Consider the following 115,343-nt stretch of genomic DNA (forward strand, 5'->3'; position numbering starts at 1 on the left):
CCGCGGCCAAGGCCGAACTGGAGACCATGGACGTCATGACCGGCATGAAGGACAGTCCCGTGGCGAACGTCGGCGAGGTCTGTGACGTCCTCCAGTCCGCCGGCCCCGGGGAGACCATCCCGCTCGAAGGCGTCTACACCTTCGACGACCCGAACCAGAGCATCAAGTTCGGCGACGGCTGGAGCACCAACCTCGTGCTCAGCAAGAACAGCGGCGGGAGCGGGAGCGGATAGCGCCGCTCCCCACTACCCGGCGACGAAGGTGCGGGCCGCCTTGTCGTGCCAGCACTGCCGCCACGGCCGGTCGAACAGGCACCACAGGACGTTCAGCACCCCGAGCACCAGCAGCCCGAGCACGCTGTAGACCAGCCAGCGGCGCAGCGCGGCACCGAACGCGGGCGGCTCGTGCGCCTCGATGTCCCGCACCTCGATCCCGCACAGCTTCTTCCCGAGCGTGCGCCCCCACCGGGACGTGGGCAGCGCCTCGTAGAGCGCGCCCAGCACCAGGAGCGCGGCGAGGACGATGCCGAGCTGCACGGAGGTCGTCGAGTCGATCAGCCACACCTGGACGGTGACGCCGGACTGCTTGGCCGCCTCGATCTTCTCGTTGATGTGGTCGACGGCGCCGGTGACGAACGGATACGCCACGGCCCCGACCACCGCCCCGAGCACCACGGTGTCGATGAGCCGCGCCGCCAGCCGCTTCCCGAGCCCCGCCGGCCGAGCGGCGGCCTGCGCCCGCGCGGCCGCCATGAACACGTCCTCGACGGGAGGCTTCCAGGGGGTGACGGGCTGGGGGTCCTGGGGCTGAGGCTGGAGTTGGGGCTGGGGCTGAGGCTGAGGCTGAGGCTGGGGGGACGACTGGGCCGGGAAGGGCTGGGCCTGGGGCTGCGGGGCCTGTACGGCCTGCGTCGGCTGCGGGGTCGGCTGCGCCGCCTGGTGCGGGGTCTGCTGGGCCTGGGGAGCCTGCTGGGCTTGGGGAGCCTGCTGGGCTTGGGGAGCCTGCTGGGCTTGGGGAGCCTGCTGGGCCCAGGAGGGCGTCACGGGCATCCCGCCGAGCCGCGCGGGGGCGGCCAGGGCGTCCTGAGAGGCGCCGACGGCGGGGCCGCTCGCGGGAGCCGCGGCACCCGGCGTCGACCGGCCCGGCACGGGCGCCGGTTCGTCGGCCTGGCCACCGGCGGCGGGCCAGACGGGAGCAGCACCCGCGCCCGGCCCCGTACCGGCGGACCCGCCGGCCTCCGGCCGGTCGGCCCGGTCGGCCCGGTCAGGCGACTCGGGCGTCGCCACGGAGGCGTCCGCCGCCGGCCAGGAGGACGCCGGGCCGGCCTGGCGACGGTCGGCCTGGCGCGGGTCGGCCGGGAGGGGTTCGGCCTGACGCGACTCCGCCTGACGCGGGTCGGCCTGACGCGACTCCGCCTGACGCGGGTCGGCCGGTGTGGTGCCCGTCTGGGGCCACGCGGGGGCGGCGGCGGCGCGCGGGTCGGCCGGGGGCTGCTGCGCCGGGAGGACGGCGTCGCTCCGGCCCCAGGAGACCCGCTGGTCGCGCTCGCCGCCGAAGCCGGTCTGGACGGAGGTCGTCGCGTGCCACGCCGAGGCGGGTTCCTGGGCGGCGGACGGCTCGGGGTCGGCGTCGAGGAAGACCGGGCCGGTCTCCTCGACCGCCGGGACCGACGGGAGCGAGGGCGCGGGCGCCGGGCTCGGGGCCAGCTGGGGCGCGAGCGAGACCGGCGGGGCCGGGAGGGCCTCGCCCTCCCCGGGCGCCGGGCGGCTCGTGCCGGGCACCCACGAACCGCCGTTCCAGTACCGGATGTACCCGGGGATCGACGGATCCGGGTAGTAGCCCGCCTGCGGTACCTCTCCGCCGCCTCCAGGAGGAGTAGCCACTGCCCCGACTCCGTTCAGTCACAACGTCTTTGGTCCGCGCGGCCGCGCCCCGACCGCGCCGCGCCCAAGGAGGACAGTAACGAAGAACGCACCCGAGGGGAGAAGGAGCCCGCCAGAAAGGCCGCCTTCGGGGGACGTAACCCCGATTTCGTCACTCAGGGTGATTCTCGGGCCCGCGCCGGACCGGCCCCGCCACGGGCCGGAGCGGGTCCGGCGAGCGCCCCGGCGCGGGTCCGGAAAAAAATCTTCGGAAACTTCCGCGAAGTCGCGTAATGGATCGGCGGGACCCCCCTCTCTCCCTGTGAAGGCCCACCCTCGGGCCCCCGCGGAGAGAGGCAGAACGCCATGCAGAACACCGAGAAGAACAACGTCGTCGAGCGCGAACTCGAGCTGAAGCTGGTCCTGTCCCCCGAGCGTTCGCTCCCCGTCCCGGCCCGCCTCGCCTACCGCGTCGACGACCCGTACGCCGTGCACATCACCTTCCACATCGGCTCGGAGCACCCGGTGAACTGGACCTTCGCCCGCGAGCTCCTCGTCGAGGGCGTCTTCCGGGCCTGCGGCCACGGCGACGTGCGCATCTGGCCGACCAAGGTCGACGGGCGCAACGTGATCCTGATGGCGCTCTCCTCCCCCGACGGCGACGCCCTCCTGGAGGCGCCCTCCGCGCAGGTGTCCGCCTGGCTGGAGCGGACCCTGCGCGCGGTGCCGCCGGGCACCGAGACCGAGCAGCTCGGCATCGACGACGGCCTCGCCGAGCTGCTCGCCACCACCGTGCTCGCCGACGACCTCTGGCTGCGCGACCCGTGGCCGTCGGACGAGTCCGCGGACGGCGACCTGTGACCCCGGTCGAGCGTCGGTCAGAAGAGCTTGCCGGGGTTCAGCAGGCCCAGCGGGTCGAAGGTCCGCTTGATGCCGCGCTGCAACTCCACCCCCACCGGCCCCAACTCCCTCGCCAGCCACTCCTTCTTCAGCACGCCCACTCCGTGCTCGCCGGTGATCGTGCCGCCCAGGCCGAGCCCGAGCGCCATGATCTCGTCGAAGGACTCCCGGGCCCGCCGCGACTCGTCCTCGTCGGCGTGGTCGAAGCAGACGACGGGATGGGTGTTGCCGTCGCCCGCGTGCGCGCAGACCCCGATGGTCAGCCCGTACTTCTCGGCGATCGCGGCCGTGCCGGCCAGCATCGCCGCCAGCTTCGTGCGCGGCACGCACACATCGTCGATCATGGTCGCGCTCTTGATCGTCTCCAGCGCGGTGAGCGACAGCCGGCGCGCCTGGAGCAGCAGTTCGGACTCGGCGGCGTCCTCGGCGGGCACGACCTCGGTGGCCCCGGCCGCCCGGCAGAGCTCCGCGACGGCGGCCAGGTCGGCTCCGGGATCGGGCGTGTCGAAGGCGCACAGCAGCAGGGCTTCGGTGGTGTCGGGCAGCCCCATGTGGGCCAGCCTGTTGACGGCCCGGACGGTGGTGCCGTCCATGAGTTCCAGCAACGACGGCGTGTGGCCGCGCTCCATGATCGCGCAGACGGCCTCGCAGGCGGCGGCCGCGGAGGGGAACTCGGCGGCGAGCGCGAGCTGGGCGGGCGGCTGCGGCCGGAGCGCCAGCACCGCCCCGACGACGACGCCCAGGCTGCCCTCGGAGCCGACGAAGAGCCGGGTCAGGTCATATCCGGCGACGCCCTTGGCGGTGCGCCGACCGGTCCGCAGCAGCCGCCCGTCGGCGAGCACGACGTCCAGACCGAGCACGTACTCGGCGGTGACCCCGTACTTCACGCAGCACAGGCCGCCGGAGGCGGTGCCGATGTTCCCGCCGATGGTGCACGTCTCCCAGCTGGAGGGGTCCGGCGGGTAGGAGAGGCCCTGCTCGGCGACGGCCCGGGAGAGCACGGCGTTGATCACGCCCGGTTCGACGACGGCGATCCGGTCGACCGTGTCGATCTCCAGGATGCGGTCCATCTTGACCAGGGAGAGCACGATGCAGCCGTCCGAGGCGTTGGCGCCGCCGGACAGGCCGGTACGGGCGCCCTGCGGGACGACCGGGACGCGCAGCGCGGTCGCCGTGCGCATGACGTGCTGGACCTGCTCGACGGTGCGGGGCAGCACGACCACCGCGGGGCTGCCGGCCTCGCAGAAGCCGGCCATGTCGTGGGCGTACGAGGCGGTGACGTCCGGGTCGGTGAGCAGCGCCTCGGCGGGGAGTCCGGCGCGCAGCTCCCGGTGGAGCCGCGCCTGAAGATCGTCCTGCTGAAGATCGTCCATGGGTCCAGCGTGGCACCCGGGGCCATCGGTGTGAACCCGCCGGGGCAGGCGCTCGTGTGCTCTTCGTACAGCGGCCCGCGGGCGCACAGTGAGCGCCATGAAGAGCGAGAACGTGTCGAGGACGGTGCTGGCCTGCGGGGTGGGCGCGGTGCTCGCCGCGACGGCGCTGCTGTACGTACCGGAACTGATCGGCCGCACGCCGGCGCCCCCGCCCGGTCCCGCCGAGCGGGCGGTGAGCGCGGCGCACGCCGGAGCGCGGGCGGCGCTGCCCGATCTGGTCGCGCTGATCGGCGACCGGGAACGGTGGCTGCGGACCCATCCCGCTGACGACGCGTCATGGGCGGTGCTCGGCACTGCCTATACGGAGCGCGGGCTGCGGCGCGCGGACCCGGCGGACTTCCCCCGCGCCGAGGACGCCCTGAAGCGCTCCCTCGCCGTCCTGCCCGCCGGGCGCGGGAACCTGGACGCGGAGCTGGGCATGGCGGCGCTGGCGAACGCACGCGGCGACTTCGGTACGGCCAAGCGCTGGGGCGAGCAGGCCCGCAAGGCGAACCCGAAGCGCTGGTCGGCGTATCCGGTGCTGATCGACGCGTACGAGGGCCTCGGCGACTACAAGGCGGCCCAGAAGGCGACGGAGACCCTCGCCGAGCTGCACACGGGCCCGGCGGTCAGCGCCCGCTCGGCGCACCTGTACCGCAACCGCGGCTGGCGCGAGGACGCGGGCGCGGCGGCCCTGGACTCGGTGGCGCTCGCGGAGTCGGGCGCGGACAAGGCGGCGGCCCTGGCGCGGCTGGGCGACCTGGCGTGGGAGCGGGGCGAGCCGGCGGAGGCCCTGGGCTCGTACGACACGGCGCTGAGCCTCGTACGGGACGACGCCCCGTCGCTGGCGGGCCGCGCGCGGAGTCTCGCGGCACTCGGCCGCACCGACGAGGCCGTGCACACCTGGCAGGCCGCCCTGGCCCGGCAGCCGCTGCCCGAGTTCCTCCTGGAGGCGGGCGAGCTGTACGAGTCGCTGGGCCGGGACGGGGACGCGCGGACCCTGTACGGGCGCCTGCGGACCCAGCGCCTGCCGGGCGCCGAGGTGGCGCTCGGTCTGCTCGCGGCGGACCACGGCGACCCCGCGGAGGCCGTGCTCCTCCTGCGCGCGCAGTGGGCGCGGGGCCACCGCTCGGTGCGGGTGGCGGATGCGCTCGGCTGGGCGCTGTACCGGTCGGGCGAGCCCAAGGAGGCCCTGGAGTACGCGAAGCGGGCCACCGACGAGGGCCTGCGCAGCGCGCTGTTCGCGTACCACCGGGGCGAGATCGAGCGCGTCCTGGAGGAGGGCGGCCCGGCCCGCCGCCACCTGGCGGAGGCGCTGCGGATCAACCCGTACTTCTCCCCGCTGCTCGCCCCGCGCGCGAAGGAGGCCGTGAAGGCCCTGGGCGACCTCCCGGACGAGCTCCCCAAGGACGTGCGGCAGGAGGAGCCGAAGAAGCCGACGGAGGCCAGGAAGGCCTGAGCGGGGCCCTCGTCCCGGGCGGCCCCCCGTACCGCCCGGGACGTGGGGAAGGGCCCGGCCCCGGGTCTTCACCCGGGACGGGCCCCTCGTGTGGGGGCGGCAGCCGCTAGAGGTTGCCGCGCTTGTCCTGCTCGCGCTCGATCGCCTCGAACAGGGCCTTGAAGTTGCCCTTGCCGAAGCCCATGGAGCCGTGCCGCTCGATCATCTCGAAGAAGACGGTCGGGCGGTCCTGGACCGGCTTGGTGAAGATCTGCAGCAGGTAGCCGTCCTCGTCGCGGTCGGCGAGGATCTTCAGCTCGCGCAGCTCGTCGATCGGGACGCGGGTGTCGCCGACCCACTCGCCGAGCGTGTCGTAGTACGCGTCCGGGACGGACAGGAACTCGACGCCCGCGGCCCGCATCGCGCGCACGGTGGCGACGATGTCGTTCGTGGCGAGCGCGATGTGCTGGACGCCGGGGCCGCCGTAGAACTCCAGGTACTCGTCGATCTGCGACTTCTTCTTCGCGATCGCCGGCTCGTTGATCGGGAACTTCACCTTCTTGGTGCCGTCCGCGACCACCTTCGACATCAGCGCCGAGTACTCGGTCGCGATGTCGTCGCCCACGAACTCCTTCATGTTCGTGAAGCCCATGACCTTGTTGTAGAAGGCCACCCACTCGTTCATCTTGCCGAGCTCGACGTTGCCGACGCAGTGGTCGACGGCCTGGAAGGTGCGCTTGGCCGCCGGCTCGACGATCGGCTGCGCGGCGGTGTAGCCGGGCAGGTAGGGGCCGTCGTAGCCGGAGCGCTCGACGAGGGTGTGGCGGGTCTTGCCGTAGGTGGCGATGGCGGCGAGGACGACGGTGCCGTGCTCGTCCTTGAGCTCGTGCGGCTCGACGAGCCCGGTGGCGCCCTGCTCGACGGCGTGGGCGTAGGCGGCGCGCGCGTCCGGCACCTCGATCGCCAGGTCGATCACGCCGTCGCCGTGCGCGGCGACGTGCTCGTCGAGGAAGCGGCCCCAGTCACTGGTGGCCTTGATGACGGAGGTGAACACGAAACGGGCGGAGCCGTTGGTGAGGACGTAACTGGCGGTCTCGCGGCTGCCGTTCTCCGGTCCGGAGTAGGCGACCAGCTTCATGCCGAAGGCCGTCGAGTAGTAGTGCGCGGCCTGCTTGGCGTTGCCGACGGCGAAGACGACCGCGTCCATTCCCTTCACCGGGAAGGGGTCGGCCTCACGCGCGGTGGTCGGGGTGTGATCGAGGGTCTCAGTCATGACAGCAGCGTCCCGCCGTCCCGCAAGCTGCGCAATAGTTTCTTGTTCGACTGGTCAATCTGCCCAGCGATGGGCCACCATCGGCGTGCGACTTGTACATCATGACCATCAGGAGGACACCATGGCGATCGATCATCTGGACGGGCGTCTGATCGTGCTCCTCGCCGAGGAACCCCGGATCGGGGTCCTGGAGGCCTCGCGGCGTCTCGGCGTGGCCCGCGGCACGGTCCAGGCACGGCTCGACCGGCTCCAGTCGAACGGGGTCGTCCGCGGCTTCGGCCCCCAGGTCGACCCGGCGGCCCTCGGCTACCCGGTCACGGCCTTCGCGACCCTGGAGATCAAGCAGGGCCAGGGCGCGGACGTACGGGAGCACCTGGCGACCGTCCCGGAGGTCCTGGAGCTGCACACGACCACCGGCCACGGGGACATGCTGTGCCGGCTGGTGGCCCGCTCCAACGCGGACCTCCAGCGGGTGATCGACCGGGTCGTCGGCTTCGACGGCATCGTCCGCGCGTCCACGGCGATCGTCATGGAGAACCCGGTCCCGCTGCGCATCATCCCGCTGGTGGAGCAGGCCGCGAAGGACGACGCCGGGCGGTGACCCCGGGGCGCCGAGGGCCGGGGAGGGCCCGGGGGCGCACCCCGGGAGGAGTTGCAAAGAACTCTCTGCAAAAAACCGTTGCAGAGATCCCTTTGCAACTCTACTGTGGAGTCATGCCCGAGAAGCCCGAGCCGGAGCACGCCCCCGAGGCGCCCGCCCCCGACGAGAAGCCCGCCAGCAGGGTGCTCGACCCGCGCTCCCTGCGCGGACTCGCCCACCCGCTGCGCATCCAGCTGCTGCGCGCCCTGCGCCACCACGGCCCCGCCACCGCCTCCCAGCTCGCCGAGCGGCTCGGGGAGTCCAGCGGCGCCACCAGCTACCACCTGCGCCAGCTCGCCGCCCACGGCTTCGTCGAGGACGACCCGGAGCTCGGCAAGGGTCGCGAGCGCTGGTGGAAGGCGGCCGCCCAGGGCACGACCCTCGACGAGGCGCTGTACGAGAACCCGGACCCGGAGGTCCAGGGTGCCGTCGAGGTCTACCTCCACGAGATAGCGACCATCCACACCCAGGAGCTCAGCACCTACCTGGGCACCCGGCACCAGTGGGCCGAGGCGTGGCTCGGCGCCTCCGACATGAGCGACTTCACGCTCCACCTGCCCCCGGAGCGGCTGCGCGAGCTCGACGCGCGGCTGCACGCCCTCATCAACGAGTACCGGGACACCGAGGACCGCGAGGCCCCCGGCAGCCAGCGCGTCCGGATGCACCTCCACGCCTTCCCCCAGCACGGCGAGAACTGACAAGCCCACCCCCTGACGGGACCACCGGAAAGGCCACGCCATGCACTCCGACATCCACCTCGTCCTGCACACCCTGAACGCCGCCGAGCATCACGAGGCCGCCACCGGCACCGCCCCGGCCCGCCCGGCCGGCCCGACCGCCTCCATCGCCTCCGTACGCGAACAACTCGGATGGAAGCTGGTCGAGTTCGGCCTGAAGCTGGCCGTCCCGCACCCGCGCACCGCCTGCGCCACCGCCTGACGGCCGCGCGCGGCCACCATCCACCATCCGGGGGGAACCACCGTGCGATCGCGCACACCACTGGCCACCGTCCTGGCGGCCAACGCCATCTCCATCAGCGGCAATTCACTCACCCTCATCGGCGTCCCCTGGTTCGCCCTGGAGACCACCGGAAGCCCCGGCAAGGCCGGTGTGGTCGCGTTCTTCGCCGCCGTCCCCGTCGTCCTCTCCGCGATCTGCGGCGGCCCCGTGATCGACCGGATCGGACGCCGCCGGGTCTCCATCGCCTCGGACCTCGTCTGCGCCCTCGCGCTCGCCGCGATCCCGCTGCTCAACCGGGCCGGAGTGCTGGAGTTCTGGATGCTGTGCGCCCTGATGGGCGTCACCGGCCTCTTCCACGCGCCCGGCGAGACCGCCCGCCACGTCCTCATCCCCGACCTCGCGCGCCACGCCGGCACCCCGCTGCCCCGGGCGGCCAGCCTCTACGACGCCGTCTCCCGCGGCGCCCGCATGACCGGCGCCGCCCTCGCCGGCCTGCTCGTCGCCCTCATCGGCGCGGACACCGTCCTGTACGTGGACGCCGCCACCTTCGGCCTCTCGGCCCTGCTCGTCGTCGTCGGGCTCCGCGGCATACCCTCCGCCGAACCGCTCCGCGACGCGCCCCCGCTCTCCCTCGCCACCTACCGCTCCGACCTGCGCGCGGGCTACTCGTTCCTGCTGCGCACCCCGCTGCTGCTCGGCATCAACCTGATGGTGATGGTCACCAACGGCCTAGGCCAGAGCTGGAACGCGGTCCTGCTCCCCGTGCACGCCCGCGAGGAGCTCGGCGGCTCGGCCGCCATCGGCCTGCTCGTCGCCGTCTTCGGCGGCTGCGCCCTGCTCGGCGCGCTGCTGTACGGGACGGTGGGCCACCGCTTCCCGCGCCGCCCGGTCCTCGCCGTCGGCTTCCTGCTCGCCGGAGCCCCCTCGTACCTGGTCGCGGCCCTCACGGACACCACCCCGCCGCTGCTCGTGACGATGGCGCTCGGCGGACTCGGCGCCGGGGTGCTCAACCCGATCCTCTCCACGGTCTTCTACGAGACCGTCCCGGAGGACCTGCGCTCCCGCGTCGGCGGCGCGAGCACGGCCGGCGTGCTGCTCACCACCCCGCTCGGCGGCCTCGCGGCCGGCTACCTGATCGAGCGGACCGGCATCACCACGGCCCTGCTCACCTTCGGCACGCTCTACTTCCTGGCCACGCTCGCGCCGCTGGTCCTCCCGTCCTGGCGGGCGATGGACCGCCCGTCCGGGCCGGCGGAGGTCAGCAGCTCGGAACCTTCGACTCCTGCCCCTGCTCCAGGGCCCGCAGGGACGACACCGCGTCGCTGAGCGCGGTCACCGGCACCAGGCGCAGCCCCTTCGGGAGCTCGGCCTTCGCCTGGGAGCACTCGTCCTTGGGCACGAGGAAGACGGTGGCCCCGTCCCGTGCGGCGGCCTGCGTCTTCAGCGAGACCCCGCCGACCGCGCCGACCATGCCGTCGGGCGTGATCGTGCCCGTACCGGCGACGGTCCGGCCGCCGGTGAGGTCGCCGCCGTCGCCGTTCCCGTCGATCTTGTCGACGATGCCGAGGGAGAACAACAGCCCCGCGCTGGGCCCGCCGACGTCGGCGAGGTGCAGATCGACCTTGACCTTCTTCGGGTCCAGCTTCAGGTAGCCGAGGGCGGCGAGGGAGGCCGCGTCCTGCGACTCCTTCATCTGCCCGAGGTTGCGCTCCTCGATCTCCTTGTCGGACTTGCCCGACGGGTAGACCGACTCCCGCGGCAGCACGGCCCGGTCCGTGCGGAACCAGGCGTCGGCGACCTCCGCGAGGTCGATGTCCTCCGAGGGGCCGGTCGCCAGGATCGTCGTCATCCTCAGCTCCCCGTCGGTCGCCCGGACCGGGACGCCGCTGACGGTGATCACCTCGCGGCCCTTGTCCTTGCCGAGGACGTCGGCGGTCGTTCCGGGCTGCGCGATGGAGAACGGCAGCGGCGCGAGCCCGGCGACGGCGAAGAGCGCGACGACGGGGACGGCACAGAGCGCGAGCGCACGACGACGCGAGAGACTGGAGAACACGCACCCAATCTACTGGGCCCGGTCACGGGCGGGCGCGGACCCGCGCCTCCGGCCCGTCACCACGGCGGTCGCGGGCCCTAGCGCAGCGCGTCGGCGACCTCCCGGGCCGCGTCCACGACGCGCGGTCCGACCCGCTCCGGCACGGCGTCCGAGAGCATGACGACGCCGACACTGCCTTCGATCCCGGTGACCCCGACGAGCGGCGCGGCGGCCCCGCTGGCCCCGGCCTCCAGCTCGCCGTGGGTGAGGGTGAAGCCCGGCTCGATGAGCTCGCCCAGCCGGGCGGCGAGGATGGCGCGCCCGGCCGCCCCGCGGTCCAGCGCGTGGCGGAAGCCGGCCCGGTAGGCGACGTGGTAGTCGGTCCAGGTCGGTTCGACGACGGCGACGGCGAGCGCTTCGGCCCCGTCGACGAGCGTCAGGTGGGCCGTCGCGCCGATGTCCTCCGCGAGCGAGCGCAGCGCGGGCAGCGCGGCCTCCCGCACCAGCGGATGCACCTGGCGGCCGAGTCGCAGCACGCCGAGCCCCACCCGGGCGCGGCCACCCAGGTCGCGGCGGACGAGGGCGTGCTGTTCGAGCGTGGCGAGCAGACGGTAGACGACGGTCCGGTTGACGCCGAGTCGGTTGGACAACTCGGTGACGGTCAGGCCGTGGTCGGTGTCGGCGAGCAGTTTGAGGACTCTGAGTCCCCGGTCGAGCGTCTGGGAGGTCTCCGCGGTCACGACGCCCTCTCCTTCGGAGTGAGTGACAGCGGACTCGTACGAGAGCTGCGGCACCGGTCCCACGGCGACGCACGTCAGAGGCCGCCGGCAGGACGGGGCACACCGGCTGCGCCCCGCGGCGGCGCTGCCACGGGGCGTTTGCTTGAGCCGGGACAGTAGCGACCTGCTCCGCTCAGCGGAAGACCTCGTCCAGAATCCGGGCGCGTGCGACCGGATACGGGCGGTTCGGGACCTAAGTCGGCCGAACTGGGGACTTTGGGGGACAAGGCCGCCCAGGTGACGCCCGTAGCGTGGAGGTGCGCGAGGCCCGACCGTGGGGGCCGGTCCTCGGCGCACCGTCCCGTTTCCCCCGGGACGCCCGAGAGGCCCGTACACAGCCTGTGTACGGGCCTCTCGGCACCTCGACGGCACCCGGCAGGAGCCTCACCGCATCCGGGTGGCCCACTCCTGCACCTTCTTGATCCGCTCGCGGATCTGCCCGGCGGTGGCCTCGGCGCTCGGCGGGCCGCCGCACACCCGGCGCAGCTCGGTGTGGATGACACCGTGCGGCTTGCCGCTCTGGTGAACGTACGCGCCGACCATCGTGTTGAGCTGTTTCCTCAGCTCAAGGAGCTCCTTGTGGGAAACCACGGGCCGCCGCTCGGCGGGCAGCTCCAGCAGGTCGGCCTCGGTGTCCGGCTTCTTGCGGCTGTGCGCGATCTGCCGGGCCTGCCGCTTCTGCAGGAGCAGCTGCACCTGGTCCGGCTCCAGCAGCCCGGGGATGCCGAGGTAGTCCTGCTCCTCCTCGCTGCCCGGGTGGGCCTGCATGCCGAACTCGGCCGCGTTGTAGAGCACCCGGTCGAAGACGGCGTCGGACTCGAGCGCCTCGAAGGGCAGCATGTCCTGCTCGCCGGTGTCCTCGTCCTGCTGCTTCTCCGCCTCGGCGAGCTCCTTCTCGGACTCGGCGTACGGGTCCTCCTCGCCCTCCTTCTTGGGCCGGTCGAGGACGTGGTCGCGCTCGACCTCCATCTCGGTGGCGAAGCCGAGGAGGCTGGGGATGGTGGGAAGGAACACGGACGCCGTCTCGCCGCGCCTGCGGGATCGCACGAAACGCCCGACGGCCTGCGCGAAGAACAGCGGCGTCGAGATGGTCGTCGCGTACACGCCGACGGCGAGCCGCGGCACGTCGACGCCCTCGGACACCATCCGGACGGCGACCATCCACCGGGAGGTGTTCTCGCTGTACTCGTCGATGCGGCCGGAGGCGCCGGCGTCGTCCGAGAGCACCACGGTCGCCTTGGTCCCGGTGATCTCCCGGATCAGTTTGGCGTAGGAACGCGCCGAGTCCTGATCGCTCGCGATGACGAGCCCACCGGCGTCCGGAATGGACTTCCGGACCTCGGTGAGCCGCTGGTCGGCGGCGCGCAGCACGTTGGGCATCCAGTCGCCGCGCGGGTCGAGGGCGGTGCGCCAGGCCTGGGAGACGGCGTCCTTGGTCATCGGCTCGCCGAGCCGGGCGGCGACCTCGTCACCGGCCTTGGTGCGCCAGCGCATGTTGCCGCTGTAGCTGAGGAAGATGACCGGCCGCACGACCCCGTCGCCGAGGGCGTTCCCGTAGCCGTAGGTGTAGTCGGCCGAGGACCGCCGGATCCCGTCGTTCCCCTCCTCGTACGTGACGAAGGGGATCGGGTTGGTGTCGGACCGGAAGGGCGTACCGGTCAGGGCGAGCCGCCGGGTGGCGGGCTCGAAGGCCTCCAGGCAGGCCTCGCCCCAGGACTTGGAGTCTCCGGCGTGGTGGATCTCGTCGAGGATGACGAGGGTCTTGCGCTGCTCGCAGCGGTTGCGGTGCAGCATGGGCCGCACACCGACACCGGCGTAGGTGATGGCGACCCCGTCGTACTCCTTGCTGAGCGGCCCGGCGCTGTAGTCCGGGTCCAGCTTGATCCCTATCCGCGCGGCGGCGGCGGCCCACTGCTTCTTCAGGTGCTCGGTGGGCGCGACGACGGTGATCTGCTGCACCACGTGGTGGTGCAGCAGCCAGGACGCGAGGGTCAGGGCGAAGGTGGTCTTGCCGGCGCCCGGCGTGGCGACCGCGAGGAAGTCACGGGGCTGATCCTGGAGGTACTTCTCCATCGCGCCCTGCTGCCAGGCTCGCAGCTTGCCTGCGGTGCCCCAGGGGGCCCGGCCGGGGAAGGCGGGAGAAAGGTGATGGGAGGAGGAGGCGGTAGTAGTCACGGTCTCCGGTTCGACGCTCGTCCAGATATGACAACCGGGCCACCTTACCGGTGCGACCCCCGCGACCCACCCCGATCGGCCCCGTGGCGACCCCCCTTGAGACAGTCCTCACAACCCCCGCAACCCCTCCGCGATCACGCCGACATGGGCCGTCCGACCGCCGCGGACGTCGATGACCAGGGCATACTCCCGATCAAGATCGACATCTCCGGAACCCGCACCCGGCGACGGCGGCGAGGGGGCCGCTCCACCCGCTGACGGCGGGGATGGGACCGCTCCACCCGCCGACGACGGGGAGGGGGCCGCCCCACCCGCCGACGACAGGGAGGAGGCCACCCCACCCGCCGACGACAGGGAGGAGGCCACCCCACCCGCCGACGACAGGGAGGAGGCCGCCCCACCCGCCGACGACAGGGAGGAGGCCGCCCCACCCGCCGACGGCAGGACGGGGGCCGCCACCGGAGCGGGAGCGCGGGGGGGGGGGGCCGGACGCGGCGGGCGGTCTACCCCCGCGCGCCGGAGGCCCCCCGCACCCCCAGCCGCGTGGCGACCCACGCCCCCACCGCCGCCACGACGGCCATGGGCAGGAAGACCACGACGAAGGCCACGGGGTGGGACCCGTCACCCGCACCGGCGGCCGCATGCCCCACCGCCCCGCCGCCGAGCGCGGCGAACGCCGCCCCGCCGGCCGCGAGCAGCAGCACGTTCGAGAGCCCGTCGGAGATCTGCAGGGCGGCGGAGTTCGCGCCCGCCTCCTCCGGGGCCGACAGCTTGAGCAGCAGCACGCTGGTCAGGGCGATGACGATGCCCATGCCGAAGCACCCGAAGGCCCAGGCCACCGCGACCACCCACGCCGGCACGGCCTCGATCAGGACGCTCGGCGCCGCGGCGATGGCGAGCGCCACCAGCACCATGCCGGCGACCATGAGCCGCTCGCGGTACGGCTCCGTCCAGGGCCGCGACTGGACGTAGGAGCCGAGCGCCCAGGTCAGCCCGCCGACGGCGAGCGAGAGCCCGGCGAGCGTCGGGCTCAGCCCCCGCTCGGTGACCAGCATCAGCGGCACGAAGGACTCGGCCGCGATGAACGCACCCGCGGCGATCCCGCGCAGCAGCACCACCGAGGGCAGCCCGCGGGCCGCCCGGTACGTTCCGTGCGGCAGCAGCCCGCGCACGGCGGGCACGAGCAGCGCGGCGCCGGCGACGGCCGGGACGAGGGAGAGCCAGCGCAGCTCCTGCCCGGCGTACTGGAGCAGCGCCGCACCGACGGAGATCCCGAGGGCGAGCCGGATCCGCCGCCGGTCGTACGGCGGGAGCGGGGCGTGCGGGTCGGCGGGCCCGGAGGCCGTCCGGCGTATCGCGGGAAGCGCGAGGGCGAGCGGGAAGACGACGAGAGCGGGTATCCCCACGAACACCCACCGCCACCCCAGGTGCTCGGTGATCGTCCCGGAGGCGAGCGGCCCGACGACGGACGGCACGACCCACCCGGCGGCGAAGGCGGCCATGATCGCGGGCCGGAGGTGCTCCGCGTAGGCCCGGCTGATCACCACGTACAGGGCGACGATCACGAGCCCGCCGCCGAGCCCCTGGACGGCCCGCCCGAGGATGAACAGCCACATCGTCCCGGCCGTGCCGGAGAGCAGCAGCCCCGCGGCGAAGGCGCTCATGCCGGCGGTGAGCGGCGCGAGCGGCCCGCTGCGGTCGGACCACTGCCCGGAGAAGACCATGGCGAAGAGGCTGGTGGTGAAGTACGCGGAGAAGGCGAAGGCGTACAGCGAGACCCCGCCGAGCTCGCGCGCGGCGACCGGCATCGCGGTGCCGACGGCGGTGGCCTCGAAGGCGATGAGCAGGACCACGGACACGATGCCGATGCTGAGCGCCCGGTGCTCGCGGCCGAGCACGCCTCCGCCGCCGGTGGAAGGCTCTGCTGCGGCGGCGGGAGGCGCGGCGGTGTCGCTGGGTTCGAGGACGCTCATCCCCCCAGAGTAAGGGCCATCGCCCCAGGTGACCCCTGTCGCGAGTCGGTTACGGAGTGGTCCCTTCGCCCTAGGTCCGTGAACGCCCTGTGGCCCCCGTATGGCAGTCGTGTTGCACCACCACCGGAACCGTTGAGCCCGCCCGTTCCCCCGCCTAACGTCTTACTCGTCGCCACCACGACCGTGTGCCCGAGTGGTTGAGGGGCTCGCCTGCAAAGCGAGTTACGTCGGTTCGATTCCGATCACGGTCTCCGAGGAAGGGGCGCCCCGCGGAAGGGGCGCCCCTTCTCCCCGTTCCGGCCCGCCCCGCTCCCCCGAGTAGGCTCTCCCTCGCTCAGGGGAATTCAGGGGGGATTCGCAAGTGGAACGGCCGTACCGCCTCGTCACGCGTCTGGACCCGTCCCAGGACCGCCCGGCCCCGCACCCTTCCCCGCCCCCGGTCCCGTGCCGCCGCTTCATCGCCCGCGGCACGACGAGCGACCGTACGGTGCTCCTCACGGCCCCGCTCCCCGGCGCCGACCCGGTGCTCTTCCGGGCGGAGGCGGAGGCCGCGCAGCGCCTCGCGCCGCCGTGGACGTTCCCGGTGACGGAGACCGACGGAGCCGCACACGGCGCGGACGCGTGGTTCACGACCCCGTACGTCCCCGCGCTCCCGCTCCCCGTGGCGCTGGCCGTGCACGGCGGCCCGTTGCCGGAGGAAACGGTACGGGTGATCGGCGCGGCCCTCGCGGAGACGCTGACCGCTCTGCACGCGCAGGGGGTGGCACACGCGGGCGTGGCCCCGGCGTCGGTGCTGCTGACGGCGGACGGCCCGCGGCTCACGTGCTTCGGCGCGGCCCGCGCCACGGACCGGGTGGACCGGGCGGCACAGGCCCCCGAGCAGGCGACGGGCGGGCTGCCGCGCCCACCGGGCGACGTGTACGGGCTGGGCGCGGTCCTCGCGTACGCCGCGACCGGCCACACCGTCCCCGAGCGCTCGGAACTCCCGTCCGCGCTGGGCGCGACGATCACCGCCTGCCTCACCCGCGACCCGGCGCACCGCCCGTCCGCCGCGGCCCTGCTGCCCGCCCTGTCCCCACCCACCCCGCACGGGACGGTGCTCGGCTCGGCCACGACGCTCCTCACCCCGGACTGGCTCCCGCCCCGCGTGGTGGCGGCACTGGCCCACCAGTCCGCGGCACTGCTGGCCGCCGACCTGGCGGTGACGGCCGAGACGGCCGAGACGGCCGAGGCGCCGGGCCCCGGCGGCGGAAGCGCGACCGGTAACGACCACGGGCACGGCAGCGGAACCGGGCACGGGCATGACGGGCTCGGGCAAGGACGCGGGCACGACGGGCAAGGGCGCGGGCATGACGGGCAAGGGCGCGGGCATGACCGGCTCGGGCAAGCCCACGGGCACGGGATCGGAATCGGAAACTGACCATGCTCTCCCCCCTGACCCACGACGACCCGTCCACCGTCGCCGCGTACCGCCTGCTGGCCCGCCTGGGCTCCGGCGGCATGGGCACGGTGTACCTGGCGCGGACGCCGGGCGGCCGGACGGTCGCGCTGAAGACGGTGCACGCGCGCCTGGCGGCCGACCCCGCGTTCCGTACCCGTTTCCGACTGGAGGCGGACGCGGCCCGCATCATCGGGGACCGCCACGGCGCGGCCGTCGTCGACGCGGATCCGCTCGCCGAGACGCCGTGGCTGGCCACGGAGTACGTCCTGGGCCCGCCGCTGGACGACGCGGTCGCCCTGGCCGGCCCGCTGCCGGAACCGACCGTCCGCGCCGTGGGCGCCGCTCTCGCGGGGGCGCTGCGGCAGCTGCACTCGTCGGACGTGGTGCACCGTGATCTGAAGCCGTCGAACATCCTGGTCACCGCGCACGGCCCGAAGGTGATCGACTTCGGCATCGCCCGCGCGGCCGGCGACGCCCGGCTCACCTCCACGGGCGCGGCGGCCGGCACCCCGGCGTACATGTCGCCGGAGCAGGCCTCGGGCGAGGAACACACCCCGGCGGGCGACGTGTTCGCGCTCGCGGGCGTGCTGGTCTTCGCGGCGACGGGCCAGGCACCGTTCGGCTCGGGCGCCCCGGCCGACCTCCTCTACCGCGTCCGCTACGCCGACCCGGACCTGTCGGCCGTGCCGCCGTCGCTGGGCCCCCTGCTGGCCGCCTGCCTGGCGAAGGACCCGTCGGCCCGCCCGGCGCCGGCCACCCTGATCGCGGAACTCCACGACGGCCGGGGCCAGTTCGCGGACCACCTGCCGCCCCCGCTGCTCGCCGCGATCGCCCGCCGCGCGACGGACGTCTGGCACCCGCACCCGCCCCGCCTCCCGGCACCGGCGGAGGACCCGTACACGACGGCGGTGGCGGCCCCGCCGCGCCGCCTCTCCCGCCGCGGTCTCCTCGCCCTGGGCGGCGGCGCGGCCCTCGCCGCGGCGGGCGCGGGCGCGGGCCTCTGGGCCTGGCGCGGAAGGGAACCCCAGCCGAAGAGCGGACCGCGGACGCCGCCCGCCGGCGGCACCGGGGCGGCCCCGTCGTCGCTGTGGAACGCGGAGATGGCGACGCCGGAGAAGGACGAGCGCACGTTCCCGATGGTCCTGGGCGACCAGGTCGCCCTGGTCGCCGGGATGGGGGTGGTGTTCAGCGACGTCGCGACCGGCAGGACCGCCGGCGTGTGCAGCGCCGACACCACGCCGTGGACGGCGGTCGCCGACGAGGCGGGCGTGGTCCACGCCGTGCAGCGGAAGTTGGAGACCGAGCACTTCGACCTGGTCGTGCGGACGGTGGACAGGAAGAAGTACGCGCTGCGCCCGTCCGGCATCACGGTCAAGGGCCTCAACGCCAACATGGACGCGACCCAGTTGCTGTGCGCGGCGGGCGGCGTCCTGTACCTGGCGGGCGCGACGGGCGTCCCGGACGCGCTGCGCTCGCACCACCTGGTGGCCGTGAACACCCGGACGGGACGGGAGATGTGGCGCACGCCCCTGGGCGACAAGGCCGCGGGCCCCGGCTCCGGCGTCGACAGCACGGACCGCCGTTACGTGATGGCGTCGGCGGTCGCCGGAGACCGCCTCATCACGTTCGAGAGCTACAACGAGTTCGACGACACGACCCGGGTCGTCGCCCGCGACACCCGCACGGGCGCCGTGCGCTGGCGCAAGGACATCGACGTGCCGCGGGACACGGTCTCCCTCAACCAGCCGTGCCTGGACGGAACCCACCTCTACACGGGCGGTACGAACCTCTCGGCGCTGCGGCTGAGCGACGGCGGCACGGCCTGGGAGCAGCGGGTCTCGGCGCAGGACCCGTTCTCCGCGCCCGTACTGGGGGACGGCGCGGTCTACGCGGTGGTGGAGGGCGGCGCGTACGCCGTCGACACGGCCACGGGCACGGGCACGGGCACGAAGCTGTGGCAGGAGAGGGCCGACACCGACAACCCGGCCCTGCCCGACAAGGACCAGTCCCTCGCACTGGGCGACCGGTACCTCTACTACCGGTCCGAGCGGGGCCTGGCGGCGGTGGACCTGAAGACGCGGCGCAGGGCCTGGGTGTACGGGACGGACGCGGACCATGTGGTGGCGCACCGGAAGACGGGCCGGATGTTCGCGGTGGGCGACCGCTTCATGATCGCCCTGCCGCTGAAGTGACACCCACCGCCCCGCACGCCCACCCCTGAAGCCTTCCACGGCCCCGACACCCCCCCCTTCTCTCTCCCCTCAAGCCCCTTCTCTCTCCCCTCAAGCCCCTTCTCTCCCCTCTCCCCTCTCCCCTCTCCCCTCTCCCGGACAGGACGTGACCCCCCGATGAACCCCCTAGGCTTCGGCGACCCGCTGCGTCTCGGCCCGTACCGGCTGCTCGGTGTGCTGGGCGAGGGCGGCATGGGCAAGGTGTACCTCGCGGCGGGAGCCGACGGCCGCCCGGCCGCGGTGAAGGTGCTGCGCCCCGAGCTCGCGCACGACCAGCACCTGGCCCAGCGTTTCGTACGCGAGGCGCACACGGCGCAGGCGGTCAGGAGCGGTGGGGTGGCGCGGGTGCTCGACGCGCAGATGGACGGCGGACGGCCGTGGATCGCGACGGAGTTCCTGGCCGGGCCGACGCTGGACGAGGCGGTGGCGCGGTACGGCCCGTTCGACGAGCCGACGGTACGGGCGCTGGCGGCGGCGCTGGGCGAGACGCTGCGGGACATCCACGCCGCCGGGCTGATCCACCGCGACATCAAGCCGCCGAACATCGTGCTCACGTCGGACGGCCCCCGGGTCATCGACTTCGGCATCGCCCGCCCCGAGCACGGCCTCACGCTGACGACGACCGGCCAGATCCCGGTCACGCCCGGCTACGGAGCGCCGGAGCAGGTCCTCGGGCGGCGGGTGACCGGGGCGGCGGACGTGTTCTCGCTGGGCGCGGTGCTCGTGTACGCGGCGACGGGGCGGCGGGCGTACGACGGGGCGCATGTGGCGGCCGTGCAGTACGCGGTGGTGCACGAGCAGCCGGACCTGGGCGCCCTGCCGCCCGCGCTGCACCAGTTGATCGCCCCGTGCCTGGCCCGCGAACCCGAGCTGCGGCCGACGCCGGAGCAGGTGGCGCAGGCCTTCGTACCGGACCGGCGCAAGGTCCGCGACGTGTGGCGGCGGGGTGCGCTGCACGAGGAGGTGAAGCGCAGGGAGACCGAGGTCCGGCGCCAGTCCAAGGCGGCCGCCGCGACCGTGGTGGCGGGCACGACGCCCGCCCCGAGCAGGCGCCGCGTGCTGGCGGCCTGGGGCGGGGGCGGCGCCGTGCTGCTGGCCGGCGGCGGAGGCACGGCGTGGTGGCTGGGCAGGCGCGGGGAGGACGCCCTGCCGCCCGAGGGCGACGCTCCGGAGGCCCCGCTCCTGGACCAGGCGAACGCGGGCATCCGCCCCACGCCCCTGTGGGGTCCGGTCGACCTGGCGGCGACGGGCCCGCTCGCCCCGCCGGTGGCCCTGCGCGACGTGGTGGTCTTCCCCGACCGGAACGGCGGCCTGACGGCGCTGAAGGTGGTGGACGGCGCGACGAAGTGGACGCTCCCGGACATCTCGAAGACCGCCCGCCAACTCCCCCTGACGCTGACCGACTTCGCAGCGGTCAACACCTCAGGCCACCTGGTGGTCCACAACGCCTCGACCAGCAGACAGCTCTGGTCGCTCCCGGCGGCGGAGGCGGCCCTCCTGCTGGCCGCCACTCCCGACACCGTCTACGTCCTCACCACCAAGGGCGCGCTGCGGGCCGTGGACGTCGCCGGCCGCACGATCCGCTGGACGATCGCGTCCACGGAACGCGTCACGAACACCACGGGCCCCTGGGCCGCCGCCGACACCGACCACCTGGTCCTCTCCGGCACGGACGGCAGCGTCACGGCCTACGCCAAGGCGACCGGCCGCCGCGCCTGGCAGATCCGCGGCCAGTCCTCGGGCAGCCTGCGGCCCGCCGTCGACGACGGCACGGTCTACCTGGGCGGCCGCACCCTGACCGCCGTCACCCTGGCCACCGGCGAGCGCCTCTGGTCCATCGACGCGAGCAGCCCCCGGCTCACCTGGGGCCCGCCGGCGGTCGACGCCAACGGCGTCACGGCCACCCAGGGCAGGGCCGTCCGCCGCTACGCCAAGGACGGCAGCAGCCCCGACTTCTGGTACGCCGACCTGAACGGCGACTTCCCCGACCCGCAGCCCCCCGTCGTCCAGGGCGACTGCGTCTGGACCGTCGAAAGCGCCAACGGCGACTCCGGCGTCTCGGGCATCTCCATCCCGGAGGGCAAGCGCGTCTGGACCTACGAACGCGACAACACGGGCCCCTGGGCGATGACGGCCAAGGCCAACCGCGTCTTCCTGATCAGCAAGGGCAAGGTGGCGGCGTTGCCGACGTTCTGAACGGCTGCCCCGACGCCGCGCTGCTCGGCGCCGCCGTCCTCGCCCCGTCTCCCTCGGTCACGAGCTCAACGAGTCCGGCACTTCCAAGGGGTTCTGGCAGCCGAGGAGCGTGCGGGTGTACCGGAGCAACGCAGAGGCAACGCGTCCCGTCAGGTCGGGGTCCCGACTTCCCAGCCCCTGTTCCGTCACAGAGACTTCCAAGGGGAGTTGCCGCTCCTGCCCGGGCGCGGTCCCCGCGAGCCTGCAGGGAGCCACGACAGCAAGGCCAGCCTCCTGTTTCAGCGGCTGTACGTACACACCGTCCGCCGCCTTGCGCCAGCCCTTCGCGGAACTCCCGACGGTGACGGAGTCCATGGTGAGCGTCGACCACATGACACGTCCGGTCATCCAGCCTCGGGAATCGACCCCCGTGCCACCCAGCGTGCACAGTCTGGAGCTGTCGCGCCGGAGGTCGTCGCTCCCGGCCGTCCAGGCGCGGGCCTGTTCGGTCAGACGGTCCTTCAGCCGACCGGGCGCGCCGCTCACCACCTGAACGTCGTCCTCGGCCAGGATCGATTCCACGGCGTCCACGTTGCCGTCACCGAACACCTGCCGACAGACGTTGAGATCCGACGACGACTCCCGCCCGGCCTGCGCGCCTTCGCCCGTGCAGGCCGCCGTGACGAGCACGAGGGCGCAGGTCGCGAAAACGCCGCTCCGTCCCCACGACGAGCCCATCATTGTCCTCATGCGACCTTCGGCCTTCCTCCGGCCGCGTTGACACCGGCGTTGTAGGAGTATTCGGCTTCCCTGAACATGTCGCGCTTCTCTTCCACGCTCATCCCGACGGACTCCGCATAGTTGAGCAGCGGGACTACTGCGCTCCTCTTTCCGGCCTGTCGAGTCCCCTCGATGTCCGTCAACGCCTCGTCGTCGTTGTTGTACTCGTTGTCCTTGAGGTACTGGAGGGTGTCCGTGGCGTAGGCGGTGTCGATCGACGAGCCCGCGGCCTCCATCACCAGAGGCACCGCCGTGACGACAACGAGCCCTGCGGCCGGCCCGAGCACGACTGCGGAGCCGACGCCCACGACAGCCGCCACTCCGGAGCTCACACCCGTCTTGCGCCACTCCGCCTGCTGTTCAAGCTCCAGGTTGCGCTGATCCTCGTCGTCCTTGAAGTCCTGAGCGATCTGATGGATGCGCGATTCGTCGAGGATCCCATGCATCTTCGTGGCGTTATGTGCGAACTCGAGACCGTCGGCCTTGTCCCCGCCCATCGTCTTCAGCCCACTGGCTTCGAAGACCTGTTGTGCTGCGGACATGCTCTTGTAGGCACCCTCGTCCCCCGCTACCGCGGTCATGAATCGGAGGCTCGCGACCTGACCGAAGTCCGTGTGTTCCTTGCCGTCGCTGCTGAACTTGAACAGCTCGTCCCGGCGCGTATTCTCGCCACTGTCGCCGAATCCATACGTGGAGTAGTTGAGATCGTCGATGTAAGCGGCTCCCATGTTGCCGAGGCTGTCCATCAAGGATTCATGCCGCTTCCTCAGCTCCGAATCCGTCCCGTAGTCGTTGATCACCTCCTGCATGATCCTGGCGGATTCCGCGTCCCTGCGCAGCACCGGGTTGGGGTCGTCCCAAGCGTGGCCGGTAGTCGCGGCCTCCAGGGCGTGACCGAGTGCGTCCGGCATGTTCGCGGCCGTCTTCTGCGCCTCGTCGGGATCATGGCCGTCGAAATCGGGGAAGAACTCGTAGTCCGCTGCCTGGAAGAAGTCCAGATAGCCGGTGAACTGATCTCCGTCCTTCTTCGGGTCCAGGTCGACCCTCCCCCCGATCGTGCCGTCCGGGTTGTAAGAGGTGGGGTCGGCCGTGAAGAACTGCTTCGCAGCGTCGGGGCTGTGCCCGAGTGCCTCCAGCATCGACACCATGGGGTCGTAGCCGGATCCGTTCACCCCGGAGGGGTTGAACGGATCCTTCAGCCACCCTCCGATGTTCCGGTTCCCCGCGAACGTGTAGGGATCTTTGGCATGCAACTGAGTGACGTGCTCGGCGATCGGGACCAGAAACTTCGGGTCGTAGTTTCCGTAACGCATGATGCCGCCGAGCAGCTGGTAACCGAATGCCGGGTTGTTGTCGTACTTGGCCAGCGGAATCCGCTCGGTTCCCAGCTTCCGCATCTCGGCCGACCAGTTCTCGGTCCACCTGTCGCCGCCCTGCGTGGCCGTCGCGAGGTTGAGGCCCAGGTTCTTCTGCAGGTTCTGGACGTCCTCAAGACGCTGCTTGTCCACCTTCGAGTAGTCATAGGTGTCAGTGGAGAGCTGGCCGAAGAACTCGAGTGCGCCTTTGGACCCGAGCCCGTCGTAGAAGCTCCTGGAGAATTCCTTGGACCTGCTGTTGTCACTCAGCAGCTCGTTCATCTGCTCGAGCTCGGCGTGCGAGAGCTCCCGGCCCTTCTTCGCCAGGTCCACCGCGCGCTGCGCTTCCTCGGCATCCAGACTGCCGTACTTCGGCGCGCTGAAATTGTGCTTGTCGCCGGTGATATTGGCCCTGAGCGCGTTCGCGCAGGCGATGTCGGCGTCGTCGCAGGTCTCGAGGATCGCGTCGATGCGGCGCTGCCAAGCGTCGACGGCGGCATGTTCCTTGCGGACCAGTTCCTGGAAGTCGGGGTCGTGCCGGACACCCGGGTCCTTGGTCGACGACAGCGGTTCCCTGGCCTCGACCTTGCCGTCCGAGGTGACTCTGAAGCCCTTGGCCGGCGCCTCCGTCTCGGCGATCTTCGCAAGGTCGTCCTTGGCCTTCTTGAAGGCCCGGTAGCCGTCCAGAAGGATCTTGTGGATCCCGTCCGCCGCCTTCGCCGCGTCCTCGAACTCCTTCGCCGTCTTGTCCACGAACGGCTTCGTGACCTCGGCGTTCACGCCTCGCCAGTACTCGTCCCGGGCCTTGGCGGACATCGTCGTTCGGGCGTCCTCGGCCAGCTTGTCCAGCTTGCCCTTCGCCTCGGACCAACCGTCCGCCGCCGCCTTCAGCTTCTCCAGCGGTGCGTGGAAGACGTTGTCATAGGTCAGCACGGCTACTCCCCGCCTACTTCAGATACTCGTTGATCTTGGACGCGGCGAGGGCCGCCCTGATGTCCTCTTCTTCCTTCGCGTGCGAGGCCGCGCTGTAGTCGAGGTGGTTCGAGATGTTCGCGCAGGCGTCGAGCAGGGTGCCAAGCTGTGAGGACCAGGTCTCGTGTACCTCTGCCATGGCGGCACCGGTCCGGAAGCCGTTGGTCTTCAGACCGGTCGCGGCCTCGGTGGTCTGCGTCCGGGCATGGTTGCCGTCCTTGACCAGCCGCCCGTGCAAGGCGTACGCGGCGCTGCCGATGGCGCCCAGCTTGTCCTGGTCGACTCCCAGGTCGGCGTTGCCGCCGCCCTGCCCGCCGGGCGCTTGGTCGAGCCGCATGCCGACCGGAAGCCCTGCGGCGCTCCGGGCCGTGGCCCATTCCTGATCGAACGACATGGTCTCCCCCGTGCCGAAGAATCCCTGGGTGTCGGCGGCCGCGCGGGCACCACGAACCACCCGACCCCGCCGAACGCGAGGCTCAGACAGTAGGGGAACTCCGCCACGTCGGATCGGCAGCCGAAACCGATCTCCGCCACCCGCCGCGCTCGCCCTCGGCCACCGGCACGCCCCTGGCGGCGCCCCGACGTGCCGACGAGCAGCACGACCTGCCGGAAGTCCCGACTCCGGCCGGCCGTGACAAAGGCGCGAACTCGCCCCTCAGCCGGTTGATTTGCGGTTGCTTCGCGTTGACCACGTCGCTCCCGGCCGCCAACTCGCACATACCTGCGGCTGCAGGCGTCGCCAAGCTACCGGACACCGACCGCGCCTACGCGACTGCAATTCACAGTCTGTCAGCTTCCGAACGGCGGTTGGTGCTGCTGATGCTGCGGCTGTGCCTGCGGATACGCGTCGCCCTGCGGGGCTCCGTACGGCGCGTACGGCGGTGCGGCGGGAGCCGTCGGCGGCATGGGCGGCACGGCGTCGCGTCGACGGGAGCGGAGGACGACGGCCGTCACCGCTCCGCCGACCAGGACCGCCGCCCCGACGCCGAGCGCGACCCACAGGCCGGTGTTGCCGCCGCCCTCGGAGGGGGAGGCGGCGGGCGGCGGGGTGTTGTCGGCCTGCGACGGGGCGGGAGTGGCGGACGCACTCGCGGAGGCCGAGGGCGGCGTGGTGGCCTCCGCTGCGGCGAGGTCCGGCAGGGGGTAGACGTCGGCGGGGCCGGGGTCTCCGGGGGTGGTCAGCGCGCGGAGGGGGCGGATGGTGCCGTAACCGAGGTAGTCGGTGCGCTCCTTGCCGCTCTTCGGCTTGCCCGCGGTGTTGAGCATGACGCGCAGGACCTGGTTGTTGGTCCAGTCGGGGTGCTTGGACCAGATCAGAGCGGCGGAGGCGGAAGCGAGGGCGGTGGCGCCACTGGTACCGCTGCCGGAGCAGAGCTGTGTGCCCTTGGAACAGGCGTTCACCAGATTCTCCGCCGGGGCGGCCAGATCGACCTGAGGGCCGGTCTGGGACTCGGTCCACCAAGCGGCCTTCTTGTCGAGACCGCCTACGCCGACCACGCCGGGCGTCGCCGCGGGGTATTCGGCCTTGTTGTCCGAGCCGGCGCTGTTGCCGACGGCCGCGAAGATCAGCTTGTTCTTGGAGAGCGCGTAGCGAACGGCTTGTTCCAGTTCGGGTCCGATGCGGTCCGTGCCGGAGCCGACGGAGATGTTGATGACCTTGGCCTCGGAGTCTGCGGCGAACCGGATGGCCTTCGCCATCCCCACCGAGAACGAGTCCACGCGGTCCTTCTCGTACAACCGCTCCTGGTTGTAGACGAGCCTGATCGGAAGGATCTTGGCCTCGGGCGCGAGGCCGAAGGACCCTTCGACGCTGCCGCGTGCTCCGGTTGCGGCGATCAGGCTCGCCATGCCGGTGCCGTGGTTGTCGACGTCGTTGTTCTCGTCGCCCGAGAGACGGGAGTAGTCCTTGCCGGGAAGGACCTGTCCGCGGAGGTCGGCGATGGAGTCGTCGACGCCGGAATCGATGACGGCGACGACGACGCCCGCGCCCTTGCTGGCCTTCCAGATCTTGTCCGCACCCATGGCCTTCAGATGCCACTGCTGGTCTCGTACGGACTCGGCGTGGGCCGGCGTCGCACCGATGCCCAGCAGTGTCAGGGCCATCACGGCCGCCGTCAGGGAGCCGGACCGCATGGCCCGTCCACTGCTGGTTCGCATCTGTTTCTCCGTGCCCTTCTGCCTACGGGATCAGTCGACGACCGGGGGGACGATCGGGCGCTTGCCCTGCTGCCAGGTCTCCTCGTCCTCGACGAGGTAGTCGGGACGCTCGCCACCACGCTCCTCGGGACGGTCGTCGCCCGAACGGGCGCCGGCACCGTGCATCCCGGCACCGCGTCCCGCGGCCGGTCCGGCCCCGGAGCCCGCCTGACCACCGCGCACGAGCCCGGTGCCGCCGGGGGTGAACGGGCGGGAGCCGGCCTGGCCGCTCTTCTGGGCCCGGCCGCCGACCACTCCGCCCTGCTCCATGGCCAGTCGGCGACCGGCCGCCGTACCACCAGCGCCGCCACCACCGCCGGCGTGCGGGCTCATGGCGCCACCCGCTCCGCCACGGCCGTAGGCCTGCTCGTTGCCGATCACCGTGCTGCGCGGGATGCCCGTCGTGGGCCGGCCGCCGTTCGTCGGCGTCACGGGCCGTCCGCCGACGATGCCGGTCTCTCGCGGAAGGCGCGCCGAAGCCGTCCCGCCGGGGCCGAACGGGCCCGGTCGCAGACCGGACACGCCGCCCTTCACCGTGCCGCTGCCGGTCGGCAGCTGCCCGGGACCGCCACCGGGGCCGGTGATGAACGGAGGCGGGGTCGTCTGGGTGCCACCGGGGTAGGTCGGCGTCTCGGGCTTCACCATGCCCGGCCCGGGCGGTGTGTTGGGGGTGGGCCGGGTGTCGGGCGGAGTCGTCACGGAGTCGATCCCCAGGTCTACGGGCACCTCGGGCACGACATGCGTGGGCGTGGGACGGACGGTACCGCCGACGTCGGTGGTCCCCCCGTCCGTGGTGTGCACGACACCGCGTTCGGTGGCACTGTCCGTACGTCCACTGACCTGCCGGTTCTGGGAGGTCCCGGTCGTGGAGGAGGTGCTGGTGCGGGACGAACGGCCCGGCACCTGGATGTGGGTCTCCGGCGCCCTCCACTTGTCGCCCAGGTACCCCGCCGGCGGTGGGAACTCCGGTCGCGTCGCGGCGTTCACCCGCTGGCCGGTGAACGTGTACGTCTGCCCCAGCGAGCGCAGCTTCATCAGCGCCTCGATGCGGGCCTTCTCCCGTGCACTCGACGCCGCGTTCATGTCGTCGGTGGCCGTCTTGACCTCGGTCTTGCCGGCGCCCGGGTCGTGACGGGCCGCGTTCAGGACGCGCTGGGCGGTCGCGTAGTCCGTCTTCGCCGACGCGCTCGTCTTGGCGAGCTGGTCGACGCCGCTCTTGGCCTGAGCCATGGCCTGGGCGGACTCCGCCAGGCACTCGCCCGCCAGCTGGGTGTAGTTGGCGAGGTAGAACGTGGCGCTCGCCGTGGCGGCGGTCCACTCGACGAACGAATCCGCCGCCATGCCCTTCCAGCTGAGACCGCCGGTGGCGCGGGCGCGCAGGTACTCGGCGATCTTGGTGATCTCGTCCGCCGCGCTCTTGAGCTTGCCCGAGAGGGCCTCGGCGCGGGCGTGCTGGATGGGAGTCAGCATCGCCAGCAGCTGTTCGTTCGACATGCCTTCCAGCGACGTCGACTTCGCTTCAGGCGTTTTGGGCCCCTTACCCATGCGACTCTTCCCCCGTTTCCGTCCAGTGGTTCACTGATAGTCGCCCTGCGCGTCGCCGCCACCCGCGGGCGCGTCGGTCCGCGGAGAGGCGCCGCTCGCGGTGTGCTGGGCGTTCTTCTTCTCGCCGGTGTCCTGCAGGTCCGTGATCTGCGTGTTGAGCGCCCGCATCCGCCTGCGGATGTCGTCGTCGATGTTCTCGTACCCGCTCTTGGAGAGGTCGATCGCGATCTTCATGCTCTCCATCTGGAGCCCCAGCACCTTGGAGAACTTGAGCAGTTCGGCCCGGACGACGTCGAAGCTGGAGAAGAGGAAGCCCGCCTCGTGGAACCCCGGGCCCGCCAGGGCGGCCTCTTCCAGCCAGTCCTCGCCGATCTTGCCCGGGCCGGCGTTCGATCCCTCGAAGCCCGTGAGCAGCGCGTCCACGCGGTCCTTCAGGTGCGCCAGCTCGTTCACCTCGACGGCCAGGCTGGCCGCCGCCCCGGCCACCGCGCCGACGCCGCCCATCAGGGGCATCAGGGAGAGTGCCGTGTTCACGGCTCCCCCGCTGTCCGTCGCCTCCGCCATAGCGCCTCCCCGTTCGACAAGTCAGGAGTTCATGGTAGTCAAGACGACGGACAGCGCGCACCTCCGGGTTGCACAAGCAACGCAGCTCACATGGTTACGAATTGGGTACGACGACCGCCGCCTGCGGCCTGATCGGCAAGCGGTTGACGGGGCGTCCGGTAGCTGCGCGGACCGCTGAGGCCACTGCTGCCGGGGAGGTGACGACCGGGACGGCGCTGGCGGGTTTGGCGCCGAAGGGGGCCAGGACGTCGCGTTCCTCGACGAGTTTCACGATGCGAATGTCGGGGGCGTCGAGCGAGGTCGGGAGGGCGTAGCCGGTCAGGTCGGGGTGGCGGACCAGGCCGCGGGAGGTGCGGAGGTTCTCGGTGAGGGCCGCGCCGACGCCCTGGGTGATGCCGGCCTCGATGCGGGTGGCCAGCTGGGCGGGGTTGAGGATGCGGCCGACGTCCTGGGCGACGGCCATCTCGACCACCCGGATCGTGCCGATCTCCACGTCGACGTCCACGACCGCGCGGATCGCGCAGAAGGCGAGGCCGACGAAGGCGTCGCCCTGGCCGGAGTCGTCGAGGGGTTCGGTGGGATGGGGGCGGCACTGGGCGGTGGCCCAGAGTTCCTTGCCCTCCATGGCCTCGGTGACCGTGGTGGACAGCACGCCGTCGTACGAGGTGATCTTGCCGTCGGTGATCTGGAGCAGCTCGGTCGACATGCCGAACTTGTGGGCCAGCGGCTGCAGGAGCTGGGTGCGGACCATCTTCGCCGCGCGCTCCACCGCGCCGCCCGACACCCAGGTGTGGCGGCCGTGCGTGGCCGGGCCGGCCGGGGGCTGGTCGGTGTCGACGGGGGCCACGTGGACCTCGTCGATGCCCAGGGTCTCCTGGACGATCTGGCGCGCGAGGGTCGTGAAGCCGGAGCCCGTGTCCACGGCCGCGCAGATGACGGTGGCCACCCCGCCCTGGACCCGGACGGTGGCCGTCGAGACCTCGTCCGTGCCCTCCGCGCCCAGCATGTGCACCATGCCGAGCGCGTAGCCGACGCCCCGCCGCACCGCGCCGGGCTCCCCCGCGCCGTCCGGGCCGCCGGGCAGCAGCCAGTCCTCCTCCGGGGAGTCCACGGGGAGTTCGGGGAGCGGGAAGTCGCGTACCGCGGAGAGGAGTTCGGCCACCGGGGCCGGGCACGTCACCGTCTGGCCGGTGGGCAGGATGTCGCCCGTGGCCAGCACGTTGCGCATGCGGATCTCCGCGCCGTCGACGCCGACGCGCGCCGCCAGCTTGTCCATCTGCGCCTCGTACGCCGCGCACACCTGCATCGCGCCCTCGCCCCGCACGTGGCCCGACGGCGGGTTGTTCGTGCGCACCGCCCAGCCCTCGACGAAGGCGTGCGGCACCACGTACGGGCCACAGGCGAACGACACGGCCGCCGCCAGCGACTCGGACGACGAGTCCGCGTAGGCGCCCGCGTCCAGCAGGATCTGCGCCTCCACCTTCACCAGCCGGCCCTCCGCGTCCGCGTGGTGGCGGTAGCGCAGCAGGGTGGGGTGGCGGTGGGCGTGGCCGAGGAAGGACTCCTCGCGGGTGGCGGTGAGCTTGACCGGGCAGCCGGTGCGCAGCGCGAGCAGGCCCAGCGGGATCTGGAAGCCGGGGTCCTCGCGGTCGCCGGTGGCGCCCGGGACGCCCGTCACGACCAGCTTGACCTGCTCCGGCGGCAGCCCGAAGCAGGCCGCGGCCAGGTCGCGGTCGGTGTGCGGGTCGGTCGAGGCGGTGTACAGCTCGACGCCCCCGTCGGGACGCGGCACCGCGAGCGCCGCCTCGGCGCCGATGGGCGCGGTGTCCTGCCGGCCGATCCGGTACAGGCCCTCGACGACGACGTCGCCGGTCGCCTCCTGGTCGCCGAAGCTGAGCGGGATGTGCCGGATCAGGTTGCCGTCCGGGTGCAGCGGCGGCGCCGCGAAGGCCTTCTCCGGGTCCGTGATCGGCTCCAGGACCTCGTACTCGACCGCGATGGCCGCGGCCGCGAGCCGGGCCGTGTCCGGGTGGTCGGCGGCCACCGCGGCGATCGCCTCGCCGTGGTGCCGGACGAGTTCGGCGGCGAACACCGGCCGGTCGGCCACCGTGCGGCCGTACGTGACCGCGCCCGGCACGTCGGCGTGGGTCACCACCGCCCGTACCCCGGGCATCTCGGCCGCGGCCGTCGTGTCGATCGACACGATCCGGGCGTGCGGGTGCGGCGAGCGCAGGATCGCCGCCCACAGCAGACCCTCGGCCCACAGGTCGGCGGCGTACGGGAAGGTGCCCTCGGTCTTCGCCCGCGCGTCGGCCTGCGGGAGCGAGACGCCGATGCCGAGCCCGAGGCCGGCCGGCTCCGTGATCGTTTCGCTGCTCACGCCGTGCCTCCGTCGAACGGGTGGGGAATCTGGTGCGGGATGCGGGCCTCCTCGCCCGCCTCCGTCTCGGCCGCCGCCTCGCGGCCGCTGACGACCTCCCGTACGGCGTCGAGCACACCGCGGTAGCCCGAGCAGCGGCACAGGTTGCCGCAGAGCGCCTGCCGGGTCTCCAGCTCGTTCGGGGCGTGGTTGCCTTCGAGCAGGTCGTGCACGGTCATGGCCATGCCCGGGATGCAGAAGCCGCACTGCACCCCGCACTTCGCCAGCGCCCGCTGCACGTCGGACGGCTCCCCGTCCACGGCCAGGCCCTCGACCGTCCGCACCTCGCACCCCGCGGCCGTGGCCGCCGGCACCAGGCAGGACGCGACCAGGCGGCCGTCCACCTGCACGTTGCACGCACCGCACTCGCCCTGCGAGCAGCCGTCCTTCGCCCCGGCGAGGCCGAGGCGCTCGCGCAGCACGTACAGCAGCGACTCGCCGATCCACGAGTCCGTGACCGGGCGGTCGGCGCCGTTGACGCGGAGCGCGTACGAGGTGGTGGGGTGCTCGTCGCTGTCGGTCGACATGTCGACGGGCGGCAGCGGGTCGGCGGGGAGGGCGGACGCGAGGGGGTCCGGAAGCCGGTCCGTGGGCTGTCCCGGAGCCTGCTCCAGGGTCTGTCCCGGGGTCTGTTCCAGGGGCTGTCCCTGGGGCTGTCCCGGGGTCTGTTCCAGGGGCTGTCCCTGGGGCTGTTCCAGGGCCGGTTCCGGCGCCTGCTCCCGTACGTGCTCCGATACGGGATCCGACACCGGCTCCGGCTGGGCGGGGGCCTCGGCCGGTACCTCGACCGGAGCCTCGGCGGCCACCCGCTCGTGCTCCCGCTCCGGCTCGGCGGCCGGTTCCTCCACCGCCCACGGCGCGGGCGCGCCGCCGGGCAGCGTGGCCGGTGCGCCGGTCGCGTACTGCGCGAGCCGTGACGCCGTGTACTCGCCCGAGTCGTCCAGGACGTCCGAACCGTCCTCGATCGTCGGGATCGTCCACGACGCCGTCTGCTCCTGCGGGAAGTCCTGGAACTCCTGGAACTCCTGGAACTCCTGGAACTCCTGCACCTCCCGGAAGTCCTGTGCGGCCGGCGGGACGTACGGGGTCTGCGGGGCCTGCGGGAACTCCGAGATCTGAGGGGCCTGGGGGGCCTGAGGGGCCTGGGGGGCCTGAGGAACCTGCCGCTCCTCCTGCGCGGGCTCCTGCGGGGCCTGCACCATCCACGTCCCCGTGGCCGCCGGGTCCGTCGCCGCCAACGGCACCAGCGGGGTGATCATTGGCGGCACGTAGCCGTGGCCCGGCGCCTCCAGCGGGACGCCCTCCAGCATGAACTCGGGCGGCAGCTGCACGAAGGCCGTGGCGTCGCCGTCGTACCCCTCGCTCTGCGGGATCGGCTGCCAGCCGCCCGTACCGCGGTTCTCCGGTGTCTCGTCGCTCACGACAGCGCCCTCCCCAGTGCCCGTCGGGCCAGCGCGGCGACGGTGCGCCGCAGGTGCAGTACGGCCGGGGGCAACTGCTCGTCGCCCTGCGGGTCCGGGATGCACGCGGCGGCCACGTAGTCGCCGAACGCCGCCAGTGCCTCGGGGGCCAGTCCCCGGTCCCCGTCCCAGTCCACCAGCGAGGCGATCCACTGCTCGGCCTCCAGCGGGCGCAGCGGCATCGGCGCGACGGCCCCGACCGCGCAGCGCACCCCGCGGCGCGCCGGGTCGAGGACGACGGCGACCGAGGCGGCGGCCCGGGCCGGGCCGGTGCGACCGGTGGCCTTCAGGAAGACCTGGGGGGCGTGCAGCAGCGGTACGCGCACGAAGGCGACCAGCTCGCCGGGGGCCAGCAGGTCCCGGCCGGCCAGCAGGTGGCTGACGGGCAGCTCGCGGCTGCCGAGCGGGCCGACGACGACCAGCTCGGCCTCCAGGGCGGCCAGCACCGGCAGCGAGTCGCCGGTGGGCGCCGCGGTCACGATGTTGCCGCCGAGCGTGCCGGCGTTGCGGATCTGGGGCGGGCCGGCGACGCGCGAGGCGGCGGCCAGGGCGGGGATGAGGGCCGCGAAGTCGGGGCGGCCCATCCGGGCGTGGGTGAGACCGGCGCCGAGCAGGGCGTGCCCGTCCTGGTACTGCCAGCCGCGGATCTCGTTGATCCGGCTGAGGCCGACCAGGCCCGCGGGGCGCAGCTGGCCGCGGTTGACGGCGGCCATCAGATCGGTGCCGCCGGCCACGGGGACGGCGGCCGGCATGGCCGTGAGCGCCGCCACGGCCTCGTCCAGCGAGGCGGGCAGCGTCACGGACCGCGCCGCCCGTGATGCCGTCTGTGGTGCGTGCGTGGTCAACCCGCTGCCCCTTCCCGGTGTCCCGGTGATCCCCGACCGTCCCCGGCTGTCACGCCTGTGTGGCCGTACCGTACGTGCTCACAGCCTGGACGTGGCAACTCTGGCACATCTTCCGAGCCGTACGTCGCGAGGGTCCGCGAAGGGCGGTTCCGTCCAGGACGTGCGGGGATCCTCCCGAGCGACGGTAACTTCCCTTTTGCCGCTCTTGGGTGACGTCGGGGCGATAGGTGCCTCACACGTTCGGGGGTGCCCCCTCGACGGGTCGGCCCTGGACGCCGGGGCGGCGCTGCCAGGGGTGCGGTCCGGCGGGCGGGCGGTAGTCCACGCCGAGGGCGTCGAGACGCCGGTAGTGGGCGCTCATCCGGCGTTCGAAGTCGGCGTGATCGCGCGCGTCGGGGGCGGGCAGCCGGGACCAGGCGACCTCGGCGAACGCGGCGAGGCGCGGGTAGGTCTGGTAGTCGACGCGGGCCCGGTTCTCCATCACCTCGGTCCACACGTTGGCCTGGGTTCCCAGGATGTGGGCGGCTGCCTCGGGCGCGAGGCCGGGCGGGACGGGCTCGAAGCGGTAGACGTCCGCCAGGGTCCGTACGTATCCGATGGGCATCGGCTCGTCCTCCCCCGACGCCTGACGGTGGTCCAGGTACACCTGCTGTTCGGGGCACATCACCACGTCGTGGCCGGCCTCGGCGGCGGTGATGCCGCCCGCGTAGCCGCGCCAGGACGAGACGGCCGCGCCGGGCGCGAGGCCGCCCTCCAGGATCTCGTCCCAGCCGATGAGGCGGCGGCCGCGCTCGGCGAGCCAGCGGTCGAAGTGGCGGACGAACCAGGACTGGAGGCCGTCCTCGTCGCCGACGCCGAGCTCCTTGACGCGGGCCTGGGCGGTGGCCGAGGCCTTCCACTGGTCCTTGGGGCACTCGTCGCCGCCGATGTGCACGAACGGCGAGACGTCGGCCGGGAAGAGGTCGAGCAGCTCCTCGAAGACGCCCTCGTAGAAGCGCAGGACGTCGTCAGTGGGGGCGAGTACGTTCGGACTGACTCCCCAGGTGTCCCAGACGGAGAGGGCGGTGGTGTCGATGACGTCGGTGTTGCCCAGTTCCGGGTACGCGGCGATGGCGGCCTGCGAGTGGCCGGGTACGTCGATCTCGGGGACGACCGAGATATGCCGGGCGGCGGCGTAGGCGACGATCTCGCGGATGTCGTCCTGGGTGTAGAAGCCGCCGTGCGGGGTCTCGTTCCAGAGCGGCGACGCCCGGTGCCCCCACTTGCTCCGCGCCCGCCAGGAGCCGGTCCCGGTGAGGCGCGGGTGCCGCTTGATCTCGATCCGCCAGCCCTGGTCGTCGGTGAGGTGGAGGTGGAGGACGTTCAGCTTGTGGGCGGCCATCAGGTCCAGCTGCCGCAGCACGTCGTCCTTGGGCATGAAGTGGCGGGCGACGTCGAGCATCAGGCCTCGCCAGGAGAAGCGCGGGCCGTCGGCGATGTCGGTGCCGGGCACGGTCCAGCGCCGGGTGCGGTCGAGCGGCGCCCTGCGGTGCGCGTCGGGGCCGAGGAGCTGACGGAGCGTCTGGAGCCCCCAGAACACCCCGGCGGCCGACCCGCCGCGCACGACGACGCCGGCCGCGTCCACCGACAGGCGGTAGCCCTCGGGGCCCAGGTCTCCGACGGCGTCGGGGTCGATCCGGAGGCGGACGGTCCCCCCGTCGCCCGGCGCGGTGGGCGCGGGGGGAACGGTCGGCGCGCCCGGCGCGGGGGGCGCAGTCGGCGCGCCCGGCGCGAGATCCAGGCCGGTCGCCGCCCCGACCGTGGCGCGCAGCCACCGGGCGGCGCCCTCGGTCCCGGGTCCCGCGTCGACGACGGTCGCCGGACCCAGGACGAAGCCGCCGTCGGCACCGTCACCGGATCCGGCTCCGGCCCCGGCGCCCGCCGGGCCCAGCACCGTCACCGGCGCGGGAACGAGCTCGTGGTCGCGTTCGCGGACGGGCCCACGGCCGCGCCCGAAGCCCTCGTCCGTCAGGTTCTCGTCGGTCATCACGTCAGTCCCTAGTCCTTCACCGCCCCGCCCAGTCCCGAGACCAGGCGGCGCTGTACGAGTACGAAGAAGACGAGCACCGGGAGGGTCATCACGGTCGACCCGGCCATGATCCCTCCCCAGTCGTTCTCGTCGGGCTTGAAGAAGACGAGCAGCGCCATCGGGAGGGTCGACTGCGAGGTGTCGCTGATGAGGAAGGACTTCGCGAAGAGGAAGTCGTTCCAGGTCGAGATGAACGAGAAGACGCTCGTGGCGACGAGCCCGGGGAAGACCAGTGGGAAGAGGATCTGCCACAGGAAGCGGGTCCGGCTCGCGCCGTCGATCATCGCCTGCTCCTCCAGGGCCTCGGGCACGGCCTTGACGAAGCCGCGGAGCATCCAGATCGCGAACGGCAGCGAGAAGGCGATGTGCGGCAGGATCAGCGAACCCAGGGTGTTGAGCTGCCCGAAGTCCCGCATGAGGAAGAACAGCGGGATCGTCAGCGCCTCGATCGGGACCATCTGCGCGACCAGGAACATGATCAGCAGGGTGGTGCGGAAGCGGAACCGGAACCGGGTGACGGCGGTCGCCGCGAGGAAGGCGATGACGGCGGAGGCGAGCACGACCGTGCCCGCGACGATCAGCGAGTTGAGGAAGTAGCGCCCGAACTCCTGCTGTTCGAAGACGCGCCGGAAGGAGTCCAGGGACGGGGAGAGCGTCCACGGCCGGGGTTCGGTGGACTGGATCTCGCCCGCCGGCTTGAAGGCGGACAGGACCATCCAGTACAGCGGGAAGGCCACGGCGGCGGCGACCAGCAGGGCCGCGGCCTCCGCGGCGAGCCGCGCGGGCCGGCGGACGCGGAATCCGACACGGCCACCCGCACCGGCACCGGCACGGACGCCGGGACGCAAACGGATACGGAACCCGGAGGCCGAGGCCCCGGAGCCACGGGAGGCCGAGGACCCGGAGGCCGAGGACCCGGAGCCACGGGAGGTCGAGGACCCGGAGGCGCGAAGCCCGGAAGTGCTCACAGTTCTTCCCCCTGTCGGCGCAGCAGGCGCAGGTAGGCCAGGGTCACGGTCAGCAGGATGAGCAGCATGACCACGCCGATGGCGGAGCCCAGGCTGTACTGGGAGGAGGCGAAGGCCTTCTGGTAGGCGTACACGTTGAGGACGAGGTTCTGCCCGGCGATGCCGCCGCCGCCCGTCATCACGTAGATCTGGGTGAAGACCTTGAAGTCCCAGATGATCGACTGGATCGTGACGACGACGAGGATGGGCCGCAGCATCGGCGCCGTGACGGAGCGCCAGATGCGCCACTGCGAGGCGCCGTCGAGGGCGGCGGCCTCCAGGACCTCGGACGGGATGGCCTTGATGCCGGCGTAGACGGTGACCATCACGAAGGGGAACGAGCACCAGACGACCTCGAACAGGACGAGGGCGAAGGCGCTGTACCGCCCGTAGGTCCAGGAGAAGTCGCCGAGCCCGAGGACCCGGTTGACCGGCCCGTAGTCGGGGTCGAAGAGGAAGACCCAGACGGTGGAGCCGGTGACGGCGGGGGTGGCCCAGGCGCCGAGCGCGGCCAGCATGAGGGCGAGCCGGGGCAGGGCGCGGATCCGGGTGAGCAGGACGGCGAGGGCGCAGCCGACGGCGAGGGTGGCGACGACGCAGGCGGCGGCGAACAGGACGGTGGCGAGCAGGACCTGCCAGAACTGGGGGTCGGAGAAGAGCGCGCCGTAGTTGCCGAGGCCCTGGAAGGTGGTGGGTTCGCCGCCGCTGACCTGGGCCTGGGTGTACTCCAGGAAGGAGATCAGGCCGAGCTGGTAGATCGGGTAGACGAGCAGCCCGCCGAGGACGACGAGTGCGGGGAGCAGGTAGAGCCAGGGGGTCCAAGCGGAGCCGCCGCGGCGGCGGGGGGTCCGCCGGGGCGGGCGCGGGGCGCGGGGGCCGGGAAGCCGTGCGCCGGCGCGGTCGGGCGCGGGGGCGGCTTTCTCGGTGCGGGGTGCGGTGGTCATGGTGCGGTCCCGGCCTCAGCCCGCCGCCGCGAAGGCCGCGTCCATCTTCTTCGCGGCGTCTTCGGAGGCCCCGTTGACGTCCTTACGCCCGCTGACGACCTCCTGGAACATGGTGGGGAGCACGAGGGAGGCGTCGATCTGGCCCCAGCCCGCCGAGGCGGGGACGAACTTGGCGCCCGCGCCGAGGGAGTCGATGAAGGGCTTCACGAAGGGCTCCCTGGCCGCCGCCTGCTGCCGGACGTCGGTGTAGGTGGGCAGGAATCCCATGGCGTCGAAGAGGCGGCCCTGGGTCTCCTTGCCGGTGAGCGACTTCATGAGGTCGACGGCGAGGGTGCGGTGGGAGGTGCTCTTGAGGACGCCGATGTTGTTGCCGCCGGCGAAGGCGGGGGCGATGGAGCCGGGGGTGGTGCCGGGCAGCGGGACGACGGCGTACTTGCCCTTGACGGTGCCGGCCTCGACGGCGGCGTGGCTGAAGTCGCCGCCGATGGCCATGGCGGCCTTGCCGGAGGCGAAGGCGGTGACGGTGGCGTTGCCTCCCATCTGGGCGCACTTGGCGGCGGGGCAGTTGTCGTCGCCGAAGAGCGAGGCGTAGGAGGCGATGCCCTTGCGGGCGGCCTCGCTGTCGACGGCGGACTCGTACGGGTCGCCCGAAGCGCCTGTTCCGGTGGCGAGTTCACCGCCGTTGGCCCAGATGAAGGGCATGGCGCCGTAGGTGTAGGCGCCGCCGACGGCCATGCCGTAGAGCTCGGGCCTGGCCTTGCGGATCTTCTTGGCGGTGGCGATGAGTTCGGCCTGGGTCTTGGGGGCGCTCAGGCCGAGTCCGGCGAAGACGTCGGTCCGGTAGTAGAGGGCGCGGACGCCGACGAAGAGCGGGGCACCGTAGACCTTGCCGCCGACGGTGACGGAGGTCCTGGCGGTGGGGTCGGTGTCCTTGGCCTCGTCCCAGGCGTCGAACTCGGCGGTGATGTCGGCGAGTCCGCCGTCCTTGACGTATCCGGCGGTGTCGGTGTTGCCGTACTCGATGAGGTCGGGTGCGGACTTGGGGTCGTTGAAGGCGGCCTTGACGCGCTGGGCGCGGGTCTCGACGGGGATGTACTCGACCTCGACCTCGACGCCCCCGTGGCGCTTCTCGAAGGCGGCGACGGCCTGGTCGACGACCTGTTCCTTGGGCTTGTTGGCGACTTCCTGGAAGAGCCAGACGCGCAGGGTGCCGCTCTTGTCGTCGGTACCTGCCGCGCCGCCCGAGGTCTGCGGGGCGCAGGCGGCCAGGGCCAGGAGAGCGATGGGTACGGCGATTCGGGCAGGAGTCTTCACGGCGGTCCCCTCCACACAGCCGTTGCACCATATGCAACGGACGTTTCGCACTGCACAACAGGCGTGAGGTTATGGGCGGACCAACACCGCGACAAGAGGTCTCCACCACTCTGTGACCGGCCGAAGCACCCTGCGCAACGCGAACGGCCCCCGGCGCGCGCACCGAAGTGCGCGCGCCGGGGGCCGTCCCCGACTGCCGGCGGTCCGGACTACTTGTCCTTGCCGCCCTTGTCCTTGTCCCCGCCGGAGCCCATGGACTCGTAGATCTCCTTGCACATCGGGCAGACCGGGTACTTCTTGGGGTCGCGCCCCGGTACCCAGACCTTGCCGCACAGTGCCACCACGGGAGTGCCGTCGAGGGCACTCGCCATGATCTTGTCCTTCTGGACGTAGTGCGCGTAGCGCTCGTGGTCGCCGTCACCGTGGGACACCTGCGGCGTCGGCTCCACGAGGGTTCCCGTACCTGCCCCGCGCTCGGGCTCGAGAGTGCTCATGGGACCCAAGGGTACTGAAAGATGGACCCCTCGGCGGAGCACCCCCGGGCGGTCCCGGCCCAGGCCCGGCGGGACCCGCGCGCACCGTCAGTTCAGCGACGGATCGTCCGGATAGGTGGCCACCATGGCGAGCTCACCGCGCTGGCGGCGCAGGACCTGGCGCCAGAGGGTCTCGGGGCGCGGCGAGGAGACGTCGCCGGGTTCGGACTCCACCACGTACCAGGCGCCGTCGCCGAGCTCGGACTCCAGCTGGCCGGGGCCCCAGCCCGCGTAACCGGCGAAGATCCGCAGGGCGCCGATGGCCGGGCCGAGCAGCTCGGGCGGGGTCTCCAGGTCGACCAGGCCGATCGCCCCGTACACGCGCCGCCAGCCGAGCGGACCCTCGTCGCCGGGGATCACCGCGATGCCGAGGGCCGCGTCGAGGGAGACCGGGCCACCCTGGAAGACGACGCCCGGCTCGCCGGCCAGCTCGGCCCAGGGCGCGAGGATGTCGCCGACCGTTATGGGGGTCGGCCGGTTGAGGACCACGCCGAGGGAACCCTCGTCGTCGTGGTCGAGCAGCAGGACCACCGCGCGGTCGAAGTTCGGGTCCGCCAGCGCGGGGGTGGCCACGAGCAGCCGTCCTGTGAGCGAGGACACCTCGGTCATGCGACACATGATCCCGCATCTTCGGCGTTCCGGGGGGTTGTCCGGGGCGATCCGGGGCAGGCGTGCGGCACCGCAGGTCAACCGGGCGCGCGGGAGGCCCGACCGGTCCGGCTCCGGACCAAGCGGACGGTGACGCTCCGCAAGATCACGGAGACGGAGGGTGTTGTGCCGAATTCATTACATTCGCGGGGCCCCCTCAGCCACACACCTGGGGTCCCATGGCCCCTTACCCTTTTCTCTGGCCACCCGACCGACGACCCGGAACGCGAGATTCATGACCGGCACAGACAGCCATGACGTACTGCTTGTCCATGGTGGCACCCCGCTCGAGGGCGAGATCCGCGTCCGCGGCGCGAAGAACCTCGTGCCCAAGGCGATGGTCGCCGCCCTGCTCGGCAGCGAGCCGAGCCGACTGCGCAACGTGCCCGACATCCGTGACGTCCGCGTGGTCCGCGGACTGCTCCAGCTGCACGGCGTGACGGTCCGCCCCGGCGAGGAGCCGGGTGAGCTGATCATGGACCCGACGCACGTGGAGTCGGCCAACGTGGCCGACATCGACGCGCACGCCGGCTCCTCGCGGATCCCGATCCTCTTCTGCGGCCCGCTGCTGCACCGCCTCGGCCACGCCTTCATCCCGGGCCTGGGCGGCTGCGACATCGGCGGCCGGCCGATCGACTTCCACTTCGAGGTGCTCCGCAAGTTCGGCGCGACCATCGAGAAGCGGGCGGACGGCCAGTACCTGGAGGCCCCGCAGCGGCTGCGCGGCACCAAGATCGAGCTGCCGTACCCGTCGGTCGGCGCGACCGAGCAGGTGCTGCTGACCGCGGTCCTCGCCGAGGGTGTCACCGAGCTGTCCAACGCGGCCGTGGAGCCGGAGATCGAGGACCTCATCTGCGTGCTGCAGAAGATGGGCGCGATCATCGCGATGGACACCGACCGGACCATCCGGATCACCGGTGTCGACAAGCTGGGCGGCTACAACCACAAGGCGCTCTCGGACCGTCTGGAGGCCGCCTCCTGGGCGTCCGCCGCACTGGCCACCGAGGGCAACATCTACGTGCGCGGCGCGCAGCAGCGCTCGATGATGACCTTCCTCAACACGTACCGGAAGGTCGGCGGCGCCTTCGAGATCGACGACGAGGGCATCCGCTTCTGGCACCCGGGCGGCTCGCTCAACGCGATCGCCCTGGAGACCGACGTCCACCCCGGTTTCCAGACCGACTGGCAGCAGCCGCTGGTCGTCGCCCTGACGCAGGCCTCGGGCCTGTCCATCGTCCACGAGACGGTGTACGAGTCGCGGCTCGGCTTCACCTCGGCGCTGAACCAGATGGGCGCTCACATCCAGCTGTACCGCGAGTGCCTGGGCGGCTCGGACTGCCGCTTCGGCCAGCGCAACTTCCTGCACTCGGCGGTCGTCAGCGGCCCGACCAAGCTGCAGGGCGCCGACCTGGTCATCCCCGACCTGCGCGGCGGCTTCTCGTACCTGATCGCGGCCCTCGCGGCCCAGGGCACCTCGCGGGTGCACGGCATCGACCTGATCAACCGCGGCTACGAGAACTTCATGGAGAAGCTGGTCGAGCTCGGCGCCAAGGTCGAGCTCCCGGGCAGCGCGCTCGTCTAGGCCGTTGCGGGCGCCCGTAAGCGCCTGCAACGCCTCCTGAAGGGCAAACGAGAGGGCGGCCACCCCCTGACAGGGTGGCCGCCCTTTTCGCTGCCTCAGGCCGCTTCAGCGGCCTGGGACCAAGCTGCCCGGAGGCCGCTTGCCTTACTTGCCCTTGGCGGCTTCCTTGAGCTTCGAGCCCGCGGAGACCTTCACGCTGTAGCCGGCCGGGATGTTGATCGGGTCGCCGGTCTGCGGGTTACGAGCGGTGCGAGCGGCACGGTGGGTGCGCTCGAAGGTCAGGAAGCCGGGGATGGTGACCTTCTCGTCACCCTTGGCGACGACCTCGCCGACGGTCTCGGCGAGCGCGGCCAGAACGGCGTCGGCGTCCTTGCGGGTCACCTCGGCACGGTCGGCCAGGGCGGCCACCAGCTCACTGCGGTTCATGTTGTTACTCCCGTGTCTTTCTTGCCTGTGAGGCGTGAGATCGAAGCCGATGCTGCCAGGGCCCTCGGACAGTCCCCGGACCCGGGTCTGCTGACAGACCCTCGCGCCCAAACACGCATCCTGCCCCCACCAGCGGCGGGAACGCCAATCCGGCACCCCTCCGGCACCCTCATGGGTCACACGAAAAACGCCGGAGTTCCCTGGTGGTGACGTAGCGTCGACTCCGCGCGGACCGTGCGGAGCCGAACTACCACCCTAAAGGCGGGTTTGGGGAGCGGCGACCGCGACACGCAGCCACCGCTCCCGAGGGGCTCAGGCGCCCGCGCCCGCCGCCTTCGCCGCGTTGCGCACCGCGCCGGCCACCGCGCCCGCGACCTTGTCGTTGAAGACCGACGGGATGATGTAGTTCGGGTTCAGCTCGTCCTCGGTGACGACGTCCGCGAGGGCGCTGGCCGCGGCCAGCATCATCTCGGTGTTGACCGTCCGGGACTGGGCGTCCAGGAGGCCGCGGAAGACGCCCGGGAAGACCAGCACGTTGTTGATCTGGTTCGGGAAGTCCGAGCGGCCGGTGGCCACGACGGCGGCCGTCTGACGGGCGATCGCCGGGTCCACCTCGGGGTCCGGGTTCGCGAGCGCGAACACGATCGCGCCTTCCGCCATGGCGGCCACGTCGGCCGCGCCGAGCACGTTGGGGGCCGAGACGCCGATGAAGACGTCCGCGCCGACGACCGCCTCCTTGAGGGTGCCGGTGACGCCCTCCGGGTTGGTGTTGTCGGCGATCCAGCGCAGCGGCGAGTCGGGCTCGGCGTCCACCAGGTCCTCGCGGCCCGCGTGCACGACGCCGTGGATGTCGGCGACGACCGCGTGCTTCACGCCGGCCGCGATGAGCAGCTTCAGGATGGCCGTACCGGCCGCGCCCGCACCGGACATGACGACCCGTACGTCACCGATGCCCTTGCCCACCACGCGCAGGGCGTTGGTCAGCGAGGCGAGCACGACGATCGCGGTGCCGTGCTGGTCGTCGTGGAAGACCGGGATGTCCAGGGCCTCGCGCAGCCGGGCCTCGATCTCGAAGCAGCGCGGCGCGGAGATGTCCTCCAGGTTGATGCCCGCGAAGCCGGGGGCGATCGCCTTGACGACCTCGACGATGGCGTCCGGGTCCTGGGTGTCCAGGCAGATCGGCCACGCGTCGATGCCCGCGAAGCGCTTGAAGAGGGCCGCCTTGCCCTCCATGACGGGCAGGGCGGCCTTGGGGCCGATGTTGCCGAGGCCGAGGACGGCGGAGCCGTCCGTCACGACTGCGACGGAGTTGCGCTTGATGGTGAGGCGGCGGGCGTCCTCGGGGTTCTCGGCGATCGCCATGCACACGCGGGCCACGCCCGGGGTGTAGATCATCGAGAGGTCGTCACGGTTGCGGATGGGGTGCTTGGACGCCATCTCGATCTTGCCGCCGAGGTGCATCAGGAACGTACGGTCGGAGACCTTGCCGAGCACGACGCCCTCGATGCCGCGCAGCTGCTGGACGATCTCGTCCGCGTGCGCGGTGGAGGTCGCGGCGATGGTGACGTCGATCCGCAGCTTCTCGTGGCCGGATGCGGTCACGTCCAGGCCGGTGACGGAACCGCCGTGGGTCTCGACGGCCGTGGTGAGCTGGGAGACCGCGGTGCCGCTCGCGGGCACCTCGAGCCGGACCGTCATCGAGTACGAGACGCTGGGCGCCGTTGCCATGTCCGTGTTCCTCTGCTTTCACTGGCTTCGTTGCTACGCCGCACCGGCTGGTTCGCCCGGCGACGCCCTCCGATCGTCGCACCTACCTGCGGGTAGCAGGTAATACGGTCGTTTCGTTTTCGGAAAGTAGTTTCCACCATACGAGAGACGCATCGGAAACAGAAGAGACCCGGGGAAACGGAAGAGGTCCCCGTCACCCGAAGGTGACGAGGACCTCTGCACGTAAGCGGCACCGACCCGCCATGCTCGCCTCGCGGCAAGTGGTCCCTCTGAGGGACGAAGGTTGGGCCCGGGGGCTTGGATCGAGCCGGTGCCACGACAAGGCTAACAAACCACCCTGGCAAGTGATTCCTGCGGCACGAGTTGACCGGAAATGAGCCCCCGGGCGGCCCTGGGGGCTCCCGGGCCTCAGTCCCGCAGCAGGTCCGGCACTCCGTCCTCGTCCGGCAGGTCACGGTCGCCCGAGACCACCGTGAGCGCCTGCGTGGAGCGGGTGAGCGCCACGTAGAGCACCCGCAGGCCCGCCGGCGACTCGTCCGCGATCTCCGCGGGCGAGACCACCACCGTGGCGTCGTACTCCAGCCCCTTCGCCTCCAGCGAGCCGAGCGCCACCACCCGGTCGCCGAGCCCGGCGAGCCAGCGGGCGGCCTCCGCACGCCGGTTCATCGCGACGACCACGCCGACCGTCCCGTCCACCTGTGCGAGGAGCCGTTCGGCCTCCGACCGCACGGTTTCGGCCAGAGCGCCCTTCTCGGGGCCCTCCGCGACCGGAACGAAGCGGGGCTCGATGCCCGTGGAGCGCACCGCGCGCGGGGACTCCTTGCCGGGCATGGCGAGCGCGAGCACCTTCGCGGCGAGCTCGGCGATCTCCGCGGGGTTGCGGTAGTTCACGGTGAGCTCGAAGCGGCGCCGCGGCCGGGTGCCGAGGGCCTCGTCGCGGGCCGCGGCCGCCTCGTCCGGGTCGGACCAGGAGGACTGGGCCGGGTCGCCGACGACCGTCCAGGTCGCGTGGCGGCCGCGCCGGCCGACCATCCGCCACTGCATGGGCGTGAGGTCCTGGGCCTCGTCGACGATGACGTGCGCGTACTCGGTCCGCTCGGTCGCGAGGCGCTCGGCCCGCTCCCACTGGGTCTCCTCGCGTACGGGCATCAACTCCTCCAGACCGGTGAGCTGGTCCAGCGGGTCGTACTCCCGCTTCTTGCGCGGCCGGGCGGGCGCCCCGAGGAGCGTGGACAGCTCGTCGAGCAGGGCCACGTCGTGCACCGAGCGGCCCGGGCGGCGCAGCGAGCGGGCGAGGCGGCGCACCTCCCCCGGGTTGAGCACCCGGCGGGCCCAGCGGCCGAGCCGCTTCTCGTCGCCCATGGCGTCGAGGACCCCGCGCGGGGTGAGCTCGGGCCACCAGGCGTCGAGGAAGGCGAGGAACGAGTCCTCCGTCGACACGTCCTCGTCGAAGGAGGAGCGCAGCTCGGCGGCGAGCTCGGGGTCGCTGTGCCGGCCGGCCGCGCCGGACCTGGTGTACAGGGCGTCGAGCAGCAGCCGGCGGGCGCGGGGGCGCAGCAGGTTGACGGGGGCGGTGCCGCCGAGGACGTTGTGGCGGATGCGCCGGAGGTCCTCGGGGCCCAGCTCCAGGCGCCGGCCGAACGCGACGACCCGCAGCAGGGTGGGCGTGCCGGTCACGGCGCGGGAGCCGGTGTCGTCCTCGTCGTCGTCCGGGTCGCCCAGGGCGAGCTGCGCCTTGGGCGCCGGGTTCTCCAGGGCGCCGCGGGCGGCCTTGCGCAGCACGGCGAGCATCCGGGAGGAGCCCTTGATCCGGGCGACGGCGGGCTCGTCGTAGGCGTCGGCCTCGGCGCCGTCGACCAGGCTGCCGAGGGCGCGGATCGCGACCTGCCCCTCCTCGCCCAGTGAGGGCAGCACGCCCTCGGTGTACGAGACGAGCAGCGGGGTCGGCGAGACGATGAGGATGCCGCCCGAGTAGCGGCGCCGGTCCTGGTAGAGCAGGTAGGCGGCGCGGTGCAGGGCGACGGCGGTCTTGCCGGTGCCGGGGCCGCCCTCGACGTACGTCACGGAGGCGGCGGGGGCACGGATGACCAGGTCCTGTTCGGCCTGGATGGAGGCGACGATGTCCCGCATGGTGTGGCTGCGGGCCTGCCCGAGGGCGGCCATGAGCGCGCCGTCGCCGATGACGGGGAGCTCGTGTCCGTCGAGGGTGGCGGTCAGCTCGGGGCGCATGAGGTCGTCCTCGACGCCGAGGACCTGGCGGCCCTTGGAGCGGATGACCCGGCGGCGCACCACCCGGCCCGGGTCGACCGGGGTCGAGCGGTAGAACGGGGCGGCGGCGGGCGCCCGCCAGTCGATCACGAGCGGGGCGTAGTCGGCGTCGAGGACGCCGATCCGGCCGATGTGGAGGGTCTCGCCGATGTCGGCGACCTGCCGGCCGTCCTCGGTCCGTACGGCGTCCTCGGCGGGTTCGACGGAGGTGTAGGCGCCGTCGGGCCCCTTCTTCCCGTCCTTGCCGAAGAGGAGATCGATCCGGCCGAAGAGGAAGTCCTCGAACTCGTTGTTCAGCCGGTTGAGGTGGATGCCGGCCCGGAACACCTGGGCGTCGCGCTCGGCGAGGGCGCCGGGCGTACCGACCTGGCCCCGCTGGGCGGCGTCGTTCATCAGGAACTCGGCCTCGTGGATCTTCTCCTCGAGGCGGCGGTAGACCTGATCCAGATGTTCCTGTTCGACACCGATCTCACGGTCTCTGACCGTGTCGACGGCTTCCTGCGCGGCCACCGGGGCCCCCTTCTGACGTGCACTGGGCAGCCGTCGAGCGTACGCCACCAGGAGGCCATGTGTCAGGCCTGACGTCCCGGGTGCCCGGCCGCGTGCCCGACGGTCCCGAAGGGGGCCGGCCCGGGCGTACGGGGGAGCCGCCCGGGCCGGCCGGAACCGGCGCGGCGCGGGGGAAGCACCGTCCGGTCGTCCGAAGGCGTCCTCGCAGGTCAGCGCGGACGCCCCCACAGCATCAATGTTCAACTGTTTATTATCTACGGACCGTTTTTCCTAGGAAATGAAGCACTGACCCATTCAGGGGGCGCGCGTGAACAGGACCGGGCTCCGGGCCCTCCTCCGCGAGCGCCGCGAGCTGATCGCGCCCGAGGCCCACGGCCTCTCCCGGCCCACCGGCCGGGGCCGGCGTGCCCGCGGCCTCTCCCAGCAGCAGGTCGACGAGCTGACCTGCCGCGCGGTCGACACGTACAACCGGCTGGAGACCGGTCGCTACCTCCACCCGCCGGCCGACTACCTGCGCCAGGTCGCCCGGCTCTTCGGCCTCAACGAGCAGGAGTGGGTCTCGCTCTGCCGGTACGCGGGCATCGGCGACCCGCCCGGCCCGCTGCACCCGTCCTCCGGCCTGGAGGTCCCCGGCGTGTGGCAGGAGGCCGTGGACGGCATCGGGCACATGGCGTACATCACCGACGCCTCCTGGAACCTGCTCGCCCACAACCGGCACTTCGCCGAGATGTACCCGGACGGCCGGGCCCCCGCCAACACGATGCGCTGGATGCTCCTGGACACGTCGGCCCGCGACACCACCCTGGTCGACTGGCGGACCGTGTGGGCACCGCTGATCCTGCCCCAGCTGCGGGCCGCGCTCGCCGTCCGCCCCGAGGACGGGACGCTCCGCGGGATCGAGGCCGAGGTCCGCGCCGATCCCGACCTCGGCCCGCTGTGGGAGGCGGGCGGGGCCCACATCCACCCGGACGGCGACGAACGCCCCCTGCGCCACGCCCTGCTGGGCACCGGCCACGTCACCATCTGCGCCGCCCAGCCGCTCACGGCCCCGGGCTCCCGGCTGATCATCATGCTGTTCCGACCGGGCCGCCAGAAGGCCCACGAGCGGACGCCGATGCTCAGGGCTGCTCCGTAGGGGCCGCGCGGGGTCCTGCGAGAGAGTCGTCCCGCGAGGAGGTCGTCCTGCAAGGGAGTCGCCCTGCGGGCGGTCCCGCGAGCGGGGGCCCGCGAGGCAGCCGCGCACCGTCCGTACGCGAGGGGCCCTGCGACGGGGGCCCGCGGGTTCCCCCGGACGAAGGACCCCGCTACGCCTCGTACTTCGTGTCCGCCACCGGATCGAGCGCCAGCCGGTACCCGCGCTTCACCACCGTCTGGATCAGCTTCGGCGCGCCGAGGGCCGTCCGCAGCCGGGCCATGGCCGTCTCGACGGCGTGCTCGTCGCGCCCCGCCCCGGGCAGCGCCCGCAGCAGCTCCGCCCGGCCGACGACCCAGCCGGGGCGGCGGGCGAGCAGGCCGAGCAGCGCCATCCCGGCCGGCGGCACCGGCCGCAGCGCGCCGTCGACGAGGACCGCGTGCCCCCGGATCTCGATCAGGCGCCCGGCCACCGGCAGCGCCCGGGCCCGGGCCGGCAGCTCCCGGCAGAGCAGGCCGACCAGCGGGCCGAGCCGGAAGCGTTCGGGCTGGTGCGTGTCGATGTCGAGCGCCTGGAGCGGGAGCGCCGTCACCGGCCCCACGCAGACCGCGAGCACGTCGTGCCGCAGCGCCGCGACCAGCTCGTCGAGCGCTCCCCGCTCCTCCGCCCGACGCAGCAGCGAGGCGGCGGCGGGGGCGCTGGTGAAGGTCACCGCGTCCAGGCCGCGGGCGACGACGGCGTCCAGGAGCCGGTCGAGCGGCCCGGTGTCCTCGGGCGGCATCCACCGGTAGACGGGCACGACGACGACCTCCGCCCCGCCCTCCTCCAGCGCCTCCACGAACCCGGGCAGCGGCTCCCCGTGCAGTTGGAGCGCGATCCGGCGCCCCTCGACGCCCTCGTCGAGCAGCCGGTCGAGGACCTCGGCCATCGACTCGGAGGACGGCGACCAGGACTCGGTGAGACCCGCCGCGCGGACCGCGCCCTTCACCTTGGGGCCGCGGGCCAGGAGTTCGACCCCGCCCAGCACGTCGAGGAGCCGGTCGCCGAAGCCCCAGCCGTCGGCCGCCTCGACCCAGCCGCGGAAGCCGATCGCCGTGGTGGCGACGACGACGTCCGGGGCGTGGTCGATGAGGTCCTTGGTGGCGGCGAGGAGTTCGGCGTCGTCGGCGAGCGGCACGATCCGCAGCGCGGGCCCGTGGACGACGGCCGCCCCACGGCGGCGCAGCAGCGCGATCAGCTCGTCCGCGCGCCGTGCCGCCGTGACCCCGACGGTGAACCCGGCGAGGGGCCCCTGGTCCTGCGTGCCGCGCTCTTGCTCGTCCATGTCGCCCGAGACTGCCGGGGTCGCGTGTCGGTCTCGGTTCGCGCGTATTTCCTGGTCGTTACGGCCGTGCGGGACCACTGTGACTCACACCTCGGCGTATCCGAGCCGGGCCGGGGGCTCCGCCGCGACGCCCTCCGCGGTGTCGGGCACCGGAGCCGTCCCGGACGGCCGGCGGAGGTATACCGCCCAGGTCACCACCATGCACGCAGCGTAGAAGGCGAGGAAGGCCACGAAGGCGCCGGTGCCGCTGCCGACCGTCAGGAAGGACTGCCGGAAGGCCAGGTTGATGCCGAGTCCGCCGACCGCGCCGAGCGCGCCGATGAGCCCCATGGCGGCCCCGGAGATGCGCCGCCCGTACGCCTCGGCGGCCTCTCCCGCGAGGCCCTCGCGGTGCGCCTGGGCGAGGAAGATCGCCGGGATCATCTTGTACGTGGAGCCGTTGCCGAGCCCGCTGAGGGCGAAGAGCGCGATGAAGCCGACGAGGAACACGGTCAGGGACTCGGCGACCGACGCGTAGATCACGACCCCGGTAGCGGCGGCCATCGCGGCGAAGGTCACGAGGGTGATGCGTGCGCCGCCGTGCCGGTCGGCGAGCGCGCCGCCGAGGGGCCGCACGAGCGAGCCGAGCAGCGGCCCGATGAAGGTGAGCGAGGCGGCCTGGAGCGGGGTGCGCCCGAACTGGGTCTGCAGGACCAGGCCGAAGGCGAAGCCGTAGCCGATGAAGGAGCCGAAGGTCCCCACGTACAGGAAGGCCACGATCCAGGTGTGACGGGCCGTCACGGCCTCCTTCACGGCGCCGGTGTCGTTCCTGACGGGGGCGAGGTTGTCCATGAACAGGGCGGCGCACACGGCGGCGACGACGACCAGCGGCAGGTAGACGCCGAGGACGAGACGCGGGTGCAGGGCGCCGGCGGTGCCGATGACGAGGAGTCCGACGAGCTGGACGACGGGGACGCCGATGTTGCCGCCGCCCGCGTTGAGGCCGAGCGCCCAGCCCTTCTTCCGCAGCGGGAAGAAGGCGTTGATGTTGGTCATGGAGGAGGCGAAGTTGCCGCCGCCGACGCCGGTGAGCGCGGCGACGAGCAGGAAGGTGCCGTACGAGGTGCCCGGCTCCATCACCGCGTAGGCGAGGCCCGTCGGCAGCAGCAGCAACAGGGCGCTGAGGACGGTCCAGTTGCGGCCGCCGAAGCGGGCGACGGCGAAGGTGTACGGGATGCGGACGAACGCGCCGACCAGGGTGGCGGTCGCGATCAGGAAGAACTTGCCGGCCGGGTCCACGCCGTACCCGGGGCCCATGAAGAGGACCATCACGGACCAGAGGCTCCAGACCGAGAAGCCGATGTGCTCGGCGAGCACGGAGAACCACAGGTTCCTGCGGGCGATCCGCTCGCCCCCCTCCCGCCAGAAGGCCTCGTCCTCCGGCTCCCACCGTTCGATCCACCGGCCGCCCATGTCGTACCTCCACGGTGTCGTGTTCTTTGCGACGACGCTAGGAAGGCCGCGTTTCAGGGCGGTGGCGGGAGGTGACGGGTACGGAACCTTGCTCTCACCCGGTGTGCGGGGGTGCTGTGAGCGCCCCCAGCACCTCCCCGTCCGGCAGCCAGGAGCCGGCCGGGCGCTCGTGCCAGCCCTCGTCGGCGGCGAGCTCGGCGGCGGCCCGGCGCAGGGCGTCGAGCCCGGGGTGCCGCAGCCCCTTGCGCCACACCAGGCTCACGGGCGACAGCGGCACGGGGGCGACGAGGGGCCGCAGCACACAGCCCGGCATCGGCGGGAAGTCGACCACGGCGAGGACCGGGGTCGGGGCCTTGGCCATGATCCGGCGGAACTCCTCCATTCCGACGACGAGCGGCGCGGGCGGGGCGACGCGGACGCCGTGCCCGGCGAACAGGCGGGTGGCGAGATCGGTCCACTCGGGCGTGCGGTCGTTGCCCGCGCCCGCGTAGACGTCCCGGCCGGCGAGGGCGCCGAGCGGGACCTCGGGCAGCGGGGCGAGCGGATCGCCCTCCGGGAGCAGCACGGCCATCGGCTCGTACCGCACGAACTGCGCCTCCAGGCGCCCGCGCAGCGCGGGGTCGAGCCCTCCGTACCGCCCGAAGGAGACGTCGAGCCGGCCGGCGAGGATCTCCCGCGCCGCACCCGTGAGGCCGCTCTCGTAGCGGGCCATCAGCTCCAGTTGCGGGGCGAGTTCGCGGGCCCGGTGGATCACCTGCTCGTGGCCGAGGCCGGCGCTGTTGAGGTCGACGAGGAGCGGGCGGGGCGTGCCGCGGAAGGCGTCGGCGAGTTCGGCGTACGCGGTGAGGACGCGGTGCGCGTACGGCAGGAGCCGCTCGCCGTCCGGGGTGAGCGCGACCTGCCGGGTGGAGCGGACGAACAGCTCGGCGCCCAGCTCCCGTTCGAGCCGCCGGATGTCACGGCTGAGGGCCTGCTGGGCGGTGTAGAGGCGGGCTGCGGCGCGGGTGAAGTGGAGCTCCTCCGCGACGGCGACGAAGGAGCGCAGGAGTCGGGGGTCGAGGTCACCGGAGTTGCTCACCCCCGCATTCAACAACAGAAGTGCGTGAATGCGGCCCGAAAGGGTGTTGGACCGCCAGGGCCGTGCCGACAGAACCTTGATCCATGCCACACCCGGACCTGATCCTGACCCCCGCGGGTCCCACCTTGATCCCCCGCCACACGCCCCGCCCGGCCACGCCCGGCGGCTCGGCCCTGCCCAGCGCTTCGGCCACGCCCGCCACCACGGCCCTGCCCGCCAGCGCCACCGGCACCGGCACCGGCACCCTCCCCTCCGCCCGGCCCCCGCGCCGGATGCCCGCCAACCCCTACCTCCGCCTCTTCGCCCTCCCGGGCGCCCGGGCCTTCACCCTGGGCAACCTGCTCGCCCGGCTGCCCATGGGCATGTTCGGCGTCAGCGCCCTCGTCATGATCGCCGGGGCGTACGGCTCCTACGCCCTCGCCGGCGCCGTCGGCGCCGTCGGCATGGCTGCCGGGGCGGTCACCGCGCCCTGGATCGCCCGGCTGGTCGACCGGTACGGCCAGGCGCGGATCGCCGTGCCCGCCACCGTCCACGCGGTCCTGGGCCGGCTCGTCCTGCTGCTCTGCGCGCACGCCCAGGCCCCGGCCTGGACCCTCTTCGTGACGACCGCGCTCACCGCCACCGCCCCCAACACCGGCGGCATGTCCCGGGCCCGCTGGGCGTACCTGCTCAAGGACGACCCGGACGCCCTGCACACCGCCAACGCCTTCGAGCAGGCCGCCGACGAGCTGTGCTTCATGCTCGGCCCGGTGCTCGCCGCCCTCCTCTGCTCCGCGCTCTTCCCCGAGGCGGGCACCCTGGTCGCCGCCGTCCTCTTCCTGGCCGGGGTGCTGCTCTTCGCCGCACAGCGCTCCACCGAGCCGCCGGTCGCCCCGCGCACCGCGGGCGGCTCCCCGGTGCGCGCGCCGGGCGTGCCGGCCCTGCTCGCGGTCTTCCTCGCCACCGGCGCGGTGTTCGGCGCGATGGAGGTCGTCACCCTGGCGTACGTGGACGGACCGGCCGCGGGTCCGGTCCTCGCCCTCCAGGCCGCGGGCTCCTGCGCGGCAGGCCTGGCCTACGGGCGCGCCCGCCGCTCGCCCCGGCTCGCGGGCTGCCTCGCGGCGCTGGCGGCCCTGATGGCGCTCCCGCTGCTCGCCGCCCTCACCGGCTCGCTGCTCGCCCTGGCGGGCGCCCTGCTGGCGGCGGGGATGGCGATCGCCCCGACGATGGTCACCGGCATGACCCAGGTCCAGCGGCTGACCCCGCCGGACCGCCTGAACGAGGGCATGACCCTGGCGGTGACCGCCCTGCTCGGCGGCATCGCGGCGGGCTCGGCCACGGGCGGCTGGCTGGCCGAGCACGCCCCGACGCCCACGTACGGCTTCCTGGCCCCCGTCACGGCGGCGGCCCTGGCCCTGCTGCTGTGCCTGGCGACCCGGGCGGACCGCCCGCGGACCCCGGCGAAGACAGGGGGCCGGGCATGACGAAGGCCCGGCGGTCGTATGACGACCACCGGGCCTTCGCCCACATGGGATGAGTGGAGATGGCGGGAATCGAACCCGCGTCCAACGGTGCAGAAAGAGGGCTTCTCCGTGTGCAGTCTGGTACGAGTTTCTCAGCCCTCCGGATCACCCAGACAAGTCCGGAACGGGCTCAGTCACTGTTTGATTTCCCTCAGGCCCCCGTGACCGGGGCTAGAGGTTTAGATCCCTAAATGACGCCAGGATCCGGGTCGGGACCACCCCCGGGCTGACGCTCCTCACAGAGGCTTCTACTCGTTACCTAAAATTAGGCAGCGAGGGCGAAGCGGGAGTTATCGCTCTTGGAGTTGGCGATTATTGGTTGCGACATATGGTTAACGAGATCATTGCCGCTTCCTCGACACGCTTCCCCTGCTTCGACATCCGCTGTCGAAACCGATCATCCCCATGTTGATTTTTCAAACCACGCACCCGCTGTGAGGTGCAGGCCCCATCGTACGTGACCGGGGGCCACGGTAGCCAGCGCATTAACCCCGGACGACTACACCTGGCTCGCCCGCTGACGCCGCTTGGCCGCCGCGATGGCCCGGTTCGTCTCTCGGGTGTCCTGCTGCTCCCGCAGCGTCTGCCGCTTGTCGTACTCCTTCTTGCCCTTGGCGAGCGCGATCTCGCACTTCACCCGGCTGCCCAGGAAGTAGAGGGCGAGGGGCACGATCGTGTGACCCGTCTCCGACGCCTTCTGCTCCAGCTTGTCGATCTCCTCCCGGTGCATCAGCAGCTTGCGCTTCCGCTTCGCCGAGTGGTTGGTCCAGCTGCCCTGCATGTACTCGGGCACGTGGATGTTGTACAGCCAGGCTTCGTTGCCCTCGATCTGGACGAAGCCGTCGACGAGCGACGCCCTGCCCATCCGGAGCGACTTCACCTCGGTGCCCATGAGCACCACACCGCACTCGTACGTGTCGATGATGTGGTAGTCGTGCCGCGCCTTCTTGTTCTGCGCGATGAGCTTGCGCTCCGGCCCCTTGTCCTGGCTCTTCTTGTTCGCAGGCTTGCCCTGCACGTTGACGAGTCCCTTTGCCATAGTGCGCTCATTTTCGCACTACGAGGGCCCTCCGAGGCCACTCAATACCGTACGGGCCCGTTCTTCGGCCCGATCGCCGGCCGTGAGGTCCGGCGTGATGCCCCGGCCGTCCACCGCGTGCCCGGCGGGCGTGCGGTAGTGGCCGACGGTGAGCTCGGCGACGGAGCCGTCGGGCAGGGTGCTCGGCATCTGCACCGATCCCTTGCCGAAGGTCCGGGAGCCCACCGTGACGGCCCGGCCACGGTCCTGCAGGGCGCCGGTCAGCAGCTCGGCCGCGCTCATGGTGCCGCCGTCGATCAGCGCCACCAGGGGCCGCACGGTGTCGCCGCCGCCCTCCGCGTACACCGCGCGCTGCTCACCCTCCACGTCGTACGTGGCGACCAGCCCGCCGTCGAGGAAGGCGGAGGCGGCGACCGCCGCCTCGGCGAGCAGACCGCCGGCGTTGCCCCGCAGGTCGAGCAGGACCCCGGCACCGGACGGCGCCGAGCGCACGGCCGCCCGGACCCGCTCCCCCGTGCCCTTGGTGAAGGCGGCCACCCGGATCAGCACGGTGCCGTCGTCGAGCCGGCGGACGGTGACGGGATGGGTGGCGAGCCGGGCCCGGCGCAGGTGCTGCGTCCAGGAGGCACGGCCGCGCTCCACTCCGAGGGTGACGGCGGAGCCCGAGACGCCCTTGCCGCGCAGCAGCGAGACGACCTCGGAGACGGACAGGCCGGCGACCGGGCGCCCGTCGACGGCGGTGAGCAGGTCGCCGGGGCGCAGTCCGGCGCGGTCGGCGGGGCCGCCGCCCTGGATCCGGCTGATCTCGACCCGGCCCCCGGAGGTCCTGCGGGCGGAGAGCCCGACGCCCGTGTAGGCGCCGTCGAGGGCCTGCTCGAACTCGGCGTACTCGTGCTTGTCGTACACCGCGCCCCAGCGGTCGCCGCTGCGGCTGACGAACTCCTCGGCGGCCTTCTTGCCGGACTTGCCGTCGGCGACGGCCTCGGCGGCGGCGCGGGCCAGCGCCGCCCGGTCGACGGTCGCACGGGTCGCCGCGGGGGCCGGCAGGAGCTCGCGGGCCTGCTCCCGGCGCGGCAGCGAGCCGGTGGCCGCCGCCGTGCCGAGCACTCCGGCGAAGACCAACGTCAAGGCGGCCCCACGGAGGACTCCGCGGGGCCGTCGACAGAACTCGGGGCCGGCACCGGCACGCATGCGGCCCACTCTAGGACAAGCGAATGGCGCCGTACGGCTGTTGACCGGACGGCGCCATTCTCTTACCCCGAGTGGACTGTCACACCTTCAGGTACTTGCGCAGCGCGATGAAGGCGGCAAGGGCGGGCATCAGCAGCCCCACGGCGATGACCAGCGGCAGCTTGGAGAGCACCGCGTCCCATCCGATGAAGTTGACCAGCGCCATCTTGTCGGCGAGCGCGAGGCCGTGGTCGATCAGGAAGTAGCGCCCGACCAGCAGCATCACCGAGGCGACGGCGCCACCCAGGAGACCGGCGAAGGCGGCCTCCATGATGAACGGCATCTGGATGTAGAAGTTGGTCGCGCCGACCAGCCGCATGATGCCGGTCTCGCGCCGTCGGCTGAAGGCGGAGACGCGCACCGTGTTGACGATCAGGATCAGCGCGATGACCAGCATCAGGGCCATCACGTAGAGCGCGACGACGTTCATGCCGTTCATGAGGTCGAAGAGGTTCTGCAGGATGCCCCGCTGGTCCTGGACGGACTCGACGCCGTCCCGCCCGGCGAAGGCGGTCGCGACGACCTTGTACTTCTCCGGGTCCTTCAGCTTGACCCGGAAGGACTCCTGCATCTGGTCCGGGGTGACGACCGAGGCGATGGCCGTGTCCCCGTACTGCTCCTTGTAGTGCTTGTAGGCCTCGTCGGCGGACTCGCGGTGGACCGTCTCGACGATGTCCATCTTCTTCAGATCGGCCTCGATCTGCTCCTTCTGCTGCGCGGTGACCGCGCCCTTGGCGCACTTGGGCGAGGTGGCCCCGTCGCTCTTGTTGCAGAGGAAGATGGAGACGTTGACCTTGTCGTACCAGTAGTCCTTCATCGTGCTGACCTGCTCGCGCATGAGCAGCGCACCGCCGAACAGGGCGAGCGAGAGGGCCACGGAGACGACGACGGCGAAGGTCATCGTCAGATTGCGCCGGAGACCGACCATGATCTCCGAGAGCACGAACTGAGCGCGCATGTGTCTGTATCCCCTACCGGCTCAGTGCTGATATCCGTAGACGCCGCGCGCCTGGTCTCGGACGAGACGGCCCTTCTCGAGCTCGATGACGCGCTTGCGCATCTGGTCGACGATGTTCTGGTCGTGGGTCGCCATGACGACGGTGGTCCCTGTCCTGTTGATCCGGTCGAGCAGCTTCATGATGCCGACGGAGGTCTGCGGGTCGAGGTTGCCGGTGGGCTCGTCGGCGATCAGCAGCATCGGCCGGTTGACGAAGGCCCGCGCGATGGCGACGCGCTGCTGCTCACCACCGGACAGCTCGCCCGGCATGCGGTCCTCCTTGCCGCCCAGGCCGACCAGGTCGAGCACCTGGGGGACGGCCTTGCGGATCTCGCCGCGCGGCTTGCCGATGACCTCCTGGGCGAAGGCCACGTTCTCGGCGACGGTCTTGTTCGGCAGCAGGCGGAAGTCCTGGAAGACCGTCCCCAGCTGGCGCCGCATGTGCGGCACCTTCCAGTTGGACAGCCGGGCGAGGTCCTTGCCCAGAACGTGCACCTGGCCTTGGCTGGTGCGCTCCTCGCGCAGGATCAGCCGCAGAAAGGTCGACTTTCCGGAGCCGGAGGAACCGACGAGGAAGACGAACTCCCCCTTCTCGATCTCCAGGGACACATCCCGGAGCGCGGGGCGGTTCTGCTTCGGATAGGACTTGGAGACGTTGTCGAATCGAATCACGGATGCACCACGGTCGGCCGGGAGTAGGTGTGCGTGACCATACGCGAACGGGGATGGCCCGCGCAGTCGCGGTCCGGACTTGTGTGCTTTATCCTTTTCGCGCCTCGGTACTCCCTCTCGCGGGGCGCGCCGAAAACCGCCGGAGCTGGCACAGTGGTAAGGGAACGCCCGGAAGGCCCGGACCGTTCTCCTTGGTAAGGGGTCGAAGGATCGTAAAGATCACCAGGCTCGTGCGGATCACAAGGATCCCCGCGCGGGAGGAGGAGAGCGCATGACCTACGACCGACTGGTGTGCGCCAACTGTGCGGCCCCCGTCGCGGAGGGCCGCTGCCCCGTCTGCCGCGCCAACCGAGAGCGCCTGCCCCAGCCGACCGGCCTGACCCCGGCGATGCTCCTGACCCTGGCCCTCGCCCTGGTGGCGACGATGGCCCTGCTGGCGGCGCTGCGGGGGGCGTAGGAGCCCGCGGGCGAGCCGTACACACATACATAGGGGTACACGTGAAGAAGGCCGGGGCGATCCGCCCCGGCCTTCTTCACGTCCCGATGCCTCGATCAGGCGACGGTCCGCCCGCCGCCCACGAGGCGCGGCAGCATGCGGAAGCCGATGCCACCGGCGATCATGGTCGCGGCACCGATGATCAGGAACGAGGTCTCGGCGGCGCCGGTCTCGGCCAGCTCCTCCTTGGCCTTGCCCTGCTCGACGGGCTGCGAGCCGGCGTTGTTGGTGCCCGGGCCGTTGTCCACGCACTCGGCGCCGTCGAGGTCGACGGTGCAGGTGCCGGCGCCGTTGTCATTGTCGTCGCCACCGGGCGTCGACGGCTGACCGGTCGGCTGCGGGGAGTCCGTCGGCCCCGGCTCCGAGGTCTTGGTCGGCTTCGGGCCCGGGCCCGAGGTCTTCGTCGGCTCCGGGTCGACCGTCTTGGTCGGCTCGGGGTCCGTCGTCTTGGTGGGCTCCGGGTCCGTGGTCTTCGTCGGCTCCGGGTCCGTGGTCTTCGTCGGCTCGGGGTCCGTGGTCTTCGTCGGCTCCGGGTCCGTCGTCTTCGTCGGCTCCGGGTCCGTGGTCTTCGTCGGCTCCGGGCAGAGCGTCGGGTCGATCTCGCAACCCGGGTCCTCGCTGTTGACCTCGGAGCTGAAACCGATGCTGACACCCACGGCCTGCGCGGCACCGGCCGCGGTCAGCGAGGCGCCGGCGGCGATGACCGCACCGGCCGCTATACGCGCGAAACGAACCCGCGTCTTCTTCGTCATCTGGCTGCTACCCCCAGTAGCTCATCTCGTCTGTAGAGCTGCGCTCGGGGCTCGGACGCTGGGCACGGTCGAAGCGAACTCGCTGGACCTGCCCCCGTTCACACGCGCCCCAGTTACACGCATGCCGCCGGCCAGCCTTCCGAGTTTCCGATGACCAGTCAAGGTCGTTGCGCGTGCGATGCCCGAAAGATCACGAGTTGCCCCGCATGCGGCGATGCAACTGTGACGTAAACCCGGAACTGCCGCTCCCGCAAGGCCAGTTCCCATGTCGACAAAGCGTCAGGCACGCGTTACGTCCGCTTGCTCGCGCGAATCCCGACCCGTGCACCCGGAGCGCGCAAAAGGGTCGGGCCCACTCCCGTGGGGAGTGGGCCCGACACCAGAGGACGAGAGGCGACTAGCTCGCCTGCTCCTGCTGCTTGCGCCAGCGGATGCCCGCCTCCAGGAAGCCGTCGATCTCGCCGTCCAGGACGGACTGCGGGTTGCCGACCTCGAACTCCGTGCGGAGGTCCTTGACCATCTGGTACGGGTGCAGGACGTAGGAGCGCATCTGGTTGCCCCAGGAGCTGCCGCTGTCCTTGAGCGCGTCCATCCTGGCGCGCTCCTCCTGGCGCTGGCGCTCCAGGAGCTTGGCCTGGAGGACGTTCATGGCGCTCGCCTTGTTCTGGATCTGGGAGCGCTCGTTCTGGCAGGAGACCACGATGCCGGTCGGGATGTGCGTGATGCGCACGGCCGAGTCGGTGGTGTTGACGCCCTGGCCGCCGGGGCCGGAGGCGCGGTAGACGTCGACGCGGAGGTCGGAGTCGTCGATCTCGACGTGGTCGGAGGACTCGACGACCGGCAGGATCTCGACACCGGCGAAGGAGGTCTGGCGACGGCCCTGGTTGTCGAAGGGCGAGATGCGGACCAGGCGGTGGGTGCCCTGCTCGACCGAGAGGGTGCCGTAGGCGTACGGGGCCTTGACCACGAAGGTGGTCGACTTGATGCCGGCCTCTTCCGCGTACGAGGTCTCGTAGATCTCCGTCGAGTAGCCGTGGCGCTCGGCCCAGCGCAGGTACATGCGCTGGAGGCGCTCGGCGAAGTCGGAGGCGTCGACGCCGCCGGCCTCGGCACGGATGTTGACCAGCGCCTCGCGCTCGTCGTACTCGCCGGAGAGGAGGGTGCGGACCTCCATCTCGTCGAGCGCCTTGCGGACGGCCGTCAGCTCGGTCTCGGCCTCGGCCCGGGTGTCCGGGTCGTCCATCTCCTCGGCGAGCTCGAAGAGCACTCCGAGGTCGTCGATACGGCCACGCAGCGTCTCGGTCTTGCGCACCTCGGCCTGGAGGTGCGACAGCTTGCTGGTGATCTTCTGCGCCGCCTCCGGGTCGTCCCAGAGGGACGGGGCCGCGGCCTGCTCTTCGAGCACGGCGATGTCTGCCCTCAACTTATCGAGGTCCAGAACGGCCTCGATCGACCCCATGGTCGAGGAGAGGGACTTCAGCTCTTCGGATACATCGACGACTGCCACGCGTCCAGCGTAACGGCTCCCGGCCCGGAGCCGGACCCGTGCCCGCCTACGGCTGCGAGGACTGCTTCGAGTCCTGCGGCGGGGCGTCGCCGTCCCCGGACACCGCCAGGTAGCCGCCCGCCCCCAGCGCGCCCGCCAGGACGACCGCGGCGACGGTGAGCGTGATCCGGCGTTTGCGGACCGTCTCGGCCTTGTGCCGGGCGGAGCCGGGCCGTCTGGCGCTCGCGGAGCGGGGGGCGCGGGCGGTGCCCAGCGGGCCGCCGGAGAGCTCGTCGGGGCCGGGGACCCGCATGGAGGTGTGGGTGTCCCGGTTGGAGTCGGTCGAGGCACCGGGGACGAGGGGGACGGCGGCCCGGCGCGGTGCGGGCTCGCCCGCACCGGTCGGGAACGGGTCCTCCTCGTACGCGGGTTCCGTCGCCGGGTCCGCGTCGGGCTCGTCCACGTCGAGCGGCGGGATGCCCTTGAGCAGCGGCAGCACGTCCCGCAGCCGGGCGCCCAGCTCCGAGGCGCGCAGCCGGGAGGCGGGCGCCTTGGCGAGGCACTGGACGATCAGCTGCCACAGCTCCTCGGGGATGCCGGGCAGCGGGACGACGGTCTCGGTGACGTGGCGGCGCAGTACGGCGCCGGGGTGGCCGCCGCCGAAGGGCGTGAAGCCGGCGAGCAGCTCGTACAGGACGGTCGCGAGGGCGTAGATGTCGACGGCGGCGCGCGGCGGCAGGCCCTCGACGATCTCGGGGGCGAGGTAGTCGGGGGTGCCGATGATCCGGGTGGCCTTGGTGCGGCCGGGGGTGTCGATCAGCTTGGCGACGCCGAAGTCGGTGAGGAGGGCGGGGTGGGCGCCGCCGGGGCCGAGGGGCCCCTCCATGTCGAGCAGGATGTTCTCGGGCTTGACGTCCCGGTGGACGACGCCGGCCTTGTGGGCGGCGGCCAGGCCGTCGGCGACGTCGGCGATGATCGCGACGGCGGCCTCGGGGGCGAGCCGGCGTTCCCGGTCGAGGCGGGTGCGCAGGTCGGTGCCGCGGATGAGGTCCATGACCAGCGCCAGGTCGTTGCCGTCGACGACGAGGTCGCGGACGGAGACGACGTGCGGATGGTCGAGCCCGAGCAGGGCGGTGCGCTCCCGGACGAAGCGGCCGACGAGCTCCTGGTCGGAGGCGAGGTCCTCGCGCAGCAGCTTGATGGCGACGGGCCCCTCGGGGCCCTCGCCGAGCCACACCGTGCCCGCGCTGCCCCGCCCGAGGATCTGGTGGGCCGTGTAGCGGCTGCCGATATTCCGTGCCAAGACTGCTCCCTCAGCGGCTGCGGTTCGCGTCAAAGTTACGCGGCCGAGGGCGCCCACCGGCACTTCCGAGGGGAAATCACCCCTCGGAAGTCGACAAAGAGACAGTATGGGCCCCCGAACGGGGCCGGCCGCCCCTGTGCCGCGGCCCCGCGGCTACTGGCCCGTACCGCCGGTAGTACCGCTGCCGCCGGTGGATTCGCCGATCGACGAGACCCAGTCGGAGATCGAGCTGATCCCGTCGCCGATGGCCTGCCAGTAGCCCTTGCCCTGGGCGACCCAGTCCTGGAGCGGGGTGAGCTCCCAGACGAGCCAGCCCGCGACCACGAACAGCACGATCGTGAACAGGCAGCCCTTGAGGCAGCCGAGGCCCGGGATCCGCATCGGGTTGGCACCGCGCTGGCGCGGCGGACGCGGCTCGCGCGGCGCCTGGGCGGGCGGCGCGGAGTGCGGCGGCGGCTGCGGGGGCGCGTACGGCTGCTGCTGCGGCTGCGGCGCGTACTGCTGCCGCTGGGGCGGCTGGGGCGCGTACGGCTGGGGCTGCTGCTGGTACTGCTGCGGCTGCGGCGGGCGCTGTTGCTGCTGGTACTGCTGCGGCTGCTGATGCTGCGGCGGCCGCTGCTGGTACTGCGGCGGCCGGCCCTGCTGCTGCCCCTGCGGCGGCTGCCCCTGGTACTGCTGCGGCTGGCGCTGCGGGCGGCGGCGCAGCGGGTCGTCGTTCGGGTCCAGGTACTGCATCTGCGTCTGCTCGTTGCGGTCGCGGACCGCGCGCAGCTGGCTCTCCCACGGGTGCGGCGCGTCGCTCGGCGGCGAGGCCTGGGGCGGCTGCGACGGTACGGGGGGCATGACGGCGGTCGGGTCGGCCGCGCCGGTCGCCGGGAGCACCGCCGTCGGGTCCGCCGCGCCGGCCGGGCCGCCGGTCTGCATCACGCTGGTCGGGGCCGCCGGGTCGTACTGCCCGGCGCCGCTCGGCAGCACCTGGGTGGCGCCGGCCGGGTCCACGCCCGGGGTCTCGGGGACGGGCGCCGGGGCCGGGTCGGGGGCGAGCAGGGCGCCCACGCCGTCCGCGGCCTCGATCTGGGCCGGGGTGGAGTGCACGCCGATGCCGGCGGCGACCGTGCGCAGGCCGCGGGCCAGGTTCTCGGCGCTGGGGCGCCGGTCCGGGTCCTTGCTCAGGCAGCGCTCTATCACCGTCCACAGCGGACCGGGCACGGTCGAGGGGCGGCGCGGCTCCTCGCTCAGGTGCCGGTGCAGGACCTCCAGAGCCGTGCCGCCGGCGAACGGCGGGCGGCCGGTGACCAGCTCGTACAGCAGGATGCCGGCGCCGTAGACGTCGACGGCGGAGGTCTGCGGGCGGCCCTCGGCGGACTCCGGCGCGACGTACGCGGGCGTGCCGACGAACTCGTGGGTGCGGGTCAGGCCCGGGGAGTCGGCGAGCCGCGCGATGCCGAAGTCGGTCAGCATCGGGAACATGGCGCCGTCCCGCTCGTCGAGCAGCACGTTGGCGGGCTTGAGGTCGCGGTGGACGACGCCGGCGGCGTGGCTCGCGGCGAGCGCGTCGGCGACCTGCGCGGTCAGCAGCGCGGCGGCGACCGGGGTGAGCGGGCCGTTCTCGCGGATGTAGCGGTGCAGGTCGGGGCCGTCGACGAGGTCCATGACCAGGGCGAGCAGGTCGCCCTCCACGACGAGGTCGCGGGTGCGCACGATGTGGGGGTGGGTCAGCCGGAGCAGCACGGACCGCTCGCGCAGGAAGCGCATCACGATGTCCGGGTCGTTGGAGAGCTCCTCCTTGAGGACCTTGATCGCCACGGCCTCGCCGGGCCGGCCCTGCACGGCGGCGTCGGCGCCGGCCGCCTCCGTCTGGCGGGCTCGCCAGACGGTGCCCGTGGCGCCGCGGCCGAGCGGCTCCTCGAGCAGGTACTTGCTGCCGATAGGCCGCACGTCACGCGCTCCCTGCTGATCGTGGTCCTGGGACGCCCCCGGGGGGTCTGATGAGGGTCCCCGGGGTTCCTGTGTGTTCTGTGACCCGTCCGGGTGTCCGACCCACTTTAGTGCCGCCGAACGGGTCATCGACCGTGCCCTGGAGGGCGTATTCCGGTGGGCCGGGTGGGGCCGGCCCGGGGATGTCGCCGGGTCCGACCCGCGAGGGAACGGGTTCCGCCCTGTCCGGAACGGAGACGCCCGGTACGCGGCGGAGGTTGCCGGAAGCGACGCGAGACATACGCAACCAGGCGTTTTCGCGTCGCCGTGCGATCGAACAAGATCACTTCTGGACGACCCGTGGGCGGGTTGTCAGCGGCAGGTGCGAGGATGCCTACAGCACGTCGTGTCGAGGGTCGGGAGCCCTCGCACCGTGCCGACCTGAACCGGACGACGCGTCCGTGCCGGGTGGGGGGAGTCAGTGGGCAGTTCCCCCGCCGGGCGCGCCGCGCAGAAGGGACCGCTGACGGCGATGCAGATCCGGCTGACCGTCCTCGCGCCGCACGCCGGCCACGGCGCGGGGCGCGCCTGCGACGTGCTCGTCACCGCCCCCGCGGGGACGGAGCTGGCCGCCGTGGCCTCCTCCCTCGCCGCGGCCGTCTCGGGCCCCGACACCTCCTCCTCCGGCACGACCGTGCTCTACGCGGGCGTCGAGCGGCTGGACACCCGGCGCTGCGTGCTCGGCGAGCCGCCGCTGGTCGACGGGGCGGTCCTCTCCCTCCAGGTGCCCGGCCCCGACGACGGGATAGGCGAGGGCGCTCCGGCCCGGCTGCACGTGGTGGCGGGACCGGACGCCGGCGGCGTGCATCTGCTGCACGGCGGAGCGATCAGAATCGGCCGTTCCGTCGACGCTGACGTGCCGCTCGACGACCCGGACGTCTCGCGGGCCCACTGCACGGTGACGGTCGGCCCCGACGGCCGCGTCACGGTCACGGACCAGGGCTCCACCAACGGGACGACCCTCGACGGCGCCCCGGTCGGCCCGCAGCCCGTCCGCTTCCCCCCGGGCGCCGTGCTGCGCGTCGGCGAGTCCGCGCTGCGCCTGACCGGCGGGGCCGGGCCGGGCGGCACGGGCAGGTCGGGCGGTACGGGCACCGCCAGGAGCGCCGACCGCTCCGACACCCGGACCTCCGCCCGGCCCTCCTCCGCCGGCGCCGCCGCCTCCGCCCCGCCCGCCGACGACGGCCTCCCGACCGCCCCGGACGGCGAGGGCCACCTGCGCGTGCGCCGCGCCGGAGCCCCCGGCCCGGACGCCACGGACTCCCCCGGCGATACGGGGCAGGGGACGCGCCCCACGGCGTACGCACCGCCCCACGCCCCGGGGACGCTCTCCGAGGGCGCCACCTACGGCGGCTCCCGCGGCATCGCCACAGGCCCCGGCACCGGCTCCGGCGGCGACGCGCCCGGCGACGGCCACGCGCGCGCGCAGGAGCCCACCGGCTCCGAGGGCGAGGCCGGGATCGAGGCGCACAGCCGGACCCGGCAGACCCGCAAGCGCGGGCTCGGGGCCTGGGCCCGGCGGCTCGCGGGCGGCAAGGACGACGCGCGGACCGGCGAGACCGGCGAGTACGGCGTGGTTCCGGTGGCGGCCTTCGCCGAGACCAGACCCGGCAGCCTGCCCGGCACCGCCGCGGCGGGTCCCGTCCCCTCGCCCGACAGCTGGCCCGACCCCGCCGCCGTCCTGCTCACCGCGCTCGGCCCCGGCCGGCGCCTGTGGGAGCGGGACCTCGACCACCCCGAGGCCCTGGTGGTCCGGCTCGGCACGACGGACCGCGCGGAGCTGTCCGGAGTGCCGGTCACGGTCGGCCTGCGGGAGGCCGGTTCGCTGGGACTCGCCGGTCCCGGCGCGCGACTCGCGGGTCTGGCCCGCTCGGTCGTCGCGCAGCTGGCCGCCCTGCACTCCCCCGGCGACCTGGAGATCGTGCTGATCAGCGCCGACCGGAACCGCCCCTTGGAGGAGCGGCGCCGGGCCTGGGGCTGGCTCGGCTGGCTCCCGCACGTGCGGCCGGGGCACGGCCAGGACTGCCGGCTGCTCCTGGCGTACGACCGGGAGCAGGCGCAGGCGCGCCTGACGGAGCTCACCCGGCGGCTGGACGACGGTCCGCTCGGCGCGGGCTGGCCGAGCGCGGACCGGGCGACGGTCGCCGAGGCCGCCGCGCACCACGAGGGGCCGGCGACGGTCGTCATCGTGGACGGCGACCCCGGCTCCGCCGCGCTGCGCGAGACGGCGGCGCGGCTCGCCGCGGCGGGCGCGGCCTCCGGCATCCATCTGATCTGCCTCGCCGAGGCGCCCTCCGCCTCGCCCGCCTCCCCGGTGGCGGCGACGTACGAGGAGGCGTGCGCCTCCTCCTTCGCCTTCCGCGAGTGCGGGGCGGCGGCGCTGCTCAGCGGCGACGTGGCCACGGCGCTCCGGCTGCTGCGGACGGCCGGCGGCCGGGTCGCGGGGCACGGCACGGTCGGCGTGGTGGACGCGGTGTCGGTGGCGTGGGCCGAGCGGTTCGGCCGGGCCCTGGCCCCGCTGCGTACGGAGACGGCCGCGGGCGCGGGCCAGGGGCGGTCGGCCGCCCTGCCGCCCTCGGCGCGGCTCCTGGACGAGCTGGGCCTGGCCCGGGCCACCCCGGCGTCGCTGATGGCGCGCTGGGCCTCGGCCGCGGACGGCACGGTGGTCCTGGGCGCGGGCCCCCGCGGGCCGGTGGCCGTGGACCTCACCGCGGAGGGCCCCCACCTGCTGATCGAGGGCCCTGCGGGCAGCGGCCGCACCGAGCTGCTGCGGGCCATCGCCGCCTCCCTGGCGGCGGGCGGGCGCCCCGACCGGCTGGGGCTGCTCCTGGTCGACGGCGCGGGCGGCGAGCGTGGCGAGGGCCTCGCGGCCTGTACGGAGCTGCCGCACGTGACGGAACACCTGGTCGCCTCCGACCCGGTGCGGATGCGGGAGTTCGCGCAGGCGCTGGGCGGGGAGCTGAAGCGCCGCGCGGAGCTGCTGGGCGACACCCACTTCGCGGACCGCCGCTCCGGCCGCCTGATCGGCCAGCGGGCCGCGAGCGCCGCCGAGACCGTCTCCCCGACGGCCCGCGCCACCGCTCGCGTCCCGGAAGCCCGCGCGGGCACGGCGGACCTGACCGACCGCCCGAGCGGCCGCACCCTCCGCACCAGCGGCGGCGACCTGGGCGACACCCCGAGCAGCCGCCTGCCCCGCCCCGGGACGGGCGACGCCGGCGACCGCACCGGCAGCCGCACCCCCTACCCGGGCAACGGCCCGCACACTCCACCCCCCGGCTCCGACCTCCTCGGCGACCGCACCAGCAGCCGCACCCTGCGCGCCCACGGCGGCGACCTCACCGACACCCCCAGCGGCCGTCTGCCCCGCCCGGGCTCGGGCAACCTCGGCGACCGTGCCGGCAGCCGCACGCCCTACCCCGGCACGGACACCCGCACCCCGCCCCCCGGCTCGGACCTCCTGGGCGACCGCACCAGCAGCCGCACCCTGCGCGCCCACGGCGGCGACCTCACCGACACCCCGAGCGCCCGCCTGCCCCGCCCCGGGACCGGCGACCCGGCCGACCGCGCCGGCGGCCGCGCCCCGTACCCGGGCAGCGGCCCGCACACCCCGCCCCCCGGCTCCGACCTCCTCGGCGACTCGCCGAGCGGGCGGCTGTCCCGGCCCGGGGCGGGCGATCTGGGCGACCGTCCGAGCGGCCGCGCCCACCGGGCGGGCGCCGACGACCTCACGTACCTGCCCAGCGGGCGCACGGGGCGCGTCGAGGGCGGCGTGGCGGCGGGACCCCCGCAGCCGGCCGCCGAGGGGGCGGGCTCGCTGCCGCGGCTCGTCGTCCTCGTGGACGACTTCGACGCGCTGGTCGCGCCCGCGCTGGGCGCGCCGGGACGGCCGGCGGCCGGGTCGGTGGTGCGGGCCCTGGAGGCCGTCGCGCGCAACGGGGCGCGGCTCGGGGTGCACCTGATCGCCGCGTCGGCGCGGCCGGACCGGACGGTGGACACGGAGCTGGCGCACGGCGCGCGGCTGCGGATCGTGCTCGATCCGCCGCCCGCGGCGCCCGGCCCCGACGAGCCGCAGCCGGGTCGGGGACGCCTCGGGCACCCGGACGGCCGGGTGACGCCCTTCCAGACGGGCCGGGTCACCGGGCGCATCCCCCGCACGGCGACCCTGCGTCCGACGGTGGTCCCGCTGGAGTGGGAGCGGATGGGCGATCCGCCGACCCGCCGCCCGGTCCGCGAGCTGGGCAACGGCCCGACGGACCTGGCCCTGCTCGCCAGCGCCCTGGACCGGGCCGCCCGGTCCGTGGAGGCCACTCCCGTACCGCCGCTGACGTCACCCACGCACGCCTGACGACACGTCACGAGCCCATCACGATCCCCCGCTTGTCACGGAAGGCGGTATTGCGGGCCCCGGGCGCCCGGCGTAGACCTGAGCCCACGGGACCAGGAAGCGCGGGAGAGGCGGGGCTCGGATGCGGGGCAGCAGAACTCTTCGGATCATCTCGGTGGCGGCGGTCGCCGTCCTCACGGCCACGGCCTGTGGCGGGGGCGGCGACGAGGAGCCGGGCGCGGCCGCGCCCAGCGCGAGCGGCGGGGGCGGGCTCTCGTTACCGTCCCTGAAGGGCGAGAAGATCGAGGTCGCCGCCGTCTGGACCGGCCCCGAGCAGCAGAACTTCGTCAAGGTCCTGAAGGAGTTCGAGAAGCGCACGGGCGCGACCGTCACCTTCGTGCCCGCGCAGGACCCGATCGTGAACTTCCTCGGCACGAAGATCGCGGGCGGTTCCCCGCCCGACGTGGCGATGCTGCCGCAGGTCGGAGCGATCCGGCAGGCCGCCGCGCAGAAGTGGCTCAAGCCGCTCGGCCCGGAGGCCAGGGCCCAGCTGGCGAAGAACTACTCCAAGGGCTGGCAGGACCTCGGGGCGGTCGACGGCACCCCGTACGGGGTGTACTTCAAGGCCGCCAACAAGTCCCTGGTCTGGTACAACACCGCCGCCTTCGACAACGCGGGTGCGAGCGAGCCGAAGACGTGGAAGGAGCTGCTCGCCACCGCCGAGACGATCTCGGCCTCGGGCGTCACCCCGGTCTCCGTGGGCGGCGCGGACGGCTGGACGCTGACCGACTGGTTCGAGAACGTCTACCTCTCCCAGGCCGGTCCGGAGAAGTACGACCAGTTGGCGCAGCACACCCTCAAGTGGACGGATCCGTCGGTCGGCCGCGCCCTGACGACGCTGGCCGAGCTGTTCGGCAAGCCGGCGCTGCTCGCGGGCGGCACGAACGGCGCGCTGCAGACGGAGTTCCCCGTCTCTGTGACCCAGACCTTCACCGGCGGTGACCGGGCGAAGGCCGCGATGGTCTTCGAGGGCGACTTCTCGGCGGTCAACATCGCGCAGACCGGAGCCAAGATCGGTACGGACGCGAAGGTGTTCCCGTTCCCGGCCGTCGGCGACGGCGGCACCGCCCCGGTGGTGACCGGCGGCGACGCGGCCGTGGCGCTCAAGGACGGCAAGGGGGCACAGGCCCTGCTGACCTTCCTCGCCTCGCCCGACGCGGCCCGGATCTGGGCGGCCGAGGGCGGCTTCCTCTCCCCCAACAAGGGCCTGGACAAGGCCGCGTACCCCAACGACGTGCAGCGGGAGATAGCGGCGGCGCTGATCGGGGCGGGCGACGACTTCCGCTTCGACATGTCGGACCAGATGCCGCAGTCGTTCGGCGGGACGCCCGGCAAGGGCGAGTGGAAGGCGCTCCAGGACTTCCTGAAGAACCCGAAGGACGTCGCCGGGACCCAGGCCAGACTGGAGGCCGAGGCCGCCAAGGCGTACCAGGGCTGACCGATGAGCAGCGGAGGAACGCAGACCCGCCCGAACACCGCCGTCCGCGGCCGGCCCCGTACCCGTACGGGCTCCCGGCGCGGGCCCCGCGCCGGCCTCACCGCCGCCGCCTTCCTGCTGCCCGCCCTCGTCCTGCTCGGCGCGCTGGTCGTCTACCCCATCGGCTACTCGGTCCAGCGCTCCTTCTTCGACAAGGCGGGCGACTCCTTCGCGGGCCTGGACAACTACGTCACCCTGTTCACGGACGAGTCGATCCGCACCGCCGTCCGCAACAACCTGATCTGGGTGGTGGTCGCCCCCACCGTGGCGACGGCGCTCGGCCTGGTCTTCGCGGTGCTCACCGAACGGGTGCGCTGGGGAACGGCGTTCAAGCTGGTCGTCTTCATGCCGATGGCCATCTCGATGCTCGCCGCCGGGATCATCTTCCGGCTGGTGTACGAGCAGGACCCGGACCGCGGGGTCGCCAACGCGGTCTGGGTGGGCGTGCACGACACCTTCGCCGAGGCCTCGGGCTTCCCCCGGGCCCGCCCACTGCCGGTGCACCCGCTGAAGGACGCGGGCGGCGGTGCGTACGTCACCACGTCCCCGGTCCGCGCCGGGGAGACCGCCCGGCTGCCGCTGATCGGCGTCGCGCCGGCCCGGATGCCCGAGGGCGCCCGCCCGGCCCGCACCCCGGCACCGGCCGCCGAGGGGATCGCCGGCACCGCCTGGCTGGACTTCACCCGGGGCGGCGGCGGGAGGCCCAACGTGGTCGACCCGAAGGAGCTCGGGCTCAAGGGGCTGCGGATCGAGGCGGTGAAGGACGGGAGCGTCGTCGCGCGCGCCACGGCCGCCGCCGACGGCACGTTCACCCTGCCGCGGGCCGCCGACGGGGCCGTCCTGAGGCTCCCCGCGAGCAACTTCCGCGAGCAGTACGACGGGGTGGAGTGGCTCGGCCCCTCGCTCGTGACGCCCGCGATCATCGGCAGTTACGTGTGGATGTGGGCCGGCTTCGCGATGGTGCTGATCGCCGCCGGGCTCGCGGGGCTGCCGCGCGAGCTCCTCGAAGCGGCCCGGGTCGACGGGGCGAACGAGTGGCAGGTGTTCCGGCGGATCACCGTCCCGCTGCTCGCGCCGGTCCTCGCGGTCGTCCTGGTGACCCTGATGATCAACGTGCTCAAGGTCTTCGACCTGGTCTTCATCATCGCGCCGGGTTCGGCGCAGGACGACGCCAACGTGCTCGCGCTCCAGCTGTACCGCTCGTCGTTCGGGACGGACGCCGACCTCGGGGTGGGTTCGGCCATCGCCGTCCTGCTGCTGCTCCTGGTGCTGCCGGTGATGGCGCTCAACATCCGCCGGACGCGCCGTACGCGAAGGGAGACCCGCCGATGAGCCGCCGCCCGGCCCGCCCCCTGGGGTCCCGGATCGCCGCCCGCGCCGCCGGTGGCGCGATGCGGGTCTTCCTGGTCCTGGTCGCGCTGTTCTGGCTGATGCCGACGGTGGGGCTGCTCTTCTCCTCGCTGCGCTCCCCGTCCGACATCGCCTCGGACGGCTGGTGGCAGGTCTTCGCCGCGCCCGCGCAGCTGACCACCGAGAACTACCGGCACCTCCTCGGCAACGAGACGATCACCGACTCGCTCGTCTCCACGGTCCTGATCACCGTCCCGGCGACGCTCCTGGTCATCGTGATCGGCGCGCTCGCCGGGTACACCTTCGCCTGGCTGGACTTCCCCGGCCGGGACTGGTGGTTCCTGGTGGTCGTGGGGCTGCTCGTGGTGCCCGTACAGGTGGCCCTGGTGCCGGTGTCGAAGCTGTTCGGCACGGTCGGCATCTTCGAGACGACCCTGGGCGTGGTGCTGTTCCACACGGCCTTCGGGCTGCCGTTCGCGATCTTCCTGCTGCGGAACTTCTTCGCGGAGATCCCGCGCGAGCTCCTGGAGGCGGCCCGGCTCGACGGGGCCGGCGAGATCCGCCTGTTCACCCGGGTGGTGCTGCCGCTGGGCGGCCCGGCGGTCGCCTCGCTGGGCATCTTCCAGTTCCTGTGGGTGTGGAACGACATGCTGGTGGCGCTGATCTTCGCGGACGCGCAGTCGCCGCCGATCACGGTCGCGCTCCAGCAGCAGGTGCGCCAGTTCGGCAACAACGTCGACGTGCTGGCGCCGGGGGCGTTCGTGTCGATGGTGATCCCGCTGCTGGTCTTCTTCGCCTTCCAGCGGCAGTTCGTGTCGGGGGTGATGGCGGGGGCGGTGAAGTAGGGCCCCCGCCCCGTTCCGCCCTACGGCCGCGCCACGGCCGTACTACGCCCGCACTACGCCCGTACTACGCCCGCAGCGCGGCCACCGCCGACCGGGCGAGGTCGTCGAGGTAGCCCTCCGGCGTCGCGGTGCGGACCACGACGAGCCGCCAGTAGAGCGGGCCGACGACCAGGTCCAGGGCCCGGTCCGGGTCGGCGCCCTCGGGCAGCTCGCCGCGGGCGACGGCCTCGCGGACGACCTGCGCGACGACGCCCCGCCGGCCGTCGAGGAGGGCGGCCTTGATGGCGTCGGCCATCTCGGGGTTCCGCACCGACTCGACCAGCAGGTCCGGGATGACCTGCGAGGCCACCGGGTGGCGCAGGGCGTGCGCGGCGACCTCCAGGAGGGCCCGCACGTCCCCGTACAGCGAGCCGGTGGCGGGTGCGGGCAGGCCCTGGACGGCGACGGCGCCGACGAGGTCGAGGACCAGGGCGAGCTTGGACTTCCAGCGGCGGTAGACGGCGGTCTTGCCGACCCCGGCGCGGCGGGCGATGCCCTCGATGGACATCCGCGCGAAGCCGACCGTGGCCAGCTCCTCGAAGACGGCGGCGCGGATGGCCTCGGTGACGTCCTCCCGGAGCACGGCGGCTCCCGCGGGGGTGCGGCGAGGGGTCCCGGAAGGTGTCGTCATGCCCAGGATCCTAACCAGCCGCGACCGGGACGCAAACGCCACGACGATACGGTTGCGTTCCGACGCAGAAGCGCCCTACTCTCCCCGTAGCGACGATACGGACCCGTTCCATCGAAGCCGAGAGCGAAGGCGATCCCCGTGACGACCCACACCCTCGACGAACCCCCGGCACCCCCGCCCCACCCACCTGAGACACCCCCCGCGCCCCCCGCGCCCCTCAGCTCCGAGGAGCTCCGCGCCCTCGCCCTGCGCCACGGCCTGACCGTGAGCGGAGCCCGGCCCTCGCTCCCCGCGTACACCCGGCAGCTCTGGGCCCGGCGGCACTTCATCACCGCGTTCGCGACGGCCAGGCTGACCGCCCAGTACAGCCAGGCCCGGCTCGGCCAGGTCTGGCAGGTGATGACCCCCCTGCTCAACGCGGCCGTCTACTACGCGATCTTCGGCGTCCTCATGGACGTCCAGCGGGGCGTCCCCGACTACGTCCCGTTCCTGATCACGGGCGTCTTCGCATGGACCTTCACCTCGCAGACGATCATGACCGGCACCCGGGCCGTCAGCGGCAACCTCGGCCTCGTCCGGGCCCTGCACTTCCCCCGCGCGAGCCTGCCCCTCGCGCTCGCGCTCCAGCAGCTCCAGCAGCTGCTCTTCTCGCTCGGCGCGCTGGTCGTGATCCTGCTCTGCTTCGGCGAGTTCCCGCGCGCCGCCTGGCTCCTGGCGGTCCCCGCCCTGCTGCTCCAGACGCTCTTCGGCACCGGGCTCGCCCTGGCGATGGCCCGGCTCGCCTCCCGCACCCCGGACCTCGCGCAGCTGATGCCGTTCGTGCTGCGCACCTGGATGTACGCCTCCGGGGTCATGTGGTCGATCCAGCACCTGGCGGGCGACGGTCGCTTCCCGCACCTGGTGGTGCTGGCCCTGCAGTGCAATCCGGCGGCCGTGTACATCGACCTGCTGCGCTTCGCGCTGGTCGAGAGCTTCACGGGCGCCCAGCTCCCGCCGCACGTCTGGGCGGTGGCGACCGCCTGGGCGCTGCTCGCCTTCGTCGGCGGGTTCGTCTACTTCTGGAAGGCGGAGGAGACCTATGGCCGTGGCTGAGCACACCGGAGCCGCCCCCGACCGCGCGAGCGCCGGAGCCGCCGACCGCGCGAGCGCCGGAGCGGCGCCGACCGACCGCGAGCCGACCGTCGTCGCCGACGGCGTCCACGTCACGTACACGGAGCGCGGCGGCGCCGGGCGCAGGCCGCACACCGTCCACGCCGTGAAGGGCGTCGGCTTCGCCGCGTACCGGGGCGAGGCGATCGGCCTGATCGGTTCGAACGGATCGGGCAAGTCGACCCTCCTGAAGGCGGTCGCGGGTCTGCTGCCGACCAGCCGGGGCCGGATCTACACCCGCGGCCACCCCGCGCTGCTCGGGGTCGACGCGGCCCTGATGGGCGACCTGACGGGCGAGCGGAACGTGATCCTCGGCGGGCTCGCGATGGGCATGAGCCGCAAGGAGATCGGCGAGCGCTACGCCGGCATCGTCGAGTTCTCCGGGATCAACGACAAGGGCGACTTCGTCTCGCTGCCGATGCGCACCTACTCCTCCGGCATGGGCGCCCGGCTCCGCTTCTCCATCGCCGCCGCGCGCAGCCACGACGTGCTGCTCGTCGACGAGGCCCTCGCCACCGGCGACGCGCAGTTCCGCCGCCGCAGCCGGCGCCGGATCGACGAACTGCGCGCCGAGGCGGGCACCGTCCTCCTGGTCAGCCACTCGAACTCCACCATCACCGAGACCTGCGACCGGGCCCTGTGGCTGGAGGCCGGAACGCTGCGGATGGACGGACCGGCGGACGAGGTCGTGGCGGCGTACGAGGAGTTCACCGCACCCCGCCCGTTCACCAGTACGGGCGCCAAGACAGGTAAGAACCAGAACAAACCTGGCTAAAGTGCGAAGGGATGACGACCGACCCGCCGCCCCAGCCCGGTGCGCCCGGCACGGCCCGTACGGAGTCCGCGCCGCCCGCCCTCACCCGCTCCCCCTTCGAGTCGGAGACCTTCACGTCCGCGACCTTCGTGACCGTCGGCCTCGGCCCCCGCCTCACCCTCGCCGCGCTCTGGCTGCTCTCCCGCGCCGGGATGCTCTACCTGCTGCACCGCGACGACCTCGGCATCGGCGGCGTCGCCAGCGAGGTGCACGTCCTCTACCGGCACTGGTACGGCCTGTTCGCCCAGGGCACCTTCCCGCCCGGCGACGTCACCTGGCAGTACCCGCCGGGTGCGGGCCTGGTCATCATGTCGCCCGGGGTCCTGCCCTGGCTGAGCTACTTCCAGGGCTTCGTCCTGCTCACCCTCCTCGCCGACGCGGCCGTCGCCGTGGCCCTGGCCCTCGCCGACCGCTCCCGCCTCACCCACGGCGCCTGGTACTGGGTCCTCGGGCTCCCCCTGCTCCTGCACATCCCGCTCGCCCGCTACGACGTGCAGACCACCGCCCTCGCGGTGCTCGCGCTGCTCGCCCTCGCCTCCCGCTCCGCCACCGCCCACCGGATCGGCGGCGCGCTCGCCGGTTTGGGCGCCATGGTCAAGGTCTGGCCCGCCCTCACCCTGATCGGCACCCCGCGCGGCCGCACCACCCGCGAGGCCTGGACCGCCGCCGCCGTCACCGCCGCGGCCCTCCTGGTCACCCTGACGGTGCTCTTCTCCGACGCTCTCGGCTTCCTGCGCCAGCAGGGCAACCGGGGCGTCCAGATCGAGTCCCTGGGCGGCACCGGCCTCGCCCTGGCCCGGGCGACCGGACTCTGGCCGGGCTCCGTCCAGTTCCGCTACGGCGCCTACGAGTACGTCGGGCCCTACGTCTCCACCGTCGGGCACGTGGCCCTGCTGCTGACCGTCGCCGCCTTCGGCTGGCTGCTGCTGTGGCGGGTGCGCGCCCGCGCCTGGACCGAGGCGACCCCGTTCGACGCGGCCTTCGCCGCCGTGCTGCTCTTCACCGTCACCAGCCGGGTGATCAGCCCCCAGTACATGGTCTGGCTGCTCGGTCTCGCCGCCGTCTGCCTGACCTCCCGGCGCACGGTGATGCGCCCGGCCGCCCTGCTGCTGCTCCCCGCCGCCGGGCTGAGCTCCCTCGCGTACCCCGTGCTGTACGCGGACGTCGCCGCCGGCACCTGGCCGGGGATCACCGTGATGGTGCTCCGCAACGGCCTGCTGCTCGCGGCGGCGGCCCTGGCTGCCCGGCGCCTGTGGACCGGCTCGGTCACCGTCCCGGACTGACGGACGGGGACGGGGACGAGGACGAGGACGGGGACGAGGAAAGGGACGGAGAAAGGGGCGCCCCCGCCGGTCGGTACCGGCGGGGGCGCCCCCTTCTCGTGCTGTTCCGACTAGCTGTGCGTCCGCAGCAGCGTGCGCATGGTCCGCATGGCGACCGAGAGGTTCGCCAGGTCGAAGCCCTCCGAGCCCTGGATCTCCTCCAGGGTGGTGCGCGCCCGGCCCAGGATCGCCGCGTTCTCGTCCTCCCAGGCCTTGAACCGCTCCTCGGGCGTCGCGGCGCCGTTCCCGGCCGCCAGGACGTCCGCCGTGAGCCCGGCGTGCGCGGCGAACAGGTCCTCGCGGATGGAGGCGCGGGCCATCGACTGCCAGCGGTCGCTGCGCGGCAGCTCGATGATCCGGTCCATCAGGTCGGTGATCCGCAGCCGGTCGGCCAGGTCGTAGTAGACCTCGGCGACCGCCAGCGGGTCCTTGGCCGTGCGGTCCGCGATCGCGACGATGTCGAGCGTCGGGAAGGCGGAGGAGAACCCGGCCACGCGCAGCGCCAGCTCCTCCGGAACGCCGACCTCGGTCAGCTCGGCCAGGATCGACTCGTACCACTCCAGGTCCGCACCGCGCAGCAGCTGGGGCAGCTTGTCCCAGACCTGCGCGACGCGCTCGGAGAAGAACTCGATGGTCTCGCCGATCTGGAGCGGCTGCGGCCGGTTGTTGAGCAGCCAGCGCGTGCCGCGCTCGACCAGGCGGCGCGAGTGCAGGCGCATCCGGGTCTGGAACTCGGCGGGCACCTTGTTGTCGAGCGCCTCGACGGCGTCCCAGACCTCGCCCAGGCGGAAGATCACGCGGGCCGCGGTCTGCGCCCGGACGATCTCCTCGATCGACGCGCCGGACTCCTCGCGGAGGCGGTGCAGGAAGGTCGAGCCACCGGTGTTGACGGTGTCGTTGACCAGGACCGTCGTGATGATCTCGCGGCGCAGCGCGTGGTTGTCGACGGCCTCGGTGAACTTCTCGCGCAGCAGCGTCGGGAAGTAGGCGTGGAGCAGCCCGCGCAGGTACGGGTCGTCCGGCAGGCCCGTGCCGATCAGCTCGTCGGCCACCGTGATCTTGGTGTACGCGAGGAGGACGGCGAGCTCCGGCTGGCTGAGCCCGCGGCCGCCGTTGAGCAGCTCGCGGATCTGCCGGTCGTTGGGCAGGAACTCCAGCGAGCGGTCGAGGGCCCCGTCACGGCCCAGGCGGCGCATGAAGCGCTGGTGGGCGTGGAGCAGGGACGGCGACTGGGCGACCGCGTTGGCCAGGGCGGTGTTCTGCGCGTAGTTGTTGCGCAGCACGAGCGCGCCGACCTCGTCGGTCATCTCGGCGAGGATCTTGTTGCGCTGCTTGACGGTCATGTCGCCCTCGGCGACCAGACCGTTGAGCAGGATCTTGATGTTGACCTCGTGGTCGGAGGTGTCGACGCCGGCGCTGTTGTCGATGGCGTCGGTGTTCACCTTGCCGCCGGTGCCCTCGGGGCCGCCGGAGCGGGCGAACTCGATGCGGCCCAGCTGGGTCGCGCCGAGGTTGCCGCCCTCGCCGATGACCTGGGCGCGGACGTCCTGGCCGTCGACGCGGATGGCGTCGTTGGCCTTGTCGCCGACCTCGGCGTTGGTCTCGGCCGAGGACTTCACGTACGTGCCGATGCCGCCGTTCCACAGCAGGTCGACCTGCGCGTGCAGGACGGCCTTCATCAGCTCGGCCGGAGTCATCTTGGTGACCCCGGCCTCGATGCCGAGGGCGGCCCGGACGTGCGCGTTGACCGGGATCGACTTGGCGGTGCGGGGGTGGATGCCGCCGCCGGTGGAGAGCAGCGAGGTGTCGTAGTCGGCCCAGGACGAGCGGGGCAGCTCGAAGAGGCGGCGGCGCTCGGCGTACGAGGTGGCCGCGTCCGGGTTCGGGTCGATGAAGATGTGCCGGTGGTCGAAGGCCGCGACGAGGCGGATGTGCTCGGAGAGCAGCATGCCGTTGCCGAAGACGTCGCCGGACATGTCGCCGACACCGACGACGGTGAAGTCCTCGGTCTGGGTGTCGTGGCCCAGCTCGCGGAAGTGGCGCTTGACCGACTCCCAGGCACCGCGGGCGGTGATGCCCATGCCCTTGTGGTCGTAGCCGGCCGAGCCGCCGGAGGCGAAGGCGTCGCCCAGCCAGAAGCCGTACGACTCGGCGACACCGTTGGCGATGTCGGAGAAGGTCGCGGTGCCCTTGTCGGCGGCGACGACCAGGTAGGTGTCGTCCTCGTCGTGGCGGACCACGCCGACCGGGGGCACGACCTCGCCGGCGACCAGGTTGTCGGTGATGTCGAGCAGCGCCGAGATGAAGGTCTTGTACGAGGCGATGCCCTCGGCGAGCCAGGCGTCCCGGTCCACGGACGGGTCCGGGAGCTGCTTGGCGACGAAGCCGCCCTTGGCGCCGACCGGCACGATGACGGTGTTCTTCACCATCTGCGCCTTGACCAGGCCGAGGATCTCGGTACGGAAGTCCTCGCGCCGGTCGGACCAGCGCAGGCCGCCTCGGGCGACCTTGCCGAAGCGCAGGTGGACGCCCTCGACCCGCGGCGAGTACACCCAGATCTCGAAGGCCGGGCGGGGCGCCGGCAGGTCGGGGATGGCCTGCGGGTCGAACTTCATCGACACGTAGGAGTGCGGGCGGCCCTCGGCGTCCCGCTGGAAGAAGTTGGTCCGCAGGGTCGCCTTGATGACGGTGAGGAAGGACCGCAGGATGCGGTCCTCGTCGAGGGAGGCGACCTGGTCCAGGGCGCCGTCCAGCTCCTCCAGGAGCCCGTCGATCAGCTCGGTGCCGGCGCGCTGGCGCTCCGGGGCCATCCGGGCCTCGAAGAGGTTGACCAGCAGCCGGGTGGTGTGGACGTTGTTGCGGAGGGTGTCCTCCATGTAGTCCTGGCTGAAGGTCGAACCGGCCTGGCGCAGGTACTTCGCGTAGGCGCGCAGCACCATCGCCTCGCGCCAGTTCAGCCCGGCGGACAGGACGAGCGAGTTGAAGTTGTCGTTCTCGGCCGCCCCGGTCCAGGTGGCCGCGAAGGCCTCCTGGAAGCGCTCGCGGGCGTCCTCGCCGATGTAGTCGCCGCCGTTGCCGGTGGGCGTGGGCATCCGCAGACCGAAGTCGTAGATCCAGGCGTGGGCGCGGTCGGCGCAGCGCAGCTCGTACGGGCGCTCGTCGGTCACCTCGACGCCGAGCCGGTTGAGCACCGGCAGGACGGCGGAGAGGGAGATCGGGTCGCCGGTCTTGTAGATCTTGAAGCGGCGCTCGCCGGCGCCGGAGGCGACGGGCTCGTACAGGGAGAGCGCGAAGTCCTTGTCGCTGTCGGCCAGGGCCTCCAGGTGGACCAGGTCGGACACGGCGGCGCGCGGCGAGTGGTCGGCCTTGTAGCCCTCGGGGAAGGCGTTGCCGTAGCGGCGGAGCAGCTCGGCGGCGCGCTCCTCGCCCAGCTCGGCGTTGAGCGCCTCGCCGAAGCCGTCGGCCCAGGAGCGGGCGGCGTCGGCCAGCCGGGCCTCGATGCGGTCGACGTCGGCCTCGGTGAGCTTGGCCAGTTCGGTGCCGGGCTCGACGCGGATGACGAAGTGGAGGCGGGACAGGATCGACTCGGTGTTCCAGGCCGTGAAGTCGACGCTGGCGCCCTGCAGCTCCTCCTTCAGGATGTCGATGATCCGCAGCCGGACGCGGGTGGTGTAGCGGTCCCGCGGCAGGTACACGAGGGCCGAGTAGTAGCGGCCGTACTCGTCCTGGCGCAGGTAGAGCCGCAGCCGCCGCCGCTCCTGCAGGTACAGGACGCTGGTGACGATGGAGCGCAGCTCGTCGGCCGGGGTCTGGAAGAGCTCGTCGCGCGGGTAGGTCTCCAGGATCTGGAGCAGGTCGCGCCCGTCGTGGCTGCTCGGCGAGAAGCCGGCGCCCTCCAGGACCTCCTGGACCTTGCGCTTGACGACCGGCACGCGGCGCACGGACTCGGTGTACGCGGCCGAGGAGAAGAGGCCGAGGAAGCGCCGCTCGCCGACGACGTTGCCGTCGGCGTCGAACTTCTTCACGCCGACGTAGTCGAGGTACGAGGGGCGGTGCACGGTCGCGCGGCTGTTGGCCTTCGTCAGGACCAGCAGCTTGTGCTCGCGCGCCTTGGCGCGGGCGTCGGCGGGCAGCCGGCTGAACGACGGCGAGACGGGGTGGGCGTGCGGGTCGTCGTCGCTGTGGTGCGGGTCGGCGCGCAGGATGCCGAGGCCGGTGCCGGGCACGGCGGACAGGGCGTCGCCGTTGACCAGCTCGTACTCGCGGTAGCCCAGGAAGGTGAAGTGGTCGTCCGAGAGCCAGCGCAGCAGCTCGCGGGCCTCTTCGACCTCGGTGGGCCGCAGGTCGGCGGGGGTCGGCTCGCCGGCCAGGGAGTCGGCGATGCGCAGCGCGGCCTCGCGCATCTTGTCCCAGTCCTCGACGGTCTCGCGGACGTCGGACAGGACGCGCAGCAGGTCGGCGGTGATCTGCTTGAGGTCGGCCTTGTCGGTCTCGCGGTCGACCTCGACGTGGATCCAGGACTCGACGAGCGCGTCGTGCGGCAGGGCGCCCTTCGGCTTCTCGGTGAGCACCTCGATCAGCTTGCCGGCCACGTCGCGGCGGACGAGGACCTGCGGGTGGATGACGACGTGGATGCCGCGCCCCTGGCGGGACAGCTCGTTGGTCACGGAGTCCACGAGGAACGGCATGTCGTCGGTGACCACCTCGACGACGGAGTGACTGCAGGTCCAGCCGTTCTCCTCCACCGTCGGCGTGTGGACGCGGACGCTCGCGGTGCCCTGGGGGCGGTTCTCCGCGAGGCGGTAGTGCGAGAGTGCGGCACCGAAGACGTCGACGGGGTCGCGGTCCGTCAGGTCTTCCGGCGCCGTGTGCAGGTAATAGCGCTGGAGGTAGTCGAGCAGGGTGTCGCGGTCCGGACGCTCCCCGTTCTCCGGCCCTGTCGGAAGTCGCCCCCCGACCGGGCTGTTCTCAGCTACCCGGGCGGCCCGATCGAGCAGCTCGGCCTTGGCTTCGTCCAGCTTGGTCTGCATGTCCTCTGACTCCTGTCGCGCGCCATTGCGTGACGTCGGTGGAAGAAAGGGCACAACGCCACGACGCGGTGGTACCGGTCGAGGTCGACGTTATGCCGCGATGAGAGATGTCCGGGTGCATATCGGCCACTCGGGCCGTCGCGCCCGGACGGAAGGGATCGGCGAACGCACCGTCGGCCCGGTCGCTGTGGCGAGCCGGGCGGAAGCCGGGGGCTGCACTGCCCCCTCGGCGTATCGCGCTGATCACGGGAAAAGCCTATCGCTGTTGCCCCCCGCGCCGTCATGGTCCTTATGTGTACAAAACCAGGGGGGGAAGTTTGACACTGTGGACAGCGACGAATGGTTACCCGGGGCATATCGACGAGAGCTCTCGGGGAGACGCAGTGGCGAAGATCTTGATCGTGACCGGGGACGCGGCGGAGTCGCTGGAGGTCATGTACCCGTACCAGCGCCTCCTGGAGGAGGGGTACGAGGTCGACATCGCCGCCCCCGCGCGCAAACAGCTCCGCTTCGTGGTGCACGACTTCGAGCCGGGCTTCGACACGTACACCGAGAAGCCGGGCTACACCTGGCCCGCCGACCTGGCCTTCTCGGAGGTCGACCCGGGCTCGTACGTGGCCGTGGTCATCCCGGGCGGGCGGGCGCCGGAGTACCTGCGCAACGATCCGGAGCTGCGCAAGATCCTGAAGTCCTTCTTCGACGCGGACAAGCCGGTGGCCCAGATCTGCCACGGCCCCCTCCTGACCGCCGCGACCGGCAGCCTGGAGGGCCGCCAGGTGACCGCGTACCCGGCCCTGGAGCTCGACATGCAGGCCGCGGGCGCCACCTTCCAGGACACGGCCGCCGTGGTGGACGGCACCCTCGTCTCCTCGCGCGCCTGGCCGGACCACCCGACCTGGATGAGGGAGTTCCTGAAGGTCCTGCGCGAGGCGAAGGCGTAGCGCGGTCTCCGGGGGAGGGCGGGCACGACCCCGCCTTCCCCCGGACTCCCGCCGGGGCCGAGCCGCCCTAGACCAGCTCCTCCGCCACGGCGACCGCCTCGGCGAGCGAGTCGACCACCGGCACCCCCACGGCCTCCAGGCTGCGACGGCTGTGCGACCCCCCGGTGTAGAGCACGGCCCGCGCCCCCACGTGCAAGGCCGCCACGGCGTCGTCCGCCGCATCCCCGATGACGACGACCCGCTCCGCGGGCATCCCCTCCAGCGCCGCGAGGTGCCGCACCATGTGCCCGGACTTGCCGTCCGTGGAGGTCCGGTCCACCCGCCCGTCGACCCGCAGGAACCGCTCCGCGATCCCGTGCCGCCGCACCAGCGGTACCAGCTCCTCGTGCGGTGCGAGCGACAGCAGCGACTGGGTGAACCCGGACGCCTGCCGGGCCGCCAGCAGCTCCGCGGCCCCGGCGGTGAGCCCGCAGTCCTCCGCCCGCTGCCAGTAGTGCCGGTGGAAGGCGCCGTCCATGACGGTCCACTCGTCAGCGGTGGGCAGCCGCCCCATCAGCCGCTCGTAGAACTTCGGCACCGGCACCGTGTACAGCTCGCGGTACTGCTCCAGGGTGATCTCGTCGAGTCCCAGCTCGGCGAAGGCCGCGTTGGTCGCCCCGATCACCGCCCCGATGTCGTCGAGCAGCGTGCCGTTCCAGTCCCAGACCAGGTGTTTTCCGTGCTTCTCGTGCTTCCCCATGGAGGCACACGGTACCGGTCGCCGGCTCAGCCGAGCAGGCCCGGAATCTCCTGCACCCCGTACCAGAGCAGCTCGTGGTCCTCGGCGCCGTCCACGACGAACTGGGCGTCGTCGTCGCCCTGGTCCGCCGCTCCGAGCGCGTCCGCGGCGGCCGAGACGTCCGCCCGGGCGTCGTCGGCGTCGGCGTGCACGGCCGCGGCCTTGGCCAGCCGTACGGCTCCGGCGATCCGCACCTCGCCGAGCGCGCTCGCGTCGAGCCCCCGGTCGGGGTCGACGGCCGCGTCCTTGTCGGCGACGTCCACGGCGACGACGATCCGGCGCCGCGCGGCCTCGGGGTCACCGGCGAGCAGCCGCAGCGAGGCGGCGGCGGCGCGGTTGAGGGCCGCGTACTCCAGCTCCTCGATGTCGTCGGAGACGTACCACTCGCGCAGCGCGGGGGTGACGGCGTAGGCGGTGAGGGGCCCGGGGCCGAGCTCGCCCGCCTTGTGCGCCTGTGCGAGACCGGGAAGGGTCAGGGGGACGTAGACGCGCATGGCTGGCCGCTTTCGTAGTCGGAGACGCCCTCAGGATACGTGCGGAGTCCCCCTTCGGGGCCCCCGGCCCAGCCCCTCGCCCCGTCACCCCGGGAACCGCGCCCCTGTGACCCCGCAGGCCCCAGGGGCCCCCGCGTCACCCTGATAGGTGAACCTCCGCGCACGCCCGCACACGGGTGCGCGCCCCTTGCCCGGGCGGGCGCCGTCCCCGTACAAGATCCTCAAGTGGTTACCGACCGGTACGAGTCGGTGACCCAGCGCGAGGAACGGGGACCCGAGATGACCACGCACACCTACCGCCACGCCCTCAGCCACACCCCCACGCGCCCGGCCCGCGGCGGCGCGGGCCCCGCCGGCCCCGCCGGCCCCGCCGGCACCGGCCCGCGCGGCCGGGCGGGCACCGGGCCGCGCCGGATGCCGCCGCCACACGTCCTCTTCGCCGAGAAGCTGCTCGCCGTGCTCAGCGGGGAGCGCCCGGTGCACTGGATGCTCGGCCACACCATCGGCGAGGCGTACGAGCAGCTCGTCCGGCTCGCCCCGGGGACCCCGCTGCGCTCCTGCGGCCCCCGCCCCGTCCTGCGCCACTGCTCGGCCCGCCCGCCGGGCCCGGACGCCGTCGAGGCCTGCGCGACGATCGCGACCGGTGAGCGGGTCCGGGCCATGGCCTTCCGCCTGGAGCGCGGCCGGGACCGCCGCTGGCGCTGCGCCGCGGTGGAACTGGACGGCCTGCCGGCGTAGCCGTGGACGACCGCGGCCGTGGACGACGCGGAGGGGCCGGCCACCGCACCCGGTGACCGGCCCCTCCGTCCTGCTCCGCCGCTTACTTCTTGCGGCGACGCCCGCCCGCGTTCTTCTGCGCCTTGCGGCGCTCCGCGCGGGTCAGCCCGTCACCGGCGGCCTCGCCGCCGTCGGAGGCGAAGTCGCCCTCGACGACCGAGCCGTCACCGTCGACCTTCGGCGCGGAGAAGTGCAGCCGGTCCGGACGCTGCGGGGCGTCCAGGCCCTTGGCCCGGATCTCCGGGCGGCCGGCGCCGGCCGGGACGGCGTCCTTCTTCTCCAGGGACGGCGCGTCCTGCACCGGGACCTCCTCGACCTGCTGCTCGACCTGGACCTCCAGGTTGAACAGGTAGCCGACGGACTCCTCCTTGATGCCCTCCATCATCGCGGAGAACATGTCGAAGCCCTCGCGCTGGTACTCGACCAGCGGGTCCTTCTGGGCCATCGCCCGCAGGCCGATGCCCTCCTGCAGGTAGTCCATCTCGTAGAGGTGCTCGCGCCACTTGCGGTCGAGCACCGAGAGGACCACGCGCCGCTCCAGCTCGCGCATGATCTCCGAGCCGAGCTGGGTCTCACGGGCGCTGTACTGCTCGTGGATGTCGTCCTTGACGGACTCGGCGATGAACTCGGCCGTGATGCCCGCGCGGTCCCCGGCCGCCTCCTCCAGCTCGTCGACCGTGACCTTGGTCGGGTAGAGCTGCTTGAACGCGTTCCACAGGCGGTCCAGGTCCCACTCCTCGGCGAAGCCGTCGGCGGTCTCCTGGCGGATGTAGTCGTCGATCGTGTCGTCCATGAAGTGGCCGACCTGCTCCTGCAGGTCCTCGCCCTCCAGGACGCGGCGGCGCTCGCCGTAGATGACCTCGCGCTGGCGGTTGAGCACCTCGTCGTACTTCAGGACGTTCTTGCGCGTCTCGAAGTTCTGGCTCTCGACCTGGCCCTGCGCGGAGGCGATGGCGCGGGTGACCATCTTGTTCTCGATCGGCACGTCGTCCGGCACGTTCGCCATCGCCATCACGCGCTCGACCATGGCGGCCTTGAACAGGCGCATCAGGTCGTCGCCGAGCGACAGGTAGAAGCGGGACTCGCCCGGGTCGCCCTGACGGCCGGAACGACCGCGGAGCTGGTTGTCGATGCGGCGGGACTCGTGGCGCTCGGTGCCCAGGACGTACAGCCCGCCGAGGTCCTTGACCTCCTCGAACTCCGCCTTCACGGCCTTCTCGGCGCGCTCCAGGGCGCCCGGCAGGGCCGCGGCCCACTCCTCGACGTGCTCGACCGGGTCCAGGCCGGACTGGCGCAGCTCGGCCTCGGCGAGGTCGTCCGGGTTGCCGCCCAGCTTGATGTCGGTACCGCGGCCGGCCATGTTGGTGGCGACGGTGACGGCGCCCTTGCGGCCGGCCTGCGCGACGATCACGGCCTCGCGCTCGTGGTGCTTGGCGTTCAGCACCTCGTGCTGGATGCCGCGCTTGCTGAGCTGCTGCGACAGGTACTCGGACTTCTCGACCGAGGTGGTGCCGACGAGGACCGGCTGGCCCTTCTCGTGCTTCTCCGCGATGTCGTCGACGACGGCGGCGAACTTGGCGACCTCGGTGCGGTAGATCAGGTCCGGCTGGTCCTTGCGCTGCATGGGCTTGTTCGTCGGGATCGGCACGACGCCCAGCTTGTAGATCTGGTGGAACTCGGCCGCTTCGGTCATGGCCGTACCGGTCATGCCGGAGAGCTTGTCGTAGAGGCGGAAGAAGTTCTGGAGGGTGATCGTGGCGAGCGTCTGGTTCTCGTCCTTGATGTCCACCCCCTCCTTCGCCTCGATCGCCTGGTGCATGCCCTCGTTGTAGCGGCGGCCGGCGAGGATACGGCCGGTGTGCTCGTCGACGATCATGACTTCGCCGTCGATGACGACGTAGTCCTTGTCCTTCTTGAACAGTTCCTTCGCCTTGATGGCGTTGTTCAGGTACCCGACGAGCGGGGTGTTCACCGACTCGTAGAGGTTGTCGATGCCCAGCCAGTCCTCGACCTTGGCGACACCGGCCTCGTGGATGGCGACGGTGCGCTTCTTCTCGTCGACCTCGTAGTCGCCGGTCTCCTCGATGCCCTTCAGCGGGTTGCCGGCCTCGCCCTTGGCGAGGCGGGTGACCAGCTTGGCGAAGTCGCCGTACCACTTGGTGGCCTGGTCGGCCGGGCCGGAGATGATCAGCGGCGTACGGGCCTCGTCGACGAGGATCGAGTCGACCTCGTCGACACAGGCGTAGTTGTGGCCGCGCTGGACGAGCTCGTCCTGGGACCACGCCATGTTGTCGCGCAGGTAGTCGAAGCCGAACTCGTTGTTCGTGCCGTACGTGATGTCGGCGGCGTACTGCTCGCGGCGCTGGGCCGGGGTCATGTTGGCCAGGATGCAGCCGACCTCCAGGCCCAGGAAGCGGTGCACCCGGCCCATCATCTCGGAGTCGCGCTCGGCGAGGTAGTCGTTCACCGTGATCAGGTGGACGCCCTTGCCGGACAGCGCGTTCAGATACGCCGGCAGGGTACCGACGAGGGTCTTGCCCTCACCGGTCTTCATCTCGGCGACGTAACCGAGGTGGAGGGCGGCGCCGCCCATGATCTGGACGTCGTAGTGGCGCTGGCCGAGGACGCGCTTGGCGGCCTCGCGGACGGTGGCGAAGGCCTCCGGGAGCAGGTCGTCGAGGCTCTCACCGTCGGCGTAGCGCTGCTTGTACTCGTCCGTGAGCGCCCGCAACTCGGCGTCGGAGAGGTTCTGGAAGTCCTCTTCGATGGAGCTGACCTGGTCCGCGATGCGGTGCAGTTTGCGCAGGATCTTGCCTTCGCCTGCACGCATGAGCTTGTTGAAGACGGACACTGAGGCTGGTCTCCTTGCCGGTCGGGCCTGGCACTGGGTCTTGTCATGACTCGGGCGCGGGCACGGCAGGTGGTCCCCACCGCAACGGCCATCGTAAGCGAGACCGCCCTCGCGGAGGGAGGCCCGCTGTGCCGAAGCCCCGCTACCGCCCGTGAGACCTCCCGCAGAGAGAACGCACGAGGCCACCGGAAGGTGCCGCCCCTTACCGAAAAGTGTTCGCATCGGGCCGGGCGGGTCACCACAATTCCGTCATGGAGCCCATCACCCTGACCACGGAACGCCTGCGCCTGCGCCATTTCACCCCCGAGGACGCCGAAGCGGTCCACGCCGCCTGCCAGAACCCCGCCATCCAGCGCTGGACCACCGTTCCCTCGCCGTACACCCGTCACGACGCCGAGTTCTTCGTCACCCGTCTGGTGCCCGAGGGCTGGAGCAACGACCGGGAGTACGCCTTCGCCGTCGAGCCGGTCCAGGGCGGGCCCCTGCTGGCCGCGACCAGTCTGAGCACCCGCGCGGAGGGCGTCCTGGAGGTCGGCTTCTGGCTGGCCGAGGAGCACCGCGGCCACGGCTACATGACCGAGAGCGTCCGCGCCCTCGCCCACTGGGCCTTCACCGCCCTCGGCTGTCACCGCCTGCTGTGGCGCGCCGAGGTCGGCAACGTCCCCTCCCGCGCGGTGGCCGAACGGGCCGGCTTCACCGTGGAGGGCGTCGAGCGGGCGGGCCTGGTCAACAAGGGCACGGCCCGCGACGCCTGGATCGGCTCGCTGCTCCCCTCCGACCTGGGCCTGCCCGCGAAGCTGCCGTACCTCCCGTACGGGGGCTGACGAAGGCGGGTGACGAAGGCGGGGGCGGGCCGGGACCGGGCCGGGGCTGGTCCGGGGCCAAGGCCGCCGGCCGCTGGCCCCTGGCCGGGACCGGGACCGCGGCCGGGGCCGTTGTCGGTACCGCCCTCTAGGGTGCGGATCATGACGACCGCCCCGCGCCCCGCCGCCGAACTGTCCGCCGACGACGCCCGCCGGATCGCCCTGCGGGCCCAGGGGTTCCTCGGCGCCCCCGACCGCCGGGCCGGGGTGCGCGGCGTGCTGCGTCACCTGGGGCAGGTCCAGCTGGACACCATCTCCGTGCTGGCCCGCTCGCACGAGCTCATCCCGTACGCGCGCCTGGGCGCCGTCGGCCGCCCGAAGGTCGAGGCGGCGTACTGGACCGAGGGCCACGCCTTCGAGTACTGGTCGCACGCCGCCTGCATCCTGCCGATCGAGGAGTGGCCGCTCTTCGCCTTCCGCCGCCGCGCCTACCGCGACCGCCCGCACTGGGGGCACGAGCTGTCGGAAGGGGCGTACGAGGCCGTGATCCGGCAGCTGCGGGACGAGGGGCCGCTGACGGCGACCGAGCTCGGCGGCGCGAAGAACAAGGGCGAGTGGTGGGACTGGTCCGACGCGAAGATCGCCGTCGAGCGGGCGCTGATGTACGGCGAGGTGGTGGTCACCGAGCGGCGCGGCTGGAAGCGGGTCTACGACCTGGCCGAGCGCGCCGTCCCGCAGGCGCTGCTCCACGACGACCTGGACGACACGGAGTGCCTGCGGCGTCTGGTGCGGCAGGCGGGTGAGGCGCTGGGCGTCGGCACCCGCGCGGACATCGCCGACTACCACCGGATCAAGGGCGAGGCCTTCGACGCGGTGGTGGCGGACTCGGGGCTCGTCCCGGTGACGGTGGCGGGCTGGGGGAAGCCGGCCTGGGCGGATCCGGCGGCGCTGGCGAGCGAGCCGCGCGGGCGGCACCGGACGACGCTGCTGTCGCCCTTCGACTCGCTGATCTGGGAGCGGGCCCGCACCGAGCGCGTCTTCGGCTTCACGCACCGCTTGGAGGCGTACGTGCCGAAGCCGAAGCGGGTGTACGGATACTTCGCCATGCCGGTGCTGTCCGGCGGCCGGCTGGTCGGCCGGGTGGACCCGGCCCGGGAGGGCCGGACGCTGGTCGCCCGGCAGGTGTCCCTGGAGGGCCCGAAGGCGGTGCCCGCGGTGGCGCGGGCGCTGCGCGAGGCGGCCGAGTGGGTGGGCTGCGACGCGGTGGCCGTGGAGCGCGTGGATCCTCCGGAACTCGCGGCAGAGCTCGTCAAGTCGCTCGGCTGAGGAGGGCCGCCGGGGACCGGTCCGTGAGCGGTGACGGGGACCGGTCCGTCAGCCGGGACGGGGGCCGGGACTGCGGCCGGTCCGTCAGCGGATCTCGAGGATCTTCTCCCGCATCGCGTAGACCACGGCCTCCATCCGGGAGTGCAGCTGGAGCTTCTCCAGGATGTTCCGCACGTGGTTCTTCACGGTGTTCTCGGAGATGAACAACTGCTTGGCGATGTCCCGGTTGTTCATCCCGGTCGCGACCAGCTTGAGGACCTCCAGCTCGCGGTCGGTCAGCCGGGGCGCGGGCACCAGCCGGCGCTCGTCGGTGCGCTGGATCATCGACTTGAACTCGGTGAGCAGCTTCGACGCCATCGACGGGCTGATCTGCGACTGGCCGTCGGCGACGGCCCGGATCGCGGTGGCGACCTCGTCGGTGGAGATCTCCTTCAGGAGGTAGCCGGTCGCGCCCGCCTTGATCGCGTCGTAGAGGTCGGCCTCCTCGTCGCTGATCGTCAGCATGATGATCTTCGCGCTGGGGGCGACCTCCTTGATGGAGGTGCATGCCTCGATCCCGCCGCGCTTGGGCATCCGCACGTCCATCAGCACGATGTCGGGCAGCAGATCGGCCGCCTTGTCGACGGCCTCCGCCCCGTCCCCGGCCTCGCCGACGACCTGGATGTCCTCCTCCTGCGCGAGGACGATCTCCAGACCACGGCGGAAAAGGGCGTGATCGTCGACGACGAGGACCCGGATCGGCTCGTCGCGCGACGCGCCGATGGCCGAATCCGATCCCTCCGGATTCGCCGTTCCCAGAGTCTCTCGCCCGCCGTGCACCGGCCCGAAGCTGTCCGCCATCGTTCCTCCCCCTGAAGGCCGTGGCCTGAAGTCGTTTACTGCATCGCTTTCGGTCCTCCAACCGCTGCTCGGGGAGCTCCGGTTGGCGTGCACGCCATGCTTTCATGCCGCGGCGCCCTCGCGGTGAACGCGTGGTCGCAGGCGGTCGCATTCCGACACTTCCGGTCGCACAGGGGTGCCCCTGGGAGCGCGGGGGGCGCTCCAGGGGCACCTGGTCGTAACCGCGACCGCGGCACGGCCGACGAACGGGCTCGGGCGGGCCGGATCAGCCGCCGAGCGCACCGCCCGCGCCGCCGAGGTCCTCACCCGCGAGGGGGTCGCTCTCCAGGTGGATGACGCCGTAGTCGTAGGCGTGCCGCCGGTAGACGACACTGGGCTGCTTCGTGTCGGAGTCGACGAAGAGGTAGAAGTCGTGCCCGACCAGCTCCATCTCGTAGAGCGCCTGGTCGAGCGTCATGGGGGCGGCCTTGTGGGTCTTCTCGCGGACCACCAGCGGTCCTTCGCCCTGGACCTCGATCGAACCCATCATCGTGGTGGGGACGGTGCCGGTCTCCGTCGGCACCACCTGACCGTTGCCGTTCAGCGACGCGACGCCCGGCACCACGTCGGCGACCTCCGCCGCCGAAAGCCTGCCGTTGCCACGGCGCGTGTACCTCTTGTCGTGCTGCTTGCGCAGTCGGGCCTCCAGCTTGTCGCTGGCGAGGTCGAGCGCTGCGTACGGGTCGCCTGCCGCCGCCTCCGCCCGGATCACCGGGCCTCGGGAGTGGAGGGTGATCTCCACACGGTCGGACCGGTCGGCCTGCCGCGGGTTGTGCTCCTTGGACACCTCGACGTCGAGGCTGATCACCTTGCCGTCGAGCTTCTGGATCTTCTCCAGCTTCAGCTTCTCGGCCACGTGCTTACGGAACCGCTCGGGCACCTCGGTCTTGCGGCCCTTGACGACGATGTCCACGCAGAACTCCGTTCCCGGATCGCTCACTACGGCTCCTAGGCCGTCGAGCATCTCCCTTTGCACCAGACTCCGGCGTTTGCCGGGGTCTCGGACTTGGCGACTTCGCCCCTCTCCTCCCCAGTCGACAAGCGCCCCACCCCATCGACAAGAGGTTAATTCGCCCTGAACTCCTGTCCTGTAGGCGCACCCGTGCATTAGGTGAGGCGTGACCTTCGCCATTCCTCACAACCGAACATAGCTCGTTCGGACGGGTGTCGGCACCCGCTGACGGGACTTACCTCCATTCGGGTGTTCTTACCTCTCACCACCTGCAACGTTGCAAGTTCCCCGTGAGTTCCGGTTTATTTCGAACGAGGCCGGAGAGGATGCGACTACCGCTGCCGCGGGCTGTTCGAAAAGGCCTTCCGTCCCTCGCCTCTTCGGGCTGTCCGGTAATCCGGGAATGAACGGCGGGTGTACGAGGACGGGGGCGGCACCCAGTGCCCTCGCCGCCTCCGCGAGCGATGCTCCCGTGGTCATCAGGTCGTCCACGAGAACCACCCGCCCGGCCTCCCGCACGGCCTCGTCGAGGAGCCGTACGCCGGCCGGTGCGACCTCCAGCGCCCCCGCCAGGTTGGCGAGCCGCCCGCGCGCGCCGAGCCCCGCCTGGTCGGCGACCGCCCGGCCCTGCCGCAGCACCGGCAGGACCCGCGCGGCCCGTCCGGAACGGCGCAGCCGGGCCGCCGCCGCCAGCGCGATCCGCCGGGTCGGATCGTGGCCACGCGCGCGCACGGAGCGCCGTGAGGACGGCACCGGCACCAGGAGCAGCGGTCCGCCCCCGGACGCCCCACAGGGCCCCGTGGCGGCCTCCACGGCACCTGCCAGCGCGGCGCCCAGGGCTCCGGCGAGCGGCAGCGCCCCACGTTCCTTGTGGGCGAGGAGCAGCGCGCGCACGGCACCCTCGTACGGCGCGGCGGCATGGACGACCGGCAGCCCCGGGGGCTCGGGCCACGGACGCACCCTGCGGGGACCGGTGCCGGTCAGCCCGGTCCTGCAGCGCGGGCACAGTGCCGTACGGGGTCTCCCGCAGCCTCCGCAGGCGACCGGCAGCACCAGCCCGGCGATCTCGCGCCACCACCCCCGCATGGCTCCACTGTCCTCCCGCGGAGCCCGCGCGGCCACTCCTGTGGAAAACCGCCGTCAGCCCGGATAGACCGGGTGGCGCCCCTCCTTGACGATGGGCTGCCAGTTCGCCCCGGGCACGAGCCGCACGATGCCGTCGTTGTTGGAGTCCGCGACCACCGGCGACTGTTCGCCGTGCGGCGCGGCGACCGCCGTGACCCCGTTCAGGCCCGGCAGGACCGACGTGGCCGACGTCGACCCGTCCGTCTGCACGTACCGCACCTGCTGCACCCCGCCGGCCTCCGTGCCGACCACGACCAGGCGGCTCGGGCCGGCCCAGGACACGGCGGTGACGGACTCCAGGCGCGGCGCGGCGCGCTGCGGGGACTCGACGGAGACGCTCTCGTGCCCGTCGCCGCGGGTGCGCTCGACCCGGCCGATCTGGAGGGTCGTGCGGTCGTCCTTCGTCACGAGCAGCGCGATCCGCACCCCGTCGGCGGAGACCCGCAGCGACTCGATCCGCGCGCCGTCCTTGAGCCACGGCGTGCTGACCTCGACCGGCTCGCCCTGGCCGCCGGGCACCATCCACAGGCGCGGCTTCGCCCGGTTGCGGTCGGCGACCCACAGGTCGCCGTGGCCGTCCCAGCTCGGCGCCGACAGGCGGTCCTCGCGCCGCAGCCCGGCGCTGGTCACGATCGGCGCCGCGGGCTCCTCGTCGGAGGTGATCGACGCGACGCGCAGCGCGCGGCCCTCCTGCACGACCCCGGCCGCCCGGTTCTCCTCGCGGTCCACCGCCACGTACGTCAGCGGCAGCGTGCCCCGGCCGAACGGCCCGGGCGCCTCGACCGGCTTGTCCAGCTGCTTCGAGGCGACCGACAGCATCATCAGGCGGCCGTGCTCGTCGACGAAGAAGGGGTTCTCGCCCCGCCCCGGGTCGCGCACCGCCGAGTACTCCTCGATGGCCTGCCCCTTGCCGAGCATGCAGAGCCGGTTGCCGTCGCTTCCCTGGAGCTCCACCTGCTCCACCCGTGCCGACGTCAGGTCGCCCAGGGTGAACAGCAGTTGGGCCGCCATGCCCTTGCACACCAGGGCGCTGACGTGGTCGGCCTTGGCGTTGAGCGGGACCTTCAGCGTCGACTGGTCGTCGGTCGTGAGGGTCGTGACGCCCTTCTTCAGCTCCGTACCGGAGGGGAAGCGCGAGTCGACGGCGGGCCCGAGCCACCCCGTCGGGCCCTCCAGGAGCGCCTTCACCGTCTGCGTCACCGGGTCCATGCGGGTGACCGGATCCTGCCGCTGCCGGATGTAGACCGGGTCGGCGACGACCCAGTTCTCCCCGGAGGCGAAGTAGTACTTGTTGACCGAGCGGTAGTTGCGCAGGAAGTCCGCCTCACCGAGCACCAGGCCCGGGGGCAGGCTGTCGATGCGCCACTCCTTGCCCTTGCCGTCCGCCGTGGGCTGCTGCACCACGTGGATCGACTCGTTGAACTCGGCCGGGACCTCCGGCCGGTACGCGTGCCGGGCGTCGACCTTCGCGATCCGCCGCCCGGAGATCGGGTACGACCGCCCCTGGTTCTCCGTGTCGGCCATCCGGTCGGCCTGGTCGCGGTCGGGCGCGTTGGTGAGCACGGTGATGCTCGCCTCCGGCCGCCACGTGCGCACGGCCTGCCGGGTCAGGTACTTCCGCGCCGTCGAGAACCCGGGGTCGTCACTCGTCATGGCCTCCAGGAAGCCGTCGACGATCTCCTCCGGATCGGCGTTGTCGCGGGGCGCGACCGCGTACACCCGCACCTGCGAGTCGCCCGCGTTGGACGCCTTCACGGCCCGTACGTCGCCGCTGTCGGGCATGCTCGCGCAGCCGGCCACCAGCAGCGAGCCGCAGGCCAGCAGCACCACCCCGCGCACCGACCGTCCCCGCCCCAGGGCCTCCCGCGTCCCTCGAAGGTCAGCGCCCACGTGTCCCGCCCTCCTGCTCGGCGCGCGACGACGCCATGGTCTCGCCCCCGGCGCCCCCGGCGCCCCCGTCTTCGTCGCCGCCCGCCGCGGGCCGCGGAACCACCCGCGCGCCGCTGCCCGGCAGCGCCGTCGGATCCACCGTCGCCCGCGACGCGGCGGGTATCCGCGGCGGCACGGACAGCGCCGGGTGGTCCCCGGCGGGCTGCGCGGGCACCGCGGTCAGGCGCGCCCCGGCAGCGGCGGCCGCCTGCTCGCGGTTGCGCCGCGAGTCCTCGGGCTCCAGCGGGATCGGCGAACCGCGCAGCGGCTCGTCCGCGGTGCGCGGCAGGGTCAGCCGGAACTGCGAGCCGCCACCGGGCTCGCCCCAGGCCTGGAGCCAGCCGCCGTGCAGGCGCGCGTCCTCGACGGCGATGGACAGGCCGAGGCCCGTGCCGCCGGTGGTGCGCGCGCGGGACGGGTCGGCCCGCCAGAACCGGTTGAAGACCCGGGTCGCCTCTCCGGGCTTGAGCCCGATCCCGTGGTCGCGCACGGCGACGGCGACGGCCCCGCCGGCGGCGGCCAGCTTCACGGTCACGTCCCGGCCCTCGCCGTGCTCGACGGCGTTCACGACCAGATTGCGCAGCACCCGCTCGACCCGGCGGGCGTCCGCCTCGGCCACCACGGGCTGCTCGTCGCCGACGACGAGGATCCGGCTCCCCTTGCGCTCGGCCAGCGGCTCGGCGCCGCCGATGACCCGGCGTACGACCTGGCGCAGGTCTATCGGCTCGGCCTCCAGGGCCGCGGCGCCCGCGTCGAAGCGGCTGATCTCCAGCAGGTCCGACAGCAGCGACTCGAAACGGTCGAGCTGGTCCCCGAGGAGCTCGGCGGAGCGCGCGGTGACCGGGTCGAAGTCGACCCGGGCCTCGTGGATGACGTCGGCCGCCATCCGGACCGTCGTCAGCGGGGTCCGCAGCTCGTGCGAGACGTCCGAGACGAACCGCCGCTGCATCCGCGACAGGTCCTCCATCTGCTGGATCTTCGTCTGGATGGTCTGCGCCATCTTGTTGAAGGCCTCGCCGAGGCGCGCGATGTCGTCCTCGCCGGTGACCTTCATCCGTTCCTGGAGCCCGCTGGCCGACAGCCGCTCGGCGACCGCGGCTGCCATCCGTACGGGGGTGACGACCTGGCGCACCACCAGCCAGGCGATGGCGCCGAGCAGCACCACGACGAACAGCCCGGCGGTCGCCAGGGTCGTCTTGACCAGGGCGAGGGAGTCCTCCTCCTGCGTCAGCGGGAAGAGGTAGTACAGCTCGTACGGGGTGCCGTCGGCGTCGTTGAGCCGCTTGCCGATCACCAGGCCGGGCTCGGACGCCTTGCCGCTGGTGTAGTGGATCCGCGCGGGCTGCTGGAAGGTGCTGGTGCCCTGCGCGACGTTGTGCCGCAGCTCGGCCGGGATGCTGGTGGTCGGATCGACCTCACCGGAGGCGCGGGCGCCCCGGCTGGCCGTGTTCCCGGTCTCCAGCGACAGCGCGACCACGTTGAACGCGCTCTGACCGCCGCTCGCCAGCTGCTCGACCAGCGTCGAGCGCCAGTTCACGGACGCTCCGGCGCGACCGCCGTCCTGCGCTCCCGGCGCGGAGGGCGTGGTGGCCGCCTTGTCCTGGGCGGCCGAGAAGCCACCGGCGGCCTGGCTCTGGGCGGCCCGCTCCTTGGCGTCGAGCAGCCCGTTGCGCACCTGGCCGATGACGACCAGGCCGAGCAGGAGCACGACGCCGAGCGACATGAGCAGGGTGCCCGCGACCACCCGCACCTGGAGGTTGCGCCGCCACAGCCGCACGGCGGGCAGCAGCGGCCGGCGCACCCAGCGCGCGACGAGCCGGAACGCGGGCCCGCCCGGCGCACCGTCCTGCAGCAGACGGCCGAAACGCGAGCCCCCCCGCCCCGGTCCGGCAGCCCGCCCCGTACGGACTCCCGGATCCCCGGGCTTCGGAGCAGTACTGCCTGCGCTCATGTCAGCTCGGCCCTGCCTTGTAACCGACGCCGCGAACGGTCACGACGATCTCCGGGCGCTCCGGGTCCTTCTCGACCTTCGAGCGCAGCCGCTGCACGTGCACGTTCACCAGCCGGGTGTCGGCCGCGTGCCGGTAGCCCCAGACCTGCTCCAGCAGGACCTCGCGGGTGAACACCTGCCACGGCTTGCGGGCCAGCGCCACCAGCAGATCGAACTCGAGCGGCGTCAGCGCGATCGCCTGCCCGTCCCGCTTCACCGAGTGCCCGGCCACGTCGATGACCAGGTCACCGATGGCCAGCTGCTCCGGCGCGGGCTCCTCCGACCTCCGCAGCCGCGCCCGGATCCGGGCGACGAGCTCCTTCGGCTTGAACGGCTTGACGATGTAGTCGTCGGCCCCGGACTCCAGGCCCACCACGACGTCGACCGTGTCGCTCTTGGCCGTGAGCATGACGATCGGCACACCGGACTCGGCCCTGATCAACCGGCAGACCTCGATACCGTCCCGACCGGGCAGCATCAGGTCGAGCAGCACGAGATCCGGCTTGGCCTCCCGAAAAGCAGCGAGTGCCTTGTCACCGTCCGCAACGAACGACGGCTCGAACCCCTCACCACGCAGCACGATCCCGAGCATCTCGGCCAGTGCGGTGTCGTCATCGACGACGAGAACGCGTCCCTTCATATCGACATCATCCCATTTCCGTATCAGTCTCAAGGCGACTGGTGAGATACCTCACCGACCTGCGGCGACGTCCGCGATTGCCCACCGTTTACCGCCGGTGTCTGTGGGTGTTGATGTCGACTTGGATGTCAGCCCCGTTCACCCCGTGGTCGCCCCGAACCGTACCTTGCGGGGCCCCGTATGGCCCACGGGGAGAGCCGTCCGGCTCGACCGCCCGGGCTCCACCGGAGCAGATTCTGTTCGGCGGGCCGGCCGAAGACCTCATCAAACGGCTGGCGGAGGAGAAGCGCTCCAAGACCGCGCGCCACGCGTTACGGGTCCTCTCAGCGTCGCTGACGGCCGCGATGACCGAGGACATCGGCCTGACCCGCAACGTGGCCAAGGTGGTCACCGTGCGCGCCACGACCGACAGCGGGAAGAGCTGGAGCGCCGTCGAGGTCCTTCGCTTCCTGGCCGAAGCCCGACAGCGCACGGTCTACTACCCCGCGCTCCTGCTCATGTGTCTGCTCGGTCTCCGGCGGGCGGAGGTCTGCGGGCTTCGGTGGGAGAACGTCGACCTGGAGAACCGGGTCATCTGGATCGAGCAGCAACGGCAGCGCTCCGGTCCCGGAACGATCGACGTGGACCTGAAGACGGACACCTCGAAAGCGCCTCTGCCCCTGCCCGCCCAGTGCATCGCCCCGCTGCGGTGGACCCGGATGCGCACGGCCCTCCTCCGCGAACGTGCTCTCGCCAAGGGCCGGCCGTGGTGGGACGACCCCGACCACCACGTCTTCGTGACGCGAACCGGACAGCCGCTCCAGGCCGAGTGCCTCTACCAGACCCTGCGTCGGGCAGCTGAGAGCGCCGAGCTCGGAAAGATGAATCCGAAGGGGCTGCGGAAGTCGTGTGGCACGCTCCTGGTCCACCTTCGCGTGCACCCGAGGATCATCAAGGCGATCCTGCGGCACAGCCGGATCGCGACGACGCTCGACATCTACGCGGAGGCGCTCGACCCGGATGTGATCGCCGCCGTCGGTCAGCTCGACCGGCTGTTGCGTCAGCCGGCCACGCTCCGGCGACTCGCCGCCCCAGCACCGCACAGCGAAAGCACCAGCTGATCCAGCGATACATGACACGGCCCCTTCATCGGCGGATACCCGCGGATGAAGGGGCCTTCGTCGTGAGCGGCCCCGGCCGCCATGGCGCCCGGGTGAGTAGTCCGTCAGGTTCATGGTCCACTTTTGGACTACCTACTGTTACCGATCGGACACTTTCAGCCGTCCACCTGATTCTCGGTAGATCCTCCAGCGAGACAAGTGTTCGATTCCTTCGGGCCTCCCCAAGGTCCGCCAAGTGGGATCCCTAGGCGATCCGATCTCCGCGATCAAGGAGGTGCTTGGCATGCCCTGAAACGAAGGAATCAGAGTGCGCTCCAAGATCAGCAGTGCTGCAATCGCCGCGGCCCTGGCCGTCGGCTCCATAGCGGTCAGCGCTCCGGCCGCCTCGGCCAACTCGTACTGCAGCTCCTCGGGCTACACCGAGGGCGGCTTCCCGAACCTGCGCTGCACCTCGCTGTCCAACGGTGTTCTGAGCCACGGCAAGCGTGACCTCTACCCGACGGTCGGGACGGGCGTGACGACCACGTACTACAAGTCGGGCGGCTCCGCCGTGAGCGTCCGCCTCGGGTACTCGGTGGCGGGCTCCAACACCACCTACTCGTCGTACTTCACCATCGGCTCCGGCCAGACGGTGACGCGTTCGTGGAAGATCAGCACCAGCAGCCTGTGCCTGAACAGCACCGGTTACCTGTCGTACAGCGGCGGCACTTTCCAGACGCCTGCCGCCCACTGCTGAACCAGTGGCACGAGGGGCTCCGTCCTAGTTCAGGCGGAGCCCCCGCACTGCGGTGTTGATCTGACTTCAGCAAGGAACCGACCGTGTTTACCGCTATCTTTCAAGACCACTACGGCTACCTCGCCGTGAGCACCCTGATCGCGCTCGCCCTCGGGGCGGCGGCCTGGCTGGTCGCCCGCCGCCGGCAGAACCCCCGCGGGTTATGGTTCGCCGGCCTCGCGGCCACGGTCGCAGGCGTCCTCAGCGTCACCTTCATGGGCAGCGGCGCGGCGAGCGGCCAGTGCGTCATCAACCACGACCTCGTCGAACCCTTCCGGACCACTCAGGGGCTCTGGAACCTCGCCATGACGGTCCCGCTCGGCTTCTTCGCCCTCATGGCGACCCGACGTCCGCTGCCCGTCCTCGTCGGTGTGGTCACCTTCCCCCTGGTCATCGAGGTCGTCCAGGCAGAGGTCGACGGCCTGGGCCGGATATGCGACAGCGCCGACGCCCAGATGAACATTCTCGGCGGCCTCATCGGCGTCGCCGCCGTGGTGCTCGCGCTGCTGAAGAGCCGCACGCTCAACTGGGCCAGCGCCGCCAAGCCCTCCCTGTTCACGGCACTCGGCCTCGTCTTCCTGGGAGCCGGCGTGGTGTACCCGGCCATGACGTTCACCAACATTGATGGCACGGGCCTGTCGCAGGCGGACGGCACGCAGCGCCAGGCCGTGGAGCAGGTGGTGAGCGAGGCCTTCGGCGACCGCTACGAGCTCGGGCCCGTGTACGACCAGCCGTGTTCCGGAGCGCCGTGCCGCAATGTCGCCTTCACGCTGCTGAGCCGCGACAAGGCGCACTCGGAGCAGTTCGCGAACGGCACCCTGTCGTGGCCGGACAAGAGCCGCTTCAGCGTGCTGCTCCAGGACAGCGACCAGCCCAGCGTGATGGGCTTCCCGGTGGCCGGAGCCAAGCCCCCGACCACGGACAAGATGGCCTTCGAGGTCGCGCGGGCGTACATGAGCGAGCGCTACCCGTGGGGGGCCAGCGCCACCGTCCACAAGACGTACCCGGTGGGCGACAAGGCACAGCTCGGTTGGATCACCAGCTGGCGGTGGGTCGATTCCGACGTCCTCATGCCCCGGATGCTCGACGTACAGGTGAGCCGTTCCGGGACCGTTTCACAGGTGGACGTGACCCGCGGACCCGAGCGGGTGGACCTCGAAAAGCCTCAGCTGGACGCCAAGAAGGCAGAGTCCCTGGTTCGGGAAGGGATGGCCAAGCAGTTCGCCGACCGCGGCCATGCCATGCCCGGCGACATGACGTTCAAGGCGTTCACGCTCAAGGCTGTACAGCGCGGGGACGCCTGGCGCCCGACGTGGCTGGTGAACATCTCCCAGGAGGGCCAGGAGTCCGTTCCCGACGGCTCGGCGGGCGGAACCGCGGACCTCTGGCGGGTGGACGCCGTCAGCGGCCAGGTCTACGACGGAGCGGACCAGCCCCTGAAGGGGGACTGAGCGGGCGAGGGCCGGCTCCGTCGCCCGTCTCCCGACGCCGAAAAACTCGACTGATGTCAGTGATGGATGTCATGGCCCCCGCGTCGGCGGATACCCACTGGTGGAGGGGCCGTCGTCGTCGGTCGCTCCGACAACATCCCATTTCCGTATCAGTCTCAAGGCGACTGGTGAGATACCTCACCGACCTGCGGCGACGTCCGCCTTTACCCGCCGTGAACCGCCGGTGCCCGTGGGTGTTGATGTCAGACACGCATGTCAGCCCGTGACCCCCGTGGTCGCCCCGAACCGTACCTTGCGGGGCCTGCCGCGGCCCATAGCCGAGGAGGCGGGATCACCGTCGGTCCCGCACCGGTCGTCACTTTTCGTGCCTGAGTCCGCATCGGTCGTCATGCAGGTGCAGGCGCCGAAGATCGTTCAACGCGGCGACCGGGAACGGATGCTCCGCCCACTTCGCCCGACAGCCGCGCTCGCCGTGCGGTCGAAGCACCCCCTGCGCGGCCTCCACCACGGCATGGCCGAGTTCACGACGGGACTGAGTGGCCCCCCATGGTGTGCGGGGAAGCCGCCCCCCGGCCTTCCCGTGCTCAGCGGGTCCGGGGACATGGCACCAGGTGGGACAGGGCCCGCCCGCGGGCGGGCCCCGCGTGGCACGATGGCTCCCGGCCCGTCGCCGTACCAGGCGGGAGGCCGCAGTGACCGAGCCGGTTCGCCGATCCGGCCCCGCGACCATTCCTCGAGGTGGACGACCGTGAACGACACTCCGGGCTGGACCTCGCCCGGATCTGCTCCCTCCGACGGCCAGGACGGCTCCGGTGTGCCCCGGCCCGCCTCGCCCGGCGACGCGAACGGCTCCGCCCCTCAGTGGTCCAAGGACCAGCCGCCCGCCGGTCAGTGGCAGGCGCCGACCGCCCCGGCCCCCGGCGCCCCCGCGCCGGCCCGGGCGCAGTCCGGCCCCGGCTGGGGCGGCCCTCAGCAGCCGTACAACCAGTGGGGACGGCCGCCGGCCGCGAAGCCGGGAGTGATCCCGCTGCGCCCGCTCACCATGGGCGAGATCCTCGACGGCGCCGTGACGACCATGCGCCGCTACTGGCAGACCGTGCTGACCATCTCGGTCACGGTCGCCGTGATCGGCCAGGTCGCCGACGTGCTCGCGCAGCGCTATCTCGTGCCGGCCGCTCCGGCCGTGAACGCGGACGCGAGCCCGTCGGAGCAGCTCCAGCAGTCCGCCGACGCCATGCAGAGCAGCCTGATCGGCATGGGCCCGGCCTACCTGATCATGCTGGTGGCCACCCTGGTGTGCGCCGCCCTGCTCACCGTGGTGATCAGCCGTGCCGTCCTGGGCCGCCCGGTCACCCTCGGCACCGCCTGGCAGGAGGCGCGGCCGCGGCTGCTCCCGCTGCTCGGGCTGACCCTGCTGGTGGCCCTGATGAGCGCCGGCATCATGTTCGTCGGCCTGCTGCCGGGGTTGCTCCTCGGCGGGGCGGGCGGCGTGGGTCTCGCCTTCCTCGGCGGTGCCGCCGCCTTCGTGACGGTCATCTGGCTGACGATCCGCTTCAGCCTCGCCTCCCCGGCGCTGATGCTGGAGCGTCAGGGCGTGTTCACGTCGCTGAAGCGCTCGGCCAAGCTGGTCCAGGGCTCCTGGTGGCGCATCTTCGGCATCACGATCCTCACCCAGCTGCTGATCTTCCTCGTCGCGATGATCATCACGATCCCCTTCGCGGCCATCGCCATAGGGACCAGCGACGGCGGCTTCGGCGGGCTCATGTCGGGCACCACGCCCGAGAACAGCTGGTCGTTCCTGATCATCACCGGCATCGGCGGAGTGATCGTCAACGCGATCACCTACCCGATCTCCGCCGGCGTGACCGCGCTCCTCTACGTCGACCAGCGCATCCGCCGGGAGGCCCTGGACCTGGAGCTCGCCCGGGCCGCCGGTCTGCCCGGCTACGGGGGCTGATGGCGTGACGGTCACGGGGGGCACGGCCGGCGACGTACCGGTGGACATCCCCCGCATACCCGCCCAGGAGGCGGCGGAGCGGGAACTGTCCAAACCGATGTACCACGAGAACGATCCCAACCTGCTCCAGCGCGGCCTCGACCGCTTCTGGGACTGGGTCGGACGCCTCTTCGACTCGGCCTCCGGGGTCACCCCCGGGGGCGTGGTCGGCGTCGTGGCCATCGTCATCGTCGTGCTCGCCGTGATCGGCGCCCTGTGGTGGCGCCTCGGCACCCCCCACCGGTCGCCCGCCTCCACCGGCGGCGACTCCCTCTTCGACGACGGCCCGCGGACCGCCGCCGAACACCGCGCGGCCGCCACCCGGCACGCCGCCGCCGGCCAGTGGAACCAGGCCGTCCAGGAGCGGATGCGGGCCATCGTCCGCTCCCTCGAAGAGCGCGCCCTGCTCGACCCGCGCCCCGGCCGTACCGCCGACGAGGCGGCCGCGGAGGCCGGCCGGTCGCTGCCGGCCCACGCCGACGGTCTGCGATCCGCCGCCCGCGCCTTCGACGACGTCACATACGGCGGCCGCACCGCCGACGAGCCCGCGTACCGGCGCGTCGAGCAGCTGGACACCGCCGTGGAGCGGACCAAGCCGTCCCTCGAACCGGCCGTCGCCGCCACCGCCTTCACGGAGGCCCCCCGATGAGCCGGCCGGCCGCCAGCGCCACCTCGACCTCGCTGACCCCCCGCCAGATCTGGGCCCGCGCGCGCGGCGCCCTCCTGGTCGTCGCCCTCATCCTGACCGGCGGCCTCGTCCTCGCGACCATGCACTCGTCCGACCACCACGGCCGCCTCGACCCGCGCTCGGCCGACCCCTACGGCAGCCGCGCCCTCGCCGAACTCCTCAAGGCCCAGGGCGTCTCCGTCGAGGTGACCACGACCCTCGCCGGAGCCACCGCCGCCACCGGCGCGGACACCACACTGCTCGTCACCACACCGGACCTGCTCACCGACACCCAGCAGTCCACCCTGTACGCGGCGATGAAGGGCTCGGCAGCCCGCACCGTCCTCCTCGGTGCCGGCACCCCGTCCCTCGGCACCCTGGTCCCCGGCCTCACCACCAGTGGCGACGCCCCGGTGGCCGCCCGGAAACCCGCCTGCACGCTGACCGCCGCGACCCGCGCCGGCGGCGTCGACCTCGGCGGCGAGCGCTACGTCACCGACCACACCACCGCCGACAACTGCTACTACGCCGACGGCCTGCCGACCCTGGTCCGTGTCCCCGGCCAGGGCACCGCCGACACCATCCTGCTCGGCTCCCCCGAACTCCTCACCAACAAGCGCCTCGCCCACCAGGGCAACGCGTCCCTCGCGCTGCAACTCCTCGGCTCCCGGACCCATCTCGTCTGGTACCTCCCCTCCCTGGCCGATGTCCCGGCCGACGCCGAGACCGAGGACACCGGCACCGGCTTCCTCGACCTGATCCCGTCCGGCTGGCTCTGGGGCACCCTGCAGCTCGCCGTCGCGGCCGTGCTCGCCGCCGTCTGGCGCGCCCGCCGCCTCGGCCCCCTCGTGCCCGAGCGCCTCCCGGTCGCCGTCCGCGCCTCCGAGGCCACCGAGGGCCGCGCCCGCCTCTACCGGAAGGCCGACGCCCGCGACCGCGCAGCCACCGTGCTGCGCACCGCGACCCGCACCCGGATCGCCCCGCTCCTCGGCGTCCCCGTCCAGGACGCCCACGCGGTCGAACTCCTCCTCCCCGCACTCTCCACCCGGGTCCCCACGAGCGCCGTGGACCACCGGGACCTCCTCTTCGGCGCGGCTCCCGCCGACGACGCCGCCCTCATCCGCCTGGCGGACCAACTCGACGCCCTCGAAAGAGAGGTACGCACTTCATGAGCGCCCCGACCCCCGAGACCGTCACGACCTCGGACAGCGCACGCGCCTCCCTGGAGGCCCTGCGCACCGAGATCGGTAAGGCCGTGGTCGGCCAGGACCCCGCCGTCACCGGTCTCGTCGTCGCCCTGCTCTGCCGGGGGCACGTCCTCCTCGAAGGCGTCCCCGGCGTCGCGAAGACCCTCCTCGTCCGGGCGCTCGCCTCCGCTCTCGAACTCGACACGAAGCGCGTCCAGTTCACCCCCGACCTGATGCCGGCCGACATCACCGGATCGCTCGTCTACGACAGCAGGACCGCGGAGTTCTCCTTCCAGCCCGGCCCGGTCTTCACCAACCTGCTGCTCGCCGACGAGATCAACCGCACCCCTCCGAAGACCCAGTCCTCGCTGCTGGAGGCCATGGAGGAGCGTCAGGTCACCGTGGACGGCGAACCCCGGCTGCTGCCCGAGCCGTTCCTGGTCGCCGCGACCCAGAACCCGGTCGAGTACGAGGGCACCTATCCCCTGCCCGAGGCCCAACTCGACCGTTTCCTGCTCAAGCTGACGGTCCCGCTGCCCTCACGCGAGGACGAGATCAGCGTCCTGACGCGTCATGCCGAGGGCTTCGACCCCCGCGATCTGAAGGCCGCCGGTGTCCGCCCGGTCGCCGGCCCCGCCGAACTCGAGGCCGCCCGCGAGGCCGTGGCCAAGGTGGCGGTCTCCCCCGAGATCGCCGGCTATGTCGTCGATATCTGCCGTGCCACGCGTGAATCCCCCTCGCTCACTCTCGGCGTCTCCCCCCGAGGAGCCACCGCCCTGCTCTCCACGGCCCGCGCCTGGGCCTGGCTCACCGGCCGGGACTACGTCACCCCGGACGATGTGAAGGCCCTGGCCCTGCCGACCCTCCGTCACCGCGTCCAACTGCGGCCCGAGGCCGAGATGGAGGGAGTCACTTCCGACTCCGTCATCAACTCGATCCTCGCCCACGTCCCCGTACCCCGCTGAGAACGGCGCCCCATGGCCCTCACCGGACGAACCGCGCTGCTCGCCGCCCTCGGATCGCTCCCCGTCGGCATCCTCGCCCCCAGTTGGACGGGGATGCTCGCGGTGAACGCGCCCCTCTCGCTGGCAATTCTGTGCGACTACGCGCTTGCCGCGCCAGTGAGAACGCTCCAGTTCACCCGAAGTGGTGATACAAGCGTTCGACTGGGTGACGGCGCGGACGTCCAGCTCACGGTCACCAACCGGTCCCGCCGCCGCCTGCGCGCCCGGCTCCGCGACGCCTGGCCCCCGAGCAGCACGCAGACCCCCGCGCGCCAGAAGCTGACGGTCCCGGCCGGCGAGCGACGCCGCTTCGCCACGACCCTGCGCCCCAGCCGCCGCGGCGACCACCGCGCCGAGCGCGTCACCGTCCGCTCGTACGGCCCGCTCGGCCTCGCCGCCCGCCAGGGCAACCACGAGGTGCCGTGGACGGTCCGGGTCCTGCCGCCGTTCGCCAGCCGCAAGCACCTGCCGTCACGTCTGGCCCGGCTGCGTGAACTGGACGGCCGGACCAGTGTCCTGACGCGCGGTGAGGGCACGGAGTTCGACAGCCTCCGCGAGTACGTCCCCGGGGACGACACCCGCTCGATCGACTGGCGGGCCACCGCCCGCCGGACCACCGTCGCCGTCCGCACCTGGCGGCCCGAGCGGGACCGGCACATCCTCATCGTCCTCGACACCGGCCGCACCTCGGCCGGCCGCGTCGGCGACGTCCCCCGCCTCGACGCCTCGATGGACGCCGCGCTCCTTCTGACCGCCCTGGCCGCGCGCGCCGGCGACCGCGTGGACCTCCTGGCCTACGACCGGCGCCTCCGCGCCCAGGTCCAGGGCCGTTCCGCGAGCGACGTGCTGCCCGCCGTGGTCGACGCTCTGGCACCGCTCGAAGCGGAGCTGGTCGAGACCGACGCCCGCGGCCTGGCGGCCACCGCGCTCGCGCGCGCTCCCCGCCGCTCCCTGATCGTCCTGCTCACGGGTCTGGAGGCGGCTCCGGTCGAGGAGGGCCTCCTCCCCGTCCTGCCGCAGCTCACCCAGCGCCACACGGTGCTGGTGGCCTCCGTCGCCGATCCGCACATCGCCCGCATGGCCGGCGCCCGCGGCACGCTCGACGGCGTCTACGAGGCCGCGGCCGCCACGCAGGCCCAGGCTCAGCGTCTCCGCACCGCGGAACAGCTCCAGCGTCACGGAGTCACCGTCGTGGACGCGACGCCGGACGACCTGGCCCCCGCCCTCGCGGACGCCTACCTGGCCCTGAAGGCCGCCGGCCGACTCTGACACATACCTCTGTGGGGCTCCGGGCTCCCCGTAGGGAGCCGAGCCCCGCAGGGGTATGTGAACAGGGGTCGCCGAACTGGCCGTAAACGCAGAAAAGCCCCGCACCATGAATGGTGCGGGGCTTTCCCACAATGATTGTTCGGCGGCGTCCTACTCTCCCACAGGGTCCCCCCTGCAGTACCATCGGCGCTGAAAGGCTTAGCTTCCGGGTTCGGAATGTAACCGGGCGTTTCCCTAACGCTATGACCACCGAAACACTATGAAGTTGAACTCAAGCCGCACCCCTCAGGGGGCGAGTTCGTTACTTCAGAACTAACACAGTGGACGCGAGCAACTGAGGACAAGCCCTCGGCCTATTAGTACCGGTCAGCTCCACCCATTACTGGGCTTCCACATCCGGCCTATCAACCCAGTCGTCTACTGGGAGCCTTACCCTCTCAAGGAGGTGGGAATACTCATCTCGAAGCAGGCTTCCCGCTTAGATGCTTTCAGCGGTTATCCCTCCCGAACGTAGCCAACCAGCCATGCCCTTGGCAGGACAACTGGCACACCAGAGGTTCGTCCGTCCCGGTCCTCTCGTACTAGGGACAGCCCTTCTCAATATTCCTACGCGCACAGCGGATAGGGACCGAACTGTCTCACGACGTTCTAAACCCAGCTCGCGTACCGCTTTAATGGGCGAACAGCCCAACCCTTGGGACCGACTCCAGCCCCAGGATGCGACGAGCCGACATCGAGGTGCCAAACCATCCCGTCGATATGGACTCTTGGGGAAGATCAGCCTGTTATCCCCGGGGTACCTTTTATCCGTTGAGCGACGGCGCTTCCACAAGCCACCGCCGGATCACTAGTCCCGACTTTCGTCCCTGCTCGACCCGTCGGTCTCACAGTCAAGCTCCCTTGTGCACTTACACTCAACACCTGATTGCCAACCAGGCTGAGGGAACCTTTGGGCGCCTCCGTTACCCTTTGGGAGGCAACCGCCCCAGTTAAACTACCCATCAGACACTGTCCCTGATCCGGATCACGGACCGAGGTTAGACATCCAGCACGACCAGAGTGGTATTTCAACGGCGACTCCACCATGACTGGCGTCACGGCTTCAAAGTCTCCCACCTATCCTACACAAGCCGAACCGAACACCAATATCAAACTGTAGTAAAGGTCCCGGGGTCTTTCCGTCCTGCTGCGCGAAACGAGCATCTTTACTCGTAGTGCAATTTCACCGGGCCTATGGTTGAGACAGTCGAGAAGTCGTTACGCCATTCGTGCAGGTCGGAACTTACCCGACAAGGAATTTCGCTACCTTAGGATGGTTATAGTTACCACCGCCGTTTACTGGCGCTTAAGTTCTCAGCTTCGCCCTGTCGAAACAGAGCTAACCGGTCCCCTTAACGTTCCAGCACCGGGCAGGCGTCAGTCCGTATACATCGCCTTACGGCTTCGCACGGACCTGTGTTTTTAGTAAACAGTCGCTTCTCGCTGGTCTCTGCGGCCACCCCCAGCTCACGGAGTAAATCCGATCACCAGACGTGGCCCCCCTTCTCCCGAAGTTACGGGGGCATTTTGCCGAGTTCCTTAACCATAGTTCACCCGAACGCCTCGGTATTCTCTACCTGACCACCTGAGTCGGTTTAGGGTACGGGCCGCCATGAAACTCGCTAGAGGCTTTTCTCGACAGCATAGGATCATCCACTTCACCACAATCGGCTCGGCATCAGGTCTCAGCCTTAATGTGTGACGGATTTGCCTACCACACGGCCTACACCCTTACCCCGGGACTACCACCGCCCGGGCTGGACTACCTTCCTGCGTCACCCCATCGCTTACCTACTACCACCTTGGGTCAGCGGCTCCACCACTCCCCTTTGCCCGAAGGCTCCAGGGCGGCTTCACGGCCTTAGCATTAATGGGCTCGATATTGGGCGTTTCAAAGCGGGTACCGGAATATCAACCGGTTGTCCATCGACTACGCCTGTCGGCCTCGCCTTAGGTCCCGACTTACCCTGGGCAGATCAGCTTGACCCAGGAACCCTTAGTCAATCGGCGCACACGTTTCTCACGTGTGTATCGCTACTCATGCCTGCATTCTCACTCGTGAACCGTCCACAACTCGCTTCCGCGGCTGCTTCACCCGGCACACGACGCTCCCCTACCCATCACAGCGGGCGTTGGCCCTATTGCTGCAATGACACGACTTCGGCGGTACGCTTGAGCCCCGCTACATTGTCGGCGCGGAATCACTTGACCAGTGAGCTATTACGCACTCTTTCAAGGGTGGCTGCTTCTAAGCCAACCTCCTGGTTGTCTCTGCGACTCCACATCCTTTCCCACTTAGCGTACGCTTAGGGGCCTTAGTCGATGCTCTGGGCTGTTTCCCTCTCGACCATGGAGCTTATCCCCCACAGTCTCACTGCCGTGCTCTCACTTACCGGCATTCGGAGTTTGGCTAAGGTCAGTAACCCGGTAGGGCCCATCGCCTATCCAGTGCTCTACCTCCGGCAAGAAACACACGACGCTGCACCTAAATGCATTTCGGGGAGAACCAGCTATCACGGAGTTTGATTGGCCTTTCACCCCTAACCACAGGTCATCCCCCAGGTTTTCAACCCTGGTGGGTTCGGTCCTCCACGAAGTCTTACCTCCGCTTCAACCTGCCCATGGCTAGATCACTCCGCTTCGGGTCTTGAGCGTGCTACTGAATCGCCCTATTCGGACTCGCTTTCGCTACGGCTTCCCCACACGGGTTAACCTCGCAACACACCGCAAACTCGCAGGCTCATTCTTCAAAAGGCACGCAGTCACGAGACATAGCAAGCTATGTCCGACGCTCCCACGGCTTGTAGGCACACGGTTTCAGGTACTATTTCACTCCGCTCCCGCGGTACTTTTCACCATTCCCTCACGGTACTATCCGCTATCGGTCACCAGGGAATATTTAGGCTTAGCGGGTGGTCCCGCCAGATTCACACGGGATTTCTCGGGCCCCGTGCTACTTGGGTGTCTCTTAAACGAGCCGCATGAATTTCAGCTACGGGGGTCTTACCCTCTACGCCGGACCTTTCGCATGTCCTTCGCCTATCCATACGGTTTCTGACTCGTCTCACAGCCGGCAGACTGTGAAAAAGAGATCCCACAACCCCGCATGCGCAACCCCTGCCGGGTCTCACACGCATACGGTTTGGCCTCATCCGGTTTCGCTCGCCACTACTCCCGGAATCACGGTTGTTTTCTCTTCCTGAGGGTACTGAGATGTTTCACTTCCCCTCGTTCCCTCCACATGCCCTATGTGTTCAGGCATGGGTGACAGCCCATGACGACTGCCGGGTTTCCCCATTCGGAAACCCCCGGATCAAAGCCTGGTTGACGGCTCCCCGGGGACTATCGTGGCCTCCCACGTCCTTCATCGGTTCCTGGTGCCAAGGCATCCACCGTGCGCCCTTAAAAACTTGGCCACAGATGCTCGCGTCCACTGTGTAGTTCTCAAGCAACGACCAGCCACCCATCACCCCACCATCTACACGGTGAGTTCACTGGGGCCGGCATCGCGAAGGTTCGACCAACCGGCCGTACCCTCAGATACCCAACAACGTGCCAAGCGCGACCCTCTCGGTCCTTCCCGTGTTCCACGCCGAAGCAGTACTAACAGGAGACTCTGAAGAATCGCGCCAACTAATCAACGTTCCACCCATGAGCTGACCGTGCAGAACGTTTGCCTGCAATCGGTACTGTGCTCCTTAGAAAGGAGGTGATCCAGCCGCACCTTCCGGTACGGCTACCTTGTTACGACTTCGTCCCAATCGCCAGTCCCACCTTCGACAGCTCCCTCCCACAAGGGGTTGGGCCACCGGCTTCGGGTGTTACCGACTTTCGTGACGTGACGGGCGGTGTGTACAAGGCCCGGGAACGTATTCACCGCAGCAATGCTGATCTGCGATTACTAGCAACTCCGACTTCATGGGGTCGAGTTGCAGACCCCAATCCGAACTGAGACCGGCTTTTTGAGATTCGCTCCGCCTCGCGGCATCGCAGCTCTTTGTACCGGCCATTGTAGCACGTGTGCAGCCCAAGACATAAGGGGCATGATGACTTGACGTCGTCCCCACCTTCCTCCGAGTTGACCCCGGCGGTCTCCTGTGAGTCCCCATCACCCCGAAGGGCATGCTGGCAACACAGGACAAGGGTTGCGCTCGTTGCGGGACTTAACCCAACATCTCACGACACGAGCTGACGACAGCCATGCACCACCTGTATACCGACCACAAGGGGGGCACTATCTCTAATGCTTTCCGGTATATGTCAAGCCTTGGTAAGGTTCTTCGCGTTGCGTCGAATTAAGCCACATGCTCCGCTGCTTGTGCGGGCCCCCGTCAATTCCTTTGAGTTTTAGCCTTGCGGCCGTACTCCCCAGGCGGGGAACTTAATGCGTTAGCTGCGGCACCGACGACGTGGAATGTCGCCAACACCTAGTTCCCAACGTTTACGGCGTGGACTACCAGGGTATCTAATCCTGTTCGCTCCCCACGCTTTCGCTCCTCAGCGTCAGTAATGGCCCAGAGATCCGCCTTCGCCACCGGTGTTCCTCCTGATATCTGCGCATTTCACCGCTACACCAGGAATTCCGATCTCCCCTACCACACTCTAGCCTGCCCGTATCGGATGCAGACCCGGGGTTAAGCCCCGGGCTTTCACACCCGACGTGACAAGCCGCCTACGAGCTCTTTACGCCCAATAATTCCGGACAACGCTTGCGCCCTACGTATTACCGCGGCTGCTGGCACGTAGTTAGCCGGCGCTTCTTCTGCAGGTACCGTCACTTTCGCTTCTTCCCTGCTGAAAGAGGTTTACAACCCGAAGGCCGTCATCCCTCACGCGGCGTCGCTGCATCAGGCTTTCGCCCATTGTGCAATATTCCCCACTGCTGCCTCCCGTAGGAGTCTGGGCCGTGTCTCAGTCCCAGTGTGGCCGGTCGCCCTCTCAGGCCGGCTACCCGTCGTCGCCTTGGTGAGCCGTTACCTCACCAACAAGCTGATAGGCCGCGGGCTCATCCTTCACCGCCGGAGCTTTTAACCAGCCCCCATGCAGAGGCCGGTGTTATCCGGTATTAGACCCCGTTTCCAGGGCTTGTCCCAGAGTGAAGGGCAGATTGCCCACGTGTTACTCACCCGTTCGCCACTAATCCACCCCGAAGGGCTTCATCGTTCGACTTGCATGTGTTAAGCACGCCGCCAGCGTTCGTCCTGAGCCAGGATCAAACTCTCCGTGAATGTTTGCCGGTAATCCGGCTCTACACTCGCGTTGAGCGGAACAGTCATGCCGGAATGTGGCCGACTGTTCACAGCGTCCTCGCTGTGTGCCACCCCGTGGGGTGGACTTTTTCAAAGGAACCTCGACCATCCGAAGATGGACGGGGTATCAACTAATCTGGCGTTGATTTTTGGCACGCTGTTGAGTTCTCAAGGTGCGGACGCTTCCTTTGTACTGACCCTCTCGGGCTTTCCTCCGGGCGCTTCCTTCGTTCTTGCGTTTCCGACTCTATCAGATCTTTCCGATCCGATTTCCTCGGTGCTTTCCGGTCCCGATTTGTTTTTCTCGGGGCCTTCCGGCGCATTCCGACTTTATCAGATTCATTTCCGCCGACCTAATCGGTGGCTTCTTGATTCGGATAAGGAATCGGGGTGGCTCCACCATCGGAGAATTCCGACCGGAGCGAGAGAGAGTCTAACGCGTCAACCCCGAGCTTGTCCAGCTCCAGGCAACCGTTTGAATCTACCTCCCCACGCCACCCGTGTCAACGGGTTTTGCGGGCGAAGAGGAGACTAGCAGGTCAGCGGGGTGCTCCGCACATCGACGGCGACGGGTGCGTCAGGCCGCCGTCGGCAGTTCCGCGCTTCGGTCGGCCTCCTCGACATCGCCCGTGTCACCGGCTCGGGCGGCCCGTCCGCCGAGTACATAGACGTACGCGAGAAATGCCAGCTCAGCGGCGATACCGATGGCGATGCGGGCCCAGGTCGGCAGACCGGACGGAGTCACGAAGCCCTCGATCAGGCCCGAGACGAAAAGGACCAGGGCGAGGCCGATGGCCATGCCGATCGCCGCACGGCCCTGCTGGGCGAGGGCCGCTCGCCGCGTGGTGGGGCCCGGGTCGATCACGGTCCAGCCGAGGCGGAGGCCCGTACCGGCGGCGACGAAGACGGCGGTCAGTTCCAGGAGGCCGTGCGGCAGGACCAGGCCGAGGAACACGTCGAGGCGGCCCGCACCGGCCATCAGGCCTATGCCGACGCCGAGGTTCAGCATGTTGAGGAAGAGGATGCCGAGCACCGGGATGCCGAGGAACGCGCCGAGGACCAGGCAGGTGGCGGCGGCCTGGGCGTTGTTCGTCCAGACCTGGGCCGCGAAGGACGCCGCCGGGTGGCTGGAGTAGTAGGTCTCGTACTGGCCGCCGGGGCGGGTCATCTCGCGCAGCTCGGCCGGTGCGCCGATCGCGGCCTGTACCTCGGGGTGCGTACCGATCCACCAGCCGATCAGGGCCGCGAGCAGGGTCGAGACGAGGGCCGTGGGCACCCACCAGTGGCGGGAACGGTAGACCGCGGCAGGGAAGCCCGTCGTCAGGAAGGTGACCGCGTCGCGCCAGGAGGCGCGGCGGGTGCCGGTGACGGTGGCGCGGGCGCGGGCCACGAGCTGGGTGAGGCGGGCCGTGAGCAGCGGGTCGGGGGCGCTGGTCTGGATGAGCGAGAGGTGGGTGGCCGTGCGCTGGTAGAGGGCGACGAGTTCGTCGGCCTCGGCGCCGCCGAGACGGCGACCCCGGCGCAGGAGGTGATCGAGGCGGTCCCACTCGGCTCGGTGTGCGGTGACGAAGACGTCGAGGTCCATGATCGGCTGCTGCTCCAGGCACTGGGTGCGTACGGTCCGTACTACTGCGGCGCGCTGCGGATCAGCTTGGCAGACTGGCGTTCGGACGGGGTTCGGCAGGTCGACGAAGGGTGGGCGGCGTGAGCGGGGTGGTGACGGGGGATGCCGTCGTACTGGGGTTGCAGCCGGCGCGGTTGCCGAGCCGGGCGCTGGCCCTGCTCATCGATCTCGTCGTGATCTGGTTCGCGTATCTGCTGATCAGCCTCGGTCTCGCGCTGGCGACGGCGTCGCTGGACGAGGCCGCCGCGATGGCGATATCGATCGTGTCCTTCCTGCTGGTCCTCGTCGGGGCGCCGATCGCCGTGGAGACGATGTCGCACGGGCGGTCGCTGGGGAAGCTGGCCTGCGGGCTGCGGGTGGTGCGGGACGACGGCGGGCCGATCCGGTTCCGGCACGCGTTGATGCGCGGGGCGATGGGGGTCGTGGAGATCCTGATGACCTTCGGGATCGTCGCGTGCATCGCCTCGCTGGTGTCCGAGCGCGGGCGGCGGATCGGCGACGTCTTCGCAGGGACGCTGGTGGTCCGGGAGCGGGTCGCGTCCGCGCCGAACACCGCGGTGCCGCCGCCCCCGCCGTGGCTCGTCGGCCGGTTCACCGGGCTCGACCTGTCCGCCGTGCCGGACGCGCTGTGGCTGGAGATACGTCAGTACCTGACGCGGATGATGCAGTTGGATCCCGCGATCGGGCGGCAGCTCGCGGAGCGGCTCGCCGACGAGCTGGTGGCGCGGACCGGGACGCCTCCGCCGCCGGGGGTGCCGGCGGCCGCGTTCCTGGCCGGTGTCGTCGCGGAGCGGCAGGCCCGGGACGCCCGGCGGGCGTTCGCGCCGACACAGGGGCCGGGGTACGGCACGGGGTACGGCCGGATGCCCGGCGCGGCGCCGGGGGCGTACCCGGCAGCGTCGGCTCCGGCATCGGCATCGGCATCGGCATCGGCATCGGTCCAAGCCCAGGCCACGGCAGCTGGATCTGCTCCTGCTCCGGCTCCCCTGCCCGTCCCGCCTGAGCCCGCTCCGTCCGCGCCCGCCTCCGCCCCTCCCGGCCCGCCCGCCACCGGGTTCGCGCCTCCGGCCTGAGGTCGGAAGGCCGTCGAGGCCGGGGCGGGATCCGTCAGAAGACCGACGGTGGGGTGTCCAGGTCCTCGAGCTCGATGCCGGGGGCCGAGAGGACCACGTCGCCGGCCAGGTGGACGGTGTGCCGCTCCCCCGTGTCGAGGGTGCTGACCTGGTACTCGTCCACGGTCAGGGGGCCGTTGTCAGTGGCGTGCGCTTCACTCTTCAGCAGGGCCCAGGACTGGTCGACCGTCAGGGGGGCGAGCACGGGATCCGTGAAGGCGACGAGCCGGACGCGGGTCTCGGGGGAATCGGGGGTGAGCCGCAGGAGCCGGGAGATCGCGACGAGGAACGCCGGGGACGTGCCGGTGAAGGCGTGGGCGCGCACATTGCCTTCGGTGGCGTGGGTTCCGGTGGGGTCGGTGCGGACCCAGGTGACGCCGTCGATGGCGGCACCGCGTACCTGCCAGTCCGCGGAGTGGAGTTCGAGCCGGATGGGGCGGCCCAGTTCGTCGATGGCCAGGTCGACGGAGCCGGCGGGGTCGCCGGAGGGGGTGGTGGTCCGTGAGACGTAGCGCCAGCCGGACGGGCCGGGCGCGCAGCTGAAGTGCTCTTCACCGAGGGGGGTGTGATCGTGCGGGTCATGGAGCGAATAACGGCCGCGGGGCATGGGTCCTCGGAGTGCTTCCTGGAGCTGTGAGCCGGTTGGAGACGAGGCAGGCCCCCGACACGGGGGTGCGGGGGCCTGCCTGCTGTTCTACGGGTGTGCCGGGCACCCGGGCGTCAGTGCACGGACGCCCGGTGCCGGTTCATCAGTAGCGGTAGTGGTCGGGCTTGAACGGGCCCTCGACCTGGACGCCGATGTAGGCGGCCTGCTCCGGGCGGAGGGTCGTGAGCTTGACGCCGAGGGCGTCCAGGTGGAGGCGCGCGACCTTCTCGTCCAGGTGCTTCGGCAGCACGTAGACGTCGGTCGGGTACTCCTCCGGCTTGGTGAAGAGCTCGATCTGGGCCAGGGTCTGGTCCGCGAAGGAGTTCGACATCACGAAGGACGGGTGGCCGGTCGCGTTGCCCAGGTTGAGCAGGCGGCCCTCCGACAGCACGATCAGGACCTTGCCGTCGGGGAAGGTCCAGGTGTGGACCTGCGGCTTGACCTCGTCCTTGACGATGCCGTCGATCTTGGCCAGGCCGGCCATGTCGATCTCGTTGTCGAAGTGGCCGATGTTTCCGACGATGGCCTGGTGCTTCATCTTGGCCATGTCGGCGGCCATGATGATGTCCTTGTTGCCGGTCGTGGTGATGAAGATGTCGGCCGTCTCGACGACGTCGTCCAGGGTCGCGACCTGGTAGCCGTCCATCGCCGCCTGGAGGGCGCAGATGGGGTCGATCTCGGTGACGATGACGCGGGCGCCCTGGCCGCGGAGGGACTCGGCGCAGCCCTTGCCGACGTCGCCGTAGCCGAAGACCACGGCGGTCTTGCCGCCGATGAGGACGTCGGTGGCGCGGTTGATGCCGTCGATCAGGGAGTGGCGGCAGCCGTACTTGTTGTCGAACTTCGACTTCGTCACGGCGTCGTTCACGTTGATCGCCGGGAAGAGCAGGGAGCCGGCCTGCTGCATCTCGTACAGGCGGTGGACACCGGTGGTGGTCTCCTCCGTCACGCCGCGGATCTCGGAGGCGAGCTGGGTCCACTTCTGCGGGCTCTCGCCGAGGGTGCGGTTGAGGAGCGTCAGGATGTACCCGTACTCCTCGCTGTCCGCGGTGGACGGGTCCGGCGCGGAGCCGGCCTTCTCGAACTCGACGCCCTTGTGGACGAGGAGGGTGGCGTCACCGCCGTCGTCCAGGATCATGTTCGGGCCGCCGGTGGGCGTGTTCGGCCAGGTGAGGGCCTGCTCGGTGCACCACCAGTACTCCTCCAGGGTCTCGCCCTTCCAGGCGAAGACCGGGACGCCCTGGGGGTTCTCCGGGGTGCCGTTCGGGCCGACGGCGATGGCCGCGGCGGCGTGGTCCTGGGTGGAGAAGATGTTGCAGGAGGCCCAGCGGACCTCGGCGCCGAGGGCGACCAGGGTCTCGATGAGGACGGCGGTCTGCACGGTCATGTGCAGGGAGCCGGTGATCCGGGCGCCGGCGAGCGGCTGCTGCTCGGCGTACTCGCGGCGGATCGACATCAGGCCGGGCATCTCGTGCTCGGCGAGGGTGATCTCCTTGCGGCCGAAGGTGGCCAGGGAGAGGTCGGCGACCTTGAAGTCCTGCTTGGCGACAGTCGTCATGACTGGAGCTGCTCCTCGTGGATTCGGGTTCGAGGGTTCGAGTGGGCACCTGGCACCGCGGTGGTGGGCCACGCGGGCATAGGAATGCCCGGGTTGCTCCCGCGGTGCAGTCGTCGGAGGCCCTCTCTCCCTCGGCCGGTCCGTACACGGACCGCCCGACCGCCATCAGCAGCGACGTCTGGCTGGTCACGAATCTACACCGATCGGCGCAGCGACCCACAGTCCACCCCGGTCCGGGATTCGGC

84 protein-coding genes, 1 tRNA gene, 3 rRNA genes and 1 other RNA gene (1 of these 89 cut by a window edge) are annotated in these 115,343 nt (G+C 71.7%); 35 read left to right on the forward strand and 54 right to left on the reverse strand.

Annotated features, from left to right (window positions below):
• Positions 1 to 233, forward strand: the final stretch of a protein-coding gene (locus OG309_RS13900; RefSeq protein WP_329420934.1) for a S1C family serine protease. 862 nt of this gene lie to the left of the window's left edge; only the last 233 of its 1,095 coding nucleotides appear in the window; its start codon lies beyond the left edge, outside the window; the stop codon is at positions 231 to 233.
• A gap of 12 nt (positions 234 to 245) precedes the next feature.
• On the opposite strand, the gene OG309_RS13905 is transcribed toward OG309_RS13900, so the two are convergent.
• On the reverse strand, positions 246 to 1,883 hold the full coding sequence (locus tag OG309_RS13905) for an RDD family protein (protein ID WP_329420935.1): 1,638 nt from the start codon (positions 1,881 to 1,883) through the stop codon (positions 246 to 248).
• A gap of 345 nt (positions 1,884 to 2,228) precedes the next feature.
• Between OG309_RS13905 and OG309_RS13910 the strand changes: the two genes are divergently transcribed.
• Complete coding sequence (locus tag OG309_RS13910; RefSeq protein WP_329420936.1) at positions 2,229 to 2,723, forward strand: SsgA family sporulation/cell division regulator; 495 nt, start codon at positions 2,229 to 2,231, stop codon at positions 2,721 to 2,723.
• A 17-nt stretch (positions 2,724 to 2,740) separates the two neighbouring features.
• Here OG309_RS13910 and OG309_RS13915 read toward each other — a convergent pair whose 3' ends face one another.
• Positions 2,741 to 4,135, reverse strand: coding sequence for an FAD-binding oxidoreductase (locus OG309_RS13915; protein ID WP_329420937.1), 1,395 nt, complete (start codon positions 4,133 to 4,135; stop codon positions 2,741 to 2,743).
• 97 nt (positions 4,136 to 4,232) lie between these two features.
• Here OG309_RS13915 and OG309_RS13920 point away from each other — a divergent pair, with 97 nt between their 5' ends.
• Positions 4,233 to 5,633 carry a tetratricopeptide repeat protein gene (locus OG309_RS13920; RefSeq protein WP_329420939.1) on the forward strand — a complete coding sequence of 467 codons (1,401 nt, stop codon included), beginning with the start codon at positions 4,233 to 4,235 and terminating at the stop codon, positions 5,631 to 5,633.
• Between the two features lie 106 nt (positions 5,634 to 5,739).
• Here the strand turns inward: OG309_RS13920 and hppD are convergent, their stop codons facing one another.
• Positions 5,740 to 6,885, reverse strand: coding sequence for a 4-hydroxyphenylpyruvate dioxygenase (gene hppD, locus OG309_RS13925; protein ID WP_329420941.1), 1,146 nt, complete (start codon positions 6,883 to 6,885; stop codon positions 5,740 to 5,742).
• 121 nt (positions 6,886 to 7,006) lie between these two features.
• Between hppD and OG309_RS13930 the strand changes: the two genes are divergently transcribed.
• From OG309_RS13930 to OG309_RS13945, 4 genes are all read left to right on the forward strand, one after another.
• A complete protein-coding gene (locus tag OG309_RS13930; protein WP_329420942.1) occupies positions 7,007 to 7,486 on the forward strand; it encodes an Lrp/AsnC family transcriptional regulator in 480 nt (159 codons plus the stop codon).
• Positions 7,487 to 7,599: 113 nt separating this feature from the next.
• Positions 7,600 to 8,223, forward strand: coding sequence for an ArsR/SmtB family transcription factor (locus tag OG309_RS13935; protein WP_329420945.1), 624 nt, complete (start codon positions 7,600 to 7,602; stop codon positions 8,221 to 8,223).
• 40 nt (positions 8,224 to 8,263) lie between these two features.
• A complete protein-coding gene (locus OG309_RS13940; protein WP_329420948.1) occupies positions 8,264 to 8,464 on the forward strand; it encodes a hypothetical protein in 201 nt (66 codons plus the stop codon).
• Between the two features lie 42 nt (positions 8,465 to 8,506).
• The gene (locus tag OG309_RS13945) at positions 8,507 to 9,811 is read left to right on the forward strand and encodes an MFS transporter (RefSeq protein ID WP_329420951.1); all 1,305 of its coding nucleotides are present in this window, start codon (positions 8,507 to 8,509) and stop codon (positions 9,809 to 9,811) included.
• Here OG309_RS13945 and OG309_RS13950 read toward each other — a convergent pair.
• From OG309_RS13950 to OG309_RS13965, 4 genes are all read right to left on the reverse strand, one after another.
• On the reverse strand, positions 9,744 to 10,538 hold the full coding sequence (locus OG309_RS13950; RefSeq protein ID WP_329420952.1) for a S16 family serine protease: 795 nt from the start codon (positions 10,536 to 10,538) through the stop codon (positions 9,744 to 9,746). The genes OG309_RS13945 and OG309_RS13950 overlap by 68 nt on opposite strands.
• A gap of 77 nt (positions 10,539 to 10,615) precedes the next feature.
• Positions 10,616 to 11,257, reverse strand: coding sequence for an IclR family transcriptional regulator (locus OG309_RS13955; RefSeq protein WP_329420954.1), 642 nt, complete (start codon positions 11,255 to 11,257; stop codon positions 10,616 to 10,618).
• 423 nt (positions 11,258 to 11,680) lie between these two features.
• A complete protein-coding gene (locus OG309_RS13960) occupies positions 11,681 to 13,471 on the reverse strand; it encodes a DEAD/DEAH box helicase (protein ID WP_329420955.1) in 1,791 nt (596 codons plus the stop codon).
• A gap of 503 nt (positions 13,472 to 13,974) precedes the next feature.
• Complete coding sequence (locus OG309_RS13965) at positions 13,975 to 15,444, reverse strand: MFS transporter (protein ID WP_329420956.1); 1,470 nt, start codon at positions 15,442 to 15,444, stop codon at positions 13,975 to 13,977.
• Positions 15,445 to 15,623: 179 nt separating this feature from the next.
• On the opposite strand from OG309_RS13965, the gene OG309_RS13970 reads away from it, so the two are divergent.
• The 4 genes from OG309_RS13970 (at position 15,624) to OG309_RS13985 (ending at position 21,312) form a co-directional block, all read left to right on the forward strand.
• Positions 15,624 to 15,695 (forward strand) — tRNA-Cys (locus tag OG309_RS13970).
• A 110-nt stretch (positions 15,696 to 15,805) separates the two neighbouring features.
• The gene (locus OG309_RS13975; protein ID WP_329420957.1) at positions 15,806 to 16,864 is read left to right on the forward strand and encodes a serine/threonine protein kinase; all 1,059 of its coding nucleotides are present in this window, start codon (positions 15,806 to 15,808) and stop codon (positions 16,862 to 16,864) included.
• Between the two features lie 2 nt (positions 16,865 to 16,866).
• Complete coding sequence (locus tag OG309_RS13980; RefSeq protein WP_329420958.1) at positions 16,867 to 19,077, forward strand: protein kinase domain-containing protein; 2,211 nt, start codon at positions 16,867 to 16,869, stop codon at positions 19,075 to 19,077.
• 156 nt (positions 19,078 to 19,233) lie between these two features.
• Positions 19,234 to 21,312, forward strand: a complete 2,079-nt coding sequence (locus tag OG309_RS13985) for a protein kinase domain-containing protein (RefSeq protein WP_329420960.1) — start codon at positions 19,234 to 19,236, stop codon at positions 21,310 to 21,312.
• Between the two features lie 57 nt (positions 21,313 to 21,369).
• Here the strand turns inward: OG309_RS13985 and OG309_RS13990 are convergent, their stop codons facing one another.
• The 15 genes from OG309_RS13990 to OG309_RS14060 form a co-directional block, all read right to left on the reverse strand.
• Positions 21,370 to 22,041: a hypothetical protein gene (locus OG309_RS13990; RefSeq protein ID WP_329420962.1), complete on the reverse strand. Its 672-nt coding sequence runs from the start codon at positions 22,039 to 22,041 to the stop codon at positions 21,370 to 21,372.
• On the reverse strand, positions 22,038 to 24,359 hold the full coding sequence (locus OG309_RS13995; RefSeq protein WP_329420963.1) for a hypothetical protein: 2,322 nt from the start codon (positions 24,357 to 24,359) through the stop codon (positions 22,038 to 22,040). The genes OG309_RS13990 and OG309_RS13995 overlap by 4 nt, the downstream gene beginning before the upstream one ends.
• A gap of 13 nt (positions 24,360 to 24,372) precedes the next feature.
• Positions 24,373 to 24,792 carry a hypothetical protein gene (locus OG309_RS14000; RefSeq protein ID WP_329420964.1) on the reverse strand — a complete coding sequence of 140 codons (420 nt, stop codon included), beginning with the start codon at positions 24,790 to 24,792 and terminating at the stop codon, positions 24,373 to 24,375.
• A 395-nt stretch (positions 24,793 to 25,187) separates the two neighbouring features.
• The gene (gene mycP / locus OG309_RS14005) at positions 25,188 to 26,555 is read right to left on the reverse strand and encodes a type VII secretion-associated serine protease mycosin (RefSeq protein WP_329420965.1); all 1,368 of its coding nucleotides are present in this window, start codon (positions 26,553 to 26,555) and stop codon (positions 25,188 to 25,190) included.
• A gap of 30 nt (positions 26,556 to 26,585) precedes the next feature.
• Positions 26,586 to 28,088: a WXG100 family type VII secretion target gene (locus OG309_RS14010; protein WP_329420966.1), complete on the reverse strand. Its 1,503-nt coding sequence runs from the start codon at positions 28,086 to 28,088 to the stop codon at positions 26,586 to 26,588.
• Positions 28,089 to 28,169: 81 nt separating this feature from the next.
• Complete coding sequence (locus OG309_RS14015; RefSeq protein WP_329420967.1) at positions 28,170 to 28,703, reverse strand: hypothetical protein; 534 nt, start codon at positions 28,701 to 28,703, stop codon at positions 28,170 to 28,172.
• Positions 28,704 to 28,797: 94 nt separating this feature from the next.
• On the reverse strand, positions 28,798 to 31,083 hold the full coding sequence (locus OG309_RS14020) for a xanthine dehydrogenase family protein molybdopterin-binding subunit (protein WP_329420968.1): 2,286 nt from the start codon (positions 31,081 to 31,083) through the stop codon (positions 28,798 to 28,800).
• On the reverse strand, positions 31,080 to 32,543 hold the full coding sequence (locus tag OG309_RS14025; RefSeq protein ID WP_329420969.1) for a (2Fe-2S)-binding protein: 1,464 nt from the start codon (positions 32,541 to 32,543) through the stop codon (positions 31,080 to 31,082). Before OG309_RS14025 ends, OG309_RS14020 begins: the two co-directional genes overlap by 4 nt.
• A complete protein-coding gene (locus OG309_RS14030; RefSeq protein ID WP_329420970.1) occupies positions 32,540 to 33,427 on the reverse strand; it encodes an FAD binding domain-containing protein in 888 nt (295 codons plus the stop codon). The genes OG309_RS14025 and OG309_RS14030 overlap by 4 nt, the downstream gene beginning before the upstream one ends.
• A 232-nt stretch (positions 33,428 to 33,659) precedes the next feature.
• On the reverse strand, positions 33,660 to 35,453 hold the full coding sequence (locus OG309_RS14035) for a beta-N-acetylhexosaminidase (RefSeq protein WP_329420972.1): 1,794 nt from the start codon (positions 35,451 to 35,453) through the stop codon (positions 33,660 to 33,662).
• Positions 35,454 to 35,464: 11 nt separating this feature from the next.
• Positions 35,465 to 36,343: a carbohydrate ABC transporter permease gene (locus OG309_RS14040; RefSeq protein WP_329420973.1), complete on the reverse strand. Its 879-nt coding sequence runs from the start codon at positions 36,341 to 36,343 to the stop codon at positions 35,465 to 35,467.
• Positions 36,344 to 36,459: 116 nt separating this feature from the next.
• A complete protein-coding gene (locus OG309_RS14045; protein ID WP_329420974.1) occupies positions 36,460 to 37,446 on the reverse strand; it encodes a carbohydrate ABC transporter permease in 987 nt (328 codons plus the stop codon).
• A gap of 15 nt (positions 37,447 to 37,461) precedes the next feature.
• Entirely contained in the window at positions 37,462 to 38,760 is a 1,299-nt protein-coding gene (locus OG309_RS14050; RefSeq protein WP_329420976.1) for an extracellular solute-binding protein, read from the reverse strand.
• 209 nt (positions 38,761 to 38,969) lie between these two features.
• Positions 38,970 to 39,254, reverse strand: a complete 285-nt coding sequence (locus OG309_RS14055; protein WP_329420978.1) for a DUF3039 domain-containing protein — start codon at positions 39,252 to 39,254, stop codon at positions 38,970 to 38,972.
• Between the two features lie 87 nt (positions 39,255 to 39,341).
• A complete protein-coding gene (locus OG309_RS14060) occupies positions 39,342 to 39,902 on the reverse strand; it encodes a YqgE/AlgH family protein (RefSeq protein ID WP_329420980.1) in 561 nt (186 codons plus the stop codon).
• 274 nt (positions 39,903 to 40,176) lie between these two features.
• Here OG309_RS14060 and murA point away from each other — a divergent pair, with 274 nt between their 5' ends.
• Positions 40,177 to 41,523: a UDP-N-acetylglucosamine 1-carboxyvinyltransferase gene (gene murA / locus OG309_RS14065; RefSeq protein WP_329420981.1), complete on the forward strand. Its 1,347-nt coding sequence runs from the start codon at positions 40,177 to 40,179 to the stop codon at positions 41,521 to 41,523.
• A gap of 144 nt (positions 41,524 to 41,667) precedes the next feature.
• On the opposite strand, the gene OG309_RS14070 is transcribed toward murA, so the two are convergent.
• The 3 genes from OG309_RS14070 to OG309_RS14080 form a co-directional block, all read right to left on the reverse strand.
• On the reverse strand, positions 41,668 to 41,949 hold the full coding sequence (locus OG309_RS14070; protein ID WP_017237029.1) for an HU family DNA-binding protein: 282 nt from the start codon (positions 41,947 to 41,949) through the stop codon (positions 41,668 to 41,670).
• Between the two features lie 312 nt (positions 41,950 to 42,261).
• Positions 42,262 to 43,677 (reverse strand): NAD-dependent malic enzyme, encoded by a 1,416-nt coding sequence (locus OG309_RS14075; RefSeq protein WP_329420983.1) that lies wholly within the window; start codon positions 43,675 to 43,677, stop codon positions 42,262 to 42,264.
• 408 nt (positions 43,678 to 44,085) lie between these two features.
• Positions 44,086 to 46,455 (reverse strand): HelD family protein, encoded by a 2,370-nt coding sequence (locus tag OG309_RS14080; protein ID WP_329420985.1) that lies wholly within the window; start codon positions 46,453 to 46,455, stop codon positions 44,086 to 44,088.
• A 307-nt stretch (positions 46,456 to 46,762) separates the two neighbouring features.
• On the opposite strand from OG309_RS14080, the gene OG309_RS14085 reads away from it, so the two are divergent.
• Entirely contained in the window at positions 46,763 to 47,590 is an 828-nt protein-coding gene (locus tag OG309_RS14085; RefSeq protein WP_329420986.1) for an MmyB family transcriptional regulator, read from the forward strand.
• Between the two features lie 169 nt (positions 47,591 to 47,759).
• Here OG309_RS14085 and OG309_RS14090 read toward each other — a convergent pair whose 3' ends face one another.
• The 3 genes from OG309_RS14090 to OG309_RS14100 all read right to left on the reverse strand — a co-directional run bounded on the left by OG309_RS14090 (position 47,760) and on the right by OG309_RS14100 (position 51,441).
• Positions 47,760 to 48,911 carry a uroporphyrinogen-III synthase gene (locus tag OG309_RS14090; RefSeq protein WP_329420988.1) on the reverse strand — a complete coding sequence of 384 codons (1,152 nt, stop codon included), beginning with the start codon at positions 48,909 to 48,911 and terminating at the stop codon, positions 47,760 to 47,762.
• 84 nt (positions 48,912 to 48,995) lie between these two features.
• Positions 48,996 to 50,363: a nitrate/nitrite transporter gene (locus tag OG309_RS14095; RefSeq protein WP_329420990.1), complete on the reverse strand. Its 1,368-nt coding sequence runs from the start codon at positions 50,361 to 50,363 to the stop codon at positions 48,996 to 48,998.
• Between the two features lie 94 nt (positions 50,364 to 50,457).
• A complete protein-coding gene (locus tag OG309_RS14100) occupies positions 50,458 to 51,441 on the reverse strand; it encodes a LysR family transcriptional regulator (RefSeq protein WP_329420992.1) in 984 nt (327 codons plus the stop codon).
• Positions 51,442 to 51,524: 83 nt separating this feature from the next.
• On the opposite strand from OG309_RS14100, the gene OG309_RS14105 reads away from it, so the two are divergent.
• Positions 51,525 to 52,904: an MFS transporter gene (locus OG309_RS14105; RefSeq protein ID WP_443067564.1), complete on the forward strand. Its 1,380-nt coding sequence runs from the start codon at positions 51,525 to 51,527 to the stop codon at positions 52,902 to 52,904.
• A gap of 51 nt (positions 52,905 to 52,955) precedes the next feature.
• Here OG309_RS14105 and ssrA read toward each other — a convergent pair.
• The 5 genes from ssrA to ftsE all read right to left on the reverse strand — a co-directional run bounded on the left by ssrA (position 52,956) and on the right by ftsE (position 56,881).
• Positions 52,956 to 53,348: a transfer-messenger RNA gene (ssrA, locus tag OG309_RS14110) on the reverse strand.
• Positions 53,349 to 53,442: 94 nt separating this feature from the next.
• Positions 53,443 to 53,982 (reverse strand): SsrA-binding protein SmpB, encoded by a 540-nt coding sequence (smpB, locus tag OG309_RS14115; RefSeq protein WP_329420993.1) that lies wholly within the window; start codon positions 53,980 to 53,982, stop codon positions 53,443 to 53,445.
• An 18-nt stretch (positions 53,983 to 54,000) separates the two neighbouring features.
• Positions 54,001 to 55,173 carry a S41 family peptidase gene (locus OG309_RS14120; protein WP_329420994.1) on the reverse strand — a complete coding sequence of 391 codons (1,173 nt, stop codon included), beginning with the start codon at positions 55,171 to 55,173 and terminating at the stop codon, positions 54,001 to 54,003.
• Positions 55,174 to 55,252: 79 nt separating this feature from the next.
• Positions 55,253 to 56,170 carry a permease-like cell division protein FtsX gene (gene ftsX, locus OG309_RS14125; protein WP_329420995.1) on the reverse strand — a complete coding sequence of 306 codons (918 nt, stop codon included), beginning with the start codon at positions 56,168 to 56,170 and terminating at the stop codon, positions 55,253 to 55,255.
• Positions 56,171 to 56,191: 21 nt separating this feature from the next.
• Positions 56,192 to 56,881, reverse strand: coding sequence for a cell division ATP-binding protein FtsE (gene ftsE / locus OG309_RS14130; RefSeq protein ID WP_046910798.1), 690 nt, complete (start codon positions 56,879 to 56,881; stop codon positions 56,192 to 56,194).
• Between the two features lie 271 nt (positions 56,882 to 57,152).
• On the opposite strand from ftsE, the gene OG309_RS14135 reads away from it, so the two are divergent.
• Complete coding sequence (locus OG309_RS14135) at positions 57,153 to 57,338, forward strand: hypothetical protein (protein WP_329420996.1); 186 nt, start codon at positions 57,153 to 57,155, stop codon at positions 57,336 to 57,338.
• 95 nt (positions 57,339 to 57,433) lie between these two features.
• Here OG309_RS14135 and OG309_RS14140 read toward each other — a convergent pair whose 3' ends face one another.
• The 4 genes from OG309_RS14140 to OG309_RS14155 all read right to left on the reverse strand — a co-directional run bounded on the left by OG309_RS14140 (position 57,434) and on the right by OG309_RS14155 (position 62,856).
• Entirely contained in the window at positions 57,434 to 58,129 is a 696-nt protein-coding gene (locus tag OG309_RS14140) for a hypothetical protein (protein WP_329420997.1), read from the reverse strand.
• A gap of 397 nt (positions 58,130 to 58,526) precedes the next feature.
• Complete coding sequence (gene prfB / locus OG309_RS14145; protein ID WP_329420999.1) at positions 58,527 to 59,636, reverse strand: peptide chain release factor 2; 1,110 nt, start codon at positions 59,634 to 59,636, stop codon at positions 58,527 to 58,529.
• 46 nt (positions 59,637 to 59,682) lie between these two features.
• Positions 59,683 to 60,918 carry a serine/threonine-protein kinase gene (locus OG309_RS14150; RefSeq protein ID WP_329421000.1) on the reverse strand — a complete coding sequence of 412 codons (1,236 nt, stop codon included), beginning with the start codon at positions 60,916 to 60,918 and terminating at the stop codon, positions 59,683 to 59,685.
• Positions 60,919 to 61,071: 153 nt separating this feature from the next.
• The gene (locus OG309_RS14155) at positions 61,072 to 62,856 is read right to left on the reverse strand and encodes a serine/threonine-protein kinase (RefSeq protein WP_329421001.1); all 1,785 of its coding nucleotides are present in this window, start codon (positions 62,854 to 62,856) and stop codon (positions 61,072 to 61,074) included.
• A 511-nt stretch (positions 62,857 to 63,367) separates the two neighbouring features.
• Between OG309_RS14155 and OG309_RS14160 the strand changes: the two genes are divergently transcribed.
• The 4 genes from OG309_RS14160 (at position 63,368) to OG309_RS14175 (ending at position 70,951) form a co-directional block, all read left to right on the forward strand.
• Positions 63,368 to 67,240, forward strand: a complete 3,873-nt coding sequence (locus OG309_RS14160; protein ID WP_329428312.1) for an FtsK/SpoIIIE domain-containing protein — start codon at positions 63,368 to 63,370, stop codon at positions 67,238 to 67,240.
• A 121-nt stretch (positions 67,241 to 67,361) separates the two neighbouring features.
• Positions 67,362 to 68,717, forward strand: a complete 1,356-nt coding sequence (locus tag OG309_RS14165; RefSeq protein WP_329421002.1) for an ABC transporter substrate-binding protein — start codon at positions 67,362 to 67,364, stop codon at positions 68,715 to 68,717.
• Between the two features lie 3 nt (positions 68,718 to 68,720).
• Complete coding sequence (locus tag OG309_RS14170; RefSeq protein WP_329421004.1) at positions 68,721 to 70,088, forward strand: carbohydrate ABC transporter permease; 1,368 nt, start codon at positions 68,721 to 68,723, stop codon at positions 70,086 to 70,088.
• Positions 70,085 to 70,951 carry a carbohydrate ABC transporter permease gene (locus OG309_RS14175; RefSeq protein ID WP_329421005.1) on the forward strand — a complete coding sequence of 289 codons (867 nt, stop codon included), beginning with the start codon at positions 70,085 to 70,087 and terminating at the stop codon, positions 70,949 to 70,951. The genes OG309_RS14170 and OG309_RS14175 overlap by 4 nt, the downstream gene beginning before the upstream one ends.
• A gap of 64 nt (positions 70,952 to 71,015) precedes the next feature.
• On the opposite strand, the gene OG309_RS14180 is transcribed toward OG309_RS14175, so the two are convergent.
• Entirely contained in the window at positions 71,016 to 71,621 is a 606-nt protein-coding gene (locus OG309_RS14180; RefSeq protein WP_329421007.1) for a TetR/AcrR family transcriptional regulator, read from the reverse strand.
• Positions 71,622 to 71,759: 138 nt separating this feature from the next.
• Between OG309_RS14180 and OG309_RS14185 the strand changes: the two genes are divergently transcribed.
• From OG309_RS14185 to OG309_RS14195, 3 genes are read left to right on the forward strand one after another with little or no spacing between them, the layout of a single operon-like run.
• The gene (locus OG309_RS14185; RefSeq protein WP_329421008.1) at positions 71,760 to 72,713 is read left to right on the forward strand and encodes an ABC transporter permease; all 954 of its coding nucleotides are present in this window, start codon (positions 71,760 to 71,762) and stop codon (positions 72,711 to 72,713) included.
• Positions 72,700 to 73,545, forward strand: coding sequence for an ABC transporter ATP-binding protein (locus tag OG309_RS14190; RefSeq protein ID WP_329421010.1), 846 nt, complete (start codon positions 72,700 to 72,702; stop codon positions 73,543 to 73,545). Before OG309_RS14185 ends, OG309_RS14190 begins: the two co-directional genes overlap by 14 nt.
• Before the next feature lie 11 nt (positions 73,546 to 73,556).
• Positions 73,557 to 74,867, forward strand: coding sequence for a glycosyltransferase 87 family protein (locus tag OG309_RS14195; RefSeq protein WP_329421011.1), 1,311 nt, complete (start codon positions 73,557 to 73,559; stop codon positions 74,865 to 74,867).
• 110 nt (positions 74,868 to 74,977) lie between these two features.
• Here OG309_RS14195 and OG309_RS14200 read toward each other — a convergent pair whose 3' ends face one another.
• On the reverse strand, positions 74,978 to 79,936 hold the full coding sequence (locus tag OG309_RS14200; protein WP_329421014.1) for an NAD-glutamate dehydrogenase: 4,959 nt from the start codon (positions 79,934 to 79,936) through the stop codon (positions 74,978 to 74,980).
• A gap of 383 nt (positions 79,937 to 80,319) precedes the next feature.
• On the opposite strand from OG309_RS14200, the gene OG309_RS14205 reads away from it, so the two are divergent.
• Entirely contained in the window at positions 80,320 to 80,877 is a 558-nt protein-coding gene (locus tag OG309_RS14205; protein ID WP_329421016.1) for a DJ-1/PfpI family protein, read from the forward strand.
• A 67-nt stretch (positions 80,878 to 80,944) separates the two neighbouring features.
• On the opposite strand, the gene OG309_RS14210 is transcribed toward OG309_RS14205, so the two are convergent.
• Together OG309_RS14210 and OG309_RS14215 are read right to left on the reverse strand one after the other, a co-directional pair.
• Positions 80,945 to 81,616 (reverse strand): HAD family hydrolase, encoded by a 672-nt coding sequence (locus OG309_RS14210; protein ID WP_329421018.1) that lies wholly within the window; start codon positions 81,614 to 81,616, stop codon positions 80,945 to 80,947.
• Positions 81,617 to 81,642: 26 nt separating this feature from the next.
• Positions 81,643 to 82,149 (reverse strand): DUF6912 family protein, encoded by a 507-nt coding sequence (locus OG309_RS14215; RefSeq protein WP_329421020.1) that lies wholly within the window; start codon positions 82,147 to 82,149, stop codon positions 81,643 to 81,645.
• A gap of 414 nt (positions 82,150 to 82,563) precedes the next feature.
• Between OG309_RS14215 and OG309_RS38145 the strand changes: the two genes are divergently transcribed.
• Positions 82,564 to 82,887 carry an Rv3235 family protein gene (locus tag OG309_RS38145; RefSeq protein WP_443067633.1) on the forward strand — a complete coding sequence of 108 codons (324 nt, stop codon included), beginning with the start codon at positions 82,564 to 82,566 and terminating at the stop codon, positions 82,885 to 82,887.
• Between the two features lie 82 nt (positions 82,888 to 82,969).
• Here OG309_RS38145 and secA read toward each other — a convergent pair whose 3' ends face one another.
• Positions 82,970 to 85,777, reverse strand: a complete 2,808-nt coding sequence (gene secA / locus OG309_RS14225; RefSeq protein WP_329421023.1) for a preprotein translocase subunit SecA — start codon at positions 85,775 to 85,777, stop codon at positions 82,970 to 82,972.
• A 251-nt stretch (positions 85,778 to 86,028) separates the two neighbouring features.
• On the opposite strand from secA, the gene OG309_RS14230 reads away from it, so the two are divergent.
• Together OG309_RS14230 and OG309_RS14235 are read left to right on the forward strand one after the other, a co-directional pair.
• Entirely contained in the window at positions 86,029 to 86,601 is a 573-nt protein-coding gene (locus tag OG309_RS14230) for a GNAT family N-acetyltransferase (RefSeq protein ID WP_329421025.1), read from the forward strand.
• Positions 86,602 to 86,742: 141 nt separating this feature from the next.
• The gene (locus OG309_RS14235; protein WP_329421026.1) at positions 86,743 to 87,906 is read left to right on the forward strand and encodes a winged helix-turn-helix domain-containing protein; all 1,164 of its coding nucleotides are present in this window, start codon (positions 86,743 to 86,745) and stop codon (positions 87,904 to 87,906) included.
• Between the two features lie 84 nt (positions 87,907 to 87,990).
• Here OG309_RS14235 and OG309_RS14240 read toward each other — a convergent pair whose 3' ends face one another.
• The 6 genes from OG309_RS14240 to mtrA all read right to left on the reverse strand — a co-directional run bounded on the left by OG309_RS14240 (position 87,991) and on the right by mtrA (position 95,421).
• Entirely contained in the window at positions 87,991 to 88,746 is a 756-nt protein-coding gene (locus tag OG309_RS14240) for a response regulator transcription factor (RefSeq protein ID WP_329421027.1), read from the reverse strand.
• 265 nt (positions 88,747 to 89,011) lie between these two features.
• Positions 89,012 to 89,698 (reverse strand): ribosome hibernation-promoting factor, HPF/YfiA family, encoded by a 687-nt coding sequence (gene hpf / locus OG309_RS14245; RefSeq protein WP_402544410.1) that lies wholly within the window; start codon positions 89,696 to 89,698, stop codon positions 89,012 to 89,014.
• Between the two features lie 294 nt (positions 89,699 to 89,992).
• Entirely contained in the window at positions 89,993 to 90,823 is an 831-nt protein-coding gene (locus OG309_RS14250; protein ID WP_329421030.1) for a ComF family protein, read from the reverse strand.
• A 54-nt stretch (positions 90,824 to 90,877) separates the two neighbouring features.
• Positions 90,878 to 92,752 carry an LpqB family beta-propeller domain-containing protein gene (locus OG309_RS14255; protein WP_443067565.1) on the reverse strand — a complete coding sequence of 625 codons (1,875 nt, stop codon included), beginning with the start codon at positions 92,750 to 92,752 and terminating at the stop codon, positions 90,878 to 90,880.
• Positions 92,742 to 94,742, reverse strand: coding sequence for an MtrAB system histidine kinase MtrB (gene mtrB / locus OG309_RS14260; protein WP_329421031.1), 2,001 nt, complete (start codon positions 94,740 to 94,742; stop codon positions 92,742 to 92,744). Before mtrB ends, OG309_RS14255 begins: the two co-directional genes overlap by 11 nt.
• 1 nt (position 94,743) lies before the next feature.
• On the reverse strand, positions 94,744 to 95,421 hold the full coding sequence (mtrA, locus tag OG309_RS14265) for a two-component system response regulator MtrA (protein WP_329421033.1): 678 nt from the start codon (positions 95,419 to 95,421) through the stop codon (positions 94,744 to 94,746).
• A gap of 344 nt (positions 95,422 to 95,765) precedes the next feature.
• Here mtrA and OG309_RS14270 point away from each other — a divergent pair, with 344 nt between their 5' ends.
• The 8 genes from OG309_RS14270 (at position 95,766) to OG309_RS14305 (ending at position 104,870) form a co-directional block, all read left to right on the forward strand.
• A complete protein-coding gene (locus tag OG309_RS14270; RefSeq protein WP_329421035.1) occupies positions 95,766 to 96,521 on the forward strand; it encodes a tyrosine-type recombinase/integrase in 756 nt (251 codons plus the stop codon).
• A gap of 307 nt (positions 96,522 to 96,828) precedes the next feature.
• Positions 96,829 to 97,257 (forward strand): hypothetical protein, encoded by a 429-nt coding sequence (locus tag OG309_RS14275; RefSeq protein WP_329421036.1) that lies wholly within the window; start codon positions 96,829 to 96,831, stop codon positions 97,255 to 97,257.
• Between the two features lie 83 nt (positions 97,258 to 97,340).
• Positions 97,341 to 98,747, forward strand: a complete 1,407-nt coding sequence (locus OG309_RS14280; protein WP_329421037.1) for a VanZ family protein — start codon at positions 97,341 to 97,343, stop codon at positions 98,745 to 98,747.
• Between the two features lie 748 nt (positions 98,748 to 99,495).
• Positions 99,496 to 100,704: a hypothetical protein gene (locus OG309_RS14285; RefSeq protein ID WP_329421039.1), complete on the forward strand. Its 1,209-nt coding sequence runs from the start codon at positions 99,496 to 99,498 to the stop codon at positions 100,702 to 100,704.
• A 4-nt stretch (positions 100,705 to 100,708) separates the two neighbouring features.
• The gene (locus tag OG309_RS14290) at positions 100,709 to 101,392 is read left to right on the forward strand and encodes a DUF4129 domain-containing protein (RefSeq protein WP_329421041.1); all 684 of its coding nucleotides are present in this window, start codon (positions 100,709 to 100,711) and stop codon (positions 101,390 to 101,392) included.
• Entirely contained in the window at positions 101,389 to 102,582 is a 1,194-nt protein-coding gene (locus OG309_RS14295; protein WP_329421042.1) for a DUF4350 domain-containing protein, read from the forward strand. Before OG309_RS14290 ends, OG309_RS14295 begins: the two co-directional genes overlap by 4 nt.
• The gene (locus tag OG309_RS14300; protein ID WP_329421044.1) at positions 102,579 to 103,562 is read left to right on the forward strand and encodes an AAA family ATPase; all 984 of its coding nucleotides are present in this window, start codon (positions 102,579 to 102,581) and stop codon (positions 103,560 to 103,562) included. Before OG309_RS14295 ends, OG309_RS14300 begins: the two co-directional genes overlap by 4 nt.
• A 12-nt stretch (positions 103,563 to 103,574) precedes the next feature.
• Positions 103,575 to 104,870, forward strand: a complete 1,296-nt coding sequence (locus tag OG309_RS14305; protein WP_329421046.1) for a DUF58 domain-containing protein — start codon at positions 103,575 to 103,577, stop codon at positions 104,868 to 104,870.
• Positions 104,871 to 105,007: 137 nt separating this feature from the next.
• Here OG309_RS14305 and rrf read toward each other — a convergent pair.
• The 4 genes from rrf to OG309_RS14325 form a co-directional block, all read right to left on the reverse strand.
• Positions 105,008 to 105,124 (reverse strand): 5S ribosomal RNA (gene rrf / locus OG309_RS14310).
• Between the two features lie 82 nt (positions 105,125 to 105,206).
• A 23S ribosomal RNA gene (locus OG309_RS14315) occupies positions 105,207 to 108,325 on the reverse strand.
• Positions 108,326 to 108,611: 286 nt separating this feature from the next.
• A 16S ribosomal RNA gene (locus OG309_RS14320) occupies positions 108,612 to 110,137 on the reverse strand.
• Together the 16S, 23S and 5S rRNA genes form the textbook arrangement of a ribosomal RNA operon.
• A 598-nt stretch (positions 110,138 to 110,735) precedes the next feature.
• The gene (locus tag OG309_RS14325) at positions 110,736 to 111,743 is read right to left on the reverse strand and encodes a stage II sporulation protein M (RefSeq protein ID WP_329421048.1); all 1,008 of its coding nucleotides are present in this window, start codon (positions 111,741 to 111,743) and stop codon (positions 110,736 to 110,738) included.
• A 119-nt stretch (positions 111,744 to 111,862) separates the two neighbouring features.
• On the opposite strand from OG309_RS14325, the gene OG309_RS14330 reads away from it, so the two are divergent.
• Positions 111,863 to 112,855, forward strand: coding sequence for an RDD family protein (locus tag OG309_RS14330; protein ID WP_329421050.1), 993 nt, complete (start codon positions 111,863 to 111,865; stop codon positions 112,853 to 112,855).
• Between the two features lie 34 nt (positions 112,856 to 112,889).
• On the opposite strand, the gene OG309_RS14335 is transcribed toward OG309_RS14330, so the two are convergent.
• Both OG309_RS14335 and ahcY read right to left on the reverse strand, forming a co-directional pair.
• On the reverse strand, positions 112,890 to 113,501 hold the full coding sequence (locus tag OG309_RS14335; RefSeq protein WP_329421051.1) for a hypothetical protein: 612 nt from the start codon (positions 113,499 to 113,501) through the stop codon (positions 112,890 to 112,892).
• A gap of 142 nt (positions 113,502 to 113,643) precedes the next feature.
• Positions 113,644 to 115,098, reverse strand: coding sequence for an adenosylhomocysteinase (gene ahcY, locus OG309_RS14340; protein ID WP_329421052.1), 1,455 nt, complete (start codon positions 115,096 to 115,098; stop codon positions 113,644 to 113,646).
• Positions 115,099 to 115,343: the final 245 nt, after the last annotated feature.

It is taken from the genome of Streptomyces sp. NBC_01268, assembly GCF_036240795.1.
Lineage (GTDB): Bacteria > Actinomycetota > Actinomycetes > Streptomycetales > Streptomycetaceae > Streptomyces.

Coding starts and splice junctions, on each gene's coding strand:
- ahcY (WP_329421052.1), bottom strand. CDS start 115,098: ATGACGACTGTCGCCAAGCAGGACTTCAAGGTCGCCGACCTCTCCCTG.
- OG309_RS14270 (WP_329421035.1), top strand. CDS start 95,766: ATGACCGAGGACATCGGCCTGACCCGCAACGTGGCCAAGGTGGTCACC.
- OG309_RS14060 (WP_329420980.1), bottom strand. CDS start 39,902: ATGACCGAGGTGTCCTCGCTCACAGGACGGCTGCTCGTGGCCACCCCC.
- OG309_RS14195 (WP_329421011.1), top strand. CDS start 73,557: ATGACGACCGACCCGCCGCCCCAGCCCGGTGCGCCCGGCACGGCCCGT.
- OG309_RS14215 (WP_329421020.1), bottom strand. CDS start 82,149: ATGCGCGTCTACGTCCCCCTGACCCTTCCCGGTCTCGCACAGGCGCAC.
- OG309_RS14325 (WP_329421048.1), bottom strand. CDS start 111,743: ATGGACCTCGACGTCTTCGTCACCGCACACCGAGCCGAGTGGGACCGC.
- OG309_RS14300 (WP_329421044.1), top strand. CDS start 102,579: ATGAGCGCCCCGACCCCCGAGACCGTCACGACCTCGGACAGCGCACGC.
- OG309_RS13980 (WP_329420958.1), top strand. CDS start 16,867: ATGCTCTCCCCCCTGACCCACGACGACCCGTCCACCGTCGCCGCGTAC.
- OG309_RS13935 (WP_329420945.1), top strand. CDS start 7,600: ATGCCCGAGAAGCCCGAGCCGGAGCACGCCCCCGAGGCGCCCGCCCCC.
- OG309_RS13985 (WP_329420960.1), top strand. CDS start 19,234: ATGAACCCCCTAGGCTTCGGCGACCCGCTGCGTCTCGGCCCGTACCGG.
- OG309_RS14075 (WP_329420983.1), bottom strand. CDS start 43,677: ATGGCAACGGCGCCCAGCGTCTCGTACTCGATGACGGTCCGGCTCGAG.
- OG309_RS14175 (WP_329421005.1), top strand. CDS start 70,085: ATGAGCCGCCGCCCGGCCCGCCCCCTGGGGTCCCGGATCGCCGCCCGC.
- smpB (WP_329420993.1), bottom strand. CDS start 53,982: ATGGCAAAGGGACTCGTCAACGTGCAGGGCAAGCCTGCGAACAAGAAG.
- OG309_RS14210 (WP_329421018.1), bottom strand. CDS start 81,616: ATGGGGAAGCACGAGAAGCACGGAAAACACCTGGTCTGGGACTGGAAC.
- OG309_RS14015 (WP_329420967.1), bottom strand. CDS start 28,703: ATGGCGGAGGCGACGGACAGCGGGGGAGCCGTGAACACGGCACTCTCC.
- OG309_RS13965 (WP_329420956.1), bottom strand. CDS start 15,444: ATGAGCGTCCTCGAACCCAGCGACACCGCCGCGCCTCCCGCCGCCGCA.
- OG309_RS14120 (WP_329420994.1), bottom strand. CDS start 55,173: ATGCGTGCCGGTGCCGGCCCCGAGTTCTGTCGACGGCCCCGCGGAGTC.
- OG309_RS13910 (WP_329420936.1), top strand. CDS start 2,229: ATGCAGAACACCGAGAAGAACAACGTCGTCGAGCGCGAACTCGAGCTG.
- OG309_RS14190 (WP_329421010.1), top strand. CDS start 72,700: ATGGCCGTGGCTGAGCACACCGGAGCCGCCCCCGACCGCGCGAGCGCC.
- OG309_RS14045 (WP_329420974.1), bottom strand. CDS start 37,446: ATGACCACCGCACCCCGCACCGAGAAAGCCGCCCCCGCGCCCGACCGC.
- OG309_RS14160 (WP_329428312.1), top strand. CDS start 63,368: ATGCAGATCCGGCTGACCGTCCTCGCGCCGCACGCCGGCCACGGCGCG.
- murA (WP_329420981.1), top strand. CDS start 40,177: ATGACCGGCACAGACAGCCATGACGTACTGCTTGTCCATGGTGGCACC.
- OG309_RS14165 (WP_329421002.1), top strand. CDS start 67,362: ATGCGGGGCAGCAGAACTCTTCGGATCATCTCGGTGGCGGCGGTCGCC.
- OG309_RS14200 (WP_329421014.1), bottom strand. CDS start 79,936: ATGCAGACCAAGCTGGACGAAGCCAAGGCCGAGCTGCTCGATCGGGCC.
- hppD (WP_329420941.1), bottom strand. CDS start 6,885: ATGACTGAGACCCTCGATCACACCCCGACCACCGCGCGTGAGGCCGAC.
- OG309_RS13915 (WP_329420937.1), bottom strand. CDS start 4,135: ATGGACGATCTTCAGCAGGACGATCTTCAGGCGCGGCTCCACCGGGAG.
- OG309_RS14240 (WP_329421027.1), bottom strand. CDS start 88,746: ATGGCGGACAGCTTCGGGCCGGTGCACGGCGGGCGAGAGACTCTGGGA.
- OG309_RS14095 (WP_329420990.1), bottom strand. CDS start 50,363: ATGGGCGGCCGGTGGATCGAACGGTGGGAGCCGGAGGACGAGGCCTTC.
- OG309_RS13920 (WP_329420939.1), top strand. CDS start 4,233: ATGAAGAGCGAGAACGTGTCGAGGACGGTGCTGGCCTGCGGGGTGGGC.
- OG309_RS14055 (WP_329420978.1), bottom strand. CDS start 39,254: ATGAGCACTCTCGAGCCCGAGCGCGGGGCAGGTACGGGAACCCTCGTG.
- OG309_RS14170 (WP_329421004.1), top strand. CDS start 68,721: ATGAGCAGCGGAGGAACGCAGACCCGCCCGAACACCGCCGTCCGCGGC.
- OG309_RS14070 (WP_017237029.1), bottom strand. CDS start 41,949: ATGAACCGCAGTGAGCTGGTGGCCGCCCTGGCCGACCGTGCCGAGGTG.
- OG309_RS13940 (WP_329420948.1), top strand. CDS start 8,264: ATGCACTCCGACATCCACCTCGTCCTGCACACCCTGAACGCCGCCGAG.
- OG309_RS14180 (WP_329421007.1), bottom strand. CDS start 71,621: ATGACGACACCTTCCGGGACCCCTCGCCGCACCCCCGCGGGAGCCGCC.
- OG309_RS14305 (WP_329421046.1), top strand. CDS start 103,575: ATGGCCCTCACCGGACGAACCGCGCTGCTCGCCGCCCTCGGATCGCTC.
- OG309_RS13990 (WP_329420962.1), bottom strand. CDS start 22,041: ATGAGGACAATGATGGGCTCGTCGTGGGGACGGAGCGGCGTTTTCGCG.
- OG309_RS14010 (WP_329420966.1), bottom strand. CDS start 28,088: ATGTCGAACGAACAGCTGCTGGCGATGCTGACTCCCATCCAGCACGCC.
- OG309_RS14295 (WP_329421042.1), top strand. CDS start 101,389: ATGAGCCGGCCGGCCGCCAGCGCCACCTCGACCTCGCTGACCCCCCGC.
- OG309_RS14140 (WP_329420997.1), bottom strand. CDS start 58,129: ATGACGAAGAAGACGCGGGTTCGTTTCGCGCGTATAGCGGCCGGTGCG.
- mtrA (WP_329421033.1), bottom strand. CDS start 95,421: ATGAAGGGACGCGTTCTCGTCGTCGATGACGACACCGCACTGGCCGAG.
- OG309_RS14230 (WP_329421025.1), top strand. CDS start 86,029: ATGGAGCCCATCACCCTGACCACGGAACGCCTGCGCCTGCGCCATTTC.
- mycP (WP_329420965.1), bottom strand. CDS start 26,555: ATGCGAACCAGCAGTGGACGGGCCATGCGGTCCGGCTCCCTGACGGCG.
- OG309_RS14235 (WP_329421026.1), top strand. CDS start 86,743: ATGACGACCGCCCCGCGCCCCGCCGCCGAACTGTCCGCCGACGACGCC.
- OG309_RS14105 (WP_443067564.1), top strand. CDS start 51,525: ATGCCACACCCGGACCTGATCCTGACCCCCGCGGGTCCCACCTTGATC.
- OG309_RS14335 (WP_329421051.1), bottom strand. CDS start 113,501: ATGCCCCGCGGCCGTTATTCGCTCCATGACCCGCACGATCACACCCCC.
- OG309_RS38145 (WP_443067633.1), top strand. CDS start 82,564: ATGCCGCCGCCACACGTCCTCTTCGCCGAGAAGCTGCTCGCCGTGCTC.
- OG309_RS13930 (WP_329420942.1), top strand. CDS start 7,007: ATGGCGATCGATCATCTGGACGGGCGTCTGATCGTGCTCCTCGCCGAG.
- OG309_RS14000 (WP_329420964.1), bottom strand. CDS start 24,792: ATGTCGTTCGATCAGGAATGGGCCACGGCCCGGAGCGCCGCAGGGCTT.
- ftsX (WP_329420995.1), bottom strand. CDS start 56,170: ATGCGCGCTCAGTTCGTGCTCTCGGAGATCATGGTCGGTCTCCGGCGC.
- OG309_RS14135 (WP_329420996.1), top strand. CDS start 57,153: ATGACCTACGACCGACTGGTGTGCGCCAACTGTGCGGCCCCCGTCGCG.
- OG309_RS14035 (WP_329420972.1), bottom strand. CDS start 35,453: ATGACCGACGAGAACCTGACGGACGAGGGCTTCGGGCGCGGCCGTGGG.
- OG309_RS14090 (WP_329420988.1), bottom strand. CDS start 48,911: ATGGACGAGCAAGAGCGCGGCACGCAGGACCAGGGGCCCCTCGCCGGG.
- OG309_RS14250 (WP_329421030.1), bottom strand. CDS start 90,823: ATGCGGGGGTGGTGGCGCGAGATCGCCGGGCTGGTGCTGCCGGTCGCC.
- mtrB (WP_329421031.1), bottom strand. CDS start 94,742: ATGAGCGCAGGCAGTACTGCTCCGAAGCCCGGGGATCCGGGAGTCCGT.